Source organism: Lysobacter spongiicola DSM 21749 (assembly GCF_900167055.1).
Lineage (GTDB): Bacteria > Pseudomonadota > Gammaproteobacteria > Xanthomonadales > Xanthomonadaceae > Novilysobacter > Novilysobacter spongiicola.
This window is the reverse complement of record NZ_FUXP01000004.1, coordinates 1-113,346: the sequence shown is the minus strand read 5'-3', so window position 1 is coordinate 113,346 and position 113,346 is coordinate 1. Positions and strand designations below refer to the sequence as shown.

General features: G+C 67.4%; 105 protein-coding genes and 2 pseudogenes (1 of these 107 only partly in view). 60 read left to right on the top strand and 47 right to left on the bottom strand.

Annotation, left to right across the window (positions count from 1 at the left end):
* Both B5D37_RS07355 and B5D37_RS07350 read right to left on the bottom strand, forming a co-directional pair.
* Positions 1–207, bottom strand: partial view of an ATPase gene (locus tag B5D37_RS07355; RefSeq protein ID WP_078758078.1) — the start only. Its footprint begins 444 nt before the window's first position; 207 of the gene's 651 nt are visible here — the first part of the coding sequence; its start codon is at positions 205–207; its stop codon lies beyond the left edge, outside the window.
* Positions 204–563 carry a type II toxin-antitoxin system prevent-host-death family antitoxin gene (locus tag B5D37_RS07350; RefSeq protein ID WP_078758077.1) on the bottom strand — a complete coding sequence of 120 codons (360 nt, stop codon included), beginning with the start codon at positions 561–563 and terminating at the stop codon, positions 204–206. Before B5D37_RS07350 ends, B5D37_RS07355 begins: the two co-directional genes overlap by 4 nt.
* Positions 564–675: 112 nt before the next feature.
* Between B5D37_RS07350 and B5D37_RS07345 the strand changes: the two genes are divergently transcribed.
* Both B5D37_RS07345 and B5D37_RS07340 read left to right on the top strand, forming a co-directional pair.
* Positions 676–1,176: a hypothetical protein gene (locus B5D37_RS07345; protein ID WP_078758076.1), complete on the top strand. Its 501-nt coding sequence runs from the start codon at positions 676–678 to the stop codon at positions 1,174–1,176.
* Between the two features lie 237 nt (positions 1,177–1,413).
* Positions 1,414–3,345, top strand: coding sequence for an N-acetylmuramoyl-L-alanine amidase (locus B5D37_RS07340; protein ID WP_078758075.1), 1,932 nt, complete (start codon positions 1,414–1,416; stop codon positions 3,343–3,345).
* 72 nt (positions 3,346–3,417) lie between these two features.
* On the opposite strand, the gene B5D37_RS07335 is transcribed toward B5D37_RS07340, so the two are convergent.
* Both B5D37_RS07335 and B5D37_RS07330 read right to left on the bottom strand, forming a co-directional pair.
* The gene (locus B5D37_RS07335; protein ID WP_078758074.1) at positions 3,418–5,013 is read right to left on the bottom strand and encodes a phospholipase D family protein; all 1,596 of its coding nucleotides are present in this window, start codon (positions 5,011–5,013) and stop codon (positions 3,418–3,420) included.
* 46 nt (positions 5,014–5,059) lie between these two features.
* Positions 5,060–6,271, bottom strand: a complete 1,212-nt coding sequence (locus B5D37_RS07330) for an MFS transporter (protein ID WP_234987747.1) — start codon at positions 6,269–6,271, stop codon at positions 5,060–5,062.
* A 273-nt stretch (positions 6,272–6,544) separates the two neighbouring features.
* On the opposite strand from B5D37_RS07330, the gene B5D37_RS07325 reads away from it, so the two are divergent.
* The 5 genes and pseudogenes from B5D37_RS07325 (at position 6,545) to B5D37_RS07305 (ending at position 12,190) form a co-directional block, all read left to right on the top strand.
* Entirely contained in the window at positions 6,545–9,208 is a 2,664-nt protein-coding gene (locus B5D37_RS07325; RefSeq protein WP_078758072.1) for a DEAD/DEAH box helicase, read from the top strand.
* Positions 9,209–9,719: 511 nt separating this feature from the next.
* A pseudogene (locus B5D37_RS07320) lies at positions 9,720–10,640 on the top strand (ribonuclease H-like domain-containing protein); the annotation flags it as partial.
* A gap of 52 nt (positions 10,641–10,692) precedes the next feature.
* Complete coding sequence (locus tag B5D37_RS07315) at positions 10,693–10,989, top strand: I78 family peptidase inhibitor (protein WP_159447359.1); 297 nt, start codon at positions 10,693–10,695, stop codon at positions 10,987–10,989.
* 203 nt (positions 10,990–11,192) lie between these two features.
* Entirely contained in the window at positions 11,193–11,756 is a 564-nt protein-coding gene (locus B5D37_RS07310; protein WP_078758069.1) for a guanyl-specific ribonuclease, read from the top strand.
* Entirely contained in the window at positions 11,753–12,190 is a 438-nt protein-coding gene (locus B5D37_RS07305; RefSeq protein ID WP_078758068.1) for a barstar family protein, read from the top strand. Before B5D37_RS07310 ends, B5D37_RS07305 begins: the two co-directional genes overlap by 4 nt.
* A gap of 183 nt (positions 12,191–12,373) precedes the next feature.
* Here the strand turns inward: B5D37_RS07305 and B5D37_RS07300 are convergent, their stop codons facing one another.
* From B5D37_RS07300 to recC, 10 genes are all read right to left on the bottom strand, one after another.
* Positions 12,374–12,607: a hypothetical protein gene (locus B5D37_RS07300; RefSeq protein ID WP_078758067.1), complete on the bottom strand. Its 234-nt coding sequence runs from the start codon at positions 12,605–12,607 to the stop codon at positions 12,374–12,376.
* Between the two features lie 60 nt (positions 12,608–12,667).
* Entirely contained in the window at positions 12,668–13,768 is a 1,101-nt protein-coding gene (locus B5D37_RS07295) for a DNA topoisomerase IB (protein WP_078758066.1), read from the bottom strand.
* Positions 13,769–13,833: 65 nt separating this feature from the next.
* A complete protein-coding gene (locus B5D37_RS07290) occupies positions 13,834–14,064 on the bottom strand; it encodes a hypothetical protein (protein ID WP_078758065.1) in 231 nt (76 codons plus the stop codon).
* An 82-nt stretch (positions 14,065–14,146) separates the two neighbouring features.
* Complete coding sequence (egtD, locus tag B5D37_RS07285) at positions 14,147–15,118, bottom strand: L-histidine N(alpha)-methyltransferase (RefSeq protein ID WP_078758064.1); 972 nt, start codon at positions 15,116–15,118, stop codon at positions 14,147–14,149.
* A complete protein-coding gene (egtB, locus tag B5D37_RS07280) occupies positions 15,115–16,425 on the bottom strand; it encodes an ergothioneine biosynthesis protein EgtB (protein ID WP_078758063.1) in 1,311 nt (436 codons plus the stop codon). Before egtB ends, egtD begins: the two co-directional genes overlap by 4 nt.
* A 67-nt stretch (positions 16,426–16,492) precedes the next feature.
* Positions 16,493–17,110, bottom strand: coding sequence for a GTP cyclohydrolase I FolE (folE, locus tag B5D37_RS07275; RefSeq protein ID WP_078758062.1), 618 nt, complete (start codon positions 17,108–17,110; stop codon positions 16,493–16,495).
* Positions 17,111–17,281: 171 nt separating this feature from the next.
* Positions 17,282–17,749 (bottom strand): hypothetical protein, encoded by a 468-nt coding sequence (locus B5D37_RS07270; RefSeq protein ID WP_078758061.1) that lies wholly within the window; start codon positions 17,747–17,749, stop codon positions 17,282–17,284.
* A gap of 111 nt (positions 17,750–17,860) precedes the next feature.
* Positions 17,861–19,708: an exodeoxyribonuclease V subunit alpha gene (gene recD, locus B5D37_RS07265; RefSeq protein ID WP_078758060.1), complete on the bottom strand. Its 1,848-nt coding sequence runs from the start codon at positions 19,706–19,708 to the stop codon at positions 17,861–17,863.
* Positions 19,705–23,307, bottom strand: a complete 3,603-nt coding sequence (locus tag B5D37_RS07260; RefSeq protein ID WP_078758059.1) for a UvrD-helicase domain-containing protein — start codon at positions 23,305–23,307, stop codon at positions 19,705–19,707. The genes recD and B5D37_RS07260 overlap by 4 nt, the downstream gene beginning before the upstream one ends.
* A complete protein-coding gene (recC, locus tag B5D37_RS07255; RefSeq protein WP_078758058.1) occupies positions 23,304–26,624 on the bottom strand; it encodes an exodeoxyribonuclease V subunit gamma in 3,321 nt (1,106 codons plus the stop codon). The genes B5D37_RS07260 and recC overlap by 4 nt, the downstream gene beginning before the upstream one ends.
* 140 nt (positions 26,625–26,764) lie before the next feature.
* Between recC and B5D37_RS07250 the strand changes: the two genes are divergently transcribed.
* From B5D37_RS07250 to B5D37_RS07220, 7 genes are all read left to right on the top strand, one after another.
* Positions 26,765–27,571 (top strand): ABC transporter ATP-binding protein, encoded by an 807-nt coding sequence (locus B5D37_RS07250; protein ID WP_078758057.1) that lies wholly within the window; start codon positions 26,765–26,767, stop codon positions 27,569–27,571.
* Entirely contained in the window at positions 27,571–28,320 is a 750-nt protein-coding gene (locus B5D37_RS07245) for an MlaE family lipid ABC transporter permease subunit (protein WP_078758056.1), read from the top strand. The genes B5D37_RS07250 and B5D37_RS07245 overlap by 1 nt, the downstream gene beginning before the upstream one ends.
* Positions 28,321–28,334: 14 nt before the next feature.
* Entirely contained in the window at positions 28,335–28,889 is a 555-nt protein-coding gene (gene mlaD, locus B5D37_RS07240; RefSeq protein ID WP_078758055.1) for an outer membrane lipid asymmetry maintenance protein MlaD, read from the top strand.
* A 5-nt stretch (positions 28,890–28,894) separates the two neighbouring features.
* Positions 28,895–29,542 (top strand): MlaC/ttg2D family ABC transporter substrate-binding protein, encoded by a 648-nt coding sequence (locus tag B5D37_RS07235; RefSeq protein ID WP_078758173.1) that lies wholly within the window; start codon positions 28,895–28,897, stop codon positions 29,540–29,542.
* Between the two features lies 1 nt (position 29,543).
* A complete protein-coding gene (locus B5D37_RS07230) occupies positions 29,544–29,840 on the top strand; it encodes an STAS domain-containing protein (protein ID WP_078758054.1) in 297 nt (98 codons plus the stop codon).
* 93 nt (positions 29,841–29,933) lie between these two features.
* Positions 29,934–30,959 carry an MlaA family lipoprotein gene (locus B5D37_RS07225; protein ID WP_078758053.1) on the top strand — a complete coding sequence of 342 codons (1,026 nt, stop codon included), beginning with the start codon at positions 29,934–29,936 and terminating at the stop codon, positions 30,957–30,959.
* 80 nt (positions 30,960–31,039) lie between these two features.
* A complete protein-coding gene (locus B5D37_RS07220) occupies positions 31,040–31,456 on the top strand; it encodes a hypothetical protein (protein WP_078758052.1) in 417 nt (138 codons plus the stop codon).
* 60 nt (positions 31,457–31,516) lie between these two features.
* Here the strand turns inward: B5D37_RS07220 and B5D37_RS07215 are convergent, their stop codons facing one another.
* The gene (locus B5D37_RS07215) at positions 31,517–32,887 is read right to left on the bottom strand and encodes a DNA recombination protein RmuC (RefSeq protein WP_078758051.1); all 1,371 of its coding nucleotides are present in this window, start codon (positions 32,885–32,887) and stop codon (positions 31,517–31,519) included.
* A 441-nt stretch (positions 32,888–33,328) separates the two neighbouring features.
* Positions 33,329–34,507, bottom strand: a pseudogene (locus tag B5D37_RS07210) (class I SAM-dependent rRNA methyltransferase); the annotation flags it as partial.
* A 73-nt stretch (positions 34,508–34,580) separates the two neighbouring features.
* On the opposite strand from B5D37_RS07210, the gene B5D37_RS07205 reads away from it, so the two are divergent.
* On the top strand, positions 34,581–35,357 hold the full coding sequence (locus B5D37_RS07205) for a rhomboid family intramembrane serine protease (RefSeq protein WP_078758049.1): 777 nt from the start codon (positions 34,581–34,583) through the stop codon (positions 35,355–35,357).
* A gap of 82 nt (positions 35,358–35,439) precedes the next feature.
* Positions 35,440–36,483 carry a TIGR00266 family protein gene (locus tag B5D37_RS07200; RefSeq protein ID WP_078758048.1) on the top strand — a complete coding sequence of 348 codons (1,044 nt, stop codon included), beginning with the start codon at positions 35,440–35,442 and terminating at the stop codon, positions 36,481–36,483.
* 9 nt (positions 36,484–36,492) lie between these two features.
* On the opposite strand, the gene B5D37_RS07195 is transcribed toward B5D37_RS07200, so the two are convergent.
* On the bottom strand, positions 36,493–37,494 hold the full coding sequence (locus B5D37_RS07195; protein WP_159447358.1) for a GGDEF domain-containing protein: 1,002 nt from the start codon (positions 37,492–37,494) through the stop codon (positions 36,493–36,495).
* A gap of 88 nt (positions 37,495–37,582) precedes the next feature.
* Entirely contained in the window at positions 37,583–38,059 is a 477-nt protein-coding gene (locus tag B5D37_RS07190; RefSeq protein ID WP_078758046.1) for an Lrp/AsnC family transcriptional regulator, read from the bottom strand.
* A 231-nt stretch (positions 38,060–38,290) separates the two neighbouring features.
* Between B5D37_RS07190 and phhA the strand changes: the two genes are divergently transcribed.
* Positions 38,291–39,178 carry a phenylalanine 4-monooxygenase gene (gene phhA / locus B5D37_RS07185; protein ID WP_078758045.1) on the top strand — a complete coding sequence of 296 codons (888 nt, stop codon included), beginning with the start codon at positions 38,291–38,293 and terminating at the stop codon, positions 39,176–39,178.
* On the opposite strand, the gene B5D37_RS07180 is transcribed toward phhA, so the two are convergent.
* The gene (locus B5D37_RS07180; protein ID WP_078758044.1) at positions 39,130–39,852 is read right to left on the bottom strand and encodes a DUF2306 domain-containing protein; all 723 of its coding nucleotides are present in this window, start codon (positions 39,850–39,852) and stop codon (positions 39,130–39,132) included. The two genes, phhA and B5D37_RS07180, sit on opposite strands and share 49 nt — an antisense overlap.
* 145 nt (positions 39,853–39,997) lie before the next feature.
* Here B5D37_RS07180 and B5D37_RS07175 point away from each other — a divergent pair, with 145 nt between their 5' ends.
* The 5 genes from B5D37_RS07175 to B5D37_RS07155 all read left to right on the top strand — a co-directional run bounded on the left by B5D37_RS07175 (position 39,998) and on the right by B5D37_RS07155 (position 44,822).
* Positions 39,998–41,104 carry a sensor histidine kinase gene (locus tag B5D37_RS07175; protein WP_078758043.1) on the top strand — a complete coding sequence of 369 codons (1,107 nt, stop codon included), beginning with the start codon at positions 39,998–40,000 and terminating at the stop codon, positions 41,102–41,104.
* Positions 41,101–41,757: a response regulator transcription factor gene (locus tag B5D37_RS07170; protein ID WP_078758042.1), complete on the top strand. Its 657-nt coding sequence runs from the start codon at positions 41,101–41,103 to the stop codon at positions 41,755–41,757. The genes B5D37_RS07175 and B5D37_RS07170 overlap by 4 nt, the downstream gene beginning before the upstream one ends.
* Before the next feature lie 117 nt (positions 41,758–41,874).
* The gene (locus B5D37_RS07165) at positions 41,875–42,201 is read left to right on the top strand and encodes a hypothetical protein (RefSeq protein WP_159447357.1); all 327 of its coding nucleotides are present in this window, start codon (positions 41,875–41,877) and stop codon (positions 42,199–42,201) included.
* Between the two features lie 75 nt (positions 42,202–42,276).
* Entirely contained in the window at positions 42,277–43,347 is a 1,071-nt protein-coding gene (locus B5D37_RS07160) for a class 1 fructose-bisphosphatase (RefSeq protein WP_078758040.1), read from the top strand.
* A 140-nt stretch (positions 43,348–43,487) separates the two neighbouring features.
* Positions 43,488–44,822 carry a sigma-54 interaction domain-containing protein gene (locus B5D37_RS07155; protein WP_078758039.1) on the top strand — a complete coding sequence of 445 codons (1,335 nt, stop codon included), beginning with the start codon at positions 43,488–43,490 and terminating at the stop codon, positions 44,820–44,822.
* 33 nt (positions 44,823–44,855) lie between these two features.
* On the opposite strand, the gene B5D37_RS07150 is transcribed toward B5D37_RS07155, so the two are convergent.
* The 6 genes from B5D37_RS07150 to B5D37_RS07125 form a co-directional block, all read right to left on the bottom strand.
* Complete coding sequence (locus B5D37_RS07150) at positions 44,856–46,280, bottom strand: transporter (RefSeq protein ID WP_234987746.1); 1,425 nt, start codon at positions 46,278–46,280, stop codon at positions 44,856–44,858.
* A 28-nt stretch (positions 46,281–46,308) separates the two neighbouring features.
* Positions 46,309–47,088 carry a hypothetical protein gene (locus B5D37_RS07145; RefSeq protein WP_078758038.1) on the bottom strand — a complete coding sequence of 260 codons (780 nt, stop codon included), beginning with the start codon at positions 47,086–47,088 and terminating at the stop codon, positions 46,309–46,311.
* Positions 47,089–47,098: 10 nt separating this feature from the next.
* Positions 47,099–47,800 (bottom strand): C39 family peptidase, encoded by a 702-nt coding sequence (locus tag B5D37_RS07140; RefSeq protein ID WP_078758037.1) that lies wholly within the window; start codon positions 47,798–47,800, stop codon positions 47,099–47,101.
* Between the two features lie 118 nt (positions 47,801–47,918).
* Positions 47,919–49,424, bottom strand: a complete 1,506-nt coding sequence (locus tag B5D37_RS07135) for an adhesin (protein ID WP_078758036.1) — start codon at positions 49,422–49,424, stop codon at positions 47,919–47,921.
* A gap of 57 nt (positions 49,425–49,481) precedes the next feature.
* A complete protein-coding gene (locus tag B5D37_RS07130; RefSeq protein ID WP_234987745.1) occupies positions 49,482–50,135 on the bottom strand; it encodes a hypothetical protein in 654 nt (217 codons plus the stop codon).
* 1 nt (position 50,136) lies between these two features.
* Complete coding sequence (locus tag B5D37_RS07125) at positions 50,137–50,676, bottom strand: hypothetical protein (protein ID WP_078758170.1); 540 nt, start codon at positions 50,674–50,676, stop codon at positions 50,137–50,139.
* Positions 50,677–50,980: 304 nt separating this feature from the next.
* Between B5D37_RS07125 and B5D37_RS07120 the strand changes: the two genes are divergently transcribed.
* Complete coding sequence (locus B5D37_RS07120) at positions 50,981–51,709, top strand: 2OG-Fe(II) oxygenase (RefSeq protein ID WP_078758035.1); 729 nt, start codon at positions 50,981–50,983, stop codon at positions 51,707–51,709.
* Positions 51,710–51,726: 17 nt separating this feature from the next.
* Here the strand turns inward: B5D37_RS07120 and B5D37_RS07115 are convergent, their stop codons facing one another.
* Positions 51,727–52,161: a response regulator gene (locus tag B5D37_RS07115; RefSeq protein ID WP_078758034.1), complete on the bottom strand. Its 435-nt coding sequence runs from the start codon at positions 52,159–52,161 to the stop codon at positions 51,727–51,729.
* Positions 52,162–52,170: 9 nt separating this feature from the next.
* On the bottom strand, positions 52,171–53,289 hold the full coding sequence (locus B5D37_RS07110) for a sensor histidine kinase (protein WP_078758033.1): 1,119 nt from the start codon (positions 53,287–53,289) through the stop codon (positions 52,171–52,173).
* A gap of 117 nt (positions 53,290–53,406) precedes the next feature.
* Between B5D37_RS07110 and B5D37_RS07105 the strand changes: the two genes are divergently transcribed.
* Positions 53,407–55,233, top strand: a complete 1,827-nt coding sequence (locus B5D37_RS07105) for an SLC13 family permease (protein WP_234987744.1) — start codon at positions 53,407–53,409, stop codon at positions 55,231–55,233.
* Positions 55,234–55,248: 15 nt separating this feature from the next.
* Here the strand turns inward: B5D37_RS07105 and B5D37_RS07100 are convergent, their stop codons facing one another.
* Positions 55,249–56,337, bottom strand: coding sequence for a PA0069 family radical SAM protein (locus B5D37_RS07100; protein ID WP_078758032.1), 1,089 nt, complete (start codon positions 56,335–56,337; stop codon positions 55,249–55,251).
* Positions 56,338–56,407: 70 nt separating this feature from the next.
* Between B5D37_RS07100 and cls the strand changes: the two genes are divergently transcribed.
* From cls to B5D37_RS07085, 3 genes are all read left to right on the top strand, one after another.
* Positions 56,408–57,844: a cardiolipin synthase gene (cls, locus tag B5D37_RS07095; RefSeq protein WP_078758031.1), complete on the top strand. Its 1,437-nt coding sequence runs from the start codon at positions 56,408–56,410 to the stop codon at positions 57,842–57,844.
* Between the two features lie 98 nt (positions 57,845–57,942).
* Complete coding sequence (locus B5D37_RS07090) at positions 57,943–58,191, top strand: hypothetical protein (protein WP_078758030.1); 249 nt, start codon at positions 57,943–57,945, stop codon at positions 58,189–58,191.
* 39 nt (positions 58,192–58,230) lie between these two features.
* Complete coding sequence (locus B5D37_RS07085) at positions 58,231–59,004, top strand: pyridoxine 5'-phosphate synthase (protein ID WP_078758029.1); 774 nt, start codon at positions 58,231–58,233, stop codon at positions 59,002–59,004.
* A gap of 50 nt (positions 59,005–59,054) precedes the next feature.
* On the opposite strand, the gene B5D37_RS07080 is transcribed toward B5D37_RS07085, so the two are convergent.
* The 10 genes from B5D37_RS07080 to dnaA form a co-directional block, all read right to left on the bottom strand.
* Positions 59,055–59,465 carry an ExbD/TolR family protein gene (locus tag B5D37_RS07080; protein ID WP_078758028.1) on the bottom strand — a complete coding sequence of 137 codons (411 nt, stop codon included), beginning with the start codon at positions 59,463–59,465 and terminating at the stop codon, positions 59,055–59,057.
* A 15-nt stretch (positions 59,466–59,480) separates the two neighbouring features.
* Positions 59,481–59,906 carry an ExbD/TolR family protein gene (locus B5D37_RS07075; RefSeq protein WP_078758027.1) on the bottom strand — a complete coding sequence of 142 codons (426 nt, stop codon included), beginning with the start codon at positions 59,904–59,906 and terminating at the stop codon, positions 59,481–59,483.
* Positions 59,907–59,940: 34 nt separating this feature from the next.
* Positions 59,941–60,690 carry a MotA/TolQ/ExbB proton channel family protein gene (locus tag B5D37_RS07070; protein WP_078758026.1) on the bottom strand — a complete coding sequence of 250 codons (750 nt, stop codon included), beginning with the start codon at positions 60,688–60,690 and terminating at the stop codon, positions 59,941–59,943.
* Between the two features lie 104 nt (positions 60,691–60,794).
* Positions 60,795–61,463, bottom strand: a complete 669-nt coding sequence (locus tag B5D37_RS07065; protein ID WP_078758025.1) for an energy transducer TonB — start codon at positions 61,461–61,463, stop codon at positions 60,795–60,797.
* Between the two features lie 148 nt (positions 61,464–61,611).
* Positions 61,612–62,802 (bottom strand): tetratricopeptide repeat protein, encoded by a 1,191-nt coding sequence (locus B5D37_RS07060; RefSeq protein ID WP_078758024.1) that lies wholly within the window; start codon positions 62,800–62,802, stop codon positions 61,612–61,614.
* A 111-nt stretch (positions 62,803–62,913) separates the two neighbouring features.
* Positions 62,914–63,717, bottom strand: coding sequence for a M48 family metallopeptidase (locus B5D37_RS07055; protein ID WP_078758023.1), 804 nt, complete (start codon positions 63,715–63,717; stop codon positions 62,914–62,916).
* Positions 63,718–63,834: 117 nt separating this feature from the next.
* Positions 63,835–66,309, bottom strand: a complete 2,475-nt coding sequence (gyrB, locus tag B5D37_RS07050) for a DNA topoisomerase (ATP-hydrolyzing) subunit B (RefSeq protein ID WP_078758022.1) — start codon at positions 66,307–66,309, stop codon at positions 63,835–63,837.
* Between the two features lie 111 nt (positions 66,310–66,420).
* Positions 66,421–67,518, bottom strand: coding sequence for a DNA replication/repair protein RecF (gene recF, locus B5D37_RS07045; protein ID WP_078758021.1), 1,098 nt, complete (start codon positions 67,516–67,518; stop codon positions 66,421–66,423).
* An 84-nt stretch (positions 67,519–67,602) separates the two neighbouring features.
* A complete protein-coding gene (dnaN, locus tag B5D37_RS07040) occupies positions 67,603–68,703 on the bottom strand; it encodes a DNA polymerase III subunit beta (protein WP_078758020.1) in 1,101 nt (366 codons plus the stop codon).
* A gap of 235 nt (positions 68,704–68,938) precedes the next feature.
* Positions 68,939–70,270 carry a chromosomal replication initiator protein DnaA gene (dnaA, locus tag B5D37_RS07035; protein WP_078758019.1) on the bottom strand — a complete coding sequence of 444 codons (1,332 nt, stop codon included), beginning with the start codon at positions 70,268–70,270 and terminating at the stop codon, positions 68,939–68,941.
* A gap of 240 nt (positions 70,271–70,510) precedes the next feature.
* On the opposite strand from dnaA, the gene rpmH reads away from it, so the two are divergent.
* The 5 genes from rpmH (at position 70,511) to B5D37_RS07010 (ending at position 75,546) form a co-directional block, all read left to right on the top strand.
* On the top strand, positions 70,511–70,651 hold the full coding sequence (gene rpmH, locus B5D37_RS07030; RefSeq protein WP_031374044.1) for a 50S ribosomal protein L34: 141 nt from the start codon (positions 70,511–70,513) through the stop codon (positions 70,649–70,651).
* A gap of 48 nt (positions 70,652–70,699) precedes the next feature.
* A complete protein-coding gene (gene rnpA / locus B5D37_RS07025; RefSeq protein WP_078758018.1) occupies positions 70,700–71,227 on the top strand; it encodes a ribonuclease P protein component in 528 nt (175 codons plus the stop codon).
* On the top strand, positions 71,224–72,939 hold the full coding sequence (yidC, locus tag B5D37_RS07020) for a membrane protein insertase YidC (protein ID WP_078758017.1): 1,716 nt from the start codon (positions 71,224–71,226) through the stop codon (positions 72,937–72,939). The genes rnpA and yidC overlap by 4 nt, the downstream gene beginning before the upstream one ends.
* A 78-nt stretch (positions 72,940–73,017) precedes the next feature.
* Positions 73,018–74,373, top strand: coding sequence for a tRNA uridine-5-carboxymethylaminomethyl(34) synthesis GTPase MnmE (gene mnmE, locus B5D37_RS07015; RefSeq protein WP_078758016.1), 1,356 nt, complete (start codon positions 73,018–73,020; stop codon positions 74,371–74,373).
* Positions 74,374–74,511: 138 nt separating this feature from the next.
* Positions 74,512–75,546 carry an energy transducer TonB gene (locus B5D37_RS07010; RefSeq protein ID WP_078758015.1) on the top strand — a complete coding sequence of 345 codons (1,035 nt, stop codon included), beginning with the start codon at positions 74,512–74,514 and terminating at the stop codon, positions 75,544–75,546.
* A gap of 50 nt (positions 75,547–75,596) precedes the next feature.
* Here B5D37_RS07010 and B5D37_RS07005 read toward each other — a convergent pair whose 3' ends face one another.
* The 4 genes from B5D37_RS07005 to B5D37_RS06990 form a co-directional block, all read right to left on the bottom strand.
* Complete coding sequence (locus B5D37_RS07005; RefSeq protein WP_078758014.1) at positions 75,597–76,808, bottom strand: ABC transporter permease; 1,212 nt, start codon at positions 76,806–76,808, stop codon at positions 75,597–75,599.
* Complete coding sequence (locus B5D37_RS07000) at positions 76,805–77,551, bottom strand: ABC transporter ATP-binding protein (protein WP_078758013.1); 747 nt, start codon at positions 77,549–77,551, stop codon at positions 76,805–76,807. Before B5D37_RS07000 ends, B5D37_RS07005 begins: the two co-directional genes overlap by 4 nt.
* Before the next feature lie 64 nt (positions 77,552–77,615).
* The gene (locus B5D37_RS06995) at positions 77,616–79,130 is read right to left on the bottom strand and encodes an alpha/beta hydrolase (RefSeq protein WP_078758012.1); all 1,515 of its coding nucleotides are present in this window, start codon (positions 79,128–79,130) and stop codon (positions 77,616–77,618) included.
* A gap of 87 nt (positions 79,131–79,217) precedes the next feature.
* Positions 79,218–79,985 carry a ferredoxin--NADP reductase gene (locus B5D37_RS06990; RefSeq protein ID WP_078758011.1) on the bottom strand — a complete coding sequence of 256 codons (768 nt, stop codon included), beginning with the start codon at positions 79,983–79,985 and terminating at the stop codon, positions 79,218–79,220.
* Positions 79,986–80,174: 189 nt separating this feature from the next.
* Here B5D37_RS06990 and B5D37_RS06985 point away from each other — a divergent pair, with 189 nt between their 5' ends.
* The 20 genes from B5D37_RS06985 (at position 80,175) to B5D37_RS06885 (ending at position 98,769) form a co-directional block, all read left to right on the top strand.
* The gene (locus tag B5D37_RS06985) at positions 80,175–81,206 is read left to right on the top strand and encodes an ABC transporter ATP-binding protein (RefSeq protein WP_078758010.1); all 1,032 of its coding nucleotides are present in this window, start codon (positions 80,175–80,177) and stop codon (positions 81,204–81,206) included.
* Positions 81,203–81,970: an ABC transporter permease gene (locus tag B5D37_RS06980; protein WP_078758009.1), complete on the top strand. Its 768-nt coding sequence runs from the start codon at positions 81,203–81,205 to the stop codon at positions 81,968–81,970. The genes B5D37_RS06985 and B5D37_RS06980 overlap by 4 nt, the downstream gene beginning before the upstream one ends.
* 85 nt (positions 81,971–82,055) lie before the next feature.
* The gene (locus B5D37_RS06975) at positions 82,056–83,135 is read left to right on the top strand and encodes an OmpA family protein (RefSeq protein ID WP_234987743.1); all 1,080 of its coding nucleotides are present in this window, start codon (positions 82,056–82,058) and stop codon (positions 83,133–83,135) included.
* A 1,242-nt stretch (positions 83,136–84,377) separates the two neighbouring features.
* A complete protein-coding gene (locus B5D37_RS06965; RefSeq protein ID WP_078758007.1) occupies positions 84,378–84,698 on the top strand; it encodes a hypothetical protein in 321 nt (106 codons plus the stop codon).
* Positions 84,699–84,932: 234 nt separating this feature from the next.
* Complete coding sequence (locus B5D37_RS06960; RefSeq protein ID WP_078758006.1) at positions 84,933–85,202, top strand: pilus assembly protein; 270 nt, start codon at positions 84,933–84,935, stop codon at positions 85,200–85,202.
* Positions 85,203–85,336: 134 nt separating this feature from the next.
* A complete protein-coding gene (locus tag B5D37_RS06955) occupies positions 85,337–86,797 on the top strand; it encodes a pilus assembly protein TadG-related protein (protein WP_200809202.1) in 1,461 nt (486 codons plus the stop codon).
* Positions 86,798–86,838: 41 nt separating this feature from the next.
* Positions 86,839–87,675: a hypothetical protein gene (locus B5D37_RS06950; RefSeq protein WP_078758004.1), complete on the top strand. Its 837-nt coding sequence runs from the start codon at positions 86,839–86,841 to the stop codon at positions 87,673–87,675.
* A gap of 95 nt (positions 87,676–87,770) precedes the next feature.
* Entirely contained in the window at positions 87,771–88,523 is a 753-nt protein-coding gene (locus B5D37_RS06945; RefSeq protein WP_078758003.1) for a hypothetical protein, read from the top strand.
* Complete coding sequence (locus B5D37_RS06940) at positions 88,507–89,172, top strand: hypothetical protein (protein ID WP_143814197.1); 666 nt, start codon at positions 88,507–88,509, stop codon at positions 89,170–89,172. The genes B5D37_RS06945 and B5D37_RS06940 overlap by 17 nt, the downstream gene beginning before the upstream one ends.
* A 28-nt stretch (positions 89,173–89,200) precedes the next feature.
* Positions 89,201–89,395, top strand: a complete 195-nt coding sequence (locus B5D37_RS06935) for a hypothetical protein (RefSeq protein ID WP_234987742.1) — start codon at positions 89,201–89,203, stop codon at positions 89,393–89,395.
* 26 nt (positions 89,396–89,421) lie between these two features.
* Positions 89,422–90,195 (top strand): Flp pilus assembly protein CpaB, encoded by a 774-nt coding sequence (gene cpaB / locus B5D37_RS06930; RefSeq protein ID WP_234987741.1) that lies wholly within the window; start codon positions 89,422–89,424, stop codon positions 90,193–90,195.
* Between the two features lie 146 nt (positions 90,196–90,341).
* Complete coding sequence (locus B5D37_RS06925; RefSeq protein WP_159447356.1) at positions 90,342–91,706, top strand: type II and III secretion system protein family protein; 1,365 nt, start codon at positions 90,342–90,344, stop codon at positions 91,704–91,706.
* 8 nt (positions 91,707–91,714) lie between these two features.
* Entirely contained in the window at positions 91,715–93,424 is a 1,710-nt protein-coding gene (locus B5D37_RS06920) for a TadA family conjugal transfer-associated ATPase (protein WP_078757998.1), read from the top strand.
* Positions 93,421–94,269 (top strand): type II secretion system F family protein, encoded by an 849-nt coding sequence (locus B5D37_RS06915; RefSeq protein WP_078757997.1) that lies wholly within the window; start codon positions 93,421–93,423, stop codon positions 94,267–94,269. Before B5D37_RS06920 ends, B5D37_RS06915 begins: the two co-directional genes overlap by 4 nt.
* On the top strand, positions 94,266–95,156 hold the full coding sequence (locus B5D37_RS06910; RefSeq protein ID WP_078757996.1) for a type II secretion system F family protein: 891 nt from the start codon (positions 94,266–94,268) through the stop codon (positions 95,154–95,156). Before B5D37_RS06915 ends, B5D37_RS06910 begins: the two co-directional genes overlap by 4 nt.
* Positions 95,157–95,200: 44 nt before the next feature.
* Positions 95,201–95,512, top strand: a complete 312-nt coding sequence (locus B5D37_RS06905; protein ID WP_143814206.1) for a DUF192 domain-containing protein — start codon at positions 95,201–95,203, stop codon at positions 95,510–95,512.
* The gene (locus tag B5D37_RS06900) at positions 95,491–96,186 is read left to right on the top strand and encodes a TadE/TadG family type IV pilus assembly protein (protein WP_078757994.1); all 696 of its coding nucleotides are present in this window, start codon (positions 95,491–95,493) and stop codon (positions 96,184–96,186) included. The genes B5D37_RS06905 and B5D37_RS06900 overlap by 22 nt, the downstream gene beginning before the upstream one ends.
* 1 nt (position 96,187) lies before the next feature.
* On the top strand, positions 96,188–96,838 hold the full coding sequence (locus tag B5D37_RS06895) for a hypothetical protein (protein ID WP_078757993.1): 651 nt from the start codon (positions 96,188–96,190) through the stop codon (positions 96,836–96,838).
* Positions 96,839–96,863: 25 nt separating this feature from the next.
* Positions 96,864–97,913, top strand: a complete 1,050-nt coding sequence (locus B5D37_RS06890; protein ID WP_078757992.1) for an OmpA family protein — start codon at positions 96,864–96,866, stop codon at positions 97,911–97,913.
* Between the two features lie 121 nt (positions 97,914–98,034).
* Positions 98,035–98,769, top strand: coding sequence for a hypothetical protein (locus tag B5D37_RS06885; protein ID WP_078757991.1), 735 nt, complete (start codon positions 98,035–98,037; stop codon positions 98,767–98,769).
* 516 nt (positions 98,770–99,285) lie between these two features.
* On the opposite strand, the gene B5D37_RS06875 is transcribed toward B5D37_RS06885, so the two are convergent.
* Positions 99,286–100,077, bottom strand: a complete 792-nt coding sequence (locus B5D37_RS06875) for a TatD family hydrolase (RefSeq protein ID WP_078757989.1) — start codon at positions 100,075–100,077, stop codon at positions 99,286–99,288.
* Positions 100,078–100,232: 155 nt separating this feature from the next.
* On the opposite strand from B5D37_RS06875, the gene hrpB reads away from it, so the two are divergent.
* Complete coding sequence (hrpB, locus tag B5D37_RS06870) at positions 100,233–102,743, top strand: ATP-dependent helicase HrpB (protein WP_078757988.1); 2,511 nt, start codon at positions 100,233–100,235, stop codon at positions 102,741–102,743.
* An 89-nt stretch (positions 102,744–102,832) separates the two neighbouring features.
* Entirely contained in the window at positions 102,833–103,186 is a 354-nt protein-coding gene (locus B5D37_RS06865; protein ID WP_143814195.1) for a hypothetical protein, read from the top strand.
* Between the two features lie 37 nt (positions 103,187–103,223).
* Here B5D37_RS06865 and B5D37_RS06860 read toward each other — a convergent pair whose 3' ends face one another.
* From B5D37_RS06860 to B5D37_RS06850, 3 genes are all read right to left on the bottom strand, one after another.
* Positions 103,224–104,339 (bottom strand): hybrid sensor histidine kinase/response regulator, encoded by a 1,116-nt coding sequence (locus B5D37_RS06860; protein WP_078757986.1) that lies wholly within the window; start codon positions 104,337–104,339, stop codon positions 103,224–103,226.
* A gap of 128 nt (positions 104,340–104,467) precedes the next feature.
* Positions 104,468–105,016 carry a pseudouridine synthase gene (locus tag B5D37_RS06855; protein ID WP_078757985.1) on the bottom strand — a complete coding sequence of 183 codons (549 nt, stop codon included), beginning with the start codon at positions 105,014–105,016 and terminating at the stop codon, positions 104,468–104,470.
* 10 nt (positions 105,017–105,026) lie between these two features.
* Complete coding sequence (locus tag B5D37_RS06850; protein WP_234987740.1) at positions 105,027–105,914, bottom strand: class I SAM-dependent methyltransferase; 888 nt, start codon at positions 105,912–105,914, stop codon at positions 105,027–105,029.
* Positions 105,915–106,015: 101 nt separating this feature from the next.
* Between B5D37_RS06850 and B5D37_RS06845 the strand changes: the two genes are divergently transcribed.
* The 4 genes from B5D37_RS06845 to B5D37_RS06830 all read left to right on the top strand — a co-directional run bounded on the left by B5D37_RS06845 (position 106,016) and on the right by B5D37_RS06830 (position 109,920).
* Complete coding sequence (locus tag B5D37_RS06845) at positions 106,016–106,405, top strand: GntR family transcriptional regulator (RefSeq protein ID WP_078757984.1); 390 nt, start codon at positions 106,016–106,018, stop codon at positions 106,403–106,405.
* Positions 106,406–106,473: 68 nt separating this feature from the next.
* On the top strand, positions 106,474–107,346 hold the full coding sequence (locus B5D37_RS06840) for an ABC transporter ATP-binding protein (RefSeq protein WP_143814205.1): 873 nt from the start codon (positions 106,474–106,476) through the stop codon (positions 107,344–107,346).
* Positions 107,343–108,806: a hypothetical protein gene (locus tag B5D37_RS06835; RefSeq protein ID WP_078757982.1), complete on the top strand. Its 1,464-nt coding sequence runs from the start codon at positions 107,343–107,345 to the stop codon at positions 108,804–108,806. Before B5D37_RS06840 ends, B5D37_RS06835 begins: the two co-directional genes overlap by 4 nt.
* 52 nt (positions 108,807–108,858) lie before the next feature.
* Positions 108,859–109,920 carry a DUF4344 domain-containing metallopeptidase gene (locus B5D37_RS06830; RefSeq protein WP_078757981.1) on the top strand — a complete coding sequence of 354 codons (1,062 nt, stop codon included), beginning with the start codon at positions 108,859–108,861 and terminating at the stop codon, positions 109,918–109,920.
* Here B5D37_RS06830 and B5D37_RS06825 read toward each other — a convergent pair.
* Positions 109,895–112,132 carry an NADP-dependent isocitrate dehydrogenase gene (locus B5D37_RS06825; RefSeq protein WP_078757980.1) on the bottom strand — a complete coding sequence of 746 codons (2,238 nt, stop codon included), beginning with the start codon at positions 112,130–112,132 and terminating at the stop codon, positions 109,895–109,897. The two genes, B5D37_RS06830 and B5D37_RS06825, sit on opposite strands and share 26 nt — an antisense overlap.
* 174 nt (positions 112,133–112,306) lie before the next feature.
* Here B5D37_RS06825 and B5D37_RS14665 point away from each other — a divergent pair, with 174 nt between their 5' ends.
* Both B5D37_RS14665 and B5D37_RS06820 read left to right on the top strand, forming a co-directional pair.
* Entirely contained in the window at positions 112,307–112,930 is a 624-nt protein-coding gene (locus B5D37_RS14665) for a DUF6151 family protein (protein ID WP_143814194.1), read from the top strand.
* Between the two features lie 175 nt (positions 112,931–113,105).
* Positions 113,106–113,346 (top strand): leucine zipper domain-containing protein (locus B5D37_RS06820; protein ID WP_143814193.1); only part of this gene is annotated, 241 nt, incomplete at its 3' end.

Genomic DNA, 113,346 nt, shown 5'->3' with positions numbered 1-113,346 from the left:
CGCGCGCCGTCCGTAGTGCCAGGCCGCGGCGTTCGCCTCGCCCGGCTCCATGCCGGTGGCGAGGAAACGCGTGGTGGCTTCGTCCGGGTTGTAGTAGTCGAGTCCCTGGCTGCGGATGGCGGCGCCAGCCACCGAGCTCTTGCCGGCGCCGTTGACCCCGGCCAGCACCAGCAGGGTCGGCCGGTCGGCCGGCGTGGGTGGCGTCATCGGCTGCGGAGGCCATCCCTGCGGCGACGGGCCGGACTGGGGATGCCGCCGGCAGCCACGCTGCGCAGCCGGCTGGCACCGGCGGGCGTGTCGAGCGCGGCGAACCGTCGATCGAATTCCGCGGCCAGCACTTCCAAAGGATCATTCGCGTTGGCGCGACGCACCAGGTCGGCGTAGGCCTCGACATCCACCACCACGGCCTGTGGCCGGCCGTGGTGGGTCACGATGACCTCGCCATGGCGCACCACTTCGCGCACGATGCCACTCCAGCCACTCTTCACTTCCGAGGCTGAGCGCACCGGCGTGTCGTCGCCGGCGAGCTGGCGGACGTGTTCGATGTTCCGGAGTGGCTGCATGGCGTCGATCCAACGGGGGAACCGAAGTCAATTTAGGCCTTATTTCCCTTTTTGTCCATTTCGTGCCGGGTGCTGCGACCCTGCCTGCACGGCCATCGTGGAGCATGGAGCCATGAGCCTGTTGTCTGCCGCCCACACGCTGGTCATTCCCATCCCCCGGCATGAATGGGCACCACCGGCACAGGGCCTGCAGCTTGACGGTATCCACCTCGGGCCGAAATCCGAGCTCCACATCACCGTGGTATCGGGCCGGCTGGGGAGGGAGCTGTCCGGCTCGCTCGGCTCCGGAATGCTGGACGGCCCGGTGAGGCAGGTCTTCCAATCGCTGGACTGGTCATACGAACGGACGGGCCGCCGGCTGCTGCTGTGCAAGCCGATGCTTACCGCCCGGCACGGTCCCACCGCCCATTCGGTCATCGAGTGCCTGCTGATGCCGGCAATGGCGGACTTCCACCGGCACCTGGGCCGTTGGCTGGGGCGGGAGTTGCTGGTCCCGCCACCGCACGTGACGCTGTACGTGGCGGGGCGCGACCGCGGGATCGGGGTGGCATCGCCGGCACAGCTTCGCGGTTTGTGCGTGCGGGAGATTCACGCCGGCGAGATTCCGGACTGATCGGTGCCCACTCCATACGGTTCCGCATCGGAAAGTGTCGATGCGCTGCGTCATTGGCCCCTGCGATATCCACACCGCCTACACGGGCCCTTCACATGAACGGCAACTGACGCTGTCGCGTTCACGACCGGCGTCACGCTTTTCGCCTCTTCCGTGGATTCTTCGCCATCCCACCTTGCGTCGCGGGTAGAACCGGCCGGGCAGGGGGCACACGAACCAACACAAGGGGTTCATGGAATGAATCAGGGATCCAAGGTATTGCTGTCGGCCATGCTCGGCAGCCTGCTCGTTTCACCCGCGCTCGCCGCCGAGCCGTCGCAGCGCCCGGACGCCGGCCTCCAAGTCGGCCTCGACGCCGAAGAAGCCGCGCTGCTACCGCAGCGGCAGGCATTGCAGAGCTATTTCCGCGACGCCTACGCCCGGTACCCGGCGATTCCCGCCGGCACGCTCGAAGCGATCGCCTACGTACAGAGCCGTTGGCTCCACCTGCGGCCCGACCCGAAGCAGATGCAGGGCGAGCGCCACCACCACATGCCTGCCGCGCACGGCGCCATGGGGCTGTACGCCGGTGACGGTTTCGCCGACCAGGTGGGCGAGGCGGCACGCCTGCTGGGCGTCAGCGCGAGCCGGGTGCGCGATGACCCGCGGACCAACGTGCTCGCGGCCGCCGCATTGCTGGATCGGGAAATCCGCAGTGATGCCGGCCAGGCCGAAGCACTCCGCGGCCGGCTCGGCAAACCCACCCCCGAGTCGATCCGCCCCGCGCTGATGCGCTACGCCGGATTCGCATCCGCGCCGGCGGGCGCCGCGGCCGACAGTGAAGTCGCCGACTACGCCCGCACCAGCTTTGCCTACGACGTGCTGTTGGCCCAGGACCGCGGAGTGGACGACCGCGGCATCAAGGTGCCGGAGCGTGCCATCGAATGGGAACGGGCGTTCGAGATGGACCAGCTGGTGAAGTTGCGCGCGCCGTTCGTGCGCCTGGACGTCACCCGCGACCGGATCGAGACCGCCGGCTTCGAGCTCGACCCGATCAGCGAGACGTTGCAGGCCCGGTCACCGGAGGTCGGCCTGCTCGCGGCCGAAGATGCGCCGGACATGGGCACGCAGAGCACCGACTACGGGCCGGCGCTGTGGGTGGCCTCGCCCTACCACCGCACCCGCAGCAGCTACAGCTCGGTCACCATCCACACCGCACAGGGCAGCTACGGCGGCACCATCTCCTGGTTCCAGAACAATCCGTACAGCGTCAGTGCGCACTACGTGATCCGCAGTTCCGATGGGCAGGTCACGCAGATGGTGCGCAACTCGCGCGGGGCCCACCACGTCGGCGTGCACAACGGCACCACGCTGGGCATCGAGCACGAGGGCTACGTCAACAACAGCTCGTGGTACACCACCGCGATGTACAACAGCTCGGCGGCGCTGGTGCGCAGCTTCTGCAGCAAGTACTCGGCGATCAGCTGCGCCAACGCCTACAGCGGCCCCGCCCACAGCGGCGTGGTGGTGCTGTCGACCGCGATCGACGTCAAGGGCCACCAGCACTACAGCAGCCAGACCCACACCGACCCGGGCATCAACTGGAACTGGGGGCGCTACTACAACCTGTTGAACCCGGGCGGCGGCGGTGGCGGCGGTACCACCATCCTCGACAGCTTCGAGGGCAGCGTCGGGCACTTCAACACCAGTCCGTCCTATTCCGGCAGCACCACCGGCATCTCGACCGCCTCCAGCGCCACGCGCACCTGCGCCACCCGGCGCAACGGGAACTGTTCGCTGCGGGTGCTGCTGAAGGACAACAGTGGCTCCTCCGCCAACTGGGCGGTCCGCCTGTTGTCGGGCACCGGCCGTCCCGGCAGCAACACCCCGCTGACCCGCTCCGGCGGCAAGGTCGGGTTCTGGGTGTTCGCCGCCGGTAGCGGCATGCAGGTCGGGCTGGGCATCGACGACAGCGACGGCACCGAGCGTTCGGTACGCCGTTCGCTGCCGGCCAACCAGTGGACCTATGTGTCGTGGTCGCTGACCGATGCGGCGCAGTGGAATGCCTGGGCCGGCGGCAACGGCGCCATCAGCGCCGGCACGGTGAAACTGGACGCGATCTGGCTGTACCGGGCGCAGACCGCCTGGGACGTCAACGTCTACATCGACGACGTACAGATCCAGAACTGACCGGGTAGCGCCGGGGTGCCTGCCGTTCGCGGCGGGCGCCCCGTTCTTCGTCGCACTGGCGGGGTGGCGGACCTAGAGCTGTGACTCGATCGGCAGCCAACCCAGGATGGCCGCCAGGGCCCGGCGTGGCCACGATACATCCGGCTCGTCCTCCAGGACGGTCGCCGGGTCGCTGGCGCGGTCCAGCCAGCGCAGCTCGCCGCCGGCGTCCAGGTACAGCCAGTAGCTCAGCTGCGGCGACGACAGTCGCAGGTATTCGGCGCGCACGCCGGCGGCCAACCCGGGGTCATCGAACAGCACGCCCATCTCGGTGTTGAGGTTGGCAGAGCGTGGGTCGAGGTTGAACGAGCCGACGAATCCGTGGCGGTCGTCGAGCACGAATGCCTTCGTGTGCAGGCTGGCGCCGCTGCTGCCGAACGCGCCCGCCGTGTCCTGATGCCCGCGTGCCTTCATTTCATACAGCTGCACGCCGCCACGCAGCAGCGGACCGCGGTAGCCGGCGTAGCCGCTGTGCACCGCCGGCACGTCGTTGGCGGCCAGCGAGTTGGTGACGATGCCGACCTGCACGCCGGCGTCCACCAGCGCACCGAACTCGCGGGTCAGTGTGTCGCCCGGCACGAAGTACGGCGAGACCAGCAGGGCCTTGTCGCGACTGCCGCGCACCGCGTCGCCGAGCCGGGTCGACAACCAGTCGCCACGGTCATCGTCGCCGGCCTTCAACGGAGGATCGGAAACGACTTCCAGGCTGTCGCTCCAGTGGGGCTGCAACCGGCCTTCGAGGTAACCGTGCACGGTGCGGGAGGCGGCGACGCGTGACAGGTACGGCCGCGCACGCGCCTCCAGTGCGGCGTCCTCGACATCCGAAAGGAAGCCGGCCAGCTGGTCCGGCGTGGTCGTGTTGAGCGCGGCGATCGGCACCACCGCCGGGCTGTTCCAGAACGCGTCGAAGATCGCGCTGGCCTGCTCCACCGCCGGCCCGAACAGCATCAGGTCGAGGTCGTGGAAGTTGACCGCTTCAGCGGCAGCGAAGTATTCCTCGCCGATGTTGCGCCCGCCGATCACCGCCACCCGCCCGTCGGCGATCCAGGCCTTGTTGTGCATCCGGTAGTTGATGCTGAAGGCCCGTTGCACCAGCTCGACCCCGCGCTCCAGTCCGCTGGCGCGGTTGCGGAAGGGGTTGTACAGCCGCAGCTCGATGCCGGGGTGCGCGTCCAGCGCCATCCACTTCGGATCCAGCCCCTCGGCAGTCAGGTCGTCGAGCAGGATCCGCACGCGCACGCCCCGCTTGGCGGCGGCATGCGCCTCGCGTGCGAGCAGCTGGCCGGCCAGGTCGTCGTTCCAGATGTAGTACTGCAGGTCCAGGCTGCGGCCGGCCCGCCGCGCGCTCATGGCGCGGGCGGCGAAGGCATCCAGGCCATCGGTGAGCAGCAGTGCGCCGGTCTGCCCGGGGTGGGCGGCGAGGATCGGGGCGAGTTCGCGATCGATCGCCGTGCGCGCCGGGTGCAGCGGCAACGCATGCCCGGACGCGCCGGTGGCCTTGGGAGCGAGTTGCTCGCTGAACAACAGGCCGCTGCCGACCAGGGCCATCAGCAGCACGATCGCGACCGCGATCCCGCGCAGCAGGCGTCTTCGCAGCGTGGGCGCCATGGGTGGGGTGTCGGGATTCATCGCGATACGATGGTGGCACGCGACCCCGCGATGGTCGAACGGCGGGTCAGCCTCGCGCCAGCGCCGTTGTCATGCGCCGCTCGTCCCGGCGTGCCCAGACATATACCAGCAGGCCACCAACCGCCGTCGCCGCACCGACATAGCCGGTCGATGTCCACCCCAGGCCGGCGCTGATCGCCAGTCCGCCGAGCCAGGGCCCCAGCGCATTGGCGGCGTTGAACGCGGCATGGTTGGACGCGGCGGCCAGGGTCTGCGCGTCGCCGGCCACGTCCATAAGGCGCGTCTGCAACACCGGCGCCAGTGCACCCATCGTGCCGACCGCGATCACTGCCGGCAGCATCGACCACAACGAGTGCGCCGCTAACGGGTAGGCCAGCAGCACCAGCGCCGACCATCCCAGGATCACCGGCGTGGCGCGGAACTGCAGCCGGTCGACCAGCCACCCGCCGGCGAGGTTGCCGATGATCGAGCCGACGCCGAACACCGCCATCGCCACGGGGATCCAGCCCTCGGCGGTGCCCGTCACTTCAGTGAGCGTCGGCGCAAGGTAGCTGAAGGCGCAGAACATGCCGGCGAAGCCGATCGCGCCGATCAGCAGCGTCAGCCAGACCTGCGACGTATTAAACGCCCGCATCTCCCGCAGCGGCGCCTGCCGCGGTTCGGCGCGATCGTCGACCAGCGAGCTCGCGACCAGGATGACGGTCAACACCGCGACCGCAGCGACGAGGGCAAACACATAGCGCCAGCTCAGTGCCTGACCCATCCAGGTGGCCAACGGGTTGCCGACCAAAATCGCGACCGACAGGCCCAGCATCACCCGGCTGATCGCCGCGCCCCGCTGGCCCGGGCCACCGATGGACGCGGCCACCAGCATCGCCACGCCGAAGTACGCCCCGTGCGGCAGGCCGGCGATGAAGCGGAACGCCAGCATCACGTGATAGTCGGGCGCGAAGGCGGTGGCCAGGTTGGCGAGCGCGTAGAAGCCCATCAGCGCCAGCAGCAGCGTGCGCCGTGGCAGCCGCGCCCCGAGGATCGCCAGCAATGGTGCGCCCACCACTACGCCGAGCGCGTAGGCGCTGATCATGTGGCCGACCTGCGGCTCGTTGACGCCCAGATCCGCGACCAGGCTCGGCATCAGGCCCATCATCGCGAACTCGCTGGTGCCGATCGCGAACCCGCCAACCGCGAGCGCGAACAGGATCGCGGCGTAGCGGGCGCGGTTGCGCTCATGGGCGGTCGGGGCTGTGGCGGGCGCCAAGGCGGAATCTTCTGGAAACGGGCCGGCTATTGTGCGCCGCAGCACAACCGGAAGGGGTAACAGCAGCGGAACAGCGTGTGCCGCGCTCGACAAAGCTCTTTGTAGGAGCGGCTTCAACCGCGATCGTGAAGCCGGCGCGGGCGGACGGCTCCCAATCGCGGCTGAAGCCGCTCCTACAAAAGGCGAGGCCTCACCGTCTGAATCGTTCATTCGCTGTCTCAACGGATGCGACACGACGCTGGTCTACTGCGCGCCTTTGGCGGGAGCGGGCGCATGGGGCGGGCACTGGTACGGCAGGAGGGGGCGGGCGACAAAGTCGACCGCCTCGATGCAGGCGGGATCCTGCCGGTGCGGGAGACACGCCGCCGCGGCGACGGTGCCGCGCTGACCCAGGCGCTGTCCAAGCGCTACGCCGACCGGATCACCGGCAGCTTCACCATCCCCGGTCGCGAGGGCGACTACGCACCGATTCCCGATGACGTCCCCGTGGCGCTCGCCGATGCGTTGCGCGCGCGCGGCGTCGACCGCCTCTACCGCCACCAGGCCAACGCCTGGGCCGCGTCGCAGCGTGGCGAAAACGTCGCCATCGTCACCCCGACCGCTTCGGGCAAGTCGCTGTGCTACACGCTGCCGGTGGTGAGCGCGGCGATGCAGGGCAATGCCAAGGCCCTCTACCTGTTCCCGACCAAGGCGCTGGCGCAGGACCAGGTGGCCGAGCTGCTCGAACTCAACCGCGCCGGCGACCTCGGGGTCAAGGCGTTTACCTTCGACGGCGACACCCCCGGCGACGCGCGCCAGGCCATCCGCCTGCACGGCGACATCGTCGTGTCCAACCCCGACATGCTCCACCAGGCGATCCTGCCGCACCACACCAAGTGGGCGCAGTTCTTCGAGAACCTGCGCTACGTGGTGATCGACGAGATCCACACTTACAGGGGTGTATTCGGCAGCCACGTCACCAACGTGCTGCGCCGGCTCAAGCGCATCTGCGCGTTCTACGGCGTCACCCCGCAGTTCATCCTGTGCTCGGCGACGATCGGCAACCCGGCCGAGCACGCGCGCGCGCTGATCGAGGCCGACGTGCACGCGATCACCGAGTCCGGCGCGCCCACCGGCGACAAACACGTGCTGCTGTGGAACCCGCCGGTGATCAACCCCGACCTCGGGCTGCGGGCGTCAGCGCGGTCGCAGGCCAACCGCATCGCCCGCATCGCGATCAAGTCCGGGCTGAAGACGCTGGTGTTCGCGCAGACCCGGCTGATGGTCGAGGTGCTGACCAAGTACCTCAAGGACGTGTTCGACAGCGACCCGCGCCGGCCCCCGCGCATCCGCGCCTACCGCGGCGGCTACCTGCCGACCGAGCGCCGCGCGGCCGAGCGCGACATGCGCGCCGGCAACATCGACGGGATCATCTCGACCTCGGCGCTGGAGCTCGGCGTCGACATCGGCTCGCTCGACGTGGTCGTGCTCAACGGCTACCCGGGCTCGGTCGCCGCTACGTGGCAGCGTTTCGGTCGCGCGGGCCGCCGGCAGCAGCCGAGCCTCGGCGTGCTGGTGGCGAACTCGCAGCCGCTCGACCAGTACGTCGTGCGCCATCCCGATTTCTTCGCCGACGCTTCCCCCGAGCACGCGCGCACCGCGCCCGACCAGCCGCTGATCCTGTTCGACCACATCCGCTGCGCCGCGTTCGAGCTGCCGTTCGTGGTCGACGAAATGTTCGGCCCGATCGAGCCGGAGGTGTATCTCGAGGCGTTGGCGGAGACCGAGGTCGTCCACCGCGAGGGCGACCGCTGGGAGTGGATCGCCGACAGTTATCCGGCCAACGCGGTGTCGCTGCGTTCGGTCGCCGACGGCAATTTCGTGGTGGTCGACCGCACCGGCGGCAAGCAGCAGATCATCGCCGAGGTCGACTACTCGGCGGCCGCGCTGACCCTGTACGAAGGCGCGATCCACATGGTGCAGAGCACGCCGTACCAGGTCGAACGGCTCGACTGGGAAGGCCGCAAGGCCTACGTCACCCGCACCCACGTCGACTACTACACCGACTCGATCGACTACTCGAAGCTGAAGGTGCTCGAGCGCTTCGACGGCATCGACGCCGGCCACGGCGACTGCGGGCACGGCGAGGTGCACGTGGTGCGGCGCGTCGCCGGCTACAAGAAGATCCGCTACTACACCCACGAGAACATCGGCTACGGCCCGGTCAACCTGCCCGACCAGGAACTGCACACCACCGCGGTCTGGTGGCAGTTGCCGCAGGCGACCCTGCTGGCGTGGTTCGCCTCGCGCCAGGACGCGCTCGACGGTTTCCTCGGCGCCGGATACGCGCTGCACGTGGTGGCGACCGTCGCGGTGATGGCCGACGCGCGCGACCTGCAGAAGGCGGTCGGCAGCGGCGACGGCGCGTGGTTCGCGACCGCCGATGCGAAGGGCCGCGGCCAGCTGCGCGGGGTGGAGGGTCCGGTCGAAGGCCTGTCGATCGCCCCCGGCGCGCGCGCTCGGTTGCCGCAGGACGCGCACGAGGACTACATGGAAATACATGGCGCCGGCGAGGGCCGCGACGGGACCGACAACCATGACGCGGGGCACCCGGTGATGCGTGCGGTGTCCGCCGATGGCGGCGCCGAGGGCGATTCGAGGCGCGATGGGATACCGGCCCACGACGCCACCGCCGGGGACGTCGAAATGCAGCAGTTCGTGCCGACCATCTACCTGTACGACAACTTCCCCGGCGGCGTCGGCCTGAGCGAACCGCTGTGGACACGACAGGCCGAACTGGTGCGCCGTGCGACCGAACTGGTAGAGCGCTGCGACTGCAAGGCCGGCTGCCCCGCCTGCGTCGGCCCGGTACTGGCAAGCGATGAAACCGGCGAAGGCACGACCCCGAAATCGCTGGCGCGGCGGGTGCTGGGATTGCTGGCGGAGGCAACGGCGTGAAGCTTTTCGGCCCCGTCCACGCTCCTCGTGCCCCGACGTCCGGTGAGGTGGCGGCCGCTCATCCACGACCGCGACCTCCGCTGGCATGTAGGAGCGGCTTCAGCCGCGATCTGGAACCGGGCACCCAGCCAGACATCCGATCGCGGCTGAAGCCGCTTCTACAGAGGCGGGGTGCTGCATCGCAAACACGGCTCCCTTTCCTCCCGACAGCGGGTTGTAGGAGCGACGTGAGTCGCGACCCGCCGACGCCTGGAAACGATGTACAGGTCGCGACTCACGTCGCTCCTACAGGACGGCTGGCGGCACGGGTGCCCGGGCGAGATCGCGGGCGGCGCGTATCGCCAAGCATCTTCTGCGGAGCATCGCGATGAGCATCACGCTGGACCGGCTGCGTACGCTCAAGCGGCAAGCGGGTGTCGATGGCCCGCGCCGGAAGGAAGGGACGCGAGCCATCGTGCCCACGCCGCGACCAGGGTCACGCGAATCCACGCAAAGTTCATCTGCATCTGCAGCGGCAACGACATCGGCGTCGGCATCCGCATCTGCAACGGCTTCGGCATCGGTATCGGCGCAAACGCCGGCAACGGTCCCGGCGCCTGTGTCGGCACCCATGCCCACCATGGCAGCTGCGCCCACCCGCGCCAGCACCTCGATCGACTCGCTGCGCCGGCTGCTCGGCGTACGTGAGCGGGTGCCTTCCTACACCGTCGCCCGCGGACCGGTGGACCGGTCCCTGCCGGGACATGAAATCGCGCCGGGGCTGCTGCTGATCGAGTCCCGGTTGCCGTTCGCCGCGCCCGCAGGTCCGCTGCCCCTGGACTTTGCGCGCCGCAGCGACGTCGTGAACCCCCGCGACCTGCTGTTCTTCGATACCGAGACCACCGGGTTGGCCGGCGGCACCGGCACCCGCGCCTTCCAGATCGGTGCGGCCGACTGGCACCACGACCCGGAGCATGGCGACAGCCTGCGCATACGCCAGTTGCTGATCACCACGCTGGCGGCGGAGCGCTCGATGCTGGAGATGTTCCGGAGCTGGCTGCGGCCATCGACGGTGCTGTCGAGCTACAACGGCCGCAGCTACGACGCGCCGCTGCTCAAGACGCGCTACCGCCTTGCCCGGATGGGTGATCCGATCACGCCACTGGACCACGTCGACCTGCTGCACCCCACGCGCCGCCGCTACCGTGGTGTCTGGGAGAACTGCCGGCTGGCGACGATCGAGCGCGAGCTGCTGCGCATCATCCGCGAGGATGACCTGCCCGGCTCGCAGGCCCCGGCCGCATGGCTGTCGTACCTGCGCGGCGGCTCCTCGGGGCTGCTGCGCCGCGTCTGCGCCCACAACCACCAGGACGTGGTGACGCTGGCGCGCCTGATGCTGCGACTGGTGGAGGCGCATGCACGGGACCAGGAGGATCCGGCCACCTTTACATGATGCACACGACGGCGCCCGCAACCTGCTGCGGATTGCCTCCCGGAGAGACGCCATGATCCGCAATGTCCTGCCCATCGCCGTGCTGCTGGGTTCCGTCGTCGCCTGCACCACCATGCCGCCCCCGGGCGCGGACGCGGGTGCCACCGGGCCGTGCAATGCCGACAACGCCAGCTGGGCAGTGGGCCAGGCAGCCACGCCGGAAGTGGTCGAACGCGCGCGCGCAGGCAGCAACAGCCGTGACGTACGCGTCATCGAGCCCGGGCAGGCAGTCACCATGGACCACCGGCCGGACCGGCTGAACATCGACGTCAACGAACGCGGCGCGATCACCGGATTGCGCTGCGGCTGAAGGCGGTCGCGACGGCCTCGGATCTTGTAGGAGCGGCTTCAGCCGCGATCCGGCAATGGGCCGCACGCGCCGGTTGCACGATCGCGGCTGAAGCCGCTCCTACGACAGCATTGGTGTTTCGTGGTCGCGACTGACGTCGCTCCTACGGGCCGCTGCCTGCGCTGGCGTTAGACTGGCGGTCCACCCAGCAACGGGCTGATGCCATGCGACGCAAGCACTATTTCTGGCTGCTCGCCGCCATCGTGGTGGTGGTCCTGTGGTTCTGGACCCGCCCGGCCGACGACGGCACCCTCGACGCACCGCCTGCCCCGGTGGAGACACCTGCCGACGCCGCCACGTCCGATGGGCCGGGCAGCCCGGGTGCCGGAGGCTCTCCATCCTCCGGATCCGGATCCGGATCCGGCCCGACTACCAGTTCCGGCAGCGCCATCCCCGGCACCGTTCCTGCGCCGGCACCGCCGCCCGGCAGCCGATCGGCCGACTATCCCGCTTTCCTGCCTGCCGAAGCGCACCCGGTGCTGGACGACATCGCCCACGGCGGGCCTTTCGAATACCGACAGGACGGCAGCGTGTTCCACAACCGCGAAGGCCTGTTGCCCGAGCGCGGGCGCGGCTACTACCGCGAGTTCACCGTGCCCACGCCCGGGTCGGACGATCGCGGCGCGCGCCGCATCGTGATCGGGGGCGATCCACCGGAGGTCTATTTCTACACGGACGACCACTACGCAAGCTTCCGCCGCTTTGACATCCCCCGGGTGTCGCGATGAACGCAGTCGACATCCGGGCGATGCTGGTCGACCCGCTGCAGTCGGGCGCCTATTTCGTCGATGAGCGCGACACCCGGCCCATGGTGGAAGCCGGCGCGGCCCTCAACCTGGCGGTCGCACGCATCGACCTCGAAGGCGTCACGGACAAGGCCGAAGCACTCAGGCACATCGGCAAGGCCCTGCGCTTTCCCGACTGGTTCGGGGGCAACTGGGATGCCCTGGCCGACAGCCTCGGCGACATGTCCTGGTGGCACGCGCCCGGTTACCTGCTGTTGCTGGAGCATGCCGGGCAATGGCGGGAGGCGGACCAGGCCGCGTTCGATACGCTGCTGGCGATCTTCAACGAAGCCGCCGAGGAGTGGCGCGGGCAGAACGTCCCGTTCTGGGCCCTGGTGCCGCTGCCGGAGGAGACGCTGGAGATGCTGGCGCCCTGACCCGCGCCACTGCATGCCTGTAGGAGCGGCTTCAGCCGCGATCTGGAACCGGCGAGGGTCCGCCGGCATCCGATCGCGGCTGAAGCCGCTCCTACAAACGCGGGCGGTTCCGATTGGGTCTCGAGTTCCGGCCAGTCGTGCATGGCGCCGCACGAGTGCAGCGGGTCACTTGCCTGACCACCCTCAGATCCGGTCGTCGATGCCGACCACGCCGGACTGCTTTGCGCAGCGCGCGCAGCAGTAGAAGGTGCCGTCATGCTCGGCGCCGTGGCCGATGATCCTGCACTGGCAGTGGGCGCAGGTTGGGGCGAGCGCATGGATGGCACATTCGAAGGAGTCGAACGTGCCGCCGCCGTCATGGGTCTTGATGGTGAAGCTCTTGTCGTAGTCGTTGCCGCAGACGTCGCAGGTGGCCATGGTGGTTCCCGTCTTCGTTGTCGGAATCGCCACCCTAGGGGGCCAGGGCGCAAGGCGGGGTCAACGCTTCGCTGGGGCGCGGCGCCTGCCCTTGCCGTTGCGCCGGTGCGCGGCCTTCAGGAACTTCAGGGCCGCCTGTTCCCACTGCCGCGGGCCGCGGGCGCTGGCGGCCGCGCGCAGCAGGCGGCCGTCACGCCAGCCTTCGAACACGTGCGGATCGATGTAGGCCTTGCGTGCCACCGCCGGCGTGTTGCCCAGCTCACGCGCGACATCCTTGACCACGACGTTGCAGGTGGCTGCCAGCGCCCGCTCACTCGGCTCACCGCCGCTGTGGGGCTGCGGCAATGGCGTGCATGCCAACCGTCGGAAAGCCGACAGCGTGCCGCCCCATGTGCGGAAATCCTTCGCGCTGAAGGCCTCGCCCATGGCGTCACGCAGGTACTGGTTGACCTCGCCGGAATCGACCGGCTGCAGGGTGCCGTCCTCGTCCTTGTACTGGAACAGCGCCTGTCCCGGCAGTTGCTGACAGCGCCGGATCAGGCGCGCCAGCCGTGCGTCGTCGAGTTCGATGTCGTGTTCGGTTCCGCCTTTGCCACGGAATCGCAGACGGGCGCGGCCACCGCGCACGAATGCAACATGACGGTTGCGCAGCGTGGTCAGGCCGAAGGATTTGTTGCTGCGGGCATAACTGTCGTTGCCGATGCGGGCCAGGGTATCGGCCAGCAGCGCCACCACGATCGCCAGCACCTTTTCGCGCGGGAAGCCGGGCTGTTTCAGGTCGCGGCGAAGGCGCCGGCGCAGCCTCGGCAACGCCTCGCCGAACGCGACGATGCGGTCGAACTTGCCGTCGCCACGCACCTGCGCCCAGTCGGGGTGGTAGCGGTACTGCTTGCGACCGCGCGCATCCCGGCCGGTCGCCTGCAGGTGGCCATTGCGGGTGCGGCAGATCCATACCTCGGTCCAGGCCGGCGGAATCGCCAGCGACCGGATGCGCTGCAGCGTCGCCTCGTCGTCGACCGCTGCACCGGAAGGCAGGAAGTAGGAGAACGCGTCCTTTCCCCGGCGGCGCTCAATGCCCGGATTGTCGTCGCACACATAGCGCAGCCCGGCCTGGCGCGCGGTGGCTTCGGGGTCGGCCGTCTGCAGGGGTCGGGAAGGCATGGCGGCAGCATCAGCCGCCGCCCGTCTAGGACGCGCGAAACGCCGCGATGTTAAGTGGGTGGTGTTCAGCGGTCGTCGTCGTCCGCGCTGAACTCCACTTTCATGCCTTCGGACCCGCTCGACCAGGCGGTGCCGGCTTCACGGTCACACCAGCCGGGTCGGCCCTGTGCGGGGTTGTCGTAGTCGGTGCCGGCACACTCGGGACGCGCATCGACGGCGGCATTGTTGTCGCGGTATTCGGCGCTCGCACAGGCGGACAGCAAGGCGGCCGCCAACAGGGGGGCGAGGATCTTCATGTCAGGTCGCTCCGGCTTCTGGAGCGGGCAGTATGCGAACGACGCACCTGCGGCGGAAGTGCCGGAGGTGCGGCATGCAGGTCTACGCCGGCTCCAGCAGGCGCAGGCCGAACCAGTCCCGCGGATCGTTCCAGCGTCGCGCCACTCGCAGCCCGGCCCGTGCAATCAAGGCCTCGAAGCTCTGGTCGGTGTACTTGTGGCTGTACTCGACCTGCATCGCCTCGTCGGCGTGGAAGTGGAAACTGTGGTCCGCCAGTCGCACGTGCTGCTCGCGCAGGCTCACCAGGTGGGTTTCGATGCGGCCACGCTCGCGCGAGTAGCGCGCACGGTGTTCGAAGCCGGCCAGGTCGAAGTCGCTGCCGGTGTCGCGGTTCAGGCGCGCGAGCAGGTTCAGGGTGAAATCACGGGTCACGCCGGCGGCATCGTTGTATGCCGCTTCGATCAGGGCCGTGTCCTTGTCCAGGTCGATGCCCACCAGTGCCTGCCCTCGCGGCCCCATCGTCTCGCGCATGGAGCGAAGCAGCAGCGCGGCATCGTCGTGGGTGAAATTGCCGAGCGTGGAGCCGGGGAAAAAGACCAGCGTGTGCCCGCTCTCGCGGGTTGGCTGCGGCAACGGCACCGGCTGGGTGAAGTCGGCGCAGACCGGCAGCATCTCGATCGCGGGGAAGGCTTCCGCCAGCCGGCCAACGCTGGCCAGCAGCGCCGTGCGGGAGATCTCGATCGGGGTATAGGCGACCGGGTCCTCCAACCCCTCCAACAGCAACTCGGTCTTGCGGCCACTGCCACTGCCGTACTCCACCACGTGCGCACACGAGGCCACCGCGTCGGCGATCGCCGGCATGGAGGTCGCCAGCAGTTCCAGCTCGACCCGGGTCAGGTAGTACTCGGGCTGTCGGGTGATCGCCTCGAACAGCTGCGAGCCGCGACTGTCGTAGAAGTACTTGGAAGGCAACCATTTCGGCGAGGACGACAGGCCTTCGATCGCGTCGCTGGTGATGTCGCCGGAACTGGGGTGCAGGTCGGTCAGCGGGATGTCGGCCGCGGCAATACTCATCGAATGTCCCTGGCAAGCCGCAATCCGCTGAATTGCCAGCGGTCGGGCGGATGGAAGAAGTTGCGGTAGCTCGCCCGCATGTGGTCGGCGGGACTGGCGCAACTGCCGCCGCGCAGCACCTGCTGCCCACTCATGAACTTGCCGTTGTATTCGCCCAGGGAGCCGGGCAGTGGACGGAAGGCCGGGTAGGCGGCATAGGCGCTGCTGGTCCACTCCCAGACGTCACCGAACATCTGCATCGGCGCGCCGGCATCCACCGGGCCCAGCGCCGCGGCGGGATGCAGCAGGCCGCGATCGGCGAAGTTGCCGCGGACCGGCAGCGGGGCGGCGGCATGTTCCCACTCGAACTCCGTCGGCAGCCGCGCGCCGGCCCAGCGTGCAAAGGCATCGGCCTCGATATAGCTCAGGTGGCTGACCGGTGCGGCGGGATCGATCGGCCGGACACCACCGAGGGTGAATTCCCGCTCCAGGTCCTCGTCCCAGTAGAACGGTCTCGTCCAGCCTTCGGCGTTGATCCGCGCCCAGCCATCACTGAGCCACAGGTCGACGGTCCGATAGCCGCCATCGTCAATGAAGGCGCGGTACTCGGCGTTGGTCACCGGGCGCGAGGCCAGGGCATGCGGCTGCAGCAGGACGCGGTGGCGGGGTGACTCGCTGTCGAAGGCGAACGCGGTGGCTGCCGGCCATGGTGGCGCTCCGACCTCGACCAGCTGTTCGTCGACCCGATGCCATTCCAGCGGGCGGGCCTCGCCGGTGACCGCCTGCAGCTCCGGTTGGTAGGCCGGCCTCAGCGGGTTACACCAGAGCGCATGCTTGATATCCGTCAGCAGCAACTCCTGATGTTGCTGCTCGTGGTGCAGGCCCAGCGTCAGGTGTTCCAGGACCTCGGGGTCGACGCCCCCGGATAACAGGCACGCGACGCGCTCATCCACCATCTGGCGATAATCCACCACCTCCTGCAACGAGGGCCGGGACAGCAGGCCGCGCATCGGCCGGGCGTGCATCGGACCGACGGTTTCGTAGTAGCTGTTGAAGATGAAGTGCCAGTCCGGCTCGATCGGCCGATACCCCGGATCGTGCCCGAGCACGAATCGCTCGAAGAACCACGTGGTGTGCCCGAGGTGCCATTTCGCCGGACTGGCATCGGGCATCGACTGCACCATCGCGTCTTCGGCCGACAACGGTGCGGCCAGGGACAGGGTGCGCTGGCGGACGCGAAGGAATGCCTCGCGAAGGGCCTTGGAATCCGCGCCCGAAGGGTCGGCGCTCTGTGGGTCCGGAAGGGCGGGGTCGTTGACGGCGCTCATCCGCCAAGCTTACGGATCGGCCGCGAAGGCCCGGTTAAAAGTCCGTGAAGTCCGCGCGCTTCGGACGTCAGCGCCCGGGGCCGACGTCGATGAACTGCAGGAATTCGGCACGCGTCCTCGCGTCCTCGCGGAAGCTGCCAAGCATCTTCGAGGTGATCATGCTCACGCCGCGGTTGTACACGCCACGCGTGGTCATGCATTGGTGGGCGCCTTCGACCACCACCCCGACGCCGCGCGGCTGCAGCACGCGCTGGATGCAGTCGGCGATCTGCGAGGTCATCTTCTCCTGCACCTGCAGGCGGCGCGAGAATGCCTCGACCACCCGCGCCAGCTTGCTGATGCCGACCACCTTGTTGTCCGGCAGGTAGCCCACGTGCACGCGGCCGATGATCGGTGCCATGTGGTGCTCGCAATGGCTCTCGAACTGGATGTCGCGCAGCACGATCAGCTCGTCATAGCCGGCGACTTCCTCGAAGGTGCGTGCCAGGTAGGCATCCGGATCCAGGCCGTAGCCGCTGAACCACTCGGTATAGGCCTTGGCCACGCGCCGCGGGGTGTCGAGCAGGCCTTCGCGGCTCGGGTCGTCACCGGCCCAGCGCAACAGTGTGGCGATCGCCGCTTCCGCGTCTTCACGGGTCGGCCGGGGCTGTTCCAGGTCGTCGTGCTGTCGGGGGTCTTCGGCCATGGTCGGGGGTCCGGGGGTAACGGGGGATAGCGGGCCCGCCATGCTACTCCAGTGTCCGCACGGCTTCAGTACCGGCTCCGCCAGAAAAAACGGGGCCGCACCTGGCGACCCCGTCGAAACCGCGTTCTTCTTGTTTGCTTGTTCTTCTAGTTCAAGCAGATGCCGCCTTGCTCAGCGGCCGTCGCCGTCGGCGTCGCCCGGCAGGCGCCGCTCGATATGGTGCCAGCCGTCGCGCACGGCATGCTTGGCATCGTTCCACTCCAGCCGCGAATTGCTCTGCGCGCGGGTCTTGTTCCAATCGCGCTGCAGTTCCGGTTCGGCGTCCTCGAAACGCTTGCCGCGGTGCTGGCCGTAGGTCTCGTAACCATACTGGTAGGCCGGCTCGTAGTCGTTCCACTCCTTGTCGGCGGAGTAGTAGGGGGTATTCCTGTATTCGTTCTTGAAGTGCTCGCGATATTCGGTCGGGTTGATCGCTTCGGCCGCCGAATCGCCAGCCTTCGCTCCAAGCACGCCACCGGCGACGGCACCGACCGCACTGCCGATGGGGCCTCCAGCCGATCCGACCGCCGCGCCTGCCACCGCACCTGCGACCGCGCCGGTGCCTGCACCGAGACTGTGGTCCTTCTTGACGTCATTCATGGGTTTACTCCGTTGCTCGTGGGGGAAGCCGGCAACGAACACCGGCCCGTGCAAGCTAGGCCGGGGCCGGTTGAACCATGGTGAAGGACCCAGGGCCGCGGCCGCTACCGTTCAGGAAGCCTCCACGCCCAGCCGCGCGGCAAGTCCGGAAACCCGCATCGAATGGCGCGAAAGCGCCTCGCGCAGGACCGTTTCGTCCGCACACAGATGCAGGACGCTCCGGGCCCGGGTCAGCGCGGTATAGACCAGCTCGCGCGACAGCACCTTCGAGGGCTGCCTCGGCAACTGCAGCCACACTTCGTCGAATTCCGAACCCTGCGCCTTGTGCACGGTCATCGCGAATGCGGATTCATGCGCGGGCAGGGCGCCGGGGTGGAACCCCCGCAGGCCGCCGTCGCCATCGCCGGCGAACCAGGCCACCATCGCGCCAGATGCATCACGCATGCAGATGCCGACGTCGCCGTTGAACAGGCGGTGCCGATAGCTGTTCTCGGTCACCTGCAGCAGGCGGCCCTGGAAGTAACCGGACTGGCGCCCTCCAAGCAGCTCCTCGATCCGCGCGTTGAGGCCGCGGGCGCCCTGCGGACCTTCGCGCAGTGCGGTCAGCAGGCACAGCCGGCCGGCTTCCCGCAGGGCGGTGGCAGGGTCTTCCCGCGATGCCAGCGCGCGCCAGTGCCCCACCAGTGCCTCGCGGCCGGCAACCAGGGGGTCCAGTGCACCCTCATGGAATTCCACGCCCGCCAAGGCGCCGCGCAGCAGGGCCAGCGCCGCGTCGGCATCACCCGTGCGCACGGCGTCGGCCAATGGCGACAACTGCAGGCCGCTGGACTGGCGGTAGCCGTGTTGCAGGTGCACCCGGTGACCGGCCAGCCCGCCGGCCGTCGCATCGCCCTGTGTTGCAGGGGGGTCGCCAAGCAATGGCTGCAGGCGCGTGGCGTCGGCGATTGCCAGCACCTGTCCGTCGCCCGCGGCACGAAGGATGCCCGACAGCACGTCGCCAGCCTCCACGGACGGCAGCTGGTCCGGATCGCCCAGCAGGACCAGCCGGCAGCCATTGGGCACGGCCTCGACCAGCTTGCACATCAGCGGGAGGTCCACCATCGAGGCCTCGTCGACCACCACCACGTCGAACGGGAGCGGGTGGTCGGCGTCGTGGCGGAACCGGGGGCTGTCGGGGATGGTGCCGAGCAGGCGGTGCAGGGTGCTGGCGCGGACAGGCAGTTCGGACAGCAGGTCGTCGTCGAGCAGTGGCAATTGGTCGAGCCTGGCGATCGCGTTGCGCATGCTGCCGGCCATGCGGTCGGCGGCGCGGCCGGTCGGCGCGGCCAGCGCGATTCGCGGGGGCGTGCGACCTTCGGCGCGCGCCTGCTCCAGCAGGAGCACCAGCATCCGGGCGATGGTCGTGGTCTTGCCGGTGCCGGGTCCGCCGGTGACCAGCAGCAGGGATCGCAGCAGCGCCAGCGCCGCCGCACGCGCCTGGGCGTCGGCGCCGCCGGCCGCAGCAGGGAACAGTGCCGCGAACACGGGCGCCAGCGCAGCGACATCCCCGCCCGCCGGGGCCGCTGCGGCGATGCGCAGCAGCCCTTGCGCGAGCCTGCGCTCGTACTCGCGGTAACGGCGCAGGTAGACCAGCCCCTGCTCCATGACCAGCGGTGCCGAGGTCGGTGCCGCGTCTTCCGCGGCCGGGGTGGAGACCCACGGCGACCGTGCCAGCGCATCACGCCACTGCCGCGGGTCCGGCCAGTCGACCGGCCCGTCCAGCAACAGCGATGGACGCGCGAGCTCGAACCCGGCATGGCCTTGCGCGACCGCCAGCGAGGCGAGTCCGGCAGCCGCAAGTACGGGCTCTGGCGGCGCCGACCCGGTGTCCGCCATCCCGAGCCGCCGCAGCACCTGGGCCAGCGCATGGTCGAGCGGCCGCAGGCCGCCCGGTCGGGACAGCTGGTCCATCAGGCTCATGCGGCCACTCCATCGAACAGGCGGTCGAGTGCTTCGACCAGCGCGGCAGGCGGGACATGCGCGTGCACGCCTTCACCCGCCGTCCCGAGGCCCCGGCTGAACACATAGCGCACGCCGCCGAAGTCGCGCCCGTAGTCGTAGGCGCTGCCAAGGCGGAACCGCAACCAGCGATGCAGCGCCAGGGTGTAGACCAGCGCCTGCAGGTCGTACTCGCTATGCGCCATCGCCGCGGCCAGGCCGTCCGTGTCATAGGCCGGCAAGCGATTGGACTTGTAGTCCAGCAGGTACCAGCGTCCGTCGCGGGTGTAGGTGAGGTCGATCTTGCCCGTCATCAGCCCTTCCAGCTGGCGGCGGGGGCCGAACCCTTCGCGGGCCGGCACCACGCCGTGGCCGTGCAGGATCTTCAGCAGTCGCGGCACCGAGGTCGGCTGGATCGAGAAGTGGAACTCCAGCTCGGCCCGCCGGGCATCCGCGGGCAGGTCCGCAAGGCGGCCGCCCTCGGGCAGCGCGGCCGTCAGGGTGCGGCCGACCAGCCGGGTGAGCTCGGCGACGCCGTCGTCGAGATCGGCGTCCGGATAACCCGCCGTGCGCAGGGCGGCGCGCAGCGGCGCGTCCTGGCCGGGCGGCGCCGCCATCTCCCGCCAGTCCCGCCACGCCGCGAAGTCGACATGCTCCAGTGCTTCATGCAGCACGTTGCCGAACCGGCTGCCGCTGAACCGGCGATCAGCGACCTCCGCCTCTTCCGTTGCCGCGGTGTCGGCGGCAGCAGGCGGCAACGCCGGCCCCGGCTCGTCGTCGGCGGCGCGTTCCTCCGGGATCGTGGTCGTCGGCGCAACCTCCTCGCCACCCTCGGACTTGCTGAGCTGGGTGAAGCTGTACACCCACCAGTCGCGCGGGAGGGAGCGGCTGGCGCGACGGGCAGCCGGCACTTCGCCGGCCGGTTCCGGCGCCAGCGGGAGGGGCAAAGCCTGCGGCGGTCTCCGGTCGAGCCGGATCGCATCGTCCGCAGCCAAGGCCTCCAGGTCCGCCACCATCGGCGCGAGTGCGGTGGCCCTTGCTTCGAACAGTGGCCCGCACGCCAGCCAAAGCGCATGTCGTGCACGGGTCAGGCCGACGTACAGCAGGCGCGCATCCTCGGCGCGCTGCTCGTCCTGCCAATCCGAAGCAGCCGCTTGCCAGGCGCCTTCTTCGCTCCCGGCCTTCCAGTGCAACGCCCGACCGGACTCGCCGACCACCTCGCAGTGGCGGGCGGGGGAACCCGGCTTGCGACCGATGCCGACGAAGGGCAGGAACACCAGCGGGAACTCGAGGCCCTTGCTCTTGTGCAGGGTCATGATCTGCACGCGGCCGGCATCGGACTCCAGCCGCAACAGTTGCTGGTCGTCCGATGGATCGGCGCCGGCGATGCGCCCGCGCAGCCAGTCCACCAGGCCGTGCAGGCCCAGCGCGTGCGCTTCGGCATCCTGCAGGAACTCTCCCAGCTGCAGGAGGTTGGTCAGGCGGCGCTCGCCATCGGCCAATCCGAGCAGGCGTTCGGCGTGCGTCGCGCACAGGTCCGACACCAGCGCGAGCGGCCCCTGCCGCTTCCAGCGCTCGTGCCAGGCCAGCGCCAGCATCTGCTGGCTGCGCTGCCATTCGCCATCGTGGTCGAGGCGATCGATGCCGGCGGCGTCGACGCCCAGCAGCACGGTCGAAAGCGCCGCGCGCAGCCGGCCGTCATCGGCCGGATGCAGCGCCGCCTCCAGGACCGCCAGCACCTCGCCGGCCTGTTCGGTTTCGAACAGGCTCTGGCGGCCGGCCGCGACCGCCGGAATGCCGAGCTGCGCCAGCGCCGACTGCACCCGCGTGGCCTCCTTGTGGCTGCGCACCAGCACCGCGATGTCGCCCGGACGCACCGGCCGACCTTCCAGCTCTGCCCGCCCTTCGCGGGCCTCCGACAGCAGCGCGTGGATCCCGGCGACGCAGGCGCCCGTCGCGAGCGCCTTGGAGTCGTCGGCCTTGTGCGGTTTGCCGTCCTGCGCCGGTGGTAATACCCGCACCGTCAGCGCCGTGGCGGCCTTGCCGTCCCTCAGGAACTGCGTGTCGTCATTGCGGCCGCCGGGCTGCACCGGGTGGAAGCGGATCCGGGCATCGACGAAAGCCTCCTCCCCGGCCTGGTTGTACAGCGCCTCGACAGCACGCAGCACCGACGGGCGCGAGCGGAAGTTGTGCGACAACGGCGGCGCCAGACGCGCGTCCTGGCGGGCGGCCAGGTACGTATGCACGTCACCGCCGCGGAAGCCGTAGATCGCCTGCTTCGGGTCGCCAATCAGGAACAGCGAAGGCGGCCCCTCCGTTCCGGCGAAGATGCGGCGGAAGATGGCCCACTGGCGCGGATCGGTGTCCTGGAACTCGTCGACCAGCGCCACCGCGTATTGCGCACGCAGGCTGCGCACGAGGTCCGCGCCCTGTTCGCCGGCAAGCGCGTCGGCAACGCCCGCGATCAGGTCGTCGTAACCCTGTACGCGGCGCACCCGCTTGAGGTGCGCCATGCGCCCGCGAGCATCCTCGCGGATGCGGTGCAGCAGGGTCAGCGCCTGCCGCGACAGCCAGTACCGGCGGCGCTGGTCCACTTCGAACCAGTGGGACAGGGCATCGAACAAAGGGGATGCGGGCAGCTTGTCCTCGCAGCCGACCTTGGCGCACTCGCGCAGGCGCGTGGTGGTGAGTTTGTCCAGGTGGTCGTCGTCTCGGTCCAGGCATGCACCGGCCACGCCGCGCGTCAACGATGCCCATGCCTTCTCGTAGCTGGTCGACCGCGCCTTGCGCCCGTCGATGTGTTTCGCGGCGATGGCCGCGTCCAGTGCTGCCCGGGCCTCGTCTCCGTGGTGGTGGAACAACGAGCACAGCCTTGCGAATGCCTGCTGCAGTTCGGGCGTGGGGTCAGGCACGTCCGGTGGCGGTTCGGGCAACACCCGTGTCGCACCGAGCAGCGCGCCGAGGTCGTCGGCCAGCTCGGCCGGCCGCTTCCACAACACGTGCAACAGCTCGGCACCCAGGGCCTCGGCGCCATGCACGCGCCAGAGGTCGGCGGCGACTTCCTCGCGCCACTCCCGGTCGCTGGCGACCAGCTTCGCGGGATCGAACGGCTGGCCGGTATGCAGCGCATGTTCGGCCAACACCCGCGCGCAGAAGCCATGGATGGTGAACACCGGCGCAAGGTCGATCTCGAGCGTCGCGCGCTCCAGTCGCGCCAGCAGCGCCCGCAGTGGCTCGTGCTGCAACCGGCGCTCGATGATGGCGCGGGTCAGTGCGGCCTCCGGATCGGGCTCCGCTCCGGCGGATGCGTCCGGATCGGTTTCGGATGCCAGCGACCGGGCGATGTCGGCTGCAACGATCAGGCGCCTGCGCAGGCGGGCACGCAGCTCCTGGGTCGCGGCATCGGTGAAGGTCACGGCGAGCACCTCCCCCAGCCGCAATCCGCGCTCGACCACCAGCCGCACCACCAGCGTGGCGAGGGTGAAGGTCTTGCCGGTGCCGGCGCTGGCCTCGATCAGCTGCAGGCCGTCGAGTTCGACGTCCAGGTAGGCATCGGCGGGCGCGTGGTCGATGGCGTTCATGTCGGCTCGGCCTCCGCGTCCCGGCCGGCCACCACGGCGTCGAACACGATGCCCGCGATCCGCCGGAAGTCCTGCCCGAGCACTTCGTCGGCGAAGGGATCACGGCCGCGCAGCGCGATCCTTGCACTGTCGGTGCCGCCCTCGCTGAAGCCACGCTCGGCCTGCCACTGGCGTGCCGCGGCCGCCCAACCCTTGCCGTCGTCCTGCGCTTCGTACCAGCACCAGCCGGCGCGGGGGCCGAACGGCAACGGTTCGCGGAGACCCCAGGCGCGAAGACGCAGCAGCGCGCGCAACGCCTCGCGCGCCCGGTCTGGCGCGGGTGGCTCACGCAGCACCGGCCCGGGCCCGGCACCGGTGTCGAAGAACTGGGCCAGCGGCAGCCCCTTGCCGATCGCCGCCATCACCAGCCAGTCCAGCCCGTGGGTGATCTGCGCAGGGCCGTTCAACTTGTCATGGCGCAGGCGCGGCAGCCCGTGCGGGTGGATGCCGTCGACGCGCCCATGCAGCAGCACGCCGTCCAGGTCCAGCTCGAATGCCCGTGACACCGGCGCGGTGCCATTGCGCCATTCGTTGAAGGCGTCCGCATACGGCCGGAGCTGGGCGAGCTGCCCGGCCAGCTGTCGCTCGCCCAATGCGCCGCTGGGCAGCAGCCCGCGTGCACGCAGACGCGCATGCAGGCCGTCGGTTTCGCCCTGGGTGCAGGCTGCCAGCACCGCCTGCTGCAGGTGCCAGCGCTCGAGCCCGCGCTCGGGCAGCGCGAGCGGCTCCCGGTCCTCCGGTGCGTCCTCGCTGTCGGGCAGCCGGATGCCCAGGCGCTGGCGCAGGAATGCGGCGGACGGATCACGCAGGAACCCGCGCAGTTGCTCCAGTGACACCCGCTCGAGTTCGCCACCGGGCGGCAGCGGGTCCAGCGCCCAGCGGCCCGGGCTCGCGCGCCCGCCGGCAGCACTCGTGGCTGCGGGACGCCACTCGGCGCGGTAGCTGAAACGACGTGGCTCCGGCTCATCGGCAGTCGCGCCGAAAGCCGCGGGCGAGAACGGTTGCAGCGGATGGCGCACTACCAGCTCACGCCGTGCCGCGGCGGGGTCGTCGTACTGCAAGGCGGCGATGTCCAGCAATTCGGACACCAGCACCGACGGCTCCCGGTCGCTGCCGTCGCGCGGGTCCGCACCGAGGTAGCTGAGGTGGAACACCTCGGCGGCCGACGCGAACAGCTGCAGGAACAGGAAGCGGTCGTCCTCGCGCAGCGATCGGTCGCCGGCACGGCGCCGCGACGTGCCGAGTTCGGCGGTCAACAGGTTCAGCCCGGCTGCCGGATCCCGCCGCGGGTACTCGCCGTCGTTCATGCCCAGGACGCAGATCACCCGGAACGGCAACAGGCGCATCGGCACCATCCGGCCGAAGCTCACCCCGCCGGTGAGCAGCGGCGCGCGGGTGTCGGCCTCGGCGAGCGTGGTGGCGAAATGGGCCCGCACGACTTCCGGGGCCACGGGGCGATCGAAACCCGCCCGGGCCGCCGAGTCCGCGAAGGCATCGACATGCGCGCGCAGCCGTTCCAGTGCGCGCACGTCGGCGGTGCCCACGGCACCGGCAGGGAGCAGGGCGTCGAGCAGGCCCAGCAGGCGCTCGCGCCACTGCGACGCCGGCATCGCCTCGCCCAGGGTGCGCTCATGGCGGGCCAGCACGCGCAGCAGGCGGACCAGCGTGTCCAGTGCCGCCATTGCGCCGCCTTCCAGGTCCGTCCAGGGCGCTACCCCGCCGATGGGGGCATCGCTGCCGCTGGCATGGCCCAGCAACAACCGGTCCAGCGCGAACGACCAGGTGTAGGCGTCGTCCACCGGCGCCTGTTGCCGCCCGCGGTGGGCGGCGTCGATGCCCCAGCGCGCACCCGCCGCACCCAGCCAGTGCCGCAGCCGGTCGAGCGCGGCGGGATCGAGCCCGGCCACGCCAGCGATCGGCGGGCTGGCCAGCAGGTCCAGCACCTCGCCGAACCCGAAACGCGAGACCGGCAGGTCCAGCAGGCGCAGGAAGACCTCGGCCAGCGGTTCGCCGGTCAGCGGACTGGTGTCGGCCAACGCGTAGGGAATGGCATCCGCGCCGGCCACGCCGCCGAAGACGGCATGGATGTAGGGCACGTAGGGATCGATGTCGGGTGCCAGCACGGCGATCTCGCGCGGCTCCAGCGGTGGATCGAAACGCGCGTCCTCCAGCAGGCCGCGCAGGCGATCGTGCAGCACCTGCACCTCGCGCAGGCGGGTGTGGCAGGCATGCACCTGCAGGCTCGGGTCGTGCCGGTCGACCGCGGCGCGCAGCGGTGCGCCGGGGTGGGCACGGCGATGGAACAGGTCCCGATGCAAGCGCTTCAGCAGGGTGTCGGCGAACGGGCCATCCTGCGGGCGCTGCTCGGGATCGTCGTAGGCGGCGATCTCGCCGGACGGATGCACGACCTCGTAGCTGCCGAGCACTGCCATGAAGTCACGACCCGCCGCCCCCCAGGCCTGCAGCAAAGGGTTCTCCCCGCCTCCACCGTCGAAGGGATCATCGGCGCCGCTGCGCAACCGTTCACCGAGGGTCTGCAGGTCGCCCCAGTACGAGCAGGTCGGGGTGGGCAGGTAGAAGTGCAGTACGCCGACCCGCGCCTGGGTCGCGATCACCCGCAGCACGTCCGGGGAGACATTGAGGGTGGCGAAGGCGAACAACCGGCCCGGCAGCCCGGCCGGCAGCGGCGCGTCGGGTGCGGCGAACCCGCGCAGGTAGTCATCGATGCGGCGGGCACGATGGCGGCGCCCGCCGGCCACACGGCGCCATAGCGCCGCCTGCGGATCGGCGGGCCCCTTGCCGGATTCCCAGTCCAGCAGCCAGTCGCGGCGCCACGCCTGGTACTTCTCGAACACCGAAGCCAGTTCGCCGGCCAGCGACCAGGGCTTGAGCGGATCGCCGTCTCCCAGGTAGCGCCGCAAGGGCTGCAGGGCGGGCTCGCGCACCGCGGCGGAGTCCGACAGCACGCCGAGCAGCCGCCAGCACAGCGCTTCGGCATCCATGTCGTCGTCGGCACCAGCGACGTTGGCATCCAGCGCGTGCCGGACGAATTCGCCCGGGGTCAGGAATTCGAGGTTGGCGGCGATGCCATGTGCCTGCGCCAGGGTGGCCTGCAGCCAGCGGCGCATCGCCACCTGCGGGATCAGCACGATGTCCGGCGCCAGCAGCGACTGGCCCGGTGCCGGCTCGCGCAATGCCTCGGCCAGCAGCCCGGCCAGCACCTCGAGCGAATTGGAGTGGTAGAGGCGGAAGTCGGGCGCGGCGGGCATGGCGGCCATCTTGCCGTACCGGCGTCGCACCCGCCGAGACCGGGCAGCCGCTGCGCGCACCTGCGACAATGCGCCTGCCGTTCAGCACCTGCGCGCCAAGCTGTGCGGTCCATTCGGCCCGCGTGACGGCGCGCCCACCCAGGAGCCCCATGACGACAGCAGATCCCATCGTTCGGATTGCCGGCCTGCGCCTCGACCGCGGCGGCCGCAACGTGCTGCGCGATGTCGACCTGGTCGTGCCGCGCGGCCAGGTGGTGGCGGTGCTGGGGCCCTCGGGCAGCGGCAAGTCGACCCTGCTGGCCGCCATCACCGGCGAGCTCGCACCCGCCTCGGGCTCGGTCGAGGTACTGGGGCAACCCGTGCCCCGCAACCAGCGCGCGCTGCTGGAGCTGCGCAAGGGCATCGGCGTCCTGCTGCAGGGCAACGGCCTGCTGACCGACCTGACCGCGGCCGAGAACGTGGCCCTGCCGCTGCGCACCCACACCCGCCTGCCCAGGCCGGTGATCGACCGGCTGGTGGCGATGAAGCTGCATGCGGTCGGGCTGCGCGCCGCGGCCGACGCCTTCCCGCGCGAGCTGTCCGGGGGCATGGCCCGTCGGGTGGCGCTGGCACGTGCGCTGGCGCTCGATCCGCCGCTGATGATCTACGACGAGCCTTTGACCGGCCTGGACCCGATCGCATCGGGCGTGGTGATGGACCTGGTGCGCCGGCTCAACGACCACCTGGGCATGACCAGCATCGTCGTCACCCACCACGTGCACGAGACCCTGCCGGTGGCCGACCATGCGGTGGTGATCGCCAACGGCGGCATCGTGTTCTCTGGCACGCCCCAGGCGCTGCAGGCGAGCACCGATCCGCTGGTCCGGCAGTTCCTCGACGGCCAACCCGACGGCCCCATTCCCTTCGACAGCGCCGCGCGCCATGGCGCCGCGCCACACGCCACCGAGGCCGCCTGATGTCGCTTGTTGCCGCCACCCGCTCGGTCGGCCGCGCCGGCCTGTTCACCCTCTCGGTGCTGCGCGCGTCCAGGCCGGGCGCCGACCTGTTCCGCGAGTTCGTGCGGGAGATCTACAAGATCGGCGCCCGCTCGCTGCCGATCATCGCCGTCGGCGGCGCCTTCGTCGGCCTGTCGGTGACGCTGCTGGGCTATCGCGCCCTGGACACCTACGGCGCCAGCAACCAGGTCAGCGCCATCCTCGGGCTGGGCATCTACCGCGAGCTCGGGCCTGTGCTGACCGCGCTGCTGTTCATCGGCCGCGCCGGCAGCTCGATCGCCGCCGAACTCGGCCTGATGCGCGCCACCGACCAGATCACCGCGCTCGGCCTGATGGCGATCGATCCCGTCGGCAAGGCGGTCGCCCCGCGGTTCTGGGCAGCGGTGCTGTGCGTGCCGCTGCTGACCGGCTTCTTCTGCAGCTTCGCGATCAGCGCCAGCTACTTCGAGGCGGTGCAGGTGATCGGCATCGACTCGGGCATCTTCTGGCAGGTGCTGAAGGACAACGTCGACCTCGTCGACGACTTCGGCATGGCGCTGGTGAAGTCCGCGGTGTTCGGCGGTGTCGCCGCGCTGGTCGCCGCCTATGTCGGCTTCCACGCCGAACCCACCATCGAGGGCACCTCCGTGGCCACCACCAAGGCCGTGGTCAACGCCTCGCTGCTGGTGCTGATGCTCAACTTCGTGATGTCCGCGCTCCTCTTCCAGTGACAGGTACCCGATCCATGTCCTCGCACGCCCCACGCATCGAATTCGCCGTCGGCGCCTTCCTCCTGCTCGCACTGGCATCGCTGCTGGTCCTCGCGCTCGCCTCCACCAACGGCAAGCTGGGCTGGTTCGGCGGCAACGCCTATGAAATCACCGCGCGCTTCACCAACCTGGGGCCGCTGAGGGCCAACGCACCGGTGAAGATCGGCGGCGTCAACGTCGGCCGCGTCTCCGCCATCACGCTGGACCCGGTGAAGCTCGATTCGGTGGTCACCCTGGCCATTGATGCCCGCTACGACGACCTGCCAGCCGACACCAGCGCCGCGATTCTGACCTCGGGCCTGCTCGGCGAGAGCTATGTCGGCCTGCAGCCCGGTGGCGATCCGGAGCCGCTGCGCGAAGGCGACCAGATCTTCCTGACCCAGTCCTCCGTCGACCTGATCCAGATGGTCGGCAAGTACATGTTCAGCGGCGGTGGCGACAATGGCGGCGATCCTGCGGCGCCATCGAGCGAGGCGACCGACGTCCCGGCCTACCTGCAGGAAGCCGATCCCGTCCCCCCCACGGAATGAATCCCATGAAGCAGACCCTGATTGCCACCTTCATTGCCGGCGCGTTGCTCGCCGGCGCCCCGATGCTGGCGTCCGCGCAGCCACAGGCCTCCAGCCAGGCCGTCGCCGGATCCCCCAGCAGACTGGTGCTGGACAATGCCACCCGCATCCTGACCACGCTGGAAGCCCGGCGCGGCGAGTTCACCTCCGATCGCACCGCGTTGAGGCAGTTCATCGCCGGCGAGTTCGACCAGATGTTCGATCGCAAGTACGCCGCGCAGCTGGTGCTCGGCCGCCATGGCCGCGGCGCGTCCGACGCCGAGATCAACCGCTTTGCCGACGCCCTGACCAACAACCTGATGCAGCGCTACGGCAGCTCGCTGCTGGACTTCAACAGCAAGCTGCAGGTCCGGGTGAAGTCCGAGACCCCGCTGCGCGGCGGTTCGATGGTGAAGGTTTCCAGCGAATTCCTGCGCCAGGGTGGCGAGCCGATCCCGGTGGACTACCTGATGCGCAAGAGCGGCAACGACTGGAAAGTGTTCGACGTGATGGTGGAGGGGGTCAGCTTCGTCCAGACCTTCCGCAACCAGTTCGACGGCCCGCTGTCGCGCGCTACGATCACCGAGGTCGCCAACGACCTGGCGGCCGGCAAGCTGCAGGCGCAAGCCCAGTAACGTGGCAACCGATCGGGCCAACTCCGCTGGCGTGGTACGCGAAGGCGACGCCTTGGTGTTCACCGGGCCGCTGGACCGTGCTGCTGTCCCGGCGCTCTGGACGCAGGCGGCGCCGCTGGCGGCTGGCATCCGACGGTTCGACCTGGCCGGCGCTTCGTCCATCGACAGCGCCGGCCTGGCGATGCTGGCGGAGCTGGCCGGGCAGGGTCGGGGGATCTCCATCGAAGGCGATCCCGTTGGACTCGCTGCACTGAGGGATGCGTACCGGCTCGACGGCAACCTCGCCTTCGCCAGCTGATCCACTGGCCGGGCCAAATGGCCCGCCGGCGAAACCCACTTTCCCACCTGCGCACATGGCTCCGGTAGCCGAGGCGCCTTAGACTGCCCGCCCATGCGCCTCCATTCCCCCGTTTCCGGCCCGGCCGTCTCCGCCGGCACCTCCGTTCGCGCTCCAGGACCCGCATCGCCCATCGTGCTCGCGGTAACGCTGGCGCTGCTGCTGGGTGGCTGCGCGTCCGCGCCCCGCAATGACGCCCCTTCCGCGCCCGTGGCGACGACCTCCGTTGAGCCGGCCAGCACCGCGACCCCCGTGGAGCCGGTTGGAGGTGTAGACGCCATCCCGCCAACCCAAGCGGAACAGGACTTCGCGGAAATCTATGGCAACGGCAGCTACGACCCGGTAGCGGACCCGACGTTGCCCGCACCCGCGGTGCAGCAGCAGGTCTATGACCCGTGGGAGCCGTACAACCGCCGGATGCACCGGTTCAACAACGCGGTTGATCGCACGGTGGCCCGCCCCCTGGCCCGAGCCTACGTCGCCGTGGTGCCCCGGCCGGTGCGCCTGGGGGTGAGCAACTTCTTCAGCAACCTGGGACAGCCCGTCGCCGCGGTCAACGCGCTGTTGCAAGGCAAGCCGAAGCAGGCGGCCCACGCCATCGGACGCTTCACCCTCAACACCACGTTGGGCATCGGCGGCATATTCGACCCGGCAAGCGATGCATCGCTTGCCAACCGCAGCGAAGACTTCGGCCAGACCCTGGGTACCTGGGGCTGGCAGCGCTCGCGCTACGTGGAGCTGCCGCTGTTCGGGCCGCGCACGGTGCGTGACGTGTTCGGCATGGTCGGCGATGCACCGCTGAGTCCGCTGCGGCAGGTCAGCGACGACGCCACCCGCATCCCGTTGCAGGGCCTGCAACTGGTGGACGTGCGTACCCAGCTGCTTGCCACCGACAGCCTGCGGGAGGGCGCCGCCGACGATTACGCGCTGGTGCGTGACGCCTGGATGCAGCGCCGCAATTACCAGATCTTCGGCGACCGGATGCAGGAAGACGACGACGGGCTGCCCGACTACCTCAAGGACGACAACCTGCCGCTGGTACCCGCCGGTGCGGTACCGGTACTGCCGGGCGACGGCTGAGCCTTGCGTCTTCGCGGTGGCACTTGACCGGCGGCTGGGGCTACCCTGAACGCGCCTACCGCAGAAATGGAGTTTGCAAGATGCGCAGTGCCCTTCGGCTGGTCCAGCTGGCCGCCCTGTTGTCCGTCACCACCGTAGCCGCATGTGCCTCCACACCGGAGCCGAGCGAGCCCCCGACCACCGTGCGGGGCCTGTACATCTTCCACGACGGCGCCCACACGCTGCGCCCATGCGGCTCCAACGACACGTACTGGATCATCGGCGGCGACCCGCTGATGGAGCCCTTGCGCACCCGCTCCTCCGCCCGCTCCACCGCGCTCGGACAGCCGCACCAGGGGATCTACGCCGAGATCACCGGCGCCCTCGAATCACCGGCGCAGCCCGATGTGCCCCCGGGCTACCAGACCGCGTTGCGTGCCCAGGGTGCGCACGTGCTGGCCGACCACCTGCCCGCAAGCTGCTCCGCACCGGCGGTGGCGCCGGCCCCGGCCGGCTGAGCGAGCGGCGCCGCAAGGCGCGGCACCCGAAGGCCGCGGGTGGCGGATCCACCCGCGGCGTCAGTCCTCGTCCAAGCCTTCCAGCGTCGCTCCCAGCAGCCGCTGGGTCTGGTCGGCAGGCAACTCCTCCACGTCCCGCAGCCTGCGCGTCAACACGCGGGTGCGGACACCGGTTTCGTCGATCTTCTTGCTGGCTTCGTCGAGCTTCTTCTTGACGCCATCCAGGACGCTCCCGAACTTGCCGAACTCGGTCTTGACCGCGCCCAGCGTGCGCCAGACCTCGCTCGAGCGTTCCTGGATCGCAAGGGTGCGGAAACCCATCTGGAAGCTGGTCATCAATGCCAGCAGCGTGGTCGGCCCGGCGACGGCAATGCGGCAGTCCCGCTGCAGCCCCTCGACCAGCCCCGGTCGGCGAAGGACCTCTGCATAAAGGCCTTCGGTCGGCAGGAACAGGATCGCGAACTCGGTGGTGTGCGGCGGGCAAACGTACTTGTCGCGGATGCGCAGCGCCTCCTTCTTCACCGCCCGCTCCAGCGCATCGCTGGCGGCACGGGCCGCATCCACCTCCCCGCGCTCCTGGGCATCGAGCAGGCGCTCGTAATCCTCGCGCGGGAACTTGGCATCGATCGGCAGCCACACCGGCGCCTCGCCGGTCGACCCCGGGAAACGCACGGCAAACTCCACCGATGCCGCGCTGCCCGGCACCGTGCAGACGTTGGCGGCGTACTGGTCCGGCGCGAACACCTGCTCGAGCAATCCGGCCAACTGGACTTCGCCGAATACACCGCGTGACTTCACGTTGGTGAGCACGCGCTGCAGCCCGCCGACATCCGCAGCCAGCTTGGTCATGTCGCCCAGTCCCTGGTGGACCTTGGCCAGCATGGTGGTGACGTTGCCGAAGCTCTCGGTCAGGCGCGTCTCGAGCGTCGCATGCAGCTTCTCGTCGACCGTGGCGCGCATCTGCTCAAGCTTGGCAGCGTTGTCGGCCTGCAGCTTCTGGAGCTGCTGCTCCAATGTCGTGCGCATCTCACCAATGCGCTGCTCATTGCGCTGGGTCAGTTCGCTGAGCTTCTGGCCAATGGCATCGCTGGACCGCTGCTGCACCTCGGCCGCCTCGACCCGGGCCACCCGGGCATCCTCGATCAAGGCCGCACGCAGCGACTCCAGCCGCTGGTCGGTCCGCGAGGTCAGGTCCCCGAGCTTCCCGCTGAACCCCTCGATACGCGCTTCCTGCTGCGCCGAGATGCTGTCCAGATGCTGGCGAAGCTCACCCCGCCCCTCGCGTTGTTCGTCGCGCAGCGCCTGCTCCAGCTTCGACCGGTGGGCCTCCAGCATGGCGTCGGGCCTGCGCAGCAGGAGCACGACAAGCAGTGCAATCGCCACCAGTACGGCGAGCAGGATGAGGATCAGGAGCGTTGAGGATTCAAGCATGTTGTCAGTGTAGCGGGGGGTGTCTCAGGGGCTGCGATCTCTGTGCTGCCGGGAGCCAGTGCTCCGGGGTGCGCGCTGGAGCGCCGGGCGGTGGGGGTGTTTCTGCACCCCTCGGTCAGGACGTCCTGTCCTGACTCGGGGACGTCGGCCATCCTTGGCCGACTTTCCGCAACACCCCCACCACCCGTCACTCCACCCGGCCTCCGTTTGCTCCGGCAGGTCTCCGGATGCAGAAGCGGTGATCGACCAGATCGCGACGCGGTGCGCCCCACAGGCATTGCGTAGAGCGGACATGGATGTCCGCGGCGGCGAGTCAGCCATGGATGGCTGACCGAGCCGAGGAGCAACGCCTGTGGGGCGCACCGCTCCCCCCGAAGCCTACGCACTGCTGTTGCTGTTGCCGTTGCTCCTGGCGCTACAGATCACGCCGAAGCTTCTATCCACCACCCGGCAGAACACCGCCTTCAGGTACCGCGACTCCGGCACCTGCGCCAGCCACGGATGGTCCGGCCCCGCGCCCGCCACCTTCAGCACCTGCACCGTCCGGTTCGAATAGAACGCCGCCCGCCGCAGCATGTCCAGGAACTGGTCTTCCGCCACCAGCCCCGTGCACGAGAACGTCGCGAACAACCCCCCCGGCTTCACCACACTGATCGCCAGCTTGTTCATATCCAGGTACTTCTTCAGCGCCGGGATCACCTGGTCACGGTCGCGCGTCATTTTGGCCGGATCCAGGATCACCACGTCGTACTGCTCGCCCGCGTTGCCCTGGTCGCGCAGCCACGGAAAGATGTCCGCCTGCACGAAACGCGGGCGTACCCCGTTGAGCTTGGCGTTGCCCTTGGCGATCTCGATGACCTCCGCATCGATATCCACCCCGACCACCTCGGACGCACCCCGCACCGCCGCGTAGACCGCGAACCCGCCGGTGTTGCAGCACAGGTCGAGCACCCGGCGGCCCTCCACGTGCTGGCTCAGCCACTGGCGGTTGTCGCGCTGGTCGGCGAAGAAGCCAGTCTTGTGTGCACCGGCCGGATCGGCCCGGAACCTCACGCCATGCTCGGTGATGATCGCCGGCGTCGTCGGCCCGGTGCCGTCGCTGCTGAAGCCACGGAAATCGAAACTTTCCTGCTTCTGCACATGCTCGTCGGCCGTGGCATGGAAGCGGCAGCCCGGGAACTGCTCGCGCAGCGCCGCCATGATCCACTCGCGGTGCCGGAATGCGCCCGCACTGAAGTACTCCAGCACCAGCAAGTCGGCATAGCGATCCACGACCAGGCCACTGATGCCGTCACCCTCGCTGTGGAAGACCCGCCAGGCATCCGACACCTCGTCCAGCCGCAGCACGTCCCGGCGCAGCGACACCGCCGCGGCGATCTTGCGGCTGAACCAGCCGGCGTCGATCACCGCTTCCGGATCACTGTCGAGCATGCGCAGCGCGATGCGCGAATGTCCGTTGTAGAAGCCGCGGCCGATCCAGTCGCCATCCACGCCGACCACGTCGACGATGCTGCCCGGGCGGGGGCGTTGGGCGGGCTTTTCGACCAGCCGCTGGAAGATCCAGGGATGGGTGGATTTCCAGGCGTTCTTGAGGCGGACGGTGGGGGTATCGTTGTTCATCTCGCCATTCTACGCGGCCGGGATGCACCATCCCGCGGCTTGCAATCGGCCCACGCGACGCCACTGTTCGATCATGCACCTGCCCGACGACGACCTTCCCGCCGACCCCAAGGCCCAGCGCACCGCCGATCGCAAGCGCTGGCTGCGGGCGTTCAACCTCAGCCTCGCCTTCGTGCTGGCCATGCTGGTCATGTTCTCGCTGCAGGGCAGCGTGGACCTGCGCGGCTGGACGGTGCAGCCCTGGTCAATGGAAGGGCTGAAGGGACTCGTCGGCGCGCCACTGCTGCACGGCTCGATCGACCACCTCGCCGCCAACGCGATATCGATGTTGATGCTCGGCACCCTGGCGGGCGGCATGTATCCGCGTGCCACTGCGCGGGCCTTCCCGTTGGCGTGGATCGGGTCGGGCCTCGGCGCGTGGTTGCTGGGTACTGCCGGCTCCCACCACCTGGGCGCCAGCGGGCTGACCCACGGACTGATGTTCCTGGTCTTCGTCCTCGGGCTGCTGCGTCGCGACCGACCAGCGATAGCCGCGGCCATGATCGCGTTCTTCCTCTACGGTGGCATGCTGCTGACGGTGCTGCCGCGCGAGGCGGGCGTATCGTGGCAGGCACACCTGGGCGGCGCGATCGGCGGCGTGGCCGCGGCGTTCCTGTGGCGGCGGTCCGATCCCCAGGCCGCGCGGAAGCGCTACAGCTGGGAAATCGAGGAAGAACTGGAAGCCCGCCTGGCCGAACGTGAAGCGGCCGATGGCCTGGAGCCTCCGTCACCGGATGCGGTACCGGTGATCTGGACGCGGCCGGAAGATGTCGACCGCGGCACCGTGCTGCCGTTCCGCCGGCGCGAGTAGTGCAAGTGACCGCACTTCCGGCATGGGCAAGCGCCATGCCGGGGTACTAGACTCGGCGCTTCACTCCGGAGAGGGATTTCAGATGGAACGTTGGTATTTCAGCGCCGGCAGCAACAGCCCGCGGGTGGGCCCGCTCGACGACAACGCAGCGCGCGTGCACGCGCAGCAGCATCCGGAGGACTGGTGCTGGCGTGACGGGATGTCCGACTGGCAGCCGGTCGGCAAGGTCGCCGAGCTGGCCCCGCAGTCGCCGGCGGCCGGGCAGGGCCCGGCGGGAATGCCGCCGTTGCCGTCGACCGGCTCCGGCGCCGGACGCGACGACGAGATCGACTACCGCATCGTCGGCACCGACATGCAGTTCGTCGAGGTCGAGCTGGATCCGGGCGAAAGCGCGATCGCCGAAGCCGGCTCGATGATGTACAAGGACGCCGCGGTGCAGATGGACACCGTCTTCGGTGATGGCAGCCATTCCGGCCCGGCCGGCGCCGGCAGCGGCTTCATGGACAAGCTGATGTCCGCCGGCAAGCGCGTGATCACTGGCGAGAGCCTGTTCACCACCGTGTTCACCCATTCCGGCCAGGGCAAGGCCAAGGTCGCGTTCGCCGCGCCCTACCCGGGCACGGTGCTGGCGATGAAGCTGTCCGACCACGGCGGCCGCCTGATCTGCCAGAAGGACGCGTTCCTGGCCGGCGCACGCGGCGTGCAGGTCGGCATCCACTTCCAGCGCAAGATCCTCACCGGCCTGTTCGGCGGCGAGGGCTTCATCATGCAGAAGCTGGAGGGTGATGGCTGGGTGTTCGTGCACGCCGGCGGAACGGTGGTCGAATACGACCTGAAGCCGGGCGAGCGGCTGGACGTCGACACCGGCTGCGTGATGGCCTACCACTCCAACGTCGACATGGACGTGCGCGCGGTGGGCGGCATCAAGAGCATGGTGTTCGGCGGCGAGGGCATGTTCCTGGCCACGCTGACCGGCCCCGGCAAGGTATGGCTGCAGTCGCTGCCGTTCTCCCGCATGGCTGGACGAATGCTGGCGGCTGCGCCGGGCGGCGGCGGCAAGGACCGCGGCGAGGGCTCCGTCCTCGGCGGACTGGGCGACATCCTCGGCGGCGATCGCCGCTTCTGAGGCCAGCCGTCAGCGCTGACCCTCGCCAGCGGGCGGGGGGCAGCTGACGACGACACGATTGCTGCCCTCGCGCTTGGCGCGGTACATGGCGGTGTCCGCACGGTGCAGCCAGCTCCCGGGCGTGTCGCCGGGCAGCATGATCGTCGCGCCGATCGACACCGTGACCGGCTGGCCATTCCCGGCGATCCGGTTTTGCACCGCATGCCGCACCGCCTGTGCGATGCGGGACATCGCGTCGGCGTCGGCACCCGGCACCAGCAGGGCGAACTCGTCCCCGCCCAGGCGAAAGAAGCGGTCGCTCTTCCTGGTCAGTTCGCGCACCAGGCCGGCGAACTCGAGCAGAACGGCGTCGCCGGCTTCGTGCCCGTTCTCGTCATTGACCTGCTTGAATCCGTCCAGGTCGAGGACCGCGAGCCCGACCGGGCTCCCCGTGCGCATGGCCTCGGCCATTGCCGCGTCAAGTTCATCGTCCAGCCCCCGCCGATTCAGGGCACCGGTCAGCGGGTCCATCGCCGCCACGCCCTCGAGCAGCCGCCGCTGTTCCTCCGTGCGATAGGAGAAGATGTATGCGAACCCGGCCACCATGGCCGCCGTCACCACGAAGGTTCCGGTATTGATGGCACCGCCAAGTGCATCGGTCGCCGATACCAGCGCCACGGTCAGCACGGACAGGATCGCCGCGGCGCTCCTGGCGGCGAGCAGGAAGTTGGCCAACAGGACCGGATATAGCCACAAGGCGCCCGGTAGACCCATGACCTGGCCTACCGCGACGCAGCCCGTCGAGCAGAACACTGCTACCAGCAGGCCGGCCCGATCCACGTCGCCGCCACGCCACGCGTAGAGCACGGCTGCGCCGATCCCCGCCTGTATGGCAATGTCCAACAGGCCCGCTGCCCACTGCCCCGAGGCGAAGCGATAGATGACGAACGGCGTGATGCCGGTGATCGTCAGCACGCCGAACATCAGTATCAATGTGAGCCTCAGGTCGTTTTTGAGGCGATCGATGGACATGTGGCTTCCCCGGTAGTCGGCAGGGCTATCGGCCGTCGCGGTGGTTCCCGAAGGGCCGGCGGTGGGCATCACCGGAGCCAGGATCGGTTCAACGCGATGGCAGCGGAACGCCCTTGAACGCCTTGACGGTGCGCAACACGAAGCTGGAGTTCACATCGTCGACCCCCGCCTGGTTCAGGAGACGGTCCAGCAGGAAGCGGGAGAAGTGCTCCAGGTCGCGCACCGCCACCTGCAGCAGGTAGTCCATGTCACCGGTCAGCGCGTGGCAACTCACCACTTCGTCCCAGGTCTCGACGAACCCGACGAAGGCCTCGATCGCGGCGCTGTCGTGGCGGCTCAGCTGCACCCGGACGAAGGCCTGCAGCCCCAGCCCCACCCGGTCCGGGTCCACCACGGCGCGGTAACCGGCGATGACGCCATCCCGCTCCAGCCGCTGGACCCGCCGCAGGCAGGCCGAGGGTGAAAGATTGACCCGCTCGGCCAATTCGGCGTTGGTCTGGCGACCGGAACGCTGCAGTTCATCCAGCAGCAGCAGATCGATGCGGTCCAGGCTTGCCTCTTGCACGTTTCCTCTCCTTTTCCCGTCGTCGGCGCAATTATGGTGCCAATTGCGGAGTCAACAAGACAAGAACGCAACACGCTTGCTGCGTCTACTCGCTAGAGTGGTGGGACCCACATTCAAGCTGGTGTCGGAGCGGCTGCAGCCGAGATCGGATAGTCGGTCGCTCGTCCAGTTTCACGATCGCGGCTGAAGCCGCTCCTACACCAGCCCCACCCCACCAGGGAGAAGCCCGCCATGGAATCGCCCAAACGCGTCGAACACCAGATGACCGACAAGGGTTACGTCCCGGTCTACACCACTTCGGTGGTCGACCAGCCGTGGGACACCTATACCGATACCGACCATTCGGTCTGGGCGCAGCTGTTCGAGCGCCAGTGCGCCATCCTGCCCGGCCGGGCCAGCGACGAATTCCTGTCCGCCCTGTCGGCGATGGAGATGACGCCGGACCGGATCCCGAAGTTCACCGACCTCAACCCGATCCTGCGCGCGGCCACCGGCTGGGAGCTGATCGGCGTGGAAGGGCTGCTGCCTGAGCTGACCTTCTTCGACCACCTGGCCAACCGCCGCTTCCCGGTGACGTGGTGGATCCGCAAGCCCGACCAGATGGACTACCTGTCCGAGCCTGACCTGTTCCATGACCTGTTCGGCCACGTGCCGCTGTTGATGAACCCGGTGTTCGCCGACTACATGGAAGCCTACGGCCGCGGCGGCGTGAAGGCCCACGGGATCGGCGAGGATGCGCTGGTCAACCTGACCCGGTTGTACTGGTACACGGTCGAGTTCGGGCTGATCCGGCAGAAGGACGGCCTGCGCATCTACGGCAGCGGCATCGTCAGCTCCAAGGGCGAGTCCATGTACAGCCTGGAGAGCGACGCGCCCAACCGGATCGGTTTCGACCTGGAGCGCATCATGCGCACCCGCTATCGCATCGACACCTATCAGAAGACCTACTTCGTGATCGACAGCTTCGAGCAGCTGATGGATGCCACCGGCCCGGACTTCGCCCCGATCTACGAGAAACTGGCCCGGCTCGAATCGGTCCCGGCGGGCGACGTTCTGGAAGGCGACCGTGTCTACAACCGCGGCACCGGCGAAGGCTGGCTCAACGACGGCGACGTCTGACTGGGCCGCTGCGACCAGCGCCGGTCCAGCCAGAACTTGGCCAGGCCGGCGAGCAGCAGCGGGCCGAACCACGACGCGTAGTTGAGGACGACGCCATCGAGCATCGGCAGCAGCTTCGGCAACCCGATCGAAAGGAACGCGATATGGGTGGCCACGAAGTTGCCCAGCATCCCGGTGTAGTGCTCCGACAACCACCAGCGCGGCCGCTGCGCCAGTGCCGCGCGGTTCCGGCGCTTGCGCAACATGCCCATGCCGGCAAGCAGGCCCACGCCGGAGAACCCCATCAGCAGCGGCGCGCCTACCTTGATGCCCAGCGCCAGCACGCCCAGCCCGCTGGCCAATGACAGGATCGCCAGCGCGACGTAGACCGGGCCGGTGAACCTGGCCACGTCGTGCTTGTCGCGGATCGCACGCCACGATACCCAGACACCGGTCGCGGTGATTACCAGCAGGTAGGCGAGGAAGGTCGCGGTCACCACCTGGTCGTCGACCAGCCGCTGGATGACCAGCGGAAAGCCGGTGGCGATGATCGCCGTCATCGCGCAGAGGTAGACCTGGCCGGACAGGCGATGCGCGGGGCTGCCTTTCCGCAGGGCCGCCGCCAGCCAGAAGGTGGTGAGGGCGATCACGCCGGCACTGATGTGTAGCGATACGAACAGGGCATAGGCGGGCATGGCGGCGACTCCTTGGGGATCACCTGCAGGATCGTCCCCGCCGCCGGCCGGCCGTAGTCCCGCCGGTCACGACCTCGCCCTGCCGGAAGTCACTTTCGACGCCCACGGCATTGCCAGCGCCACCCGCGGCGCTCAGCATGAATCGATGAAAGTGAACTGGCGCGAGCTGTTTCAACCCCTCGACCTTGCCGGCCTGCTGACCCTGTCCGCGGTCGGCCTGACGTTGCGGTGGATGCCGGCGGAGGACCGCTTGTCGGGCGCCCTGCTGCTCGGCGCCTTCACCCTGGCCTTCGTTTGCCGGGAGCCGTGCCTGCGGCGATCGAAAGTCGCGGGGCACCTGTTGCTGGCGTTGATGCCGGTAGCGGCGGTGCTGCTGGTGGCGTTGAGCACGCAGAACGGTGCGGCCCAGGTCCTGCTGGTGGTCTGGGTGGCGATGGTGGCGTCGCTGTGGCCTCCACGGGTCCTGCTCGCTGCGGTGGTGGCGGTCGACCTGGTGGTGTACCTGGTGCTGCGCCAGGCCGAGCACCCGGCGCCGCTGACGGTGAGCCTGCTGTACGCCGGCTTCCAGGGCTTCGCCGCCCTCACTGCCCACTACGCCCACAGCGCGGAACGGGCGCGGGACCAGCTGGCGCGGGTCAATACCGACCTGCTCGCCACCCGGGCCCTGCTCGCCGACAGCGCGCGCGATGCGGAACGGGTCAGGGTCGCCAGGGAGCTGCACGACGTGGCGGGGCACAAGCTCACCGCGATGAACCTCAACCTGCGCCTGCTGGCCGACCATCCGGCGCTCTCGGGCAGCGCCGAAATCGAGGTCCTGCAGCGCCTGTCCCGCGAGCTGCTCGGGGACATCCGCAACGTCGTGCAGGAGCTGCGCGACGCGACCGGGCTGGACCTGGATACCGCGTTGCACGCGCTCGCGGCCCCGCTACCGAACCTGGCCTTGCAGTTGCACATCGGCCCCAGCGTACAGGTGACCGATGCCGGCACCGCGGAAACCGTGCTGCGGGTGGTGCAGGAGGCGCTGACCAACAGTGCGCGCCACGGCAGTGCCGACCGGCTGGAGGTGGACCTGCAGCGGCGCAACGGCCAGCTCCACCTGAGCGTCCGCGACAACGGGCGGCTGCGTGGTCCGCTGCGCGAGGGCAATGGCCTGGGCGGCATGCGCGAACGCATCGAGGCCATGGGCGGAAGGCTGAGCCTGTCCGGTTCCGCCGGGTTGCCCCTGCACATCGAAGCGGAGCTGCCGGCATGACCGCCATCCCGGAGGCGCCACGCGAGGCGGTGCGGATCGCACTGGTCGACGACCAGGCACTGGTGCGCGCCGGCCTGCGCGCGCTGCTGGAGCGCCAGGGCATCAACGTCGTCTTCGAGGCGGCGGACGGCGCCGAACTGCTGGAGCAGCTGCCGGGACTGCCGGTGGACGTGGTGCTCAGCGACATCCGCATGCCGGGGGTGGACGGCATCGAGGCCCTGCGGCGGCTTCGAGACAGTGGCGATGCCACCCCGGTGCTGATGCTCACCACCTTCGACGACAGCGAACTGCTGCTCCGCGCAACCGAAGCCGGCGCCCAGGGGTTCCTGCTCAAGGATGCCGCCCCCGCCGACCTGCGTGATGCCATCACCCGGGTGGCCGCCGGACAGACGCTGCTGCAGCCGGTCAGTACCGGGCCGGTCAGGGCGCGCTACCGCTACCACGCCGACGATGCCCCCGCGACGCTGTTCACCGAGAAGGAAGTGGCGGTCTTGCGCCTGCTGGCCGGCGGCTATTCCAACAAGGAGATCGCCCGCGCGATGTTCCTTGCCGAAGGCACGATCAAGAACTACGTGTCGGTGATCCTCGACAAGCTCGGTACCCGCGACCGCACCCGCGCGGTGCTCAAGGCGATCACGCTGCGGGTGATCTGAACGGTCGGCAACCCGGGCCGCCCGTGCGCACATGTCCGGCCCGTCTGCACCGGGAAATCACGGCCGGGACGGCATGATCCGCCGCCTCCGAGGCACCTCTCTCAACGGCTGAGACCGATGTTGGCTACCCTGCGCCCCATGAACTTCTCCCACGACGAACTGATCCACGAACTCACCCGCACCGAGGCGACCATGGATACCGCCGCCCGGCGCGCCGGCGAGGGTGCCGATCCGGAGCTGGAGCGCCAGCTGGACGCGCACGCGCGGGCCCTGAGGGTGATGCTGGGTGCTGACGGCGCCGACGTCGTCGCCGATGCGGTCGATGCCGCCAAGCGCGTGCTGCACTCGGCCGAGCCGGCCGCGCCGCTGCTGATGTTGCAGATGGCCCGGGACAACCTGTCGTCGATCGTCCGGCGCTCCCAGCGCCTGGGGCAGGCGGCCTGAACTGACCATCACGCCGCGGGGCCGGCTCCCGGGGCTTTGCTTACAATGGCGGTTTCGCCACCAGCAGCCACCGCCATGACGCCCGCCTCGCGCTCCAACCCTGCCTGTTCGCTGACCCGCTTCCTGATCGAAGAACAACGTGGCGGGCACATCGGCCCGGACCTGAGGCTGCTGATCGAGGTCGTCGCGCGGGCCTGCAAACGCATTTCCATCGAGGTCGGCAAGGGTGCGCTGGGCGGCGTGCTGGGCGACGCGGGCACGCCCGGTTCGGCCAGCATCAATGTCCAGGGCGAGGCACAGAAGAAGCTCGACGTCATCGCCAACGACGTGCTGCTGGAAGCCAATGCCTGGGGCGGCCACCTGGCGGGGCTGGCCTCCGAGGAGATGGACCACAGCATGCCTATCCCGGATGTCTATCCGCGCGGCAACTACCTGCTCCTGTTCGATCCCCTGGACGGCAGCTCCAACATCGACGTGAACATTTCCGTCGGCACCATCTTCTCCGTGCTGCGCTGCCCCGAGGGCGTGACCGTGCCCGAGGACGAGCACTATCTTCAGCCCGGCACCGAGCAGGTCGCCGCCGGCTACTGCACCTACGGCCCCAACACCACGCTGGTCCTGACCATCGGCCGCGGCACCCACGCCTTCACGCTGGACCGGGAAATCGGCAGCTTCATGCTCACCACCCGTGGCATGCGGATCCCGGAGGAGACCGCCGAGTTCGCGGTCAACATGTCCAACCAGCGCCACTGGGAGCCGCCGATGCAGGCCTACGTGGGCGACCTCCTCGCCGGCACCACCGGCCCGCGCGGCAAGGATTTCAACATGCGCTGGGTGGCCAGCATGGTCGCCGACGTGCACCGCATCCTGACCCGGGGCGGGATCTTCTCCTACCCGCTGGACGCCAAGTGCGCGGCCAAGGGCGGAAAACTGCGGCTGATGTACGAGGCCAACCCGATGGCTTTCCTGGTCGAACAGGCGGGCGGTGCCGCCAGCACCGGTCGCGGTCGCATGCTGGAAGTGCAGCCGACCGGCCTGCACCAGCGGGTCCCGGTGTTCCTGGGCTCGCGAGCGGAAGTCGCCCACGCCGAGCGGTACCACCGGGAGCACGACACCGGCCGGTCGGCCGCTGCCGCAACCGGTTGACCAGCCCCGCCTGAACGAGCGGGGCCTGCGGGTGACCGCCATCGTCGCAAAGTGCCGTTGACACCACTGCGCCCGGACATGCCCGGGCCGGGCCCGCCGTGCGGGGCCACTGTCGTGTACAACAGCCTTTGGGGGAAGCCATGGCTGCAGTCCGGGAATCCGCCGACCAGTGCGTGATCTGGTTCGGCACACCGCTGCAACAGGAGAAGGACGCGCTCGCAGCCGCGGGTTGGCAGGTCAGGGTCGCCGAACCGGGATCCCACGCCCGCGTCGGCCTTCGCGCAGCCGACACCGTGGTCGGCATGGTCGACCTGAGGTCGATGGGGCCGGAAGCCCTGCGCGGCCTCGAGCAACTGGCCAGCGACCTCACCCTGCTGTCCCTGGTCGCGATCGTGCCCCCGCGGCGGCCGGATTCCGATGCCGCCGGGGCGCTGCTGGAGCGATGCAGCGAAACCCTGCCGGCGCCGGTCGACACGACGCGGCTGATCCGCGCGCTCGACGGGCTGCGCGGCCAGCAGTTCATGCCCCGCGGCCGTGGCATCGACGCGGTGATCGGCCGGAGCCCGGTCATGCGCAAGACCCAGGCGGCGATCCGCAAGTACGCGCCGGTGGACCTGCCGGTGCTGATCACCGGCCAGACCGGCACCGGCAAGGAGGTGGCGGCCCGCGCGCTGCACGAGCTGTCGCCGCGCCATGCCCGGCCCTTCATGGCCGTCAACTGCGGTGCGCTGCCGGCCAACCTGCTGCAATCGGAGCTGTTCGGCCACGAGCGGGGTGCATTCACCGGCGCGACCGCCCGCCGCGCCGGCCTGTTCGAGTCGGCCAACGGCGGCACGGTGTTCCTCGACGAGATCGGTGACCTGCCGCTGGAGGCGCAGACCAACCTGTTGCGCGTGCTGCAGGAGTCGAGCCTGGAGCGTGTCGGCAGCAACCAGCCGATCGCCGTGGACGTGCGGGTGCTGGCGGCCACCAACGTCGACCTGGAGGCTGCCGTCGCCAGCGGCCGGTTCCGCAGCGACCTGTACTACCGCCTCAACGTCCTGCGCCTGCAGATGCCGCGCCTCGCCGACCGCGGCGAGGACATTCCGCTGCTGGCCACGCATTTCCTGGAGACCTTCCGGGGCAAACACCCGGGACGCGCCCGCGGCTTCAGCGCCTCCGCACGGCGGGCGATGGCGCGCTTCGAATGGCCCGGCAATGTGCGCGAGCTGCTTAACCGTGTGCAGCGCGCGGCGGTGGTGGCGGAGTCCGAGCTGATCACCGCCCAGGACATGGAACTGCCGGTGACGGACGTGGCCGCCAACGATGGCGGCCTGGATTCCGCCCGGGAGGTCGCCGAGCACGACGCGGTGCTGACCTGCCTGAAGGAAAGCGATTTCAACGTCAGCGAGGTCGCGCGACGGCTCAAGGTCTCGCGGGTCACCGTCTACCGCCTGTGCAAGAAGCACTCGCTCGCGCTCGACGAGCTGCGCTGAGCCAGGGGCCGGGCGGCCCCGGCCCGGCATTGCTCACAGCATGTAGGGCACCTTGAAGACGAGGCTGAAGTCCGGCGCATCAGGCGTCAGGCCGATGCCCAGCTGGCTGACCAGCGTGGTGTTCTGGTTCAACGCATAGGTCACGCCGAGGTTGAACATCGCGGCGTTGGCGTCGCTGCCGATCACCTTCAGCCACTCCTGGCCTTCATAGCGGGTCCGTGCACGCGCGCTGAGCTTGTCGCTGACCGAGATGCTGAGGCTGGTGCGCTCGTTGAAGGCGAATGCGACGCCGGCACCGAAGTACACCGACCGCCCCAGTTGCACGTCGCCGGGGTTGGTGGTGTCCGGATTGTTGTCCAGGTCGTCGAAGCTGGCTTCCACCGAATGGATATAGCCGGCGTTGGCGAACAGGATCGCCGGATCGGTGGTCTTGACCATCGACACGCCGAGGTTGGCCTGCCAGACACCGTTGCCGGTCGGCTCCTTCTCCGGCACCGCGAAGCGGATGAAGCCGTCATCGTCGCGCTCCAGCACGTCCCAGGAAATCCCGTAGGGCTCACGTCCGGTCGGTGCCGTCACGCCCAGCGTCAATACGGTTTCCGGCCAGCGCTCACGCTCGGCGATCAGCCGGTAGTTGCCGCTGAAGGTGACATCCCCCAGTCCATGGCCGGTGGTGTCCTCCTGTGCGATGGCGGCGGCAGAACCGCCGGCGCCACCCTTCTGGTAGACGGTCTTGCGCGCGATGTAGGGCACGTCGAGGTTCAGCGTCAACCGCGGGTTGAGCCCGTAGCGCAGCGCGAAGTTGTGGGTGAGGGTGTCGGATTCGACGTTCTCGATGGCGATGTTGCCCAGGAAAATCGCGTCCAGCGCCAGAAAGCCGGTCAGGGTGAGCTGCTTACGGTCATAGCGGTTGTAGGCGATGCTGTTCTCCAGCGTCAGCCGGCGGTTGAACAGTGCGGCCTGTTGCTGTTTGACATCGTCGACGCTGCGCCGTGCCGCTTCCTGCGCCTCGCGGGCCTCGGTGGCGGTGCTGGCGTAGCCTTCCTGCGGCTGGGACGGCTGGGTCGGCTGGGAGGGTTGGGCGGGTTGGCTGGCAACGCGGCTGGCGGCCGACGGGGCCGGCCGTGCCGTCGCCGGCGTCGCTCCGGGCGGAGGCCCTCCCGCGCTGGCGGGCATGGATCGCCCCTCCAGCTTGGCCTGCAGCGCCTGCACCTGCATGTCCAGCTCACGGAGCCTGCGGACCTCCTGGGCATAGCTCTGCTTCAGCGATTCCAGCTGGCCCAGCAACGCCCGCACCTCGGCCGGGTCGATGTCGCCATCCGTGCCCGGGCTGACCGGCTGGGCACCGGTCGGGGACTGCTGGGCGAGCACGCCGCCGGGAAAAGCGGCCACCAGGCCGCCCGCGATCGCCAGGGCGAGCGCCCTGGCCTGCAACTGCATGTTCCTGTCCATCGTCATCCCCCGCACCGTCGCCCCCGCGACGCGCTCAATAGCCGGACCCGATTCCGCGGGTCATGGTCATCGCCTGCGCCACGTTCTGGGCAAGCATCGTGTTGGCCGCCAGCGGCTGGCGGACCAGGTCCACCTGCATCCGGTTGCTGACCTGCTGGTTGTCGCTGGTCAGCTGGATGGTCTGGCCCAGGCTGCCGCTTCCGATCCACTGGCGCACCGCGCCCTGGCCTTGGATCTGCAGCATTACCTGAGCAGCCGAGCCGTCGAAGCTGGCGCTGGCAACGGCGCTGCCTGCACTGGTCGAGGCCGAGCCTGCAGTCGCCGCCCCGGTGCCGGCGGCGGGTGCGTCGCCATCGCGCACGTTCAACTGGGTGAGGTTGTTGGCGAGGTTGCCGTCACCGGCCACCTGCACGCTCTGCACCAGGCCCGAGGCGTTGGCCAGGCCCGAGCCGTCGACGCTGCGCTGCACCCCGTCGGCGGTGACCGGCAGCGGCGCATCGGCGGCGGTGATGCTGACGGTGGGGGTGAAGCTGAGCTCGGGCGCACCGGAGCCGGAGAAATCCATGCCCAGCGTCATCGTGCTCTGCAGGGTCTGGCCCGCGGCGTCCTGCCAGGTGGAGATCATCGACACGCCGAACCACGCCACTTCGTTGTGGCCGACGGTATAGCGGCCGCGCATCAGGTTGAGCTCCGCGTCGGGAATTTCGGTCAATCCCCTGGCGGTGGGGCGCTCCGCTTCTGCGGCGGTCGCGTCGACCGCGGGAAAGAAGCCACCGAGGCCGGCTGCCAGGATCAGGAGATACGGGGGTCGCATGGCACCCTCCTTAGAACAGGTCTGCATGGGTGAAACCGAAGTCGAGCAGTTCGGCATCGGAAATGGGGGATTGCCGGGCCAGCAGCGTGCGGGCACTGGCCCGCCCGGAGGGCTCGAGCAAAACGGTATTGCGGTCGAAGTCACTGCCAATAACGACGAACACCGCGCGCGAAGGCCACGACTCCAGGAACTCGTCGAACGGCACGCTGCGGTTGCCCAGGATCGGGTCGGCCACTTCCACGTAGTCGCCGTTGACCTGCTTGAGCACCACGAAGTGCCGGAAGCCGCGCACGTCCATCAGGACCAGCGCCGGGATCCGAAGCGAACGCAGGCGTTCCTCGTCGACCCGGTAACCACGGCCGCGCAGGCCAAGCGATTCGATGTAGTGCTTGATGTCCAGCAGCGAGAAGCCGCGCTGGGCGACCAGTTCGGCGTCTGCGACGCGCAACATGCCCTGGATGACGGTCTCTTCGTCCGCGTCCAGGTGGTAGGCGTAGCGCAGGATGGTGGCCAGCGAGGCAGCGCCGCAGCTGTAGTCGGTCTGTTGCCTTACCAGGTACTTGAAACGTTGCTCCCGCATGCTTTCCACGGGCTGTGTATAGAGCGCCCCGTTGGGAAGCACGCCACTGAAGCCGACTTCCGCCGCCAACGCCGGCAGCGATGCCAGCGCGCTGCAGGAAGCCAACACGGCGAGCAGGAGGTGTCGAAACATGGTGGGTCCATTCCTTAGAAGGGAAAGCCCCGCTCCCGGGGGAAGTGGAGCGGGGCTTTCGGGGAACCCGGCCACCAGGGGGATGGCCGGGGTTGACGCGGGGTTGCGGTACTAGCGCTTACTGCTCGCCACCGCCGCCGCCACCACCGGTGGACGGCTGTGCCACGGCCATGGCCAGGCTGTTGGCCTGCATGTTGCCGGTGCCCGAGGCGATGTTCACGCCGATGTTGCCCGACGCGCCCTGGAAGGCACTGCCATCGAGCGTGGCGCTGTTGGTGGCAGCCACGGCGACCTGGTAGCTGAAGTCCAGCGTGCCGCTCAGGCTGGCATCGAGCGCCATGTCGTCGAGGGCGATGACGCCGCTCTCTTCGTTGTCGAACGCGAAGCCACCGACGCCGTCACGGTTCGGGTTCTCGACCGCGCCCTGGGCATCGTTGTCATAGTCGATGTGGCCCAGCTGCGTGCCGTCGGGATGGGTGTTGCCTTCCCAGTAGTCCGGATAGAAGTTGGACTGCTGGTAGGAAGCGCCGGACCCCTCGTAGGTGCCGTCGGCCGAGCCGCTGACGGTGCCGCCCAGGTTGATGGCGATGCTGTCCTGCACGGTGGTGAAGCTGCCTTCGTTGGAGGTCACGTTGCCCGAGGACATCTGGTTCGAGCTGACGCTGGACTGCGCATAGGCGGCGGTCGCCACCGAGGCGGCCATCGCGTTCTTCTGCGAGTTGTTGTTGCCCGAAGCGACGTTGACGCCGAGGTTGCCGGCGGCATTGGCGAACGCGTTGCCACCGATGCTGGCGTCGTTGGCTACGCCCATGTTGATGGTGCCGTTGCCGGAGCCGACCTGGTTCACGAACACTTCCGCATCGGCCATGCCGAAGGCGAAGCTGGCGTCGGCAGCGGACAGGGCAACGGCGTTGTCCTGGACGTTGTTGTCGCCGGCCGCGACGTTGAACGCCAGGTTGCCCGCGGCGCCTTCGGCGGCGTCGTCGGCTATCGAGGCGTCGTTGTCGAGCATGTCGTTGTAACCGACGTTGCCGGTGACCGACTGGCGATTGTCGACCACGGCGATGGCGGCCGAATCGATGGCGATGTCGCCGCTGATGGTCGGGTCGCCGGAGAAGTTGATGTCCGAGCTCAGCGACAGGTCCTTCTCGAGCGAGACGGACACCTGGTGCTCGTTGCCTTCGCGGCGGATGTCCGACTGGACGTTCTCGGTGCGCTGGATGTCTTCGAATACGACATTCTCGCTGTAGCGATAGCTCTCGGTGCTGCTGATGGTCTCGTCGTAGTCGCCATCGAACTGGATGTTCGCGGCCGCGTTCAGCCGCAGGCGGGCGGCGGCGTCGAGCGACAGGTCGACATTGGTGTCGACCGTGTTGTTGGCGGTGTTGTTGGTCAGGTTGTTGACCGTGTTGTTGTAGGTGTTGGTCGTGGTCGTGTTGGTGGTGTCGTTGTTGAGGATGTAGTCGCGGGTGTCATCGACGTCGATGTCCCAGTCCTCGTTCACCACGTGCTGGTGGTCGATGTTGGCGCTGGCGTTCTGGTCGTCCTGCGCGAAGGCCGCCGGGCTGGCCGCGAGTGCGGCGACAGCCAGTGCGAGTCCGGTCTTCCTGATGGTGCTGTTCATGGTGTTTCCTCTCTCTCTCTTGGTGGTACCACTGTTGGACGAAGGGTCGCGGGCGTCCTACGGGCCGCCCTGGATGGACAGCCCGAGCTGGTTCCCGGTGGCGTTTCCGGCGCCCGCGACCTGATTGAGTTGCAGCACTCCGCTGAATCCGTGCAGCGCGGTGGCCTCCACCGCGACGTGGCGGAGGCCGGCCTTCGCCGGCGTCCGGTTCAGCGGGGGCTGCCCCCCTGCCGACGCGGGGGAGGCGGCGGGTGCATTCCCGTCGTCTGCCTCGCGCATGCCCTGGGTGGCCAGCGTCACCGCGACCACGTTCATTTCGCTGTTGCCGCTGCCGCTGGCCTGGTTGATCGAGGCCAGGCCGCTGGCGCCATCGAGCGCGCGACCGCCGATCACGGCGGATGCCTCGGAAGGGCTGTCGTGGCGGTCCGCGACCTGGTGCTGGGCCGCGCGCACGTCGGCCGATGCATGCCGGCCGCTCGCGATCGAGCGCAGGTTGGCCTGGCGGTTGAGATCCCCGGCTGCCTGGTTGATCGCGATGGCGCCATTGGCTCCCGCCAGGGCGTTGCCGTCGATGCGGGTGTCGGCGAGGTAACCGAGCATGCGGTCGTACTCGTCCGGCGGGGCCTGGGCGTCGGCCGGCGGCACCACGATCGCGCCGGCACACAGCGCGAGGACCGCTGCGCAGTTGCGGGGCAGGTGTCGCAGGTTCATCTCAGCCCCCCGGGGCGCCGCTGGTGGCGGGCTGGGTGAACAGGGGGAACTGGGACAGCGCGCCCTTGACGTGGTCGCCGATGCCGCGGGTGGTGTTGCCCATCGCGCCCATCGGCGCGCTCATGGCGCCGGTCATGCCGGTTCCGGAAAGAATCCCGCCCCGGTCGGTCACGCGTCCCAGACTGCCGTTGATCGCTCCGCCGGCCACCCGCTCCACCATGGTGGTGGGGGCATGGCCGCCGGGGCCGAGGTCGGGTCCACTGCCGGCGCCGATCTCCGCGTATTCCGCGTCGGACATCTCGCCCAGGCCGAGCATCATGTTGATTTCGTTGACCGGGGACGGGTCGACGATCAGCGCCATGCCCGGGGGGGCGGGGCGGTAGGCGGGCCGTGCGGATACGTCACGGAGGATCACCATCTCCCCGCCCACGGCATGCACGCCCTGGCGCCCGCCGGAAGCGGAGGCCGGAGGGGCAGTGAGCAGCAGACCGGCGACAAAGGCGACCGGGATGCAGTGGAACGGGCGGATGGAGACGGCCATGGAGATGTCCTGCGAATCGTGTGCAGGGACCAACGCATGCCGCGTGCCAACCTCGGATTCCTTTTTAAATCATGGAGTTGCGTTTTTTACGCGACCGGGGCGCCACAGGTATGTGTTTCACGGCTGTATCACCTCGCTGACTGGCCGGGCCCGGGCCGGCCGTGAAAGCCGCGTGTCCATTGGCCCCGGCTCCGATGTAACACCCGGGGCACCACCGGGGGACAGAGCTGTACAACGGTGGCGTATGGTCCGGCGCGGACGCCGGCCGTGCGACCATGTCGCTGGTTGCGACCGGGAAAGGATCATGGAGAAGACAACGCAGGCGCCGCCCGCGGATCCGGGTGATTTCATCCACGTCGAAGCCGGGGCGCTGGATGCCGCCAGCTGCCGCCAGCTGGTCGGGCTGTTCGACGCCAGTACCCATGCCCGCCCCGGCCAGGTCGGCGGCGGCGTCCATACCGACCTCAAGGACAGCCTGGACCTGACCATCAGTGGGCGGCCGGAATGGCGGGAAGCCGAGGGAATCCTCAACCAGGCCGTATTCGGTGGGCTGTTGCGGTACCTGCGGCGTTACCCGCACGCATTGATCGGCCCGCTCATGCTGGAAGTGCCGGGCGCGGAAGGACAGCGGCACCGGTTGACGCCCGAGCGCCTGCAGTCGATGGACGATGCGGCGCTGGCGCCGGTGGTGCAGACCGTCCTGCGTCCGGGAGGCATCAACCTGCAGCGCTACGCCGGCGGCCGCGGCGGATACCCGTACTGGCACTGCGAGCTGTACCCGCGCGACCCTTCCGCGGAAACACTGCACCGGCACCTGCTGTGGACGATCTACCTCAACGACGGCTTCCAGGCCGGCGAGACCGAGTTCCTGTACCAGCAACGGAAGATCACGCCGCGCGCCGGCTCGCTGCTGATCGCCCCGGCGGCCTTCACCCACACCCATCGCGGCAATCGCCCGGTCGATGGGGACAAGGTCATCGCCACCAGCTGGATCCTGTTCCAGCGTGCGGAAAAACTGTTCGCGACCGCCTGAGCCCGTTCGGCAACCGCCTACGCGGTGCGCGGGTGGTTCAGCACCAGCCAGTACAGCCCCACCTGCTTGACCGCCCAGACGAACTGTTCGAAGTCCACCGGCTTCTGGATATAGCTGTTGACGCCGAGCGCATAGCTGGCCTCGACATCGAACGGCTCGGTGCTGGTGGTCAGCACCACCACCGGCAGCGTGCGGGTCGCCTCGTCGGCGCGGATGGCCTGCAGGACTTCGCGCCCGTCCACCTTGGGCAGGTTCAGGTCCAGCAGGACGATGGACGGCAGGTCGGAGACGTCACGGCCTTCGTGCTTGCCACGACCGAACAGGTAGTCCAGCGCTTCGGCGCCGTCGCCCACCACCACCAGACGGTTGGCGATCTTCGCCTCCTGGAAGGCGATGCGGGTGAGCTCGACGTCGTCGGGGTTGTCCTCGACCAGCAGGATGTCCTTGTGCATCAGCAGTACCTAGTAGTCGGGCGGCGGAGGGAGATCCATGTGGAACGTGCTTCCCAAGCCCGGCTCGGAGGCCGCGCTCATCCGTCCGCCGTGGCGCTCCACCACCCGTTGTGCGATTGCCAGCCCCAGCCCGTGGCCGGCACCCTCGTCGGCGCCGTGCAGGCGCTGGAACGGCTGGAACAGCTTGTGAGCATAACGCATGTCGAAACCACAGCCGGCGTCCCGGACCGTCAGCCGGACCCCGTCGGCTCCAGGGCCGCCGACCACCTCGATGAACACCCGGTCGCGTTGCCGCGAGAATTTCCACGCGTTGGAAAGCAGCTGCGCGATCGCCAGCTTGAGCAGGCGCTCGTCGCCATGGGCGGCCAGGCCCGGCGCGATCCGCACTTCCGCGTCACGCTCCGGCTCGGCCTCCCGCAGCTCGGCCACGGCCCACTCGGCCAGCAGGGTCAGGTCCACCGGGCCGGGCTTCAGCTCGGCCCGGGTGGCATGTGAAAGCTCCCCCAGCGCCGACAGCAGACCGCTCATGCGCGTTGCGGCGGCGCGGATGCGGTCCAGGTGGTCGCGGCTGGTGGGATCGAGGCTCTCGCCGATGCGCTGGTCGAGCATCGCCGAAAAGCTCTCGATCGAACGCAGCGGCGCACGCAGGTCGTGGGCCACCGAGTCGGCGAACATCTGCAGGTGCTGGTTGGAGACGTCCAGGGCGGCCGCGCGATCGGTGGCGTCCGCCTGCAGTACCGCCTGCGCCTGGCGCTCACGGCTGATGTCACGCAGTTGCACCACCAGCAGCTGGGGCTGCCCGGAGGCGTCGCGCAATGCGGCGGCATTGGTATGCACCCACACGACTTCGCCGTCGCGATGCAGGTAACGGCGGGGCGCATCGATGACTTCGCTACGCCCCTGCACCAGGCCTTCCAGCGCCTCGCGCGCCGCTTCCACGTCGTCACGGTGGATGACTTCGAAGACCTGCCGCCCGGCCAGCTCGGAAGCGTCACGGCCCAGCAGCCGCTCCGCCGCCGGGTTCACCTCCCGCCAGCGCCCATCGAGTTCCACGATCGCCATCCCGATGCCCGAAGCGGCCATCGCGAGGCGGAAACAGTCGTCACCCGTTGGTGCCGCAGCGTGCATGGTCCTGCCGGTGGAGATCCAGCCGCAAGTGTATCGGCCCGCTCCGTGACGGGCCGGTGCATTGGGCGGGGGCCGCGCCCACGCGTACAGCTGGCGTTGTAGCTCACAATACCGCCCATGATGGAGATGCTCCCGATCACCCTGCAGCAACTGGTCTTCCTGCTGATCCTGGCCGGCGGGCTGTACCTGTTCATCAGCGAGCGGGTGCGGGTGGATGTCAGCGCGATGCTGATCCTGCTCGCACTGGTGCTGACCGGGATCCTGGACGAACAGGAGGCGCTGTCGGGTTTTGCCAGCGAGCCCGCGATTATCGTCGCCGCGGTGTTCGTGATCTCCGGAGCCCTCGGTGCGACCGGCATCACCGAACATGTCGGCCAGTGGATCGGGCGCGCCTCGGGCAGGAGCGAGGCCCGCTCGATCGCGGTGACCATGCCCGCGGTGGCGGCGATGGCGTCCTTCACCCACCACGTGATGGTGACCGCGATGATGATGCCGATCCTGACCCGGTTCGCCCGCGAACACGGGTTGTCGGCTTCCCGGCTGTTGATGCCGATGTCGCTGGCGGCATCGCTCGGCACCTGCCTGACGCTGGTCAGCGCGCCCGCATTCCTGCTCGCCGACAACCTGCTGGAGCGGACAGGCGCCGAGGGGCTTGGCATCTTCTCGATCACGCCGATCGGTATCGCACTGGTGATCATCGGCGTGGTCTACATGCTGCTGGCGCGCTGGCTGCTGCCCAAGCGCGGCGCCGGCAGCGGTGATGACGGTTACCTGCGGCTGGATCGCTACCGCACCGAGCTGCTCGTGGTGGAAGGATCGCGCTGGAGTACCCGCCCGCTTGCGGAACTGGAGAAGGCGCTCGGCGACCGCTTCCGCCTGGTCGGCTGGATGCGTGACGACCGCCTTCGGCGTGACTTGGGGCCGCAGAGCCCGCTGATCAGCGGCGACGTGCTGCTGGTGGAAGCCTCCGCGGATGCGCTGGCGTCGCTGCACGACGATCCCGGGCTGGAGCTGTACGCCATCGCGAGGTTCGGCGGAAAGGACGATGACGAAGACGGGGAAGGCGAGGCCCAGCTCGTGCAGGCGGTGGTGGCGCCGGGCTCGGAGTTCATCGGGCGCAGCATCCGCGAGCTGGATTTCTCGCACCACTTCAAGGCGGTCATCGCCGGCCTGTGGCGCCGCGAGGGCCACGTCGCGCGTCGCCTGGCCGATGCGCGCCTGCGCGAGGGCGACCTGCTGGTCCTGTGGGGCAAGCCTTCGCGGTTCGCCGAACTCGCCACCCACCACGGCTTCCTGATGCTGGTGCCGTTCGCGGGCGAGGCCAAGCGACGGGTCCGGGCGCCACTCGCCCTGTCCATCCTGGGCGCCACCATCCTTGCGGCCGTGACCGGCTGGCTGCCGGTGCCGCTGGCTTTCCTGCTGGGCGCGGTGGCGGTGGTCGCCACACGCTGCGTGGACATCGGGCAGGCCTACCGGGAGATCGACGTACGCGTGTTCGTGATGATCGCCGGCGTGATCCCGCTGGGCATCGCGATGGAACAGACGGGTACCGCGGGCATGCTGGCCGGCGGCCTGGAGAAGATGGTGGCGGGCTGGCCGGTACTGGCGATACTGCTGGTGCTGTTCGGGCTGGCGGCGCTGCTGACCCAGGTGTTGTCCGATTCGGCCACGGTGGTGCTGCTGGGCCCGATCGCGGTGCATCTGGGTCAATCGATGGGGATCAGCCCCACACCACTGGTGGTGTGTACCGCGCTTGGCGCGGTGGTGGCCTTCCTCACGCCGATCGGACACCACGGCAACCTGTTGATCCTGGGCCCCGGTGGCTATCGTTTCGGCGATTTCATGCGTATCGGCGTGCCCCTGACCATGATGATCGCGCTCGTCTCCGCATGGATGACGCGCTGGATCTGGCTCGACGGACCGATGTTGCCGGGGATGGGCTAGGTACGCTGCGCCGGATCAGAACAGTTCGCCCTGCGGCGAGGGCACCCGTGGCGGCGCGAAGCGGCTGCAATCCAGCGCCGGCAGCCGCCCGAACCCCAGGCGCCGGTGGGCCTTGCGGAAACGCTGGCCGATCAGGTCCGCGAATGGCCCTTCTCCCCGCATCCGGCTGCCGAAGTTGCTGTCGTAGTCCTTGCCGCCGCGCATCTGCCTGAGCAGGCTCATGACATGCGCGGCACGGTCCGGATAGTGCAGTTCCAGCCACTCGCGCCACACCTGCTTGAGCTCGTGCGGCAACCGCAAGAGCACGTAGCCCGCGGCGCGCGCACCGTGTTCGCGTGAGGCTTCGAGGATCGCCTCCATCTCGTTGTCGGTGATCATCGGGACCACCGGCGCGACCATCACCCCCACGGGCACCCCGGCATCGGCCAGCGACCGCATCGCGCGCAGCTTCGCATGGGGCGCCGAGGCCCGGGGTTCCATCCGGGACGCCAGCCGGTTGTCGAGCGTGGTGATGGAGAAGTAGACGGTAACCAGCCCCTTCGCCGCCATGCCCGCCAGCAGTTCCAGGTCGCGCTCGATCATGGCGCTCTTGGTGACGAAGCTCACCGGGTGCCGGCAGTCCGCCAGTACCTGCAGCACTTCCCGGGTCACTTCGTAGCGGCGTTCGATGGGCTGGTAGGCATCCGTGTTGATCCCCAGCGCGATCGGGGACGGACGATAACCGGGCCTGGCAAGCTCCACCCGCAGTCGCTCGGCGGCATTGGTCTTGGCGAACAACCGGCTTTCGAAGTCCAGGCCGGGCGACAGATCCAGGTACGCATGGGACGGCCGGGCGAAACAATAGACGCAGCCGTGCTCGCATCCCCGGTAGGGATTGACCGACTGGCTGAAGCCGATGTCCGGAGAGTCATTGCGGGTGATGACGCTGCGCGCGCGCTCCTCGGTCACCACGGTCTGCAGGCGGGGGGTCTCGGCCAGGTCTTCGTACACGGAGCCCCAACCATCGTCGGTCCCCACAGCACGTGTGTTCCCGAACCGTCCCGCCACTTTCGAGGCGGCGCCGCGGCCCTTGATGGGCACTTGGGCTTTGCGGGCGTCTTCCATGCGCCGTAGCCTAGGCGGGCCGCGTCGCACAGCAAGCGATGTCCCTTAATCATTCAGGGTTGAAAACCGGATGCCCGACGGCCTGATCGACCTGTGGCGCGACCTGCTCTCGATCGATCACATCAAGTTCCTGCTGGCAGCCGGCTGGATCGCCTACCTGCTCGGCCTGGGCATGATGATCGTGCTGCAGAAGCGACATCCGGCGGCCACGATCAGCTGGCTGATCAGTCTGGCGGCGCTGCCTTACCTCGGCTTCCTGATCTACTACTTCCTGGGCCCGCAGAAGATCCAGCGCCAGCGGTTGCGCCGGGTGCGGGCCCGGGCCGCACTGCCGCCCCCACCGCCGGGCATGGAGCCCGATGCAGAGACGATCGAGCTGGCGCGGCTCGGGCAGGCGTCGACCGGCCTGCCACCCAACACCGCGACGTCAGTGACGCTGCTGGTAGACGGTGCGGCAAAGTACGAGCAACTGCTGGCCGCGGTGGACGCCGCGACCGCGCACATCCACCTCGAGTACTACATTTTCCTTCCCGACCGGACCGGGCAGGCGCTGCTGGACCGGCTGGTGGAGCGCGCGCGCGCCGGGGTGACGGTCCGGCTGCTGCTGGATGCGGTCGGCTCGGGCAAGGTGTCGCGGCGCTTCCTTCGCCCGCTGCTGGAGGCCGGCGGCGAGGTGGCCTGGTTCCACCCGATGCGCCTGCGCTGGTTCTGGAAGCGGCCATGGCTCAACCTGCGGACCCACCGAAAGATCGTGGTGATCGACGGGAAGGTGGCCTTTACCGGGGGCATCAACATCACCGACGAGCAGGACGAGCGGCTGCGTGCGGATGCCTACCGCGACCTGCATCTGCGGCTCGAGGGCGAGGTGGTGGACACACTGCAGTTGGTCTTCATCGAAGACTGGGTCTACGCCACCGGCCAGCCGCCGCCGAAGTTGCCGCGCGGTGGAGGCGGTCCGGGCCCGGTGTCGGCGCAGGTGCTTGTGTCCGGCCCGGATACCTCATGGGAGCCGATCCACCGCCTGCACGTGGGTGCGATCCATGCCGCCCAGCGTCGTGTGTGGCTGATGACGCCGTACTTCGTCCCGGGGGAAGCGGCGATGATGGCGCTGACCTCGGCGGCACTCGGCGGACTGGACGTCCGGCTGCTGGTGCCCAAGCTCAGCGACAGCCGGCTGGTCACCTATGCCGCCCGTTCGTATTTCGACGCGCTGCTCGCGGCCGGCGTGCGGATCTACGAGTACGGGCCGCGGATGCTGCACAGCAAGGCGCTTCTGTGCGACGACGACCTCGCCATCCTCGGAAGTGCCAACTTCGACCACCGCAGCTTCCGCCTGAACTTCGAGATTTCCGTACTGTTCCGGGACCGCGACCTGGTCGCCTCGTTGGCTGAACTGATCGAGGCGGAGTGCGGGAGCTGCCAGCTCGTGCGCAACGATCGTGACCGGCCGCTCTGGCGATCGCGCCTGCCCGAAGCGCTCGCCCGGGTCGTGTCGCCGCTGCTCTGACCGATCGACGGCGCTTGCGGCGGCCCCGGCGGATGGTCGGGAGGCGCGACGCCCCGGTAGACTCGTTTCGCCCGCCATTGCCCGTTCCGGAGCCCGTCATGCCGTGGTTGCTGTTCCTGGCTTCCCTTGCCGCCCTGGTCATCGCTTTCCGAACCACCTCCGTCGGACTGCTGGTGTTCTGCCTGCTGGTTTCGCTGGTGCTCGGGCTCACCGGGCTGATGCAGCTCCTGGCACGGCGGGTCGGCAGCCGCAGCCGCGACGAATCAATGATGGTCGACCCGGAAGTACTGCGACGGATGCGGGAGCAGGCGGAAGCGCGCAAGGCCGTGGATCCGCGCCAGCCGTAACCGCGGGACTGATGCTGCGCGTCTGGGTAGACTGCGCGCATGACCGTCCTGAGCGTCAACGTCAACAAGATCGCGGTGCTGCGCAACTCCCGCGGAGGCAGTGAGCCCGACATCGTGCGCGCGGCCACTGCCTGCCTGGATGCAGGTGCGCACGGGATCACCGTACATCCCCGTCCCGATGCCCGCCACGTACGTGCCGATGACGTGCGGGCGCTGGCGGAACTCACGCGGTCGCGCCGCGTCGAGTTCAACCTCGAAGGCAATCCTTTTGCGCCTCCGCGCGAAGGCTATCCGGGATTCCTCGCGCTCTGTGAAGAAGTCCGGCCGGCGCAGGCGACGCTGGTGCCCGACAGTGACGGGCAGATCACCTCCGACCACGGCTTCGATTTCGTTCGTGACGGGGCCAGCCTGGTTCCGATCGTCGCCCACCTGAAGTCCCTGGGCTGCCGCGTCAGCCTGTTCGCCGACGCCGATGGAGCCAGCGGGATGCAGGAAGAACAGGTGGGGAGAGCTGCCGCCATTGGCGCTGACCGGCTTGAGCTCTATACCGGTCCGTTCGCCGATACCTACTCGCGAGGCGGCGCGGCACCGATGCTGGAACGCTTCGCCCGCTATGCCGGACTCGCTACGCGGGCGGGGCTGCAACTGAACGCCGGCCACGACCTCAGCCAAGACAACCTCGGCGCCTTTCTCGCCACTGTCGCCCCTATCGAGGAGGTATCGATCGGTCACGCATTGATTGGCGAAGCGCTTTACGAAGGGTTGGACCGGACCGTCCGGCGCTACATCGACATCCTCGAAGCAGCGGGATAAAAAAAACGCCGCCCGGAGGCGGCGTTTCCAAAGACGGTAAGCGTCGTCGATCAGTCCTGTACGAAACCGATCTTTTTCATGTCCGCGTTCTTTGCCGCGGCGAGTACCTTGGCAAGCGTGCCGTAATCCGCGTCCTCGTTGGTGTCGATCTCCAGCTGCGGCTGGTTGGTCGGATCCTTCTGGACCTCCATCAGCATCATGTTGGAAATCGTGGACAGCGGGTACAGCGAGTCGTTCCAGTAGATCTGTCCGGCCGCATCGATCCGCAGGCGCACTGGCGGCGGCGGCTCGGTCAGCGGTGGTGGAACAGTAGAGCGCTGCGGAAGGTTGACCTCGATCGGATACGACGCGATCGGCGCGGTGACCATGAAGATGATCAGGAGCACTAGGAGCACGTCCACCAACGGTGTCACGTTGATGTCGCTCATCGCGCCGCCGCCGGAGTTTGAACTGAAAGCCATGCTGTGTTCTCCGGTTTAGTTGGAGCGATCCTTGATCGCCACGAATCCGACCTTGCGCATGCCCTGGGCCTGGGCGACGTCCATCACCTCGCGAACGAAGCGATACTTGGTCGTCTTGTCACCGCGCACGTTGATCTGTGGCTGCGGTGTCTTCTGCGCCTCCACCGAGAGCCGGCTCTCGAGCAGTCCCGCATCAATGGGCTCGTCGTTCCAGTACAACGAGCCGTCGGCTTCGATCGCCAGGGTGATCGGCGGGACCTCCGGAGCCAGGTCTTCCTTCCGGTCCAGATTGGCTTCGGGCAGGTCGACCTGGATTTTGTGCGACATCAAGGGCGCCGTGATCATGAAGATGATCAGGAGCACCAGCATCACGTCGACCAGCGGCGTGACGTTGATGTCCGCCATGGGTCCGCCGCTGTTGTTGCCTGAACTGAAGGCCATTTCCGAACTCCGACTGAACCTGTTGGATGGACGCTTACTGCGGCTTGCCGACTTCGCCGACGCGCGAGCCGGTGGCGAAGAAGTCGTGCAGGTCGTGGGCGAAGGTGTCCATCTTGTTGTTCGTCACCCGGTTGGTGCGGGTGAAGAAGTTGAACGCCAGCACCGCCGGGATGGCGACGAACAGACCGAACGCGGTCATGATCAGCGCCTCGCCGACCGGACCCGCCACGGCGTCGATCGACGCGTTGCCGGTGGCACCGATGCGGATCAGGGCGTGGTAGATGCCCCAAACGGTACCGAGCAGTCCAACGAACGGCGCGGTGGCGCCGACGGTTGCCAGCAGCGTCAGGCCGTTCTCGAGACGCATCGACTCGCGGGTCACGGCCTGGCGCAGGGCGCGGTCCACGAACTCCGAGCGGTTCAGCGACTCGACCAGGCGCGAACCTTCATGGCGCTGGTGGTGGGCGGCTGCCTGGGCGGCATCGAGCGCGATCTTCGAGAACGGCTCGCTGCGCTTCTGCTCTTCCATGTAGCGGATGGCGTCCTGGCCATTGGGAGTTTCCCAGAACGTGCTCATCACCCGATCGGAGGTGGAGCGCAGGCGCGCGTTCTTGATCATGTTGACCACGATCCAGTACACCGACAGGACCGAGAAGAGAACCAGCGTGAGGAACACGATCCAGGCGACGGTGTCGAACTGGGTGATCATGTGGGAGAAGCTCATCTGCTGGAAAGCTTCGGCGTTGTTGCCTCCAGCAGCGGCGGTGGTGGTTTCCTGAAGCATGACGCTTACCTTTGGATGTCGTGGAAGAAAGGGACTAACGAATGAAGCAACTGTGACTCAACTTCGACCCGGGGGTGTGAATCCGTAAAGGATCTTCGCCGGCATCAGTTCAGACTGAAATCGACCGGTACCCGGACGCGGCTCGCAACGGCTTGTCCGTTCCGGATTTCCGGGCTGAAGCTCCACTTGCGGGCGGCGTCGACCGCGGCACGGTCGAGGTCACGGTTCCGGCTGGATTTCTCGACCTCAATATCAAGCACGTTGCCTTGCGCATCGATGCTGATCACGAGGATCACGGTGCCTTCGATGCCCGACCTGACCGCAGATGGCGGATACTGGGGCGGGTTCATCGCCCTCGACGAAGGGTTGACCGAACCGATGGTGTCCTGAGGCGCCGGTGGCGACGGCGGCGCCGGCGGCGGGGCCGGGACGTCCACAGGGCTCGGGTCGTCCACCACGATCGGCGGTTGCTCGGGCGGTGGGGGCGTCGGCGTCGGCTTCGGTGGCGACAGTTCGCGCGGCGGCGTGATCGGCTTCGGCGGTTCCGGCGGCGGCGGCGGCGGCGGCGGCGGCGGCGGCGGCGGCTTGATGATGTTCACCAGCGTCACCTCCTCCTCGGCCTCGGCCTGGGGCGGAGGGGCCATGGGAGCCAGCAGCATCAACAATGCTGCAGCGTGGACAGCCATCGCCATGGTGATACCGGCGATGCGCGCCCAGTTCAGCCCTTCGCTCTGGTCTTCGTGTCTCGCGTGGATTTCCAGGTCTTGCGTCATTGCGCCGTCAGCTCGGGAGGGGATGCCGGGCGCTCTGAAGCACCGCGGGCCTTAATGGTTCCTGCCGTGTATCGGTGGCGGGAACCTCCTAGGATATACCAAACCGCACTGCCGGTACCAAGTGGCAACGGCCGGTTTCGTGACACAGTCATCCGCCTGCTCGACCGAGGATCGCCTCTGCCGCCTGCGGGTCGGTCAGTCCCTTGGCCTTCGCTTTCTGTGCTGCTGTTTTCGCCTCGGCGGTGCGCCCCTCGTTGAGGAGAATCTTCGCAAGGTTGAGGTACGTGCTTCCGTCGCTGTCCAGGGGAGCAGCCTTCTGGTAAGCAGCGATGCCGGCATCGACGTTTCCGGAAAAGTAGTTCGCCTGTGCGAGTGCGATCTGGGTGTTGAAGTCGGGTTTGAGAACGCCCTTGGCCAGTCCTTCCTCGATCACGGCGATCGTGTCCTGTTCGCGGCCCTCGATGTTCGCGTAAGTCGCGTACAACTGCTGGTATTCAGAGGCTTGGTCCAGCTTGCCGGACTCACGCAGGCGCTCCAGCACAGCGGTCGCCTTGTCGGCCATGTCCGCCTGCTGATAGACAGCCGCCAGGTTCAGCTGGGCACGCTTGTCGTCCGGTTTGGCTGCAGCAACCTGCTCGGCCATTCGAACTGCCTCGCCTGCATTGCCGGTCTCAGCATGCGCCTGCATCAGAAGTGCCTGCCAGGAAGGATCCGGCTGTTCCGCGGCGGCGATAGCCTCTTGCATGGCCGCGATGGCCTCCTCGTGGCGACCAAGCTTCAGCAGGGCTTGTCCCTTCAGCATGGTCGCCTCCGCCGGCTTGCTCCCGGTCTCCTCGAAGAAGCGGTCGAACGTGGCAATGGACTCTTCAAGCTGGCCAAGATGCTGCTGGAGCTGTGCCAGATTCAGCATCATTGTGTAGTGGTTCTCGTTGTCCAAGGCATCCAACTCGACCACCCTCGCAAAGTTCTCTGCAGCGGCTTCCATGTCTTCGTTGGCATAGGCGACCTGTGCCGCCATCTGTGCCGCAACCGCCTTGTCGTAATTGCTCGACTCGTCCGATGCACTGATTTCCCTGGAGACCGCCAACGCCTCGTCAAGCTTCTGTTCGTTGTACAGGTCCACCATGTTCTGCAGCTTGCGAGCGGAATCTCGACTGGTCTTGGTATCCGGCTCTTCCCGGGTGGCTTCGGGGAAGGCGGGAGCCTTGTCGGCAACTTGCTCCTTTGCCCGATCCCTGGACCGGCGATCGGACTGCGCGGCGGTGGTCCCCATTACAGTGATGAGGACGGCCGCCACAGCCACGGAGAGCATGCGGGTTCTATTCGCGGAATTTTTCATGGAAACCTCATCCTCCGCTGGAGCTGGAGGCGACGTGAAGAATGGAAGGGGAGCAACCTAGCAGAAAGTCGCTTCACTACGTAACGCCTTGTGTAGATTGCTGTTTCGTGGTTAGCGGCAGTTGGGCGTGCGCCCGGCGGCACGCGCCTGCTGGTAGGTCGGCGTCAATCCGTCGGCACGCGCACGCAGTTCGGCGATGCGATTCTGGGGGTCCGGATGCGTCGACAGGAACTCCGGGGCCCGGTTCCCGCCGGCCTGGATCATGTTCTGCCACAGGGATACCGCGCCCTGCGGATCGAAGCCGGCCTTGGCCATCAATTGTTGTCCAACGACGTCCGCTTCGCTTTCCTGGGTCCGGTTGTTGGGTAGCAGGAAGGCCGTCTGCACCGCTGCGCCACCCAGCTGCTGGGTGGTCTGCGCCGCGCTGGAGCCGTATTGCGAGCCCACCAGCGCACCGATGATGCCCAGCCCGGCCTGTGCGCCCATCTGCCGCGTCACCCGCTCGTCATGGTGACGGGCAACGACGTGGCCGATTTCGTGGGCGAGCACGCCGGCGAGCTGGTCCTGGTTCCTGGCCACGGTGAAGATTCCCGTGTTGACCCCGACCCGGCCCCCGGGGAGCGCGAAGGCATTGGGAGATTCATCGACGAAGACCGCCGTTTCCCAGTTCGCCTGCCAGCCCGCGGGCAGCTCACGCGCGATGGCGTTGACCACGCACCTCACGTACGCCACCTGCGAGGAATCACGGCTCTGCGGGAGTTCCGCCTTGTACTTGGCGAAGGCCTGTGCCCCCATCCGGTCCAGGTCCTGCTGGGACACGGCCCCGACCTGCTGGGTCCTGCCAGTGGGGGAGGTGGTGGTGGCACAGGCGGCGACGACGGACGCGACCGCCAGGCCCAGGAGCAGGCGCTTCATCGTGGTGACTCCTTGAGGATCTCGAACCGGAGCCTTTTTGTAGTCCCGCGATGATGAACAGGCCGTCAATTGGCCCGCCTCGGAGGGTTTCCGAGCGTCGCGGCGGATCCAGGTCGATCAGATGTCGAGGTTCGCCACCTTCAGTGCGTTGTCCTCGATGAAGTCGCGACGCGGTTCGACCACGTCGCCCATCAAGGTGCTGAAGATCTGGTCGGCTGCCACGGCATCCTCGATCCGCACCTGGAGCAGACGACGCGTTTCCGGGTTCACCGTGGTCTCCCACAGCTGTTCGGGATTCATTTCGCCCAGGCCTTTGAAGCGCTGGATCTGGCGACCCTTCTTGGCCTCGTCCATCAACCATTCCTGGGCTTCCGCGAAGCTTTCGATCGGCTGCTCCTTGTTGCCCCTGATGATCCTGGCACCGTCGCGGATCAGCCCGTGCAACTGGGCCGCGGCTTCGCGGAGGGGGCGCAGCTCGCCGCCGTCGAAGGCTCCCAACGGCAGGATCTGCAGGAACTCTTCACCCATGTGCTGCCGTTTGACCACCAACGCCGCGGGGTGCCCTTCGGTGGCGCCCTGCAGGCTCAACCGGTAACGGGGTTTGCCCAGGCCGCTGCGGTTGAGTCGCTTCTCCAGTGCATCGAGCTCATGGCGCTCATCGATGTTCTCGGCCAGGTGAACCGTGTCGAGGGGCGTGAAGTCGATCAGCGCTTCCAGGACCTTGGGGTCGTAGCGATGGGCATTGCGGGCGATGGTGTCGCGTGCCCCGGCGAAGGCCAGCAGCAGCCCTTCCAGCGCCCCGCCGGTGATCGGCGGCTCGCCTTCGGCGGGTACCAGTGCAGCGCCTTCGATCGCGTTGCTGGCGAGGTAGGCATTGAGCGCCATGTCGTCCTTGAGGTACAGCTCGGTCTTGCCTTGCTTGATCTTGTAGAGCGGCGGCAGGCCGATGTACACGTGGCCGCGTTCGATCAGTTCCGGCATCTGCCGGTAGAAGAACGTCAGCAGCAGCGTGCGGATGTGGCTGCCGTCGACGTCTGCGTCCGTCATCAGGATGATGCGGTGGTAGCGCAGCTTGTCGGGGTTGTACTCGTCCTTGCCGATGCCGGTGCCCAGTGCGGTGATCAGCGTCCCCACTTCCGCACTGGCCAGCATGCGGTCGAACCGAGCGCGCTCGACATTGAGGATCTTGCCCTTCAACGGGAGGATGGCCTGGGTCTTGCGGTTGCGCCCCTGCTTTGCCGAACCACCGGCCGAATCACCCTCGACGATGAACAGTTCAGACAGGGCCGGGTCCTTCTCCTGGCAGTCGGCCAGCTTTCCGGGAAGACCGGCGATGTCCAGCGCGCCCTTGCGACGCGTCAGGTCGCGGGCCTTCCGCGCCGCTTCACGGGCCCGCGCGGCGTCCACCACCTTCTCGGCGATCGCGCGTGCTTCCACGGGGTGCTCCTGGAGGAACTCCTCCAAACGTGCACCGAACGTGTGCTCAACTACTGGCCTTACCTCGGAACTGACCAGCTTTTCCTTGGTCTGCGACGAGAAACTGGGATCGGGTACTTTCACCGACAGGACGGCGATCATGCCCTCGCGCATGTCGTCGCCCGACAGATTGACCTTCGCCTGCTTGGCGATCCCGTTCTGCTCGATGTAGTTCGACAGGGTGCGGGTCAGCGCGGCGCGGAAACCGATGAGGTGGGTACCGCCGTCCTTCTGGGGGATGTTGTTGGTGAAGCAGAACATCGTTTCCTGATAGGCGTCCGTCCACTGGATCGCCACGTCGACGGTGATCCCGTTCTGCTCGCCGGAGACGGCGATGACATTGGGGTGCAGCGGCGTCTTGAGCTGGGCCAGGTGCTCGACGAAGGAGCGGATGCCACCTTCATATTCGAAGACATCACGCTTGCCTTCCCCGCGCTCATCCACGAGCGTGATCTTCACCCCGGAGTTGAGGAATGAAAGCTCGCGCAGGCGCTTGGCCAGAATGTCGTAATGGAACTCGACGTCGGTGAAGATGCTGCCCGCAGGCTTGAAGCGCAGCAGGGTTCCGCGCTTGTCGGTGGCCTCGAGCTTGTCCAGGGGGTAAAGCGGGACCCCGAGCGCGTATTCCTGCCGGTAATGCGCACCATCGCGCCAGATGTCGAGCCACAGATGCTCGCTCAACGCGTTCACCACCGACACGCCGACGCCGTGCAGGCCGCCGGACACCTTGTAGCTGTTGTCGTCGAACTTGCCGCCGGCGTGCAGCACGGTCAGGATCACCTCGGCAGCCGAAACCCCCTCTTCCTTGTGGATGTCCACCGGAATCCCGCGACCATTGTCGGATACGCCGACCGACCCATCGTCGTGCAGGGTGACGATGATGTCGTTCGCATGGCCCGCCAGGGCTTCGTCGATCGCGTTGTCGACAACTTCGAAGACCATGTGATGCAGGCCGGTGCCGTCATGCACGTCACCGATGTACATGCCGGGACGCTTGCGCACCGCTTCGAGTCCCCGAAGTACGGTGATCTTGCTGGAGTCGTACGTCTGGTTTGGCACGCCATCGGACGCCGCAGACTGTTCGGAGGAAGGATCGTGCTCTTCGATATGACTCATTCGACAATCAACTCCAGCGACGCAACCACCGCACGATGCGGCGAGGTCGAGACACATTTATATGTAGTGGAAGTATAACAGGCGGCCTCCCCGGAGCTCCGGGGGACGCACTCATTGAAGCCGTTGAACGCTGCCATGTTCCACGTGGAACACGGGGTGCTCGATGCCGGTGAGGCCGGGAACGTCTGCTTCGGTCCCGGTGACAAATATCTGGGCGCCATAGGCCAGCACACGGCCCAGCACCCGCTCCCGGTGGGCTCGGTCGAGTTCCGAGCCAAGATCATCCAGAAGAAAAACGGGCCAGCTTCCGCGCTTCGCGGCCTGATGCTCCGCCTGGCTGAGCAACGCAGCGAGCGCAATCAGTTTGGCCTGGCCGCGGGATAGCGCCTCGCGCCCCGGCAGGGAGGCAAGGCAGATGCGCCAGTCGGCACGATGGGGGCCCACGGAGGTGTGACCTGTCAGCAGGTCGCGGTCCCGGGATAGCAGGAGTGCATCGGCCAGGGACACCTCCTCGCGCCGCCACCCAGGGACATGTTCCAGGCAGGTCCGCCCCAGCGAAGGAGCACATACGGAAACCAGCTCGGAAAAAAGGGCGGCGATCTCATGGATATAGGACGCCCTGTAGCTGTCGAGGGCTTCGCCCGCCAGGACCAGCTCAGCATCCCATGGCTCGAAGTGCCTCATTGGGGCCCTCGCCTTCAGGAGCGCGTTTCGCTGTTTGAGGGCCCGCGCGTAGCGGCGCCACAGCGGAAGAAACCCTGGTTCCACGTGGAACAAACCCCAGTCCACGAACCGGCGGCGGACTTCAGCCGGCCCAGTGACCAGGGCGTGGCTGCCAGGCTCGAACGACACCACCGATAGAGCGGCGCACAGCTCACCCAGATTGGAAACATCCTGGCCGTCAAGCCGGCCTTCCCAGCGGCTCCCGCTGTGACGCAGCCCCGCTCGATGGGACACCTCCCGATCCGTGGCGGGGTCCCCGACCCGCCACTCCACGAAGACTTCAAGTTGATCGGTCCCACCGCGGACCAGTCCATCGCGCACCCGCCCACGAAAACTGCGCCCGTAGGACATCAGGTGCATGGCCTCCAGGAGCGTTGTCTTTCCCGCGCCATTGCCGCCCGTGATCAGATTGAAGCCGGGCTCTGGAGCCAATCGCGTTTGCTCAAAGCCGCGAAAGTTCCGGATATCAAGCCTGGTCAGGTACATCCGCGTGTCTCAGGTTCGAAATCCAGAAACGATCACGCCCGGAACAGGCCGGGCGCGATCTGGGGGCGTGTTCCACGTGGAACGTTACAGCCGCAGCGGCATGACCACGTGGCGGCATTTGTCGTTGGTGGCTTCACGCACGAGCGCGGAAGAATTGGCATCCCTCAGCGCCAGGACCACCTGCTCTTCCCGCAGGGCGGTCAGCGCATCCAGCAGGTAGTTGACGTTGAAGCCCACCGCAAGGTCGTCGACCCTGGTGTCGGCTTCAACCTCCTCCTGCGCCTCTTCCTGCTCCGGGTTGTGGGCACTGATCTTAAGCTGGCCAGGTGAGACCTCGATGCGGACACCGCGGTACTTCTCGTTGGACAGGATGGCGGCACGCTGCAGGGACGCCCGCAGCACCTCGCGATCGATCCTTACCTCCTTGTCGGCCCCAATCGGGATAACGGCTTCGTAATCCGGGAAGCGGCCGTCAATGAGCTTGCTGGTAAAGGTGACGTCGTCGCGCTTGACCCTGATGTGGCCGCGTCCCATTTCCAGCTCCAGCTCCCGATCGCCGCCTTCCAGCAGACGCTGCAGCTCGGTCACACCCTTGCGCGGAACGATGATCTGCCGCTTGGTCTGGGTGCTTCCCTCGTAAGCCGCTTCGCACAGGGCCAAGCGGTGGCCGTCGGTCGCGACGCAGCGCAGGGTGTCTTCGCGCAGGTCGAACAACAGCCCGTTGAGGTAATACCGGACATCCTGCTGGGCCATGGCGAACGCGGTACGTTCGATCAGCTCCTTCAGTGTGGCTTCCGATACCCGGACCCGCTCCGTCGCTTCCACCTCATCCACCGAGGGGAAATCGTTCGCGGGCAGACTGGCGAGGGTGAACCGCGAGCGTCCGGCCGACACCGTGATCTTCTCGCCGGATTGGCTGACGCTGATCCGGCTGCCATCGGGCAAGGCGCGGATGATGTCGAACAGCTTCCGCGCCGGGATCGTGGTCTCACCGTCCTCGGCATCCTCGACCAGCACCCGGGAGACCATCTCGACCTCGAGGTCGGTTCCGGTCAGCGACAGCTGGCCGTCCTTGACCTGGGCCAGCAGATTGGCCAGCACCGGGAGGGTCTGGCGCCGTTCGACCACGTTGACGACCTGGGCCAACGGCTTGAGGAACACTTCTCGTTGCAGGCTGAAACGCATTCGGTCCTTCCCCTATGCCCAATACAAAAGAGTGGAATAAATCAAAAGCATGGTGGTGGTGGTGCTGGCGAAACCGCGGGAAAACTCACGTAACCCACTGAAATACAAGAATATAAGGTGCAGGCAAAACTCTGTACAACCCAGGTCCCGGCAGCGGGACAACCTGTGGACAACTTTTCTGGCTACCGCCGCGGACCCACTTGTCCACAACTTGTCCCGCATCCGCCCACACGTTTCATTCGCTGAGTTTCCTGATCAACTTGTCCCAGTCTTCGTGCAGCTTTCCGTCGGTTTCCATCAACGTCCGGATCTGCCGGCATGCGTGTAGCACCGTGGTGTGGTCACGGCCGGCAAATGCATCGCCGATCTCGGGCAGGCTGTGCTCGGTCAACTCCTTGGTCAGCGCCATCGCCATCTGCCGCGGTCGGGCGAGTGAGCGGGTGCGGCGTTTGGACAGCAAGTCCTTGATCTGCAGGCCGTAGTAGTCTGCCACGGTCTTCTGGATGTTGGGGATGCCGACGGAGTGCTGCTGTGCGCGCAACAGGTCGCGCAGCGTTTCCTGGGCAAACTCGGGCGTAATGGTGCGCCCGGTGAAGTTGGCCCGTGCCGTGAGGGTGTTCAGTGCCCCCTCCAGGTCACGCACGTTCGAACGCATCTTCTTGGCCAGCAGGAATGCGACTTCCTCCGGGATGGCCGCGCCGCGTTCGGCGGCCTTGGACAGGACGATCTGGGCGCGCGTCTCGAAATCCGGTGGCTCGATCGCAACGCTCAGCCCCCAGGCCAGGCGCGACTTGAGTCGGGGTTCCAGCCCCTCGACTTCGCGCGGATAGCGATCGCAGGTCAGGATGATCTGCTGCTTGCCATCGAACAGCGCATTGAAGGTGTGGAAGAACTCCTCCTGCGTGCGGTCCTTGCCGGCGAAGAACTGGATGTCGTCGATCAGCAGTGCGTCGACCTGCTGGAACTGGCGCTTGAACCCGTCCATCGCCTTTTCCTGCAGCGCCTTCATCATCGCGCTGAAGAACTGTTCGCTGCGCAGGTACATCACCCGGGTGCCGGGATTGGCCTGGCGCATGGCGTTGCCGGCGGCGAACATCAGGTGGGTCTTGCCCAGCCCGGTGCCGCCGTAGAGCAGCAGCGGGTTGTGGGCCCGCTCGCCCGGTTTGAGCGCGGCCTGCCATGCGGCGGCGCGGCCCAGCTGGTTGCTGCGGCCCTCGACGAAGTTGTCGAAGGTGTAGTGGCTGTCCAGATGCCCGTTGAATGCTTCGACGGCAGCTGCCGGAACCGGACGCCCGGCCGCGACCGGCGTCGCCGCCGGGGTGGTGGGCGCGCGCGGCATCGAACCGACTTCGAGGCTGACCTCGTCGCTGCCGGCGAAATGGGCGAGCAGTTCCCGGATCCGGTCGAGGTACCGCTCGCGGACGTGTTCCACCACGAATGCGTTGGGCGCGTACAGCACCATTCCGCGGTCGTGGCGGCTGGCTTGGAGTGGTTTGAGCCAGGTGTGGACGTCCTCGGCCGGGAACTCGGCTTCGAGGCGTTCTAGGCAGCGGGGCCAGGCGTCCATAGGGTTCGTGTGCTTGAAATCGTGCTTGTGCATGCGCCGCCCGTGCGCCACGCAGGCGACGCGAGCCACGGATGATCAGGGGGTCGACCAGACTAGCATGCGCGGGCGGTCCATCCGTGGCGGGCGAGGAGCCACGCGGACTACGCCACATAAGGCGGCGCATCCGCGGCAGTTGACCTGTCGCCGGGCATGTCGTTAGACTTGCCGGTCTTTTCCGCCGTAACCGCAGAGCCGCCCCGCATGGCCACCAAGCGCACCTACCAGCCCAGCAACCTCAAGCGCAAGCGCGACCACGGCTTCCGTGCCCGCATGGCGACCGCCGACGGCCGCAAGATCCTGGCGCGTCGCCGCGCCAAGGGCCGCAAGCGTCTCTGCGCGTAAGCGCCGGACCTGCGGCGGCGGTCCACTGACACCGCCGTCTTTCCCACGATGACGACCCACCGGTTCCCGCGCACCGCGCGGGTACGCGCGCGTCCGGACTTCGACCGCATATTCAAGCAGGGCCGTCGGGTCGCGTTGCCCGTGCTGGCCCTTCATTGGACGCCGCCCGCTGCGGTGGATGATTCCGGAGAGCCAACCACGCCCATGCCTGTTCCGGATTCCGCCGGTGGGGTACGCCTGGGCCTGGCCGTGTCGCGAAAGGTGGACCGCCGTGCCGTCGGCCGCAACCGGGTAAAGCGCGTCCTGCGCGAAGCCTTCCGCCAGCGGCGCGGGTTCCTGCGCGATGGCGACTATGTCGTGGTTGCGCGTCCCGGTGCGAGTGCACAGGACGCCGACCAGTTGCGCCAGGCATTCTTCAACCTGCTGAAGCGCGCAGGTGCACTGTCTCCCGCGGCAGCCGCGTTGCCCGGACCGGCAGTGGCCGGCACAATGCCCGCGCCGAGTCGAACCGACGACTCCCCTCCCAATGATCCCGCGCCGGGTCCCGGCGCCGGTCGAGCCTGCCGGACACCATGAACCAGACCCGCTTATTCCTTCTTTTCGCCTGGGTGATGGTGGCGACCCTCCTCTGGATGGAATGGAACAAGGAGTCCGTGGCCCCGCCGCCGGCGCCCGCCACGACGAGTAGCGAAGGCAGCATCCCGGACCTGGACCCGTCGCTGGACGGACAGGTTCCCGCGGCACCTGTCATGACCGCTCCCCCTGCCGGGGTGCCAGCCAGTGGTTCGTCACAGACGACAACCGCGGCGCCCCAGGCGGTGGCGGTCGTCACCGACGTGCTGCGCGTCGTGCTGGACGGAGGCGAGGTTCGTCGCGCCGATCTCCTGCGCTATCCGAGCACGGCCGACGAGGACAGCCCGCCGGTCAGGCTGTTCACGCAGGACCCCGCCAACTACTTCGTCGCCCAGAGCGGATGGGTCAGTAACAGCGGGCGCGCGCCGACCCACCAGAACGGCTTCACCCTCGATCGCGAAGCGATCCCGGCGGGCGCGGACCTCAAGCTGGATCCTGGCGAAGAACAGGTGGTGGTCCCGTTCCGCTGGACCGGCAGCGAAGGCGTCACCATCCGCCGGACGTTCACCTTCAACCGCGGCGAGTACGTGGTGCAGGTGCGCGATGAGGTGATCAACCGCAGCAACGAGCCCTGGCAGGGTTTTGTCTATCGCCAGCTCAGCCGCGTGCCGCGGGCGCTGGAGAAGTCCGGGCCGATGAGCGTCGAGCAGTACAGTTTCCAGGGCGCGGCGTGGTACAGCCCCGGGGAGAAGTACGAGCGCCGCCCGTATGACGAATTCGTCGAGGACGGCCCGCTCAACCGGCAGGTCACCGGCGGCTGGATCGCGTTCCTCCAGCATCACTTCTTCGGTGCCTGGATTCCGCAGCCCGGCGACACCACCACGTTCTCCCTGGCCACCCCGAGCGACAACGGTCGCAGCCACTACCTGATCCGTTCGCTGGGCCCGGGCCTGCAGGCGCCTTCGGGAGGTTCGGCCGCCACCGAGGCACGGTTGTGGGTGGGCCCGAAACTGGTCAGCCAGATCCAGGCCCAACAGGTGCCGGGGCTGGAGCGAGCGGTCGATTTCAGCCGCTTCAGCATCATGGCTACCCTGGCCGGCTGGCTCTTCTGGGTGCTCGAGAACCTGCACGACCTGCTCGGCAACTGGGGCTGGGCGATCGTCGGACTGGTGCTGGTGATCAAGCTGCTGATGTACCCGCTGTCGGCGGCGCAGTACAAGTCGATGGCGAAGATGCGCAAGTTCCAGCCGCGGATGGCGCAGTTGAAGGAGCGCTATGGCGACGATCGCCAGAAGCTCCAGCAGGCGATGATGGAGCTGTACAAGAAGGAGAAGATCAATCCCGTCGGTGGCTGCCTGCCGCTGTTGGTACAGATGCCGGTGTTCCTGGCCCTGTACTGGATGCTGTCGGAGTCGGTCGAGCTGCGCCATGCGCCGTGGATCCTCTGGATCCAGGACCTGACCGCGCGTGATCCCTACTTTGTGCTGCCGATCATCAACATGGCACTGTTGTGGGCGACGCAGAAGCTCAACCCGATGGCCGGCATCGACCCGATGCAGCAGAAGATGATGCAGCTGATGCCGCTGGTCATGGGCGTGATGTTCGCCTTCTTCCCGGCGGGCCTGGTGCTGTACTGGGTGACCAATGCCGGCCTTGGACTGCTCCAGCAATGGTGGATGATCAGGAAGTACAGCGAGGCGCCGGTCAAGGCCTGACCGTCCCACCCGGTTTCGCCGCAAAGCCCGCCCTCGTGGCGGGCTTTGCATTGGTGCCCCATCTGCGACGATAACGACATGCAGCCATCCCACCGCGACACCATCGCAGCGATCGCCACGGCACCGGGTGCCGGCGGCATCGGCATCGTGCGCCTGTCGGGCCCCGGATCCCGGGACATCGGCGAACGGATCTGCGGGCGCCCGTTGGCGGCGCGGCGTGCGCACCACGTGCGGTTCCACGATGCGGACGACGAAGTGCTCGACGACGGTATCGCGCTTTTCTTCCCGGGGCCGGCCAGCTACACCGGTGAAGACGTGGTCGAGCTGCAGGGCCACGGTGGCGTGGCGGTCCTGCGGGCGCTGCTGGGCCGGTGCCTTGAGTTGGGGGCAAGGCACGCACGCCCGGGCGAGTTCAGTGAACGCGCTTTCCTGGAAGGCAGGCTGGACCTCGCCCAGGCCGAGGCGGTCGCCGATCTGATCGCCGCGGGCGACATCCGCGCCGCCCGCGCCGCCCGACGGACCCTGGAAGGCGATTTCTCGCGCCGGATCGATGCCATCGCCGAAGGCCTGCTGGCGGTCCGGGTCCATGTCGAAGCGGCGATCGACTTCGCCGACGAGTCGCTGGAGACGCTGGGCGGTGACGGGCTCAGACGGCGGCTGGTCCACCTGCGGATCGACCTCGACCAGCTCATGCTCGAAGCTGAGCGGGGGCGGCGCCTGCGCGACGGACTGCACGCGGTCATCGTCGGGCCACCCAACGCTGGAAAAAGTTCGCTGCTCAACGCGCTCGCCGGCGTCGACCGTGCCATCGTCACTGACGTTGCCGGCACCACCCGCGACCTGTTGCAGGAAGTCGTGCGGGTTGATGGCGTGGAACTGACGCTGGTGGATACCGCTGGCTTGCGCGACGGTGGCGACAGCATCGAACGGGAAGGCATGCGCCGCGCCCGGTCCGAGCTGGATAGGGCCGACCTGGCGATCATCGTGCTCGATGCCCGTGATGTCACCGGCGGTACCAGCGTGATCGCCGATTCGATCGCAGGCGTCCCGGCGCGGCTGTGGCTGCACAACAAGATCGACCTCACCGATGGCGAGGCGGCCGCTGTTGCCGATGGCGGAACCGATCGCCACCTCGCGGTGTCGGCCCTGACCGGCCAGGGGCTGGAGGAAGTGCGCAAGGCACTGGCGGCACTCGCAGGGGGCGCGCCTTCAAGCACCGAAGGCAGCTTCACCGCGCGCACCCGCCACGTGGATGCACTGCGCCGCAGCGCCGTCGAGCTGGCGCAGGCGGCACGACACTTGGAGCTTGAATCGCTTGACCTCGCGGCGGAGGCGTTACGGGCGGCCCATGACACGCTGGGAGAGATCACCGGCGTGGTTCGCGCCGATGATCTCCTGGGCAGCATCTTTTCGAGCTTCTGCATCGGCAAATAGAGTGTGATGACAGTCACATTTGGCGTCGGTGGTGGTGCGTGGTGTGGCAGGCTCCGGCGGCCGCGCTTGACAAGAGCACCGCGCTCTCGCGAACTTGTGCATGTGTGCCCAGCAGGTCGCACTTCAGGGGAGCTCTACATGAACACCAAGATCAAAGACCGGCATCCGCGCCGGCTTGCCGCCGTTTCACGCCTGTCGCTTGCACTCGCTGCCGGTCTGGCGCTTTCCGCCTGTGGCGGCGACGATGCCGCATCGGACCAGGCGGCACTGGGCACCGCGCCGGCCACCGCACCGGCCGCGTCCGAACCCGCACCCACGCCCGAGACGGCCGTCGCCGACAGCGTCAACGCGCTCGGCGAGGACGAGCTGCGCCAGGCGGCTCGCGCGGCCTATGCCGAGAATCGACTTTACGCTCCGGCTGGCGATAACGCCGTCGAGTACTACCTCGCCCTGCGTGACAAGTCGGAGGGGGATGCTTCGGTATCCAGCGCCCTGACCGACCTGCTGCCGATGACCGTCATCGCCACCGAGCAGAGCATCGCGCGCGACGACTTCAGCGAAGCACGACGACTGGCCGCGCTGCTTGAGAAGGCAGAGCCCTCGCATCCGGCGCTCTCGCGTTTGAAGAGCAACATCGATGCCCGCCAGCAGGCGGCGGAAGAGCGTGCGGAACGCGAGGTCGTCACCGCCGAACAGCAGGCGGCACAGCAGGCGGAACTGGAGCGCCAGCGCCTGGCCGACCAGCGCCGCCAGCAGGAAGAAGCCGCGCAGCAACTGGCGGAGCAGCAAGCCGCCGAGGAAGAGGCGGCCAGGGTCGCCGCCGCCAATGCGGCCGCGGCCGCAGAACGGGAAGCGGCGGAGCGTCGGGCAGCACAGCAGCAGGCTGCGCGTACCACGGCGGCGGCACAACCTACTGCCGCCGATCTGCGGCCGCTGTCCACTCCTGCGCCCACGTTCCCGCGGGACGCTTTGCGAGCGGGTACTTCGGGCGAGGTGCAGGTTGAATTTACCGTCGGAACGAATGGCGCAGTGACTTCGGCACGCGTCGTTCGCTCGGATCCACCGCGCATCTTTGATCGCGCTGCCTTGGATGCGGTCCAACGGTGGCGCTTCCAGCCCATCTCGGCGGCAGTTACGACACGGCGGACGATCGGGTTCGATCCGACCCGATAGACTGGTCGCGCAGAAGGAGCCCGGCAACGCCGGGCTCTTTTCTTTTGCCTTCAGCCCGAGATCGCGAGCTTTTCCTGCCCGTATCGCCGGACGGCTGCGTACCAGAGCAGTGCCGCCAGACCCAGCCCCGACGCCAGGTAGACCGCCCAGACGTCCGGGGCGATCGGTTCGGCCCGGATCACCTTCAGAATCATCTGGTTCTGGGCCAGGAACGGCACCGCGAACTGCCACATCTCCGACTTCAGCGGGTTCACCGCCAGCAGCATGATCGGCAACATCGGAAGCAGCATCAGCCAGGTCATGTGGCTCTGTGCTTCCTTCATGCTACGCGATGCAGCCGAGAGGAACGTCAGCAGCGTGGTACCGATGAACAGCATCGGCAGCAGGATGAGCAGCAGCTTTCCGATCGCCACGAAGCGCACGTCGAGCATCTCCGCCATGCCGGTGGACAACTGTGCACTGAGCTTGAACGCCAGGAGGGTCAGCAGCAGCGAAGTGATGCCGACCAGCCCGGCCGCGGCGATCTTGCCGCTGACAATCGCCCCACGGGTTGCCGGCGTAGCCAGCAGCGGCTCCAGCGATTGCCGCTCACGCTCGCCCGCGGTGACGTCCATGATCAGGTAGGCGCCGCCCAGGAACGACATCAGGATCAGCAGGTAGGGCAGCAGCAGGGCGAGCAGTGCGCCACGCTTGGCCTCCGGCGTGGCCAGGTCGCGGCTGCCGAGCGAAACCGGCCGGGTGATGGTGGCATCGATGCCTCGGGCGTACAGCCGCAGCGCGCCCACCTGGTCGGCGTAACCCTGCAGCGCCACCTTCACCCGTTGCACCGGGATCTCCGCGTTGCGCTGGGTGCTGTCGTGGATCAGTTCGACCGGTGCGGGACGCCCCGCAGCCCATTCCTCGCCGAACGAGTCGGAGATCGACAGTGCGACGTCGACTTCCTGCGACTGGATGGCAGACTCGATGTTCTCCGGAGGCGGGGTCGCCTTGATCCCGTGGCTGGCGAGGAAGGCCACCAGGTTGGGCGCATTCTCGGCGCCCAGGACGGGGACCTCCAGCTCCTTGTCCAGCTGCGTCCGGGCCCGGTTCTCGGCCATCGCGCCGATGCCGAGCATGATCGCCGGGTACAGCAGCGGGCCCATCAGCAGGGTCAGGGCCAGCGTCCGGCGATCACGGGCGAAGTCGCGCAGTTCCTTGCGGGCCACCGACCACAGGGTGGCGAAGGTGCCGGGTGCCCGGCGACGGTTCGTTGGCTTGCTCATGCGTGCAGTCCCTCGTCGGTGCCGATCGCACGCACGAATGCGTCCTCCAGGTTCTGTTGTCCGAACCGCGCACGCAGCTCGTCGGCGGTGCCGGCCGCGACCACCTGGCCCTTGGCGATGATGACGATGCGGTCACACAGTGCGGCGACCTCCTGCATGATGTGGCTGGAGAAGATCACGCAGCGCCCCTCCGCGCGCAGTTGCTGGAGGAAGCCGCGCATGGCGCGGGTGGTCATCACGTCCAGCCCGTTGGTCGGCTCGTCCAGGATCACGTTGCGCGGATCGTGCACCAGCGCGCGCGCGATGGCGGTCTTGGTGCGCTGGCCCTGCGAGAAGCCTTCGGTCTGCCGGTCCAGGATGTCATGCATGTCGAGTGCGGCCGACAGCGCATCGGTGCGGCTGGCGATCTCGGCGGGCGACATCCCGTGCAGCTCGCCGAAGTAGGCGATGTTCTCTCGTGCGGTCAGCCGCTTGTAGACCCCGCGGGCGTCCGGCAGGACCCCCAGCACACGGCGCACGGTGGTGGGATCGCGCTCGGCATCGACGCCATCGACCTCCACGCGCCCGCTGTCGGGCTTCATCAGGGTGTAGAGCATGCGCAGCGTGGTGGTCTTGCCGGCGCCGTTGGGGCCGAGCAGGCCGGTGATCTCGCCGTCGCGGGCGCGGAAATCGACCCCGTCGACGGCTTTTACCGTGCCGGTCTTGGTCTTGAACGACTTGTGCAGCTCGTGGGCGCTGATCATCGCGGGCTCCGGATGGATCGATCCGATCCGTCGTGCTGTCGGTGGAAAGAGAGATGAACGGTGATCACGGCGACCACCCGTTGAAATGCAGGAACGGCGGCACGTAGCTCAGCGTGTCCAGGCAGGTGGTATCCAGTGCATCCACGTCGGGTTCTTCGAAGTACTGCCCGATGAGCTTGGGCGTGCAGCCCACCCAGGAGACGTTGTGGCCCTGCCCGCGCAGCACCAGGTGGCGCCCGTTGGGGAGATTGGCCACCACCTGTTCGCCATAGCGCGGCGGGGTGACCGGATCGAGCTCGCCGGAGAGCAGCAGGACCGGAATTTCCGATTCGAAAGGTGCATGAAAGCCTTCCGGTGCGGTGCCGTGCGGCCACGACCTGCAGGGGGCGAAGAAGGACTCGGCGACGCCGGAGCCGATGATCGTGTCGGCCGCCATGTCGTCCGGGCGGTAGCGGCCGGCATCCTCCGCGCACAGCACCGACCACTGCATGCCGCGGGTCATCTGGTCTTCCATCTGGTCGCTGCCCATCTGCAACAGCGACATCAGCGGGGCGTAGCGTCCGTGTGCCGCCTCGTCGATCACCAACGGCAGCAATGACGCCGTCTGCGGCGCATAGGAAAACATGAAGGTCAGGCCGCCGACGGCATCGGCGGTGACGGTGTCGCGCTTGAGTTCGCCGGTGCTGGGGTCACGGAAGTCGACTTCGACCGGTTCTGCCTCCAGCCGCTCCATCACGGTGCGCAGCTGCGCGCGCATGTCCCGTGGATAGCGCTGCGCGCAAGCGGGCACTTCGCGGCATTTCTCCGATTGCAGTGCCAGCGCATCCTCGAGCGTCCGGGCGAACTCGCCGCCGACCACCAGGTCGTTGGGCGCCACGCCGTCGAGCACCAGTGCACGCGTGTGCTCCGGATAGGTGCTGGCGTACTGCTGTGCCACGCGGGTGCCATAGGAGACGCCGATCAGGTTGACCTGTGCGGCGCCGATGGCCTGGCGAACCAGGTCAAGGTCCTGCACGGCGTCGGTGGTGGTGTACAGCCGCGGGTCGGCGCGTTCGCCCATGCCCGCCGCACACTCGGCCGCGAACTCCGCCATCGTCGCGGCATCGGGCGATTCGATGGCCTGCATCGACATCGGCTGTCCGCCCGCGTCGAGGCAGTCCAGCGGATTGGACGCGCCCGTGCCGCGTTGGTCCACCAGGATGATGTCGCGCTGCTTGCCCGCCTCGACCAGCGTCGCCTTGGCGGTGGCCGCGTGTTCGGTAGCGGCCTGGCCGGGGCCACCGGCAAGGAAGATGACCGGGTCGTCGGTGCCGCCGCCCTTGCCGCTGTTGGCGGGCAACCAGGCGATGTTGAGGCTGATACGGCGTCCATCGGGACGGGCGTGGTCCTCGGGTACCTCCAGGGTGCCGCACTGGGCTTCCGTCGGCGGCTGGCCGCCACTGCCCGGGAGCGAACAGGGCTCCATCGGGATGCTGCCGAAATGGTGGCTGCCGACGCGCGTCGGCCCCTCCGCCGTGCCGTTGCATCCGGCCAACAGCAGGGCCGCCACGACGGCGGTGGTGAGTACGCAGGTTCGCATGGTGCCCCTTTTCTCGCGACGGCGATTGCCCGTCAGGATGACAGACGGGAACCGGGCGTGGAACGTGACAAAGGTGATGCGTCGGCGCTACTTGGAGGAGACGTACTTCTCGCGCCGTACCCGGCGCATCTCCAGCCCCGACTCCTTGAGCGCCTCGAAACAGGCATCGACCATGTTCGGATTGCCGCACAGATAAGCGATGTCGCCTGCGGGATCCGGCGCGAACTCCTGCAGGAACTGCTGGACGTAGCCGTGGCGCACATCCGCATGCGCCTGTGCCGAGCCGGGCTCGGGCAGCTCGCGGGAGAAGCAGGGCATGAACCGGAAGTTCCGCGGGAAGCGTTCCGCGAAGGCCCGGAACTCGTCGCCGTACAGCAGCTCATCCGGGTTGCGTGCGCCCTGCAGGAGCACGACCTCCACGCCCCGCTCGACGATCGCCTGCTCCAGCAGCGGCAGCATCGAACGGTACGGGGTGACGCCGGTGCCGGTAGCGATCAGCAGGTAGCGCCGGTTGTCGTCGGCGGGCATCAGGCAAAAGCGGCCGAACGGACCGCTCGCATCTACCGTCTCGCCAATCTCCAGGCCCTCGAACAGCGCAGTCGCCGCGCCGCCCGGCACGTAGCTCACCGCGATCTCGACCGCCTCGCCCGGCTCCATGGCGTGGTCGTGGATGGTGGCCAGCGAATAGCTGCGCTTGGTCGGGGTGCCGTCGGCGTAGGTGAAGTGCACCTGGATGAACTGGCCGGGGATGAAATCCAGCGGCTGGCCATCGTCGCGGACGAACACGTAGTGCCCGACGGCGGGCGCGAGCATGCGACGGGACACGAGCTTGAGCGGGAAGTGCTGGATCGCCACGGAACAGGGGCCTTGCAAAGTGGGCGACCGTGCCGGCGGAGCGGGCGAAAGGCCCGCTGGCGTACCGCGCTGGAACACAGCGTGGCGACACGCGACCCGGCCGCGGCCATCAGGCCGCCTATACTACCGGGATCGCCGGGCGGCTTCCGCCGACGGCTCTGCACGCTCCACACCAAAGGCTTCGACCCGATGACACAGAACCAGGCGAGCCCGTCCACGGCGCCTGCCGTGCCGGCGCTGTCGATCCGCGACCTGCGCAAGACCTACGACAACAAGGTCGAGGCGCTCAAGGGCGTCTCGCTCGACGTGGCCGAAGGCGACTTTTTCGCACTGCTCGGCCCCAACGGTGCCGGCAAGAGCACCCTGATCGGCATCGTCAGCTCGCTGGTCAACCTGACTTCCGGCTCGGTCCAGGTGCATGGCATCGACCTGCGCCGCGACCGCTCGGCGGCGATGCGGATGATCGGACTGGTCCCGCAGGAGATCAACTTCAACACCTTCGAGCAGCCGCTGGACATCCTGGTCAACTACGCCGGCTTCTACGGCGTGTCCCGTGACGAGGCGATAGTGCGTGCGGAGGAGGAGCTCAAGCGCGCCCAGCTGTGGGACAAGGCGCGCATGATGAGCCGCACCCTGTCGGGCGGCATGAAGCGAAGGCTGATGATCGCGAGGGCGATGATGACGCGCCCACGCCTGCTGATCCTTGACGAACCCACCGCCGGCGTCGACATCGAGATCCGCCGCGGCATGTGGCAGACCCTGCGCGAGATCAACGCCGCCGGCACCACCATCATCCTGACCACCCACTACCTGGAGGAGGCGGAATACCTCTGTCGCAACCTTGCCATCATCGACCGCGGCACCATCGTCGCCCAGGGCCCGATGCGGCAGTTGCTCGCCAGGCTCGATGTCGAAGGTTTCGTGCTGGACATCGACGGCGAGCTGCCGGCTCAACTGCCGGACATCGAAGGCACCATCGTGGTCGCACGCGACGACCACACGCTGGACATCGAGATGCCGCGAGCGATGGATCTCAACCGGGTCTTTGGCGTGCTCGACCAGGCCGGCATCCGCGTGCGCTCGATGCGCACCAAGTCCAACCGGCTGGAGGAGCTGTTCGTGCGCATGGTCGCCGCCGGCGATGCCGCGCCTGATGACCCCGGCCCGGCCCAGGTGCCCGACAACACCCGCACCGGCACGAGCGCAGGAGGCCAGGCATGAACCGCAACCTGGTCGCCCTGGGCACCGTCGCCCGTCGCGAAGTCCACCGCATCCTGCGCATCTGGGCGCAGACGCTGGTGCCACCCGCCATCACCATGACCCTGTACTTCCTGATCTTCGGCGGCCTGATCGGCTCCCGGATCGGGACCATGGACGGCATCGACTACATGGACTTCATCGTGCCGGGGCTGGTGATGATGAGCATCATCCAGAACAGCTACGGCAATATCTCGTCGAGCTTCTTCGGCGCCAAGTTCGGCCGCCATGTCGAGGAGCTGCTGGTCAGCCCGATGCCGAACTGGGTGATCCTGCTGGGCTACGTGACCGGCGCGGTCGCACGCGGGCTGGCGGTCGGCGCGATCGTGCTGCTGATCGCCTCGCTGTTCACCGAAGTACAAATCCCGCATCCGTTCGTGACCCTGACCACGGTCTTCCTTGGCGCGGTGATCTTCGCCCTGGCCGGCTTCGTCAACGCCGTGTTCGCCAAGAAGTTCGACGACATCGCGATCGTGCCGACCTTCATCCTGACCCCGCTGACCTACCTCGGCGGCGTGTTCTATTCGGTCAAGCTGCTGCCGGACTGGGCCGAGGCGATGACCCACGCCAACCCGATCTTCTACATGGTCAATGCATTCCGCTATGGCCTGCTCGGGGTCAGCGACGTGCCGCTCTGGATCGCCTACGTGCTGATGCTCGGGTTCGTCGTGGTGCTCGGGGCGCTGGGGTTGTGGCTGCTCAAGCGCGGGGTCGGGCTGCGCAGCTGATCTGATATCGTCGCGGCTCGCCATGGAGGGCGCGCCGACGCAGCACTCCGGGCCGGAACATCCGAACCGATCGAGGAGTGCCTGAATGATCCGTCGCCTTTCCCTGCTTCGTCCGCTTGTGCTGGGCATCGCCTTCGCTTCCATGCTATCTGCCTGTAGCGGTGACGATTCTTCGACCGCGGCGGCAACCGCCGGAGCTGAGGCGCCTGAGTCCGATGTAGCGCCTGAGGGCACCGCAAACGTGGCTGCTGCGGCAACCGATGACGATTCGCGAAACGATGTAGATCCGGATGAATCCGGTTTCACGATCGAAAGCGTGCCGATATCGGAGGTTTCGCTGGGCGAGTTTCCCTACTTCTCGATCCCTGAAGGCCATCGAGAGGATCCGCTGAACACTGTGCGCCTCGACTTCGCACAAGTCGCGTTCTGGACCGGTGACCGATACGAAACCATTGAGGGTCGCGTGTACGCCACCGGCATCCGGCGCGAGCGCGACAGCGGCAAACAGTTTTCTTCGCTGCAGGTGGCACGTGACCTGGAACAGGCGATCAAGTCCGCAGGCGGTGTAGAAATTTTCCAGGGTGAAGAGCCAAAGCAGGAGCGCGAAGCAAAGGCGATCCAATCGCTCATGCGGCAGTACGATCTCGAAAGCAAATGCTGGGCACATGATCCTGCACAGGTGTTCGTCATCCGGCGGGAAGATCGCGAAATATGGATTCGCGTCTGCCAGAGCAGGCGCGTTGCGGGTTTCATAGTCGGGGAAACCCAGGCGTTGGTTCCGACTGTGACCCTGCTGCCGGCGGGCGAGCTCAAGCAGCAGCTTGATGCCGATGGCAAGGTCGCGCTGCAGGTGAACTTCGCCACCGACAGGGCTGAGATCCTCCCGGAGTCGCAGCCCCAGATCGAGCAGGTACTGGCCCTTCTGCAGGCGCACCCGGACCTGAAGCTCTCGATCAACGGGCACACCGATGACAGCGGCGATGCGGCACACAACCAGCAGCTCTCCGAAGCGCGCGCCGCATCGGTGGCTGCGGCCCTGACGGCCGAAGGCATCGACCCGTCGCGGCTGCAGACGCAAGGCTTTGGCCAGAGCGAACCGGTAGCCGACAATGCCACCGAAGCAGGCAAGGCGAAGAACCGGCGGGTGGAGCTGGTGCGGATATAGGCCGCAGCCACCGTGCCTCACGCCCCAGTTGGCCACCAGGAGGCAACAAGTGACCTGCTCCGCTTGCAGTTCCCCCCTCTGGTACTGTCCTCCTCCGCTCACATCTATCCTAGAACCCGCTATGAAACGACGCCAGACACCCGCGTTCGAACTTTCCTTCTGCGCCTTTATCGCATTAGCGGTCGTCGGCTGCAGTGGCTCCGAAAACAGTGGGTCGCGGTCAGACACAGAAGTATCTTCTGCCGCCGGCCCTGCGACACCAGTCGCCTCGGCTCAGGCGGTCACTGCCGCCCGCTCTGAAAGCGATGCGGGGGAGCTCGCCGGGACGGAGATGCTGCAGGTGGCCCTGGGGATGAGTTTGATGGCTGAAAAGTGCGGGACCGCGAGCTCGTCCGAGCTTCAAGCGGAGCTAGCGGAAGCAAGGATTCGGTTTGTCGCGGACGGCGGGAATGCGGGCTCATTCGAACGAGCGGCGGACGCGGCCAAGGTCCAAGTTGACTCTCTCTCGCCGACCGAGGTAGCCGAGAGCTGTGCCGCGCTTGAGCAGGCGCCCGATCGCTGGAGCCGGTAGAGCCTCGGATTCCGCACGACTGGAGCATTAGAAAGCTGGCTGGTACATCCCTCGCCGCTTTGCTGCTGATCGCATCGTGTTCACCGAGGTGCAGGTCTCTTCTTGACCTTGTCTGATGTGTTCCGGGGTGTGGTGATCTGTGCCCAACGGGTTTCTTCAGTGCTGGGTTCGCCAAAAGTCCGACGACATTGCGATCGTGTCAATGTTCATCCTGACTCCTACCGACCACTTCGGCGGCGTGTTCTACTCGGCCACGCCGCTGCCGCACTGGGCCGAGGCGTGTTGACCCGTGCCAACCTGTCTTCTAGATGGTCAGTGCCTTCCGCTGCGGCATGTTCGGGATAAGCGACGTGCCGCTTTGGCTCGCCGCGTGATGATGCTTGGGCCCGGGGTGCTGCTGGGATTTTGGTTGCCCATGCGCGGAATTAAGACTGCGTAGTTGATAGCTGCGCTTCACGGAATCCTGTTCGTATGATGGGGCAGTGCTGCGGGCCGCTGCCCGCCGCGCGATCCACACCCAGACGAAAGGAGTCCGTATGTCCCTGTTTCGCTCTAAGTCCTTGGCTACCGCACTGGTGGTTGCCGCTGTTGCCGCATGCAGCCCAGGCAAAGAACCGAGTTACGACCTGGGTGCCCGGGCACCTCTGGGCGAAACCGCACCCGAGTCCACAATGAACGAAAGCGCTTCGGCCGCGCCCGAAGGCGACGCTGCCGCGCTGGACGCCAAGCTGGTTGACCTCGGTTGGGCGGGTGCCGCCGCTACCACCCATGCGTACGCGGCTGCCTGTGGAGCGACCGAGACGCAATTGGAGGCTCATCTTGCTGCGCAGAGCAAGCAGGCCGAGGCAATGGGTACTTCCACCGAGGAGTTCGAGCGCCAGCTCAAGGAAGCGCTGCCGATCGCGGCCCGGCGGGTCGAGATCGACGATGTCGCCATGGCAGCGGCCCGACGCGCAGACACGTGCGAATCGACCCTCGAGAGTCTGGAGTGAGTCCGTGTCACCCCACGACAAAATGTGACCAAACCCGCGATCCGCTACCTGAATGCGCCATTTTTCGTGACATAAATCACAAAACACGGCACTGTCATTTAGCTGGCGTTGACTTAGGGTCCGCCCGTTGTAGGCTCCGACACGCCCTAGGTTGACATAAAGCGACGTGAAACGTCACCGGGGTGATGCAGGAAGGAAGTTCCGAGTCGAACCATCACGCAGGGAGATCACCCAATGCAGATCAAGCAGCGCCGTTTCGGTGCCGGCCGCCAGCGCGGCCAAGGCATGACCGAGTACATCATCATCACCGCCCTCATCGCAATCGCAGCCATCGCCGGCATTACCGCCTTTGGCGGCACAGTCCGAAGTGGTGTCGCCGGCATGGCCAAGGAGCTTTCCGGCCAGAGTGCGACCCAATCGATGAACCGCGCCAAGAACACGGCCAACGAGGCGCAGACGGAAGCAGACAAGACCAAGGGAATGGACGCTTACAACAACAAGTAAGCCTTCATGCCGCCGTACCGGTGCTTTCCGGCACCGAGCATGGGGCCGCCGCCCGAGGGCGGCGCCCCTCTTCCCAGCCGAATTCTCCGACCGCAGGCGGTGCCGGCGCGTCGACGCTGTGAGAGGTGATGGGCGTGCAAGCACTGCTATCGAATCGGAATCGTACTGCTCCCGGCACCCGCAAGCACCGAGGCCAGGCGCTCGTACTGGGCATGGTGTTCCTGCTCGTGCTCGCGGTGGGCACCGTGCTCCTGTTCAACACCGGGCAGGTCGTACATCGCAAGGTGCAGTTGACCAACGCCGCGGATGCGGCCGCCTATAGCGTGGCGGTCCAGAACGCCCGCGCCTGGAACCTCGCGGCGTACATGAATCGTGGGCGCGTAGCCAACGAGGTGGCCGTGGCCCAGTTCGTCAGCCTCTATTCGTGGTTGAACCATCTCAATACTGCGTCCTTCATCCTCAAGACCTTTTTCGAGACTTTGGGCAGCATCCCATTTCCGCCGGTAGCCATACCTGCGCGAATACTGGCCACTGCCTTCAAGATTGCGGATCAGACGCTGAAATCGATCCGGGGACCGGCGCGTCAGGCGATCCAGGCCGCGATCACGGTGCTGGACGAGTTCAACCGACTCTGGGCCTACGTTGCGATAACCGCGATTACGGCAGTCTCCAAGGCGGATGCGATCTTCACTGCCAACGAGATAATCAAAGCCAATGTCGATCAGGCGCGTCTGACTGCGCTTGGAGCCACTGTTCTGGGGAGTCAACTGGTCGCATCCCAAAGCAATTTCATCGATTTCCACAGGTTGCCGCGTTTCGGTCAGAGCGAGCCTTTCAATCGCTACCGCAACGTGGTGATGCAATCGCGCGATCGGTTCAGCTGGAACCGCGGCCAGTCAACTCCCGGTCCCGTCAAGTTCGCCACCTACGGCGGGACCGACATGGTCAATTACGACCGCTGGGTGGCAATGGACACCATGCAGATCAAGATCGATCTGCCCAGGTGGCTGGGCGGGGACATCGAACTTCCCGTTGGCTGGGGTGGTGCACAGGCGGTCGACAGATACCAGAACCAGCGTTTCCTGCCGGGCTTCAACAACAACCGGGGGTGGCGTTCGCCGTTCGACAACAGGCGCTACGGCATCTATGGCGGAATGAACCCGAGGAGCTACATCACCGAGCTCGCGGCAGGTGATCCGAATGTGTCACTGCATGGCGGCAAGGCCAAAGACGCTTACTTCACTGGTTACCGGGGACTTCGTGACTATCACGACCTTAAGCCTGGCCAGAAGGGCACTCCGGGCTCTGGCCCTGTCTTCACTGTGGAGGCGACGCTCGACATGCGCGAGGCGCGCACCAGCAGCACCGTAGGTCTCTCCAGCGGGCGGATGGAACTCCGCGAACAGACCCGGCAGCTTTCGACTTTGGCGTCGGCGGAAGTCTATTTTGAGCGGCCGCCGACGCTGAACCTCTTCAGGCGGGATGACGGCATGCGCGAGTGGGGCAGCCTTTTCAGCCCCTACTGGCAGGCTCGCCTGATCGAGACACCAGCGGCCGTGCGTAACAGTCTGGGTCTTGCCGGAGGTGTGTTGTGACTCAGCGCCGAGTCGGAGACCCCGGGACGTGGATCCTGGCCATGGCGCTCACAGCCATGGTCGCCGCATGCGCCGATGGGCCCGCGGCGGAGAGCCAGGCCAGCGCGATTTCGGTTTCCATGGCGACGGCGGATGATGGGGCCGTAGTCGACTGGCCGCCCATCCACCTCGACCAGGTCCAGGAGCGGATTGTCAATGGCAAGAACGAAGCGAGACAGGACTACCAGTTTGCGCTGGAGAATTGCCGCATGACTGACTGGCCCATCAACGAGCTGACCAGTGCCGAGCTCGAGCGCTTGGGAACCACCCGCGTGAGGATGTGGATTTCTCCGCAGCTGGAAGTGATCCGCGACGATGAGTGGAAGCTGGCCCTGGATGGTGATGCATCGGCTGGAAGTTGCCTGTTCCGGCTCAAGCACCAGGGACGCTACAGCTACATGGACGGTTCCATGGGAATGAGCCGTGAACTGGGTGAGCCCACGAGCGGCGCCGGCATCGACCCGGATCCGGGAATGTCCGCTGGCGCTGAGATTCCGCCACGATATCCCCTTGATCCGCCAAGCGGTCCACGCGGGGGGTTCAGCCCTTTGGGCACGTCTCAAGCCGCGGGGCATCCGTGTCGGGCATGGCGGGGGGACGGAGAGAGGGGGCCGATCGAGCAGTGCCTCTGGTCTGGAGGCCGCGCCTTTGGGTTCGACGACCACGACACCGGGGAGGGTTGCAGCCCGGGACGCACGATCGAATCCAATCTCGGATCGATCATCCTGACGCAGGAACCGGTGGATGGCGATGGCTGCCGGATCCGCACTCTGGCTTTCACCGTCGGCAGCACCTTGGATTCCGCTGCATATTCACCTCCTGAAGGTGGGAGGCCATGAGTCCTGGCATCATGCCCGGCTTGTGCGCAGGGGGCAGAAGTAAGCCCCGGCGACGCCGGTTACAGAAGGGGCAGTCCCTTACTGAAGTCGCAGTGATGGGCGCTGTGCTGGTACCGCTGTTCCTTTTGGTACCGGTGCTGGCCAAGTACGTACATCTGCAGCACAAAGGCGAGCAGATGGCCCGGGCTGCCGCGTGGGAGGCAACGGTCCACAAGGACTACGGAGTCCCCCAGCGGGCACAGATGCAACAGCAACTGCTGATCCGGCACTTCGCGCCGGCAGAAGAGCCAATCAACAGCCGGCCCACGGCACCCCCGGCGAACTCGCCGCTCCCGGATGTCTTCCTCAACACCTTCAGCAACCAGCCGTTGCTGCGTCGCGCCGACGTGCGGCTGCAGCCGTACGGAAACACCGGCGCCCCGGGTGTGATGGACGACGTCTTCGAGATGCTCGAGAAAGCGCCGGGAGAATTTCCTCCCAACAGCAACGGCCTGATCCGTACCCGGATACAGCTCAACCCACAGAACCTGCGCACTTCGGATGGTCGGCCGGCCGCCTATCTCGCGCCCTTCGACAATATCAACCTGCAAATGCAATCGCACCAGGTGCTGCTCACGGATCCATGGAATGCCGCCGGCGGAGGCAAGGGTCGTTCTCCCCACGAACGCAGCGTACTCGCTCAGGTCCGTTCGCTGGTGCCAACGTCATATCTGGATGGGAAGCTCCCCGAGGTCAACATCCCGGATGTCATCCCCGTGCTCGGCGTGCTCGACGAGCTCGACATCGGCCACATCGAACCGGACGTGGTGCCGAAGAACCGGCTGGAACGTTATGCGCCGCGTCCCTGATTGGCTGGCTTGTGCTTTGGTCGTTGTAGCACTGCCGCTTTCGGCCGCCGACTGGCCAGACGTGCCGCTGCCGGAGGACGCCGACGCCATCGACGTTGCCGAAAACATGTTGTTCAACGGATTGCCGATGAGCACCAGCAAGTTCCGCACACGCGCCCGCGTCGACGAAGTGAAACAGTTCTATCGCAAACGTTGGGCAGGGGAAGTGGTTGAAAACGAACTCGGCACCGCCACGGTCCTGGGCCACTTTGACGGGCGTCACTACATTACGGTGCAGATCGAAAGCATGGGGGGCGGTACCGAGGCAACGGTCGGCATCATGGATGCACGAGCCACGAAGCCTGACCACCCGCCGGGAACCTGGCTGGCGCGGCCGGCCAACACCGAGGTCTTGAGCGATATCCAGTATCTCGACCTGTCGGGAAAGCCGCGCACGCTCGCGCTGCGGAACACCCTCAGCCCCAGCCAGAACTATCTTTTCTACCGTAGCCGCTTGGCGGCGGATGAGTGGAAGCCACAGGGCCCCGGCTGCTCGGTAATGGCCAGCAGCTGTCTTGTGGAGTTCAGCCGCGGCGGCCAGCAGTTGTCCTTGGCGATACAGCGCGACGGGGACGCCACCGTGGTGGTGGCGAACCAGTCCGGGCAATGAGATAGACACGATGAAGGGGGATCATCGGATGTGCCACCCGAGGGGAGGTCGCCGTCAGGCCGGGCAGGGACTGGTGGAGTACACCGTGCTGCTGGTGTTCGTGGTGCTGGTGATCGTGGCCAATCCGAACATCATCCTGGAACTCGTCCAAGCCGTGCGGGACGCCTATATCGCGTTCGTCGACGTGATTGCGATGTCCTGGATCGAAGTGCCCCTGCCCTAGTCATTACGGATCTGCTCATGCCAACAATGAACAAGAATTTCCTCTACATCGGAGTGGCAGCGCTGCTCGGACTTGTCGCCGCGGTCGCCGCAGTTGGCTACATCCGCGCCGAAGTGGAGGAACGCACGCGTGACGCGGACACGGAGATGGTTCCCGTCGCGGTGCCGAAGCGCGACATGGACATCGGTACGGTGATCAACGAGGAGGACCTCGCGGTTCGCGAAGTTCCGGTCGACTTCGTGCCGGCAGGCGCGGTCACCCCTGACAATTACACGGAGCTGATGGGCCGGATGCTACGCGCCCCTGTGCGTGAGGGCGCGCCCTTGCCGGGCGCGGCGCTGGTGCCGTTGTACGACCAGTTCTCCCGTGTCATTGGCGAGGGACGGGTTGGCTACACGCTGCAGGTCGACGAGACGAATTCGATCTCGGGCATGGTTACGCCGGGCGATCGCGTCGACATTTTGATGTCGGTCGAGGAGGACGGTGGGAATACGCGCGTGATGCCCCTGCTGGAGGACATAGGCGTCCTCGCGACCGGAACCCGCGTCGGAGAGGAACTCTCCAATGACGAAGGCGGGCTGGGCTTCTCCACCATGACCTTGGAGCTCCAGCCCAAGCAGGCGGAACGGCTGACGGTCGCCGACAAAGCCGGCGACCTGCGCGTGCTGTTGCGTCAGCGCGAGGATGCGACCGCATTCGAGCTCGAGGGGCTGACGGAAAGTGAACTCCTGCGGGGGGCACCTCGTCCGGTGTCGCGCCGGGGGGGCGGTGTGGAATTCATTATCGGGGGTGGAAGTTGAAGCGACTGAAGGTGGCCAAGGGGAAGGCCGGTGGGTGGGTGCTGGTATCAATGATTCTGATATCGAGTGGGGGTGCAGCGGCGACCTCTACCGGACAGGAAGATGGAGCACCGTCGCCACCCCGGAGCGTCACGGAAGCGCAGTCGATGCTGCGCGACGCGCAACCAAGCAAGGAACCGCCGAGCCCGCGCGCAAGCGCGAGCTACGTGCTGGAGAACAGTGAAATCGAGGCTTGGGATACTCAGGGGCATTCGCCGATTTCGGCGGCCGGCGGCGGTCGCCAGGGCCTGCTTCCTGAGGAACTCACTCTCTATGGGGGGCAGGTGGTGGTGCATGAGGTGCACGCCCCGCTGCGCCGCGTCGCAGTGGGTAGCGGGAAGCTGCTGGAGGTGAAGACGCTCGGCAGCCGGGAGCTTGTCATCATCGCCATCGAGCCTGGCAACTCTGCATTGCATCTCTGGTTCCAGGACGGCAGCCAGCGCGAGATACCCGTCACCATCGTCGGTGACAATCTTGGGCAGGCGGCCCGGGTGCTGCAGTCGACCCTAAGCCCCGCCAGCAACGCCCGGGTTTCAATCGTTGGTGGAAACGTCGTGGTGACCGGCCAAGACATCAGCCAAGGGGAGTGGTCCCGCATTGAGCAGATGCGCGAGGTCTACCCGAGCATCGTCAACCTCGGCAGCGTCGACGCCGTTGGCATGCGACCGATGGTGATGATGGACGTCCAGATCATGGAGTTCGACCGCAACGCGCTGGAAGAACTCGGCATCCGCTGGGACAGCCGGATCGATGGCCCGAATGCTGGAGCACTCTACGACTCGTCTTCATCGGAGTTCCGTGTACTTCCGGACGGAAGCCCTTTTGACGACGATGAGTTCGCCGGGATGGCCAATCCGATCCGGACCGCCTTCGGGCTCGCTACGTCGATCACTTCGCGCATCAACCTCCTGGTCAACCAGGGCAAGGCCTACGCGCTGGCGTCGCCCCACCTGAGCGCGCGCAGTGGGGGCGAGGCCGATTTCCTGGTGGGTGGGGAACTCCCGATCCCGGTGTCCTCCCTGTTCGGCCAGACCCAAGTGGAGTTCAAGGAGTACGGCATCAAGCTCGAAATCTCCCCGGTGGTGAACGGATCCAACGAGATCCTCACCACAATGATGGCCGAGGTCAGCCGCATCGACCCCAGCATCACCGTGGCGGGCATTCCCGGCTTCCTGACCAGGCGGACCCGTTCGGAGTTCAATGTCCGCAATGGCGAAACGATCGTCATCTCCGGACTTACCGATATCAATGCCGCGAAGTCGGCTGACAAGTTCCCGATCCTGGGCGAGATCCCGATCCTGGGACGGCTTTTCCGTTCTGATCAGTTCCGCGCGAACAAGACCGATCTGGTGGTTTTTGTCACACCCCGCACCGTGGATCCCGCTTCGGCGGAAAACCTCGATCGTATCGAGCAGGGCCACCAGATCCGCGAGTCGTTCGAAGGCGAGTTCGGTCGCAAGCTCCAACAGTAGGTGGGCGCATGTTCAATGTTCTGATCGAAACCGGTAACCGGGACCCCCGCGAGGTGCGCTGCCTCCATCGGGAGTGTGGAATCGGTCGGAGTGACGGCAACCTTGTCGTCCTGCAAGGCTGGAACATCGGCAGCCGCCACGCGGCACTCAAGCGGATGGAAGACGGCATATTCATCGAGTCGCTTGGTGGCGGCCGCGCCTCAGTGCTGGTTAACGGACAGAAGGTGAAGACCACCCACGGTCCTCTGACTGGGAACGACCTGGTCGAAATCGGCGAATACAGGATCCGCGTCCTGAACGAAGACCAGCGACGAAGCGCGCCGGCCGTGGCGGCGAACGAACCGGTGGCTCCGATGCCTGCTGCGGTCGCACCCGCGCAGGAGCACGTGGTGGTATCGGACTCCCGCGAAATCGCACGCGCTGCCGACCTGCCTCCCGAGATGAGCGTCTGGCGCGCACGCGTGCACGGTGCCCTGGTCAAGCAGATGGACCTGCGTCGCCTGGACGTGCGCAGCCTGAGTGACGACGCACTCCGCGAAGCCACAATGAAGCTCATCGACGAGATCATGGCCCGGGAGTTCGCGGATCTGCCCAAGACCATCAATCCGCGTCGGTTGGCAAAACAGGTGCTGGACGAAGCAATTGGCCTGGGCCCGCTGGAGGACCTGATCGAGGACAACACGGTCACGGAGATCATGGTCAACGCGTTCGACCAGATATACATCGAGCGCAACGGCCGCATCGAAAAGTCGGAGGTGTGTTTTACGAGTGAGCGGGCGGTGCTGTCGGCGATCGAGCGCATCGTGACTCCGCTGGGCCGCAGGATCGACGAAAGCTCTCCGATGGTGGACGCGCGGCTGAAAGACGGTTCGCGTGTCAACGCGATCATTCCGCCGGTGGCTTTGCGGGGCGCCAGCATCAGCATCCGAAAGTTCGCCAAACGCAAGCTTACCGGCGAAGACCTGCTCACCTACGGATCGTTGAACAGGGAAATGCTCGAGTTCCTCACCATCGCGGTGCGCGAGCGGCGCAACATCGTGGTTACCGGAGGAACCGGATCAGGCAAGACCACGTTGCTCAACATCCTGTCGAACTTCATCCCGGAGCACGAACGCATCGTCACCATCGAGGACGCCGCCGAATTGAAGCTGGTGCAGCCCAACCTCGTTGCCCTGGAGGCGCGGCCGCCCAACCTTGAGGGCAAGGGCCAGATCACCATTCGGGATCTGGTCAAGAACGCACTTCGCATGAGACCGGACCGGGTTGTCGTAGGCGAGTGCCGCGGTGGCGAAGCGCTGGACATGCTGCAGGCGATGAACACTGGCCACGAAGGCTCACTCACCACCGCCCATGCCAATAACCCGCGTGAGGCGCTCTCCCGGCTGGAGGTCATGGTGCTGATGTCGTCCATGGACCTGCCAATGACGGTGGTACGCGAGCAGATCTCATCTGCCGTGGATCTGATCGTGCACCAGCGTCGCTACCCCTGTGGCTCGCGCAAGGTCAGCCACATTACCGAAATTACCGGTCTGGAGAGTGGAACCATCCAGATGCAGGATGTGTTTCTATTTCGAGCGCGCAACCATGCCGGTGCGGGCGGCAAGGTTGAAGGTGATTTCGTTGCCACCGGTGCCGTGCCCGAGTTCTACGAAGAGCTCGCGGACCGGGGCGTGCCGGTCGATCTTGAGATCTTCCGAAAGCCCGGGACTGCCGCATGAACGTGTGGCTGATCGGGGTGCTGGTCTTCCTGGGGGTTGCTGCCGCCGGCGTCGTCGCTGTACAGGCCGGCGAACGCTTCATGCATCGCTATCAGGAGAGCTTCGTCAATCAGGCACGAATAAACCTGGCGGACATGTTCATGTTCATGGACACCGGCAGCCTGTTCGCGATCAACATGGCCGTGCTCGTCCTGGTGCCCCTGATCCTGTGGATCGGCACCGGTAACCTGCTGCTACCGGTGGCAACCCTGCTCCTGCTGGCCATTCTGCCGCGCAAGATCTACGTATGGATGCGTCAGCGGCGGATAGACAGGATCCAGGAGCAACTGCCGGATGGCCTGCTCATGCTTGCCGGCAGCATGAAGGCCGGTGTCGGCTTCGGACCGGCGATGGAGGCGATGGTCGCCGATGGCATGCCCCCGTTGGCGCAGGAGCTCGCGCTGGTGCTGCGGGAGCAGCGCATGGGAGTGAAGACCGAAGAGGCACTCGACCACTTTGCCGAACGCGTGCCGGTGCAGGACGTCAAACTTTTCGTCTCTGCGGTACAGATTTCCAGAGAGGTTGGCGGCAACCTCGCCGAAAGCCTCACGATCCTTGCCGAGACGCTGCGGCGCAGGCTGATCATGGAAGGCAAGGTCAAGGCGCTGACATCGCAGGGACGGCTGCAGGGGATCGTCATGGCGATGCTCCCGGTCGCCATGGTGGCCTTCCTTGCCTTTGCCTATCCCGAGACCATGCGCCCGATGTTCCACACCCCAATCGGCTGGTCGGTAATCGGGATCTGCGCGGTGATGGAATATCTGGGCTACCGCATGTGCCGCAAGATCATGACGATTGACATATGAACATGTTGCTTATCCTCGTTGCGTTCTCCGCCGCCGCCGCAGTGGGCTTGGCGATGGTGGCCACACGTGGCCTCCTGCAACAGGTACCGGCGGAAGACCGCTATTTCCAGGATCCGCTGCCCAAGGGTCTACAGCTGATCTGGCCGCTGGTAACCGCGACCACGCTGGCGATCGCGCCGCGGTTGAAATCCGCGCAACTGGAAAAAACCCATCGAGCCCTGCAGTCGGCCGGCCAGGACTACGTGCTGACACCGGAGAGCCTTTATGGGCTGCGGCTGGTCGCGGCCGTCATCGTTTCGCTGTTCTTTGCGTTGCTGGTCATGATGCTGGGTCGCGCGAGTCTTCCGACCCTTCTGATGTGCCTGGTCTTCGGTGCACCGCTCGGGTGGATGTATCCCACCTTGTGGCTCAGCGAGAAGCGCAACTTGCGTCGCAAGCACGTCATCAGGGACCTGCCGACCTATCTGGACTTCATCACCATGGCGGTGGAGGCTGGACTGAATATCACAGGTGCAATCGAGCAGGCCGTCCAGAAGGGGCCGGCAGGGCCGCTCGGGCAGGAGTTCGCGCGAATGCTGCGGGACCTGCGTGCCGGACTGCCGCGCGCGGAGGCGCTGCGGCGCATGGCGGACCGCATGGATATCTCCCAGATCTCGAACTTCACCAGTTCCCTGATCCAGGCCGACCGCGTAGGTGCGAGCCTGAGCGATGCCTTGCGCGCGCAGGCTGGCCAGCGACGGGAGGAGCGCTTTCTGCGTGCCGAGAAGCTGGCGCTGGAAGCGCCGGTCAAGATGATGCTGCCGCTGGTGATGTTTTTCTTCCCGCTGATCTTCCTGGTGCTGGCGTACTTCATCTACCTGCAGATGAAGCAACAGGGGATCCTTTGAGAGCCGGCCGCCTCAGCCGTGGAGGACAGTGTGTCGTGCCGCGGATGTGGCGCGCTGATCGCTGGTGGCAGCGACTGCGCGGACTGCTGGGTCGCCGCCCCTTGGCCGGTGACGCCGCCGAAGGCCTGTGGCTGTCTCCGTGCAACTCGGTGCATACCTTCTGGATGGCGTACCCGCTGGACGTGTTGTTCCTTGGCCGTGACGGCGAGGTGCTCGGGTGGCGAGAAGATCTGTCGCCTTGGCGAACATGTGGCCAGCGTGGGGCGTACGCCACTGTCGAACTTCGCGCCGGCGGTCTGTCGCGGATCGCCCCGGTAAGAGGAGAGGTGCTGCAATGGCAACCGATCGAAACGTGATCAATCCTTCGGGAGCTGCGGGTCCGGCTGGTCGATCGCAGCGAGGTCAGTCGCTGGTGGAGTTCATCATCGTCGTACCTGCCTTTCTATTTCTGGTGTTGGCCGCATTCCAGTTCATGCTCATCTACCGGGCAAAGGCCACGCTCGACTACGCCACCCTTGAGGCTGCCCGGAGTGGAGCGGTGAACGGGGCGGACATCGGCGAAATTCGTGAAGGGCTGATTCGGGGACTGGCACCGCTGTATGCGGATTCGCCGGGAGTAGGCGGTGCCATTGAAGGGATGGCTAAAGCTGGTGCGGACGTGGCGTTGTACAGCGATATCGATATTGTCAGCCCGACCCGGCAAGCCTGGAACGAGTTCGCCGAGCGCCAATGGGATGGTCGGCGAGCTTTGCCGAACGATAATCTCGCCTTTCGCGATAACCGGGTGGGAAGCAGCGGCGTGAGCGTTCAAGATGCCAACGTCCTTAAGATCCGGGTGCGCTACTGCTACCCGATGATCGTGCCATTCGTCGACCGCGTCATTGGCGGCTTCTCGCGATTGATCACGGAGGGGGACACCTGGCGGCAGGATCTCCGTTGCTCCCTCGGTCACTACAGCCGCATGAGGCTCGAGTCCTACGCAATCGTGCGAATGCAATCGCCCCTTGATAAACCGTCAGGGTTGCGCTGACATGCGGAGTACGGCTCTTGTCGCGTACAGCCTGTCCATCTGGATTGCCACGTCCGGTGTCGCTGCCGTTGCGAGTGACGATGTCCCACATCGCGACGTCACACTCCACGCCGAGGCCCGGGGGATTGGCCCCGTACGCGAAACTGAGATCCTGCCGCTGACCATCCGCCTGTCCGGCTCCCACCTGCGCATCGATTTCGAATCGAGGAGCGGTGAGGACGGATATCTGCTGGCAGACACCACAGCGGACGCACGGCAGGCATGGATGGTCAGCCGCAGTGGCGATGTCGCATTGCCGGTGCCTGCTCCCGGATGGACAACCTTCAGACTGGATCCAGAGGCGCCCTGTGCCGACATGGCAGCGCGTTGCGAGCCGGAATCGGTCGATGTGGTCGCCAATCGCCTGGTCCGGAAATGGCGCTACCGCGACGCGGACGGACGAGGTCCTGACGGCACCGACACGGGCACCTTGTGGGTGGATCCCCAAACGGGCCTACTGCTGGCATTCAAGGGGAGGCTGGCCGGCCGCGGCGACGTACGTGGATACAAAGTCACTGCTGTGGAACACACACCGATGTCGCCGGACCTCTTCGAGCTTCCGAGGACACTCGACCAAGCCGAGGCCGACGCGCGCAATGGCAGAACCAAATGACCAGATCCAAAAGGAGTTGCATCCGATGAACCCGTTTTCCCGGCGCCACCTGGCCACTGCGCTGCTCGCCGTCCTGACTTCCTTCGGTGTGGCCGCGTGCGGCGGGGACCGACCTGGTGGCGAGGAGCGCTCGGCCGGACCAACCCGCGAAGGCGCCGCTCCGGGCGCCGCGCCGGTCGAGCCGGTGCTCGAAGCCGCCGCCGCCGGGCCCGCCGCCCCTGAAGGATTCGAGGTCGGTGCGGTTCCGGTATCCGAGGTCGCACTCGGCGACTTCCCCTACTTCACCTTGCCCGCTGGCTATGGCAATCCGAACAAGCCGATCCCCGTTCGCGAGTTCGACCGGGTCGCAGTCTGGACCGGCGACCGGCTTGAATGGGTCGAAGGTCGGATCTTCGAGTCTTTTGTTCACGCTGAACCCGGCAAGGGGTGGTCCCTCCTGGAAGTGATCCGCAACCTCGACCATCAGGTCTCGGAGGCCGGCGGGGTGAAAGTCACCGAGTCGAAACCACCAAACGAGGTGGTCGAGGCGTGGGGTGAGGAACAGGCCTACTCCCCCGGCCGTGGCGATATCTACAACGAAAAGGTGCTGACCTGGCTGGTCCGCCGGGCTGACCGCAACATTTGGCTCCACTTCGTCGGCAATACCGCCAGTGGATCCTGGATGGTGGTCGAGTCGGAAGCTTTCAAGCCGACGGCAGCCTTACTGCCTGCCAGCGAACTCAAGCAGCAGCTCGACAGCCTTGGGAAGGTGGCCTTGGAGGTCAACTTCGCAACCGACAAGGCCGAGATCCTGCCAGAGTCAAAACCTCAGATTGAGCAGGTGGCCGAGTTGCTCAGAAACGACCCCGAGCTCAGGCTGTCCGTCAACGGGCATACCGACGATACCGGGGACGCTGCGCGAAACCAGCAGCTATCGGAAGAACGTGCGACATCCGTTGTCGCGGCGCTTACTGCACGCGGTGTTTCCGCCGACAGGTTGCAGGCAAGGGGCTTTGGTCAAGACGAACCAGTGGCCGACAACGCTACTGAAGCGGGAAAAGCCAGGAACAGACGTGTTGAGCTCGTGGCAATCTAATTTGCGCCGGCCGCGAACCGTTGCCAGCGCCCGACGAAAGGACGCACCCATGCTTTTGCAGTACCGCGCCAGCTCCCGCCGCATCCTTCGACCAGGTTTCGGTTACGTTGCAACTACCTCAATGCTTGTCCTGCTCTTGGGAGGGTGCAATGACACGGGCGAGACGCCGTCTCCACGGAGGGTTGCAGATAGCGCGAGTATCCACGACGCCGGAGCCGAGCCTTCCAGTGAGGCCGATCCGGCCTGCACGGTCAGCCGCGATCCCGACGCCATCGTTGCGGGTACGGCGCTCGGCGAATGCATCGCCACCGCGATGATTGCCGCGGGCACCGGCGTCATGGTGCTGGAGGGGCCGGAGATGGAAACCACCACTACGCAATACCAGTTCCGGCCGCGACTCACGGTGGTGGTCGGCAACGATACGATGCGCATGGTGGTCACCGATAGCGGCGGCTGGGCGCGGGGGCCGGACGGGCACTGGCTCCAGGAGGACGAATCTTCATCGAATCCGGCGGTCAGGATCGCAACAGCCACCTTGAGGGGGCTGCGGGCGACCATGCAGCCGGCGGCCATCGCCGGTGGCTACGGCATCTGCCCCGAGTGGGTAAGCGAAGGGCTCAGCTCCGTCGAGGGAGACGAGTTCTCCGACTACCAGGCTTTCGCATTCCGATGTGCGGCGCCTTACCAGCTGGCGGGTATTACCGTCACCCAGCTCAAGATATGGGTGGACAGCACCTTCCTCCCCATCAAGGCGATCACGTCCTCGCAGTCGCCGATCCTGGAGTCATCGACCGTCAGCCACTTCTCGGCCTGGGGCGAACCGATCGACATCCCCAATGTCGCGACCGCTCCCTAGCGTTCGAAGCAGACGGGTTCCGAGCCCGATGTCCAGGCGGAGCAAACATCGTGTCGCATGTTCGTTGGGTCACGGTGCGTGGACGCGTCCGGATCCCGCAAGTGAGAGATATCGGTATCTCAGCAGGTATGGAGGAAGCACCGTGTATAGGAAAACCTTAGCACTCGTTTCGTTTGTCGTAGTGGGAATGCTCTGTGCGGGACCGGTATCTGCCCAAGAGGATATGGGTACGCAGCTGGCGAAGCTCGGGGGCGCCGCGCATCAAACGGCCCGTCTGTGCAAGCACTACTCCCAGGCCGAGCTCGACAGGCTCAAGCAGGGGCAGAAGGCACGCCACGCAGAGCAGGGCTTCGACATGGGTAGCTTTGAAAGCTCGTTCGCAGCTGCAGAAGCAGAAGTCCGGTCGAACTGGGAGGCTGCGTCGGAGGCGGAACGGTCGGCAACGTGCGCCCAACTTGAAGCGTTGCTCCAGGCTGCGGGAGCTGGGATGCAGTGAGCGCCTGCCCGATGCCGCGCCTAGCTGCCTAGGCCGAAGAACGCCCTGGCAGTCGCCGTGCTGTTCGCTGCGGTCACCGCGGCGTCTTCGCCCCGGTCGCGCGCCAGTTCCTCGACGATGTGCGCCAGGTACATCGGCTCGTTGCGGCGATGCGAGGGCGCCGGTTTCACTGTCCGGGGCAGCAGGTAGGGGGCGTCGGTCTCGATCATCAGCCGGTTGGCGGGGATGTTGGGTACCAGCTCGCGCAGGTGCTGGCCGCGTCGCTCGTCGCAGAGCCAGCCGGTGATGCCGACATGCCAGTCCTGGTCGAGGTAGTCGAACAGTTCCTCGCGGCTGCCGGTGAAGCAATGCACGACAGCCGGACCGAGCCGGCCTTCGAAGTTGCGCATCACCGCCATGAAGTCTTCATGCGCATCGCGCTGGTGCAGGAACAGTGGTTTGCCGGTATCGACCGCGATCTGCAACTGCTGCTCGAAGGCGCGGCGCTGGGCAGGTCGCGGCGAAAAATCACGGAAGTAGTCCAGTCCGCATTCGCCGACGGCGACCGCCTCCGGGTGCGCGTGCAGCGCGCGCATCTCGGCGTCGCACTCGGCGGTGTATTCGATGGCGTGGTGCGGGTGAACGCCGGCGGTGGCGAAAAGCTCGCCAGGATGCGCCCGTGCCAGCGCCATTGCCTGCGGCGAGTGCTCGCGGCTGGCGCCGGTGACCACCATCTGCACGATGCCGGCGTCGCGCGCGCGCTGCATCACCGCGTCGCGGTCGTGGTCGAAGGAGTCGTGGGTGAGGTTGGCGCCGATGTCGATCAATTCCATGGCCGGCATTCTAGGCGACGGTGCTGCGAAGCACTTCGCCAATCGCGTGTTCCTGTAGGAGCGGCTTCAGCCGCGATCGTCAGCCGCTCGCCCTTACCTTTCCCCGATCGCGGCTGAAGCCGCTCCTACAAGAGCCCCGCCGGTATCCTTCCCCGGTGGATTCCCGCTTCCCTATCGACGAGCTGTTGCCCGACATCCGTGCCAGCCTTGTCCGCCATCCGCGGCTGGTGCTCGAAGCCCCGCCGGGCGCGGGCAAGACCACGCGGGTGCCGCCGGCATTGCTGGATGCGCCGTGGCTGGAAGGCCGTCGCATCATCATGCTGGAACCGCGCCGGGTCGCTGCCCGCGCGGCGGCGGGCTTCATGGCCAGCCAATGCGACGAGAACGTTGGCGACAGCGTGGGTTACCGGATCCGCTTCGACCACCGGGTGTCCGGGCGCACCCGCATCGAGGTCGTCACCGAGGGCATCCTGACGCGCATGATCCAGGACGACCCGACCCTCGAGGGCATCGGCGCAATCCTGTTCGACGAGTTCCACGAGCGTCACCTGGCGGCGGACCTGGGCCTGGCGCTCGCGCTGGACGTGCAGGCGTCGCTGCGCGAGGACCTGCGGATCGTGCTGATGTCGGCCACGCTCGATGGCCAGCGGCTGTCGGACTTCCTCGATGCGCCGCGCCTGTCCAGTGCGGGGCGCAGCTACCCGGTGCAGGTGTCGCACTTCCCCGGGAGGCGGGACGAAAAACTCGAGCACCATGTCCGCCGGGCGGTTGAACACGCACTCGCAGCGCATCCCGGCGACATCCTGGTGTTCCTGCCCGGGCAGCGGGAGATCGGGCGGGTACAGCGGGTGCTGACCATGCAACAAGACGCGGCGCAGGTGCTGACCCTGCATGGCGACATGCCGGTGGAGCAGCAGTCATATGTCCTCCAGCCCGACCCGGCCGGCCGCCGGCGGGTGGTGCTGGCGACCAACGTGGCCGAGTCCAGCGTCACCCTGCCGGGCGTACGGGTGGTGGTCGATTCAGGCTTGTCGCGTGACCCCCGATTCGACCCCAACAGCGGCTTTTCGCGGCTCGACGTGGTGCATGTCGCGCAGGCTTCCGCTGACCAGCGGGCAGGCCGGGCCGGACGCGTCGCGGCGGGCTGGGCCTACCGCCTCTGGCCGCAATCCCAGCGACTGGAGCCACAGCGCCGGCCGGAGATCGCGCAGGTGGAACTGGCCGCGCTGGCGCTGGAGCTGGCGGCGTGGGGCGATGCCGACCTGCGCTTCGTCGACGTGCCGCCGCCCGGGGCGCTGGCCGCTGCGACTGAGCTGCTGCAACGTCTGGGAGCGTTGGATGGCGGGGCGGTGACGCCGCTGGGACGGCGGATGCTGTCGCTCGGTACGCATCCCCGGCTGGCAGCGATGCTGCTGGCGGCGGACGATCCTGTCGAGCAGGCACTGGCCTGCGATCTCGCAGCGCTGGTGGAGGGACGCGATCCGCTACGCGATGGCGGGGATGCGTTGGCCGCCCGGTGGGACGCCCTTGCGGCTTTCCGGCGTGGTCGGAGCAGCGCCCGGGCTGCCGGGGCCGATGCCAACCGCCCGGCGCTGGCCCATGTCGACCAGTCCGCGCGCCAGTGGCGACGCCGGCTGCGGCTCGAATGCCAGCCGCCGCCCGAAGCCGCCGCACATCGGCTCGGTGCCCTGCTGGCGCATGCCTGGCCGGACCGTATCGCCTTCCAGCACCGCACCGACCCGTACCGCTACCAGCTCGCCAACGGGCGGAGCGCCCGGATCACCGAAGACAGCAGCATGTTCGGCGAGCCGTGGCTGGTGGCGGTCGAATTGCGCGATGAGCTGCGCGACGCGCGGATCCTGCGTGCCGCACCGATCGACCTGGCGCGCCTCGAACGTGACTGGCCCGAGCGTTTCGTCGAGGAGGAGCGGGTCGTCTGGGACATGGATGCGCGGCGGATCAGCGCGGTACGCGAGCGCCGGTTCGACCGCATCGTGATCGACAGCCGCGCCGTCGCCGCCAGCGACAGGTCACGCTATCCGGAGGCCCTGGTGGATGCGGTACGGCAGCTCGGCCTGGACGCGTTGCCCTGGGGCCCATCCCTGCGGCAGTGGCGGGCGCGCGTGCAATGCCTGCGTCAGTGGTGCCCGGAGCTCGAACTGCCCGAGATGTCGGGTCCGGCGCTGCTGGCGGGTCTGGACGAATGGTTGAAGCCGGCCTTGTCGGGAAAGAGCCGCCTGGACGCGATCAGTGAGGCCGAGCTGGCCGAGGCGTTGAAGTCCCGGGTTCCGTGGGCGACGAGGCAGCGGATCGACGTGCTGGCACCGGTGCGAACGGTGGTGCCTTCGGGACTGGAGCGGCCGGTCGAGTATGGCTTCGATGAGGCTGCGGGCAGCCCGGTGGCGCCGGTGCTCGCGGTCAAGCTGCAGGAACTGTTCGGACTGGCGGACACGCCACGCATCGTCGAGGGACGGATCCCGCTGACCCTGCACCTGCTGTCTCCGGGCGGGCGCCCGCTGCAGGTCACCACAGACCTGCGCGGGTTCTGGGAGCGCACCTACCCCGAGGTCAGGAAGGAGATGAAGGGGCGCTACCCGCGGCACCCCTGGCCCGACGACCCCTGGACGGCGCGCGCCACCCACCGCGCCAAGCCACGCGGTACCTGAGCAGCCGATCCCGCCGTGGACGGGCTCACGTTGCTTCAACGGAGGCTTGGCCACACTGGCGCTCACTTCAACCGCCGCAGGCAAGACCGATGACCAGACTCGAGACGATACCCCACCGTGCAATGGACCTGGCCAGCAATGCGGTGGGCAGCCTCCGCCAGCACATGCCTTCGCGCGCTGGCACCCTGCTCCAGACCGGCATGACCCTGGGCGCGCTGAAGACCGGCGCGCGGGTCGCGGGCAAGTTCGCACGGCGCAATCCCGCCATCCTCGCGGCGACCGTCGCCGGCGCCGGGATCCTCTGGTACGCGGCCCACCGCAAGGCGCGCCAGGCTGAAAAGAACGAGATCCAGGGCCAGTCCCGCCGAGTGGACGCCCGGCAGCCGACCAGTGGCAGTGCCGCCGGCCAGGCCGAAACCAGCTACACCCCGGGCGCCAACTGATCCCGGAACGCATCCCGGCCGACGCCCGGCAGGAACATCAAGCCTGGGCGGCGACGTCCGCCGGGGCCGCCGCAGCGGGCAGTTCGATCACGAAGACCGCCCCACCGCCGGGGCGGTCCTCGTACCACAACTGGCCGCCCGCATTGGCCACGATCTGCTTGGCCAGCGACAGGCCCAGCCCGCTGGAGATGCCGTCGTCGGCCTGTTCCAGCCGGGTAAACGGCTTGAACAGGTCCCGCTGCTGGCGCGGTGAGATGCCGGGGCCACGATCGGCCACCACGAGCTGCCAGTAGCCCGGGGCGCCGGCACGGCCGGCGAGCAGCAGTTCGCCGTTGGGCGCGTACTTCATTGCGTTGGTGACCAGGTTCTCGCTGAGCTGGCGCAGCACGCGCTCGTCGATGGCCACCCGTGCATGCTCCGGCGGTACCGACTGCTGGATCCGGATGCCACGCGCGTCGAGCTGGAATTCGTAGCGCCGCACCAGCCACTCCAGGATCTCGCCCAGCGAACATGTCGCCTCGCTGTCGCGATCGGCGCGCGCGCCGGCCTGGCTCTCCAGGTAGTGGCGGATGTATCCCAGCGCATCGTCCGCGCTTTCATGGATCATCTGCAGGTAACGCGGTACCCGGTCGGGCTTGCACCCGTCCTGGAGCAGGATGTCGCTGGCGAACAGGACACTGGAAAGCGGGTTCTTGAGGTCGTGGGCGACCAGGTTCACCAGTTCCTCGCGCTCGCGTGCGACCCGCTCGAGCCGGTCGCGCGTCAGCTTCAGGCCGACGTGCGCATTGACCCGCGCCAGCAGCTCCTCCGGCAGGAAGGGCTTGGTGACGTAGTCCACCACCCCCGCGTCGAATGCCCGCAGCAACAGGTCGCGATCGTGCGCCGCCGTGACGAACACCACCGGCACCTGCAATGGCGGTTCCTGTTCGCGCAACGCAGCCAGCACTTCGAACCCATCCATACCCGGCATCATCATGTCGAGCAGGATCAGGTCCGGGACGGACTCGCAATACCGGGTGATCGCTTCCTCGCCGCCGCCGGCGGTGATGACCTCATATCCCTGGCGCGACAACAATGCGCTCACCACCCGCAGGTTTGCCGCCTGGTCGTCGACGACCAGGATCCTGCCTAGCGAAGTGGAGGATGCGTTCATGGCGTTCCGCTGGGAATGGGGGCGGCCTCCATCAGGCGGCAACCAAGCTGAATAGCCGAAAAAGTTAGCAGAAAGTGAACCGCCAATGGAGAACCGCGGTCCGCAAACATGAATTATTCACCCCCGCGCTACTCGTGCGCCGGACTGCACTCCCGCCATTCCCCCGGAAGCAGCGGCCCCAAACCGTGCGGTCCAATGCCCACCCTTACCAGCCTCAACGTAGGATGGCCCACCGCAGCGGTCATCCGCCGGACCTGGCGATTGCGCCCTTCCCGGATCACGAGTTCCAACCAGGTGTCGGGCACGCTCTTGCGGAATCGCACCGGCGGATCGCGGGGCCAGATCGACGGTGGCTCGATGATCCGGACCCGGGCCGGACGCGTCATGCCGTCCTTCAGTTCCACCCCGGCCTGGAGTGCTGCGATCGACGCGGCGGAGGGCACGCCTTCCACCTGCACCTGGTAGACCTTGGGTTGCTTGTGCCGCGGGTCGGTGAGCCTGTGGGCGAGCGGGCCATCGTCGGTCAGCAGCAACAGGCCCTCGCTGTCATGGTCCAGCCGCCCGGCGGGATAGATGCCGGGCGGCAGGCCGAACCCCGCCAGGGTCGGGCGGGGCGGTTGGCTACGGTCGGTGAACTGGCACAGCACGCCATAGGGCTTGTTGAATGCGACCAGCACCGTGCGTCGCTCAGCCCGGCTTGCGGAACCGGAGCGTCATGCGGTCGCTTTCGCCGATCTGCTCGAACACGCTGCCGTCGTCGACATCACGATGGTTGTTGCTCGGTGGCAGCGTCCACACGCCATTGGGATGGTCGCGGGTGTCGCGCGGGTTGGCATTGACCTCGCTGCTGCCGTCGGGCTCGAAGCCCGCCGCTTCGGCCAGCGCGACCACCTGCGATTCCCCGACATAACCGCTCTCGTCGTCATCGGCCACTTCCCCGGCAGCGCGATGTTCCACCACGCCCAGGGTGCCACCGGGTTTCAGGACATCGTAGAAGCCGCGGAACATCGCCTCGGCGTTGCCGGCTGAGCGCCAGTTGTGCACGTTCCGGAAGGTCAACACCAGGTCGGCCGAGCCGGGCGTGCCGAACACCGGATTGGCCGGGTCGTAGGCGACCACGTTGGCGCGGTCGAACTGCTCGGGCTCCGCGGCGAGCATGCGCTCGAGCGAGTCCTTCGCACGCTGCTGGTAGTCGCGCCCGCCACCTTCCTCCAGCGCTCCCGGATCGACCACGGCCGCCACGTACTGGCCGTGCTCGCGCAGGTAGGGCGCCAGGATCTCCGCGTACCAGCCACCACCGGGGGTGATCTCGACCACCGTCTGGTCCGGCTGCAGCCCGAAGAACTGCAGGGTCTCGACCGGGTGCCGGAATTCGTCGCGGGCGACGTTGGAGGGGTCACGCCATTCGCCCGCCACTGCCGCGAGCAGCGGATCACCCGCTTCGGCATCGGCCACGGGGTCGGCAGCCTGCTCACCGGCGGTGGGCGCGGCGGCGGCCGGGTCGGCATCCGCGGCCGGATCGGCGCAGCCGACCATCAGGGCGGGAAGCAGTGTCGCGAGCAGCAGACGTTTCATGCGCGTGGCTCCTTGCAGGGGAAAGTCGCCAGCCTACCCCACTCACCGGGCCGGGCGATCCAGGCTTGACAAACGCCATGTGTATGGTTGTAGTAATACACATGGACGCAAGCCTGTTGCATATCGAACCCGCCGCGGCGCAACCGATCTATCGGCAGATCACCGAGCAGGTCCGGCGGCTGGTGGCCGGCGGACAGCTCGCCCCGGGTGACACCCTGCCTTCGGTGCGGGATGTCGCCGCGGCCCATGCCATCAACCCCATGACGGTCTCCAAGGCCTACAGCCAACTGGAGGCCGAAGGCGTGCTTGAACGCCAGCGTGGCAAGGGCATGGCGGTCGCCCCCGGCGCCGCGGCGGGACCTGCCACGGGCCGCCGTTGGCAACTCATCGAACCGGCGCTCGATGCGGTCGCGCGCCAGGCCCAGGAACTCGAACTGCCGCCGGACGAAGTGCTCGCCCGGCTCCGGTCACGGATGGAGGAACACGCATGAATACCGCTCGACTCGTCACCACCCCCCTGCCCGCGACCACGGTCGCAACTGCCGCGCACCCCACCGGAATGGAGTGGCCGATCCGCGTGCACGGGCTCGATAAACACTACGACGGCCAGCGCGTGCTCGATGGCGCTTCGCTGCAGCTGGAGCCCGGTGCGGTGCTCGGGCTGATCGGCCGCAACGGCGCCGGCAAGTCGACGCTGATCCGCTGCCTGCTGGGGCTGGTGCAGCCCGACGCCGGCGAGGCCAGCATCTGGGGACGCCCGTCGCTGCAACTCGACGACGAGGCCAAGGCGCGGCTTGCCTACGTGCCGCAGCAACCCGAAGCACTGGGCTGGTTGAAGGTGGGCGACATGCTGGATTTCGTCGGCCGCTTCTATCCCCGGTGGGATGCCGCTTTCGTCGATGCGACCCTGGAGCGCTGGTCGCTGCCGCGCAACAAGGTGCTGGCGCGGATGTCGCCGGGCGAGCGGCAACGGGTCGCGCTGATCCGGGCGCTCGCATGCCGGCCTTCCCTGCTGGTGCTGGACGAGCCGGCCGCGGCGCTGGACCCGGTGGCCCGTCGCGAACTGCTGCGGGAGATCGCCCAGCGTGCCGGCGAGTCGGGCACCAGCGTGCTGTTCTCCACCCACATCGTTTCGGATGTGGAGCGCGTGGCGTCGCACGTCGCCTTCATGCACGAGGGCCGCACGTTGCTGCAGGTCGAACTGGACACCTTGAAGGAGTGCCACCTCCGCCTGCGCATCCCGGCTTCCGCGGCTGCACAACTGGTGGGGCGGGTTCCGGGGGAGATCTCGCGCCGGGCATTGGCCGACGGAGCGCTTTCGGTGGTGATCCTGCGCGAGGCGGATGCGGCCTGGCCGGCACTGGCCAGTGCACCGGAGGTCCGCGCTGACGTGCTGTCGCTGGAGGACCTGTTCGTGGAGGTGGCCGAATGAACGTCGCCCCCACATGGAATCCCGGTATCGGCGGGCAGCTCCGGCACAGCGCGCTGCTGCTGCGCCACGGCGCGAGCCTCCTGCAACGGGCGCTGGCCGTGCTGCTGAGCGGGGCATTCGTGGTCGCCGCCGGACTCGTGCTCGCAACCCTCGAACCACCCCAGCGGGCGCCTGTCGCGCTGGTCCTGACGGGTATCGCGGTGATGGTGTTGTGGGGCGTGTGGGTGTCGCGGCTGGTGCTGCTGCACTCGGAAGCGCGGCAGGCCAGGATGCCGGGCGTCGGCCGCGCCATCGGCGGCACCCTTGCCGTGGTGACGCTGGGGTCGGTCGTGCTGCCGAGCATGCTCTTCGCCGCGGTGGGCATGGATCCGATGCTGGCCACGGCGGTGCTGGCGGTGGGCGCCTGTGCCGGGCTGATCGTGGCGCTGCTTCCGCGCATCATCTACTTCGCCTTGTGCTTCGCGCCTCTGTTGATCGGGGTGATCGGAGCGCTGTGGACGCGCTGGGGCCCGCCGCTCAATTTTTGGACGGCGTGGCGCCCTGACGCCACCGATGTCTTCTGGCTGGTACCGCCGATGCTGGCACTGGCCGTCTGGCGCTGGCATTCCGTGACGCTTCAGGCCGACCGCCCGGACACGTCGGTGTGGTGGCAGCCGGCGGTGGCCTCCAGCCCCCGGGCGCTGGCGGGCGCCGGGTGGTTCAGCGGTGGCGCCGAGAGCCAGCAGCTGCCGGACTGGATGTGGCCCGCGGGGCAGACATCCGGCGCCGGTCCGGCCCGGCCGGTGCGGGCGATGCGCGCTCTGCTGGGCACGCCCTTCGCGCCGCTTTCGGCCACGCAGATTCTGGTGCAACTGGGCGTCGGGGCGATCGCGCTGCTCTACCTGTTGTTGCAGGGCCTGGGCGAAGGTGGTGATCCGGGCGTGCTGGTCGGTGGCGTGATCGGTGGTGGCGGGGTCCTGGTGGTGATGTACGGCCAACGGCTCGAAAGCATGTACCGCAAGTCTGCGGGTGAGACCGACGAATTCGCCCTGCTGCCGGGTTTCGGTGACCCCGCGGCGCAGCGTGCGCAGCTCTTGCGCGCTGTTCTGTGGTCGCCGTCCTGGGCTTGCGCCATCATCCTGGCGATGCTGCTGGCCATCGGTCTGCTCATGGGGACCGGACCGCAGCTGCTGGCGTTGATGATGATGTCGGGACTCGGGCTGGTGCTGCTGACGGCGGTTGGCTGCATCCGCCCGATCGCGGGCCAGCGGCTCGATGGCGTGCGCATGCTCTTGCTGGCGGGGCCGGTGCTGCTGCTCGCACTGGTGACGATTGCCTACGCCCTGCGTGCGGAGGGCGGCGGGGTTGTCGTGCTGGTGCTGGCACTGCTGTGGGTGGTGGTCTACGCAGTGGGGGGCGGGTTGCTGCTCTCCAGCGTGCGTCGCTTCCGCAGCCGCCCGCATCCCTTTATCCAGCGCTAGGCGCCAGCGGCCGCCGCGCGACGCCGTGGCCGGCAGGTCGTACCATTGCCCCATGGGGACACGACGCACTTGGGGTGGCATGGCGCGCGGACCATCGCGTGGCGCCGGGATTGCCCGGGTGGCGCTCGCCTTCGTGATCGGCGCGATTGGCGGCGCGGTGGCGCAGGCGACCTGGAGTGACCACGGCGCGCCGCCGGTAGCGGCGATGCCGGAACCCCCGGCCGTCGCTCCGGGTGTGGAGCCTGCGGGGGGGGAACCCTCTGCGCCCAACTTCGTCTACCGCTACCTGGCTCCGCCGTCGCCTGCGCTGGCGGAGGTCGCCACACAGGTGCGCGACCGCGACCTGCTGCGCAAGCTGCCGGAAGTGCAATGGCTGGACGGCCTGTTGATGTTGCCGGAGACCATCACCTACGTCGCGATGGAGTGCGGCGAACCCGACGCGTACTACCTGCCCGACAAGCGCGAGGTGGTGCTGTGCTACGAGATGATGCAGGTGCTCTACGAACAGGGCGCCGAGCTGGCCACGAGCGGTGACGTCTCAAGCGTCGTGGGTCCCGACGCAGCGGCGGACGCATCGCCATCCGACATCGCACAGCAATACGTGTGGGCGAATCTGCGCTTCATCGCCTCGCACGAGACCGGTCACGCATTGATCGAGCTGCTGGACCTGCCGGTTACCGGTCGTCAGGAGGACGCAGTCGACCAGTTCGCCACTTCGGTGATGCAGCGCATCGGTGGTGAGCACGAGTCGCCGGAGCAGGTAGCCGCCAACCTGAGGCTGGCCGGGCACTGGTTCCTGGCGCGGGCGGATACAGGCTTCTCGCTGGACGCCTACGCCGATACCCACTCGCTGGGCCTGCAGCGGTACTTCAACCTGCAGTGCCTGCTGTACGGATCGGATCCGGAACGCTTCGCCGGGATCGTGGCGCGGGGCGACCTTCCCGAATCCCGCGCCCGCTACTGCCCGGCCGAAGCCGGGCGAGCCAGCGAGGCCTGGATGCGCCTGCTGCGCCCGCACCTCGCGCCCCGGTACGCAATGACCGAGGCGGAGGCGGCGGAGTGGATGCGACAGCGCGGAGAGCCGGCGCCTACAGCGATGCCAGCGCAGCGTTGAAGGTCTGGCTCGGCCGCATCGCGGCGCCAAGCCTGTCCAGGTCCGGGTAGTAGTAGCCGGCGATGTCGACCGCGCCGCCCTGTGCCCCGTTGAGTTCGGCAACGATCTTCTGTTCGTTCTCCGCCAGCGCCTTCGCCAGCGGTGCGAACTTGGCCTTCAGCTCGGCATCCTGGTCCTGTTCGGCCAGCGCCTGCGCCCAGTACATCGCGAGATAGAAGTGGCTGCCGCGGTTGTCGAGTTCGCCGACCTTGCGCGAGGGCGAGCGGTTGCTGTCCAGGAACGCTCCGTTGGCACTGTCGAGTGCATCGGCCAGCACCTTCGCCCGGGCATTGCCGGTCGACTCTGCCAGGTGGTCGAGCGAGGCCGCGAGTGCCAGGAATTCCCCGAGCGAATCCCAGCGCAGGTGGTTCTCCTCGACGAACTGCTGGACGTGTTTGGGTGCGCTGCCGCCGGCGCCGGTCTCGAACAGGCCGCCGCCCGCCATCAACGGCACCACCGACAGCATCTTCGCGCTGGTGCCCAGCTCCATGATCGGGAACAGGTCGGTGAGGTAGTCACGCAGCACGTTTCCGGTGACCGAGATGGTGTCCTCGCCGCGGCGAATGCGCTCCAGCGAGAACGCCATCGCTTCGGTCGGTGACATGACGCGGATGTCCAGGCCTTCGGTGTCGTGGTCCTTCAGGTAGGCCTCGACCTTTTCGATCAGCTGCGCATCGTGCGCGCGCTGCGGATCCAGCCAGAACACCGCCGGGGTGTTGCTGAGGCGGGCGCGGGACACGGCCAGCTTCACCCAGTCGCGCACCGGCGCATCCCTGGTCTGGCACATGCGCCAGATGTCGCCGGCCTGCGCCGCGTGCTGCAGCAGCACCTTGCCGGCCTCGTCCACCACCCGCACGGTGCCGTCGCGCGGGATGCGGAAGGTCTTGTCGTGGCTGCCGTATTCCTCGGCCTTCTGCGCCATCAGGCCGACGTTGGGCACGCTGCCCATGGTGGCGGGATCGAACGCGCCATTGGCCTTGCAGTCCTCGATCACCGCCTGGTAGATGCCGGCATAGCTGCGATCGGGGATGACCGCCTTGGTGTCCTGCAGTTCACCGGCCGGGTTCCACATGCGGCCGCTGTCACGGATCATCGCCGGCATCGAGGCGTCCACGATCACGTCCGACGGCACGTGCAGGTTGGTGATGCCCTTGTCGGAGTTGACCATCGCCAGCGCCGGGCGCTCACCGTACAGCGCATTGATGTCGGACTTGATCGAGGCCTGCAGGTCCGCCGGCAGCGAGGACAGGCGTGAGTACAGGTCGCCGATGCCGTTGCTGGCGTCGAAGCCGGCGTCCATCAGCTCGCGGTCATGCTTCGCCAGCACCGGTGCGTAGAAGCGGTTGACCGCCACGCCGAAGATGATCGGATCGGAGACCTTCATCATCGTCGCCTTCAGGTGCAGCGAGAACAGCACACCCTTCGCCTTGGCGTCGTCGATCTGCGCATCGAAGAACTGGCCGAGCCGGCGCGTGTCCATCACCGCCGCATCGATCACCTCGCCGTCCAGCAGCGACACGCGCTCCTTCAGGACCGTGGTGACGCCGTCGGTACCGACCAGCTCGACGTGCACGTCGGTGGCCTTGTCGACCGTGGTGGATTGCTCGCTGCCGTAGAAGTCGCCGCCGTCCATGTGCGCCACGTGGCTGTGGCTGTCCTTCGACCAGGCCCCCATGCGGTGCGGATGCTTGCGCGCGTAGTTCTTCACAGACAGCGGTGCGCGGCGGTCGGAATTGCCTTCGCGCAGTACCGGATTGACAGCGCTGCCCTTGACCCGGTCATAGCGCGCCTTGATGTCGCGCTCGGCATCGGTGGCCGGCTCCTCGGGGTAGTCCGGCAGCGGATAGCCCTGGGACTGCAGCTCGCGGATGGCCGCGCGCAGCTGCGGGACCGAGGCGCTGATGTTGGGCAGCTTGATGATGTTGGCATCGGGCGACTTGGCCAGCTCGCCCAGCTCGGCCAGGTCGTCGCTCACGCGGCGTTCGCCGAGCTCGTCCGGGAACTGCGCCAGGATCCGGGCCGCCAGCGAGATGTCGCGCGTCTCCACCTTGATGCCGGCAGGCGCGGTGAACGCCGAGACGATCGGCAGCAGCGACTGCGTCGCCAGCAGCGGCGCTTCGTCGGTGAGCGTGTAGATGATCACCGGGTTCTTGGACTGGGGGGTGTCGGACATGGGGGATCGCTCGCGAACGGGAAGCCTCGATTGTCGCGCCTGTGGCCGATGCGGGCAAAGGGCGGGCAGTCATCGCGGGTCATGACGGTGTGGCGAATGGTTGTTTGGTGACGAGCGGGCGGAGGAGGCCGGCTGCAAGTAGGATCGGGAGGTCATCGGCACCGGGGGCGCCACATGGAAAACAACGGGAAGATGGGCCGGCACCCGCTGGCATGCCGCTGCGGCGCATTGCGCGGCCACGTCGACTTGCCGGGCATGTCGAACCGCGCGATCTGCCACTGCCGCAGTTGCCAGGCGTTCGCGCGCTACCTGGGCCGGCCGGAGGAAGTACTGGACGATGCGGGCGGTACGGAGGTGGTGCAGGTGGCGGCGTCGCGGGTCCATTTCGACCAGGGCGCCGAACATCTGGCGGTGGTGAAGCTGGGCGAAGGCGGCATGCTGCGCTGGTTCGCGGGCTGCTGCCGCACACCGGTCGGCAACACCACCGCGAACCCGCGCCTCGGTTTCGTGGGGTTGGTGCACAGTTGCCTCGCGGGCCAGCCGTTGCAGCCGTCATTCGGAACGGTGGCGGCGCGGGTGAATACCGAGGCGGCGACCGGGGACACCAAGCCCGCCGGCCACGGGCTGGCGGCTTCGCTTGTGCGGATCCTGGCGATCACCGCGGGCGAATGGTTGCGCCGCGGACATCGCCGGTCACCGTTCTTCACTGCGGTGGGCGCGCCCGTGGTCGAGCCGGTGGTGCTGGGGGCGGACGAGGTGAAGCGGTTGCGCCGTCCGGACCGGGGCCTGCAACTGTAGGAGCGACGTAAGTCGCGATCCGGCAAAGGGATGCCCGCGCCGAGCTCACGATCGCGGCTGAAGCCGCTCCTACAAGGGGATACAGGGGCTAGGTGTGATCTCTCAGTAGGTTGTTCATCCGGGGTGGTCCCGGAAGACTGGAGGTGCGAATCAGCCACCCCTCCAGGAGCCCCGGATGAACCTGCATAAACATGCCCGCCTTAGCCCTCGCGGTCGAGCCCTGCTCGTGGACCGCATCTTGATTCAGGGCCTGCGCGTGGAAGAAGCCGCACACGCCGCCGGCGTGAGCGTTCGAACAGCGTACAAGTGGCTGAAACGGTTCAAGGAAGAAGGTTCGGGCGGGTTAACCGATCGATCCTCGAGACCGCGGCACTGTCCCCACGCGACAGCGCCACGGATCGTGGATCAGGTGCTGG

Bases quoted from the DNA above. Each gene is read 5' to 3' on its own strand.
- B5D37_RS06845 (WP_078757984.1), top strand. From the start codon at position 106,016: ATGGACGCAAGCCTGTTGCATATCGAACCCGCCGCGGCGCAACCGATC.
- B5D37_RS06890 (WP_078757992.1), top strand. From the start codon at position 96,864: ATGAACCCGTTTTCCCGGCGCCACCTGGCCACTGCGCTGCTCGCCGTC.
- B5D37_RS07325 (WP_078758072.1), top strand. From the start codon at position 6,545: ATGGGGCGGGCACTGGTACGGCAGGAGGGGGCGGGCGACAAAGTCGAC.
- recD (WP_078758060.1), bottom strand. From the start codon at position 19,708: ATGAGCCTGATGGACCAGCTGTCCCGACCGGGCGGCCTGCGGCCGCTC.
- B5D37_RS07155 (WP_078758039.1), top strand. From the start codon at position 43,488: ATGGCTGCAGTCCGGGAATCCGCCGACCAGTGCGTGATCTGGTTCGGC.
- B5D37_RS14665 (WP_143814194.1), top strand. From the start codon at position 112,307: ATGGAAAACAACGGGAAGATGGGCCGGCACCCGCTGGCATGCCGCTGC.
- B5D37_RS06860 (WP_078757986.1), bottom strand. From the start codon at position 104,339: ATGAACGCATCCTCCACTTCGCTAGGCAGGATCCTGGTCGTCGACGAC.
- B5D37_RS07250 (WP_078758057.1), top strand. From the start codon at position 26,765: ATGACGACAGCAGATCCCATCGTTCGGATTGCCGGCCTGCGCCTCGAC.
- B5D37_RS06910 (WP_078757996.1), top strand. From the start codon at position 94,266: ATGAACATGTTGCTTATCCTCGTTGCGTTCTCCGCCGCCGCCGCAGTG.
- B5D37_RS07215 (WP_078758051.1), bottom strand. From the start codon at position 32,887: ATGCTTGAATCCTCAACGCTCCTGATCCTCATCCTGCTCGCCGTACTG.
- B5D37_RS07305 (WP_078758068.1), top strand. From the start codon at position 11,753: ATGAACGCAGTCGACATCCGGGCGATGCTGGTCGACCCGCTGCAGTCG.
- dnaN (WP_078758020.1), bottom strand. From the start codon at position 68,703: ATGCGTTTCAGCCTGCAACGAGAAGTGTTCCTCAAGCCGTTGGCCCAG.
- B5D37_RS07130 (WP_234987745.1), bottom strand. From the start codon at position 50,135: ATGAACCTGCGACACCTGCCCCGCAACTGCGCAGCGGTCCTCGCGCTG.
- B5D37_RS07140 (WP_078758037.1), bottom strand. From the start codon at position 47,800: ATGTTTCGACACCTCCTGCTCGCCGTGTTGGCTTCCTGCAGCGCGCTG.
- B5D37_RS07225 (WP_078758053.1), top strand. From the start codon at position 29,934: ATGCGCCTCCATTCCCCCGTTTCCGGCCCGGCCGTCTCCGCCGGCACC.
- B5D37_RS07075 (WP_078758027.1), bottom strand. From the start codon at position 59,906: ATGGCCTTCAGTTCAGGCAACAACAGCGGCGGACCCATGGCGGACATC.
- B5D37_RS06980 (WP_078758009.1), top strand. From the start codon at position 81,203: ATGAACCGCAACCTGGTCGCCCTGGGCACCGTCGCCCGTCGCGAAGTC.
- B5D37_RS06825 (WP_078757980.1), bottom strand. From the start codon at position 112,132: ATGTCCGACACCCCCCAGTCCAAGAACCCGGTGATCATCTACACGCTC.
- B5D37_RS07150 (WP_234987746.1), bottom strand. From the start codon at position 46,280: ATGACGATGGACAGGAACATGCAGTTGCAGGCCAGGGCGCTCGCCCTG.
- B5D37_RS06975 (WP_234987743.1), top strand. From the start codon at position 82,056: ATGATCCGTCGCCTTTCCCTGCTTCGTCCGCTTGTGCTGGGCATCGCC.
- egtB (WP_078758063.1), bottom strand. From the start codon at position 16,425: ATGAGCGCCGTCAACGACCCCGCCCTTCCGGACCCACAGAGCGCCGAC.
- B5D37_RS07335 (WP_078758074.1), bottom strand. From the start codon at position 5,013: ATGAATCCCGACACCCCACCCATGGCGCCCACGCTGCGAAGACGCCTG.
- B5D37_RS06950 (WP_078758004.1), top strand. From the start codon at position 86,839: ATGGCGCTCACAGCCATGGTCGCCGCATGCGCCGATGGGCCCGCGGCG.
- B5D37_RS07125 (WP_078758170.1), bottom strand. From the start codon at position 50,676: ATGGCCGTCTCCATCCGCCCGTTCCACTGCATCCCGGTCGCCTTTGTC.
- phhA (WP_078758045.1), top strand. From the start codon at position 38,291: ATGGAATCGCCCAAACGCGTCGAACACCAGATGACCGACAAGGGTTAC.
- B5D37_RS07145 (WP_078758038.1), bottom strand. From the start codon at position 47,088: ATGCGACCCCCGTATCTCCTGATCCTGGCAGCCGGCCTCGGTGGCTTC.
- B5D37_RS07235 (WP_078758173.1), top strand. From the start codon at position 28,895: ATGAAGCAGACCCTGATTGCCACCTTCATTGCCGGCGCGTTGCTCGCC.
- B5D37_RS06900 (WP_078757994.1), top strand. From the start codon at position 95,491: ATGGCAACCGATCGAAACGTGATCAATCCTTCGGGAGCTGCGGGTCCG.
- B5D37_RS07135 (WP_078758036.1), bottom strand. From the start codon at position 49,424: ATGAACAGCACCATCAGGAAGACCGGACTCGCACTGGCTGTCGCCGCA.
- B5D37_RS07200 (WP_078758048.1), top strand. From the start codon at position 35,440: ATGGAACGTTGGTATTTCAGCGCCGGCAGCAACAGCCCGCGGGTGGGC.
- B5D37_RS07195 (WP_159447358.1), bottom strand. From the start codon at position 37,494: ATGTCCATCGATCGCCTCAAAAACGACCTGAGGCTCACATTGATACTG.
- B5D37_RS06995 (WP_078758012.1), bottom strand. From the start codon at position 79,130: ATGCGAACCTGCGTACTCACCACCGCCGTCGTGGCGGCCCTGCTGTTG.
- B5D37_RS07090 (WP_078758030.1), top strand. From the start codon at position 57,943: ATGCCGTGGTTGCTGTTCCTGGCTTCCCTTGCCGCCCTGGTCATCGCT.
- gyrB (WP_078758022.1), bottom strand. From the start codon at position 66,309: ATGAGTCATATCGAAGAGCACGATCCTTCCTCCGAACAGTCTGCGGCG.
- B5D37_RS06945 (WP_078758003.1), top strand. From the start codon at position 87,771: ATGGGCGCTGTGCTGGTACCGCTGTTCCTTTTGGTACCGGTGCTGGCC.
- B5D37_RS06895 (WP_078757993.1), top strand. From the start codon at position 96,188: ATGCGGAGTACGGCTCTTGTCGCGTACAGCCTGTCCATCTGGATTGCC.
- yidC (WP_078758017.1), top strand. From the start codon at position 71,224: ATGAACCAGACCCGCTTATTCCTTCTTTTCGCCTGGGTGATGGTGGCG.
- cpaB (WP_234987741.1), top strand. From the start codon at position 89,422: ATGAACAAGAATTTCCTCTACATCGGAGTGGCAGCGCTGCTCGGACTT.
- rpmH (WP_031374044.1), top strand. From the start codon at position 70,511: ATGGCCACCAAGCGCACCTACCAGCCCAGCAACCTCAAGCGCAAGCGC.
- B5D37_RS06835 (WP_078757982.1), top strand. From the start codon at position 107,343: ATGAACGTCGCCCCCACATGGAATCCCGGTATCGGCGGGCAGCTCCGG.
- B5D37_RS07260 (WP_078758059.1), bottom strand. From the start codon at position 23,307: ATGAACGCCATCGACCACGCGCCCGCCGATGCCTACCTGGACGTCGAA.
- B5D37_RS07055 (WP_078758023.1), bottom strand. From the start codon at position 63,717: ATGAAGCGCCTGCTCCTGGGCCTGGCGGTCGCGTCCGTCGTCGCCGCC.
- B5D37_RS07315 (WP_159447359.1), top strand. From the start codon at position 10,693: ATGATCCGCAATGTCCTGCCCATCGCCGTGCTGCTGGGTTCCGTCGTC.
- mlaD (WP_078758055.1), top strand. From the start codon at position 28,335: ATGTCCTCGCACGCCCCACGCATCGAATTCGCCGTCGGCGCCTTCCTC.
- B5D37_RS07010 (WP_078758015.1), top strand. From the start codon at position 74,512: ATGAACACCAAGATCAAAGACCGGCATCCGCGCCGGCTTGCCGCCGTT.
- B5D37_RS07205 (WP_078758049.1), top strand. From the start codon at position 34,581: ATGCACCTGCCCGACGACGACCTTCCCGCCGACCCCAAGGCCCAGCGC.
- cls (WP_078758031.1), top strand. From the start codon at position 56,408: ATGCCCGACGGCCTGATCGACCTGTGGCGCGACCTGCTCTCGATCGAT.
- egtD (WP_078758064.1), bottom strand. From the start codon at position 15,118: ATGAGTATTGCCGCGGCCGACATCCCGCTGACCGACCTGCACCCCAGT.
- B5D37_RS07000 (WP_078758013.1), bottom strand. From the start codon at position 77,551: ATGATCAGCGCCCACGAGCTGCACAAGTCGTTCAAGACCAAGACCGGC.
- B5D37_RS07005 (WP_078758014.1), bottom strand. From the start codon at position 76,808: ATGAGCAAGCCAACGAACCGTCGCCGGGCACCCGGCACCTTCGCCACC.
- B5D37_RS07220 (WP_078758052.1), top strand. From the start codon at position 31,040: ATGCGCAGTGCCCTTCGGCTGGTCCAGCTGGCCGCCCTGTTGTCCGTC.
- B5D37_RS07160 (WP_078758040.1), top strand. From the start codon at position 42,277: ATGACGCCCGCCTCGCGCTCCAACCCTGCCTGTTCGCTGACCCGCTTC.
- B5D37_RS06935 (WP_234987742.1), top strand. From the start codon at position 89,201: ATGTGCCACCCGAGGGGAGGTCGCCGTCAGGCCGGGCAGGGACTGGTG.
- B5D37_RS06915 (WP_078757997.1), top strand. From the start codon at position 93,421: ATGAACGTGTGGCTGATCGGGGTGCTGGTCTTCCTGGGGGTTGCTGCC.
- B5D37_RS06850 (WP_234987740.1), bottom strand. From the start codon at position 105,914: ATGAAACGTCTGCTGCTCGCGACACTGCTTCCCGCCCTGATGGTCGGC.
- B5D37_RS07060 (WP_078758024.1), bottom strand. From the start codon at position 62,802: ATGAAAAATTCCGCGAATAGAACCCGCATGCTCTCCGTGGCTGTGGCG.
- B5D37_RS07175 (WP_078758043.1), top strand. From the start codon at position 39,998: ATGAAAGTGAACTGGCGCGAGCTGTTTCAACCCCTCGACCTTGCCGGC.
- B5D37_RS07070 (WP_078758026.1), bottom strand. From the start codon at position 60,690: ATGCTTCAGGAAACCACCACCGCCGCTGCTGGAGGCAACAACGCCGAA.
- B5D37_RS07115 (WP_078758034.1), bottom strand. From the start codon at position 52,161: ATGCACAAGGACATCCTGCTGGTCGAGGACAACCCCGACGACGTCGAG.
- B5D37_RS07170 (WP_078758042.1), top strand. From the start codon at position 41,101: ATGACCGCCATCCCGGAGGCGCCACGCGAGGCGGTGCGGATCGCACTG.
- B5D37_RS07345 (WP_078758076.1), top strand. From the start codon at position 676: ATGAGCCTGTTGTCTGCCGCCCACACGCTGGTCATTCCCATCCCCCGG.
- B5D37_RS07080 (WP_078758028.1), bottom strand. From the start codon at position 59,465: ATGGCTTTCAGTTCAAACTCCGGCGGCGGCGCGATGAGCGACATCAAC.
- B5D37_RS06960 (WP_078758006.1), top strand. From the start codon at position 84,933: ATGCAGATCAAGCAGCGCCGTTTCGGTGCCGGCCGCCAGCGCGGCCAA.
- B5D37_RS06885 (WP_078757991.1), top strand. From the start codon at position 98,035: ATGCTTGTCCTGCTCTTGGGAGGGTGCAATGACACGGGCGAGACGCCG.
- B5D37_RS07120 (WP_078758035.1), top strand. From the start codon at position 50,981: ATGGAGAAGACAACGCAGGCGCCGCCCGCGGATCCGGGTGATTTCATC.
- B5D37_RS07310 (WP_078758069.1), top strand. From the start codon at position 11,193: ATGCGACGCAAGCACTATTTCTGGCTGCTCGCCGCCATCGTGGTGGTG.
- B5D37_RS06875 (WP_078757989.1), bottom strand. From the start codon at position 100,077: ATGGAATTGATCGACATCGGCGCCAACCTCACCCACGACTCCTTCGAC.
- recC (WP_078758058.1), bottom strand. From the start codon at position 26,624: ATGGCCGCCATGCCCGCCGCGCCCGACTTCCGCCTCTACCACTCCAAT.
- folE (WP_078758062.1), bottom strand. From the start codon at position 17,110: ATGGCCGAAGACCCCCGACAGCACGACGACCTGGAACAGCCCCGGCCG.
- rnpA (WP_078758018.1), top strand. From the start codon at position 70,700: ATGACGACCCACCGGTTCCCGCGCACCGCGCGGGTACGCGCGCGTCCG.
- recF (WP_078758021.1), bottom strand. From the start codon at position 67,518: ATGTACCTGACCAGGCTTGATATCCGGAACTTTCGCGGCTTTGAGCAA.
- mnmE (WP_078758016.1), top strand. From the start codon at position 73,018: ATGCAGCCATCCCACCGCGACACCATCGCAGCGATCGCCACGGCACCG.
- B5D37_RS06840 (WP_143814205.1), top strand. From the start codon at position 106,474: ATGGAGTGGCCGATCCGCGTGCACGGGCTCGATAAACACTACGACGGC.
- B5D37_RS06925 (WP_159447356.1), top strand. From the start codon at position 90,342: ATGCTGCGCGACGCGCAACCAAGCAAGGAACCGCCGAGCCCGCGCGCA.
- B5D37_RS07065 (WP_078758025.1), bottom strand. From the start codon at position 61,463: ATGACGCAAGACCTGGAAATCCACGCGAGACACGAAGACCAGAGCGAA.
- B5D37_RS06830 (WP_078757981.1), top strand. From the start codon at position 108,859: ATGGGGACACGACGCACTTGGGGTGGCATGGCGCGCGGACCATCGCGT.
- B5D37_RS06985 (WP_078758010.1), top strand. From the start codon at position 80,175: ATGACACAGAACCAGGCGAGCCCGTCCACGGCGCCTGCCGTGCCGGCG.
- B5D37_RS07110 (WP_078758033.1), bottom strand. From the start codon at position 53,289: ATGCACGCTGCGGCACCAACGGGTGACGACTGTTTCCGCCTCGCGATG.
- B5D37_RS06965 (WP_078758007.1), top strand. From the start codon at position 84,378: ATGAACGAAAGCGCTTCGGCCGCGCCCGAAGGCGACGCTGCCGCGCTG.
- B5D37_RS06865 (WP_143814195.1), top strand. From the start codon at position 102,833: ATGACCAGACTCGAGACGATACCCCACCGTGCAATGGACCTGGCCAGC.
- B5D37_RS06905 (WP_143814206.1), top strand. From the start codon at position 95,201: ATGTGGCGCGCTGATCGCTGGTGGCAGCGACTGCGCGGACTGCTGGGT.
- B5D37_RS07300 (WP_078758067.1), bottom strand. From the start codon at position 12,607: ATGGCCACCTGCGACGTCTGCGGCAACGACTACGACAAGAGCTTCACC.
- B5D37_RS06920 (WP_078757998.1), top strand. From the start codon at position 91,715: ATGTTCAATGTTCTGATCGAAACCGGTAACCGGGACCCCCGCGAGGTG.
- B5D37_RS07350 (WP_078758077.1), bottom strand. From the start codon at position 563: ATGCAGCCACTCCGGAACATCGAACACGTCCGCCAGCTCGCCGGCGAC.
- B5D37_RS06940 (WP_143814197.1), top strand. From the start codon at position 88,507: ATGCGCCGCGTCCCTGATTGGCTGGCTTGTGCTTTGGTCGTTGTAGCA.
- B5D37_RS07180 (WP_078758044.1), bottom strand. From the start codon at position 39,852: ATGCCCGCCTATGCCCTGTTCGTATCGCTACACATCAGTGCCGGCGTG.
- B5D37_RS07340 (WP_078758075.1), top strand. From the start codon at position 1,414: ATGAATCAGGGATCCAAGGTATTGCTGTCGGCCATGCTCGGCAGCCTG.
- B5D37_RS07245 (WP_078758056.1), top strand. From the start codon at position 27,571: ATGTCGCTTGTTGCCGCCACCCGCTCGGTCGGCCGCGCCGGCCTGTTC.
- B5D37_RS07085 (WP_078758029.1), top strand. From the start codon at position 58,231: ATGACCGTCCTGAGCGTCAACGTCAACAAGATCGCGGTGCTGCGCAAC.
- B5D37_RS07290 (WP_078758065.1), bottom strand. From the start codon at position 14,064: ATGAAGATCCTCGCCCCCCTGTTGGCGGCCGCCTTGCTGTCCGCCTGT.
- B5D37_RS07105 (WP_234987744.1), top strand. From the start codon at position 53,407: ATGATGGAGATGCTCCCGATCACCCTGCAGCAACTGGTCTTCCTGCTG.
- B5D37_RS07270 (WP_078758061.1), bottom strand. From the start codon at position 17,749: ATGAATGACGTCAAGAAGGACCACAGTCTCGGTGCAGGCACCGGCGCG.
- dnaA (WP_078758019.1), bottom strand. From the start codon at position 70,270: ATGGACGCCTGGCCCCGCTGCCTAGAACGCCTCGAAGCCGAGTTCCCG.
- B5D37_RS07295 (WP_078758066.1), bottom strand. From the start codon at position 13,768: ATGCCTTCCCGACCCCTGCAGACGGCCGACCCCGAAGCCACCGCGCGC.
- B5D37_RS07100 (WP_078758032.1), bottom strand. From the start codon at position 56,337: ATGGAAGACGCCCGCAAAGCCCAAGTGCCCATCAAGGGCCGCGGCGCC.
- B5D37_RS07165 (WP_159447357.1), top strand. From the start codon at position 41,875: ATGTTGGCTACCCTGCGCCCCATGAACTTCTCCCACGACGAACTGATC.